We start from the raw sequence: 113596 nt of genomic DNA, 5'->3' as shown, positions 1-113596 counted from the left end.
GCCGCGTCGATGATGTCGCCGGCGGCGGCCACCGAGCGCAGCAGGGACTGGATCTCCCGTACGACGCGGCGCACCGTCGTCGATCCGGTCGACGATTGCGTCTGCGTCGTCCCGAGCACCGCCCCTCCCGCGCTCTTGCGGATCCCCTCCATCCGTTCCGCCGCCTCCGCCGCGGAAACGCTGCCGCTCGACACCTCGGCGGCCAACTCCTGCAACGCCTGTACGCGCTGCACCACCGACGGATTGCCGATCTTTGCCCGCTGCCCGCTCATGAGCTGCGACAGCATCGGCGCCGAGATACCGAGCACGGCGGCCAGCCGTGCCTGGTTCAGGCCGAGATCGTCGATCAGCCGCCGGAACAGCACGCCCAGCGGTTCGCCATACCAGCTTCGCTGTAGTTCTCGTGCGCGTTCGCTGGTGTCCTGCCGTGGAGCTCCCATGCCGTGCGGCCTCCCCAGATGTCCCCGAGTCCAGATTCGCGCTTGCGAACTGCATCCTACGGAGCGGGACCGCCCCCAGACAGACCTCGGGGAGGTGAGATAACCGGGACGCGTTCTTCCACGTCCGCGACGGTCTACGCGTGCCACTCCGGGCACCCGCCGGGGGGCTCAGGACAGCTCGGGCGGCGGGGTGCGCTCCTCGTCGACGCGGTCCACGCGCTCCAGCTCGCCCCAGACCACGTAGCGGTGCCGGGAGGTGTACATCGGGGTGCACGTGGTGAGCGTGATGTACCGCCCCGGCTTCGTCTTCCCGGACTCCTCCGGGATCTTGTCCAGCACGCCGGTGTTGTACTTCGACGTCTCGGAGAGCACGGCGTAGGTCTTGTAGACGTACCACCGGTCCTTGGTCTCGAAGACGATCGGGTCGCCCTCATCGATGCGGTGGATGTCGTGGAACTTCGCGCCGTGCCCGTCGCGGTGCGCGGCGAGCGTGAAGTTGCCGCGGCGGTCCCAGGGCATGGCCGACTTCCTCGGCTCGGTGTAGTAGCCGGCGACGCCCTTGTTGAGGTCGTCGGTCGCCGTGCCCTTGCGGACGAGGATGTTCTCCTCCATCGCGGGCACGTGCAGGAAGCCGATGCCGCCCTTGAGGTCGCCGATGTCCACGGGGCGGGGCTTGCCGTCGTCCGGGGTGTTCTCCCAGGAGTCGCGGAGGTCGTCGGTCATGCGGCCGGCTTCGCGGTTGGCCTGGACGTTGGTCCAGTACAGGGAGTAGACGACGAAGAGGGCCATCAGGACGCCGACGGTGATCAGCACCTCGCCGAAGAGGCTGACGGCCCCGGCGAGCAGGCCGCGGGGACGGGGGCGGGGCGGGGCCGCTGCTTCTTCCTCTCCTTCTGCGGCCTCCCCTTCGTCCCGTACGGGCTCGGCCGCTTCTCCGGCTCCGCCCTTCGCTCCTTCGCCGGCTACGGGCTCCGCCGCCTTCTCCCCGGCCGCTTCTTCTCCGGGCTCCTCCGGCTCCTGGGCTTTCGGCGCAGCCTCTCCCGCGGCCTCCGCTGCGGGTCTGCTCTCCCGCTCATCGTCCGTCGCTGCCACCGCTTCCCCGTTCGTTCCGTCCCGCCGGCCTCCGGCCGCCCGTACCGCTCAGTCCATGAGCGCGTCGGGCTTGCCCTCGCTGCGCGGACGCTCCTCGATCATCTTGCCCCAGACAATAAGCCGATATTTGGACGTGTACTCAGGTGTACAGGTCGTTAGTGTGACGTAGCGGCCCGGCCCGGTGAATCCCGACCCCTCGGGCACCGGGTCGATGACATCGGTGTTCGAGGGCGAAGTCGACGGGAGCGTGCTGGACACCTCGTAGATGTAGTACGTGTCCTTGGTCTCGACGATGATCTCCTCGCCCTTCTCCAGCCGGTTGATGTACCGGAAGGGCTCGCCGTGGGTGTTGCGGTGCCCGGCGACCGCGAAGTTCCCCTTCTCGTCCCACGGCATCGCGGTCTTGAGGTCGCCCTCCGAGTAGTGGCCGAGAAGGCCGCGGTCCAGGACCTTCTGCTTGTTGATGCCCTGGGCTACCGGCCGGTTCACGTCCAGCGACGGGATATGCATGATCGCGAAGCCCTCGCCGGCCTCGAACGCCCCCGGGTCGCGGGCGTCCTCCTTGCCCGCGCCGTCGCCGCGCTTCCACTGCTCCTCCAGTTGCTGGGCCTCCTGCCGGGACTCGCGGTCGGCGAGGACGTTGGTCCACCAGAGCTGATACACGACGAAGAGGAGCATCAGCACGCCCAGGGTGATGAACGCCTCGCCGGTGATGCGGCTGAGCAGCACGGTGCGCTGCTGCTTGGCGGCGCGGGCGGCCTTGCGGGCGGACATGCGGGTGCCCAGCGCGCGGGCGACGTTCAGGGACATCGTCTGAACGGTGCGGTCCTCGCGGTCGCCGCGTCCTTCGCGGCCGTCATCAGCTATGCCGCGGCGGCGGGAGGCGGGGGCGGTGCCCCAGGTGAGGCGCTGGTCGCCGTTCGCGGCCTGGTCGGGGATACGGGCGGCGGGGGGAGGTGCCGGAGCCGGTGCCTGTACCTGGGTCTGTTGCCGGGCCTGCTGCCGGGCATGGGGCTGCGCCGTCTGGGCCTGGGCGGGGTCGGCCGTGGCGGGGGCGCCGGCGTGGGCTGCGGCGGAGAGGTCGCCCCAGGGGGAGGGGTCGCGGTGGCCCGAGGGGGCGGCGCCGGCGGCCGCGCCTTCGGCGGCGCCCGCCGGGGCGGCGCCTCCGGCGTGCCGGCCGTGGGCGGGCGCGCGGTACGGCTCCTGCTGCTGCTCCTCGACGGCGGGCCGCCCGGCGTGGCGGCGCGGGGCGGGGTTGGGGGCGGGGGTGGTGGCCTGCGCGGCGGGCGGGTCGAGCGGATCGGTGAGGGGGTCGCCGGTCCTGGCCCTGCGGCCGGTGGGGGGTGCCGGGTCGAGGGGGTCGGTCAGCGGGTCGCCGGTCACCGCGGGGTAGGAGGCGCCGAGGGGGTCGGCGGGGGCCTGGTCGTAGCCGAGGAGCTGCGGGTCGTACGCCGCCGGGCCCTGCGGGGTGTACGCGGAGGCGCTCTGCCCGTACGCGGCCGCCTGCGGCGCCTCCGCGTACGGGGACGGGTGGCCCGCGTCGTACGACGACATCGGGTACTGCGCCGCGGTCCCCCCCTGCGGCACGATCGCCGTCTGGCCGTCCGGCGCATCGGCGCGCGCGGGGTACGCCGGGGATGCGTGGGCGCCGGGGGCGGCGCGGTCGTCCGGCCGGTGGGCGTGCGGGGCGGAGTCCGGGGTGGGCGCGTAGCCGTCGGGGTGGTGGGCGTCGTGGGGCGGCGGATCGTTTCGCGGGGTGCCCTGCGAAGGGTCCGCGGGGCGCGGGTAGTCGGCGGGGACGGCGTACGGATCGCGGCCGTCCGGCGGGGTGTGCGGGCGGAACCAACGGGAGACCGCCGAGGTCGGCGACTCCGGCCGCTCCAGCGGCCGCGGCCGCGGGCCGTCCGCGGCGACGGGCTCCTGCCGCGGCACGTGCGGCTGCGGGTGGGCGGTCTGCGGCTGCGAGGGCTGGTCCTGCGGGTACTGCTGCTGTGTGAAAGGACCCTGCCCCTGCGGCGGCTGTGCGCCCTGCTCCTGCCCCGGTCCCGCGTCGGCGCTGCGCGGCGGCGGCAGGGGGTCGCCGCGGAGCGGGTTGCGGTGGGCGTACTCGGGCAGGTGGCCCTGCTCCAGCGGATCCTGCCCGCCGCCCCCGGCGCCGTAGCCTCCGGGCCCCCGGCCCCGGCCGCCCAGCCCCGGTTCGTACGTCCCGGAGCCGCCCCCGGTGCCCGCGCCGTAACCGGCGGGCTCCGGCCCCGTACCGGAGCCGAACCCCGGCCGCGTACCGGACGACCCGGCACCCGCGCCGGACACCCCGGCGCCCTGGCCGCGGCCCCCGGCACCACCCGGGCCACCGGACCCCGGCCCCGCCCGCCCGCTCGCTCCCGACGTGTCCCTGCGCGGCAGCGGCGGCCGGCCGCCGGACTGCGGGTCGGTGAGCGGGTCCCCGGCGTCACCCGCCGGCCGGCCGGGGGCGCTTGAGTCATGGAAGCCGCGGTAACGCGCTTCGCGCCCCGGTTCGCGCTCCTCAGCGCGCCCCGGTGCGTTGTCGTCCGGCCGGGTGTCGGTCACCCCGCGGTCCCGGCCGCCCCGCCGCCCGCAGGCGCCAACCCGCCCACGGGCGCCACCTCGGGTGCCGGGCCGCGTGCCGAGCCCGTCGCGAAACCGCCCGTCACCGGCGCCAGCCCCGCCGACCGCTCGACGGCCCCGCCGTCGCCGCACTCGGCCAGCCAGTTCGCCAGCATCCGGTGCCCCCACTCCGTCAGCACCGACTCCGGGTGGAACTGCACGCCCTCCACCGGCAGATCGCGGTGGCGCAGCCCCATCACCAGGCCGCTGTCCGTCTCCGCCGTGACTGCCAGCTCGTCGGGCAGCGACTCCCGCTCGACGGCCAGCGAGTGGTACCGCGTCGCCGTGAACGGCGACGGCAGCCCGGCGAACACGCCCGCGCCGCCGTGCGTCACCGGCGAGGTCTTGCCGTGCAGCAACTCCGGCGCCCGGCCGACCACACCGCCGTACGCGACCGCCATCGACTGCAGCCCGAGGCAGACCCCGAACACCGGCAGCCCGCGCTCCGCGCAGTGCCGCACCATGTCGACGCACACCCCGGCCTGCTCCGGGGTGCCGGGCCCGGGGGACAGCAGCACGCCGTCGAAGCCGTCGTCCGCGTGCTGCGGCGTCACCTCGTCGTTGCGCAGCACCTCGCACGAGGCGTCGAGCTGGCACAGGTACTGGACCAGGTTGAAGACGAAGCTGTCGTAGTTGTCCACGACCAGAATGCGCGCGCTCATCGCCGGGCGGCTCCCTCGTCGACGGTGACGTCGTTGAACGGCAGCAGCGGTTCGGCCCAGGGGAACACGTACTGGAAGAGGAGGAAGACGATGCCGAGGACGAGGATGAGCGAGATCAGCGCCCGTACCAGCGCGTTGCCCGGCAGATGCCGCCAGATCCAGCCGTACATGCGTCCCTCTTCGCCGATCTTCGCCGTTGTCCTTGCGTTGCCTTGCCGCTGCCTTTGCGTGGCCCGTCCGCGGCCCGCGTGTGGCCTTGTGCCGCTGCCGAATTCGTCCGTACGAGTCACCAGACTAACGACACGTGCCCCGCGAAGCGGCGGGCTTCGCCCGCGTCACCAACCGGGGGGACGTGGGAGTGGTCACTCCACGGGGCGGGCGTGGTGCAGGCCGACGGTGCCGGAGTAGCCGGGCAGCGTCACCGAATCGTGTCGGTCGACCTCGTAGCCGAGGCCGTACGCCTCGACGTAGCGCAGATAGTTCTGCACCGCGGGCTCAGTGTCCAGGGCGGCCTGGAGATCCTGCCGGTCGCCGACCGCGGTGATCTTGTACGGGGGTGAGTACACCCGGCCCTGGAGGATCAGGGTGTTGCCGACGCAGCGCACCGCGCTGGTGGAGATCAGCCGCTGGTCCATGACCCGGATGCCCTCCGCGCCGCCCGCCCACAGGGCGTTGACGACGGCCTGCAGATCCTGCTGGTGCACGACGAGGGTGTCCGGCGTGGGGTCGGGCACGCCGGGGATGAGCGGGGTGGCGTCCGGCGGGGCGTCGGTGAGCGTCACCGTGAGCCCGGCGCCGTCGACCTCGGTGGCCCCGGCCGCCCGCTCCGCCTCCCGGAGCTCCTTGCCGGGGGCGGTGCCGGCGCCGTGGTCGCGCTCGGCGAGGGAGTCGACGTCCTCGCGGAGGGAGGCGTTGCCGCCGTCGAGGCGCTGGTTGGCGCGGTCGCGCTCGTAGATGAGGTCGGTGAGCCGGAGCATGGAGTCGTCGGTGCGCAGGTTGGTGCCCTGCGCGGTGTTGAAGCTGGTCCAGAAGATCAGCCCGGCGAGGGCGAAGGCGGCGAAGGTGAACAGCCGTGCGGGCCTGATACGGAGCCGCCGAGCGGAATTGGTCACCGTACCCTTGTCTCCTTACCCCCGGTGGAAGGACTACGCTAACGGACACGCCCGGGGAAGGAGCCGCCCCCGCGGCTCGGGGCCTCCCCGTCAGGCCCGCAACCGCAGCGTCGACAGGAGAGTCTCTCGTGCCGAAGTCACGGATCCGTAAGAAGGCCGATTACACCCCGCCGCCGGCGAAGTCGGGCGAGTTCAAACTGTCTGGCACCGGCAGGAGCTGGGTGGCGCCGCTGATGCTGGCGCTGTTCGTCGTCGGACTCGCCTGGATCGTCGTGTTCTACGTCACCACCGGGGACCTGCCGCTCGAAGCGATCGGCAACTGGAACATCGTGGTCGGCTTCGGCTTCATCCTCGCGGGGTTCGTCGTCTCCACGCAGTGGAAGTAGCCACCGCCACCCCCTCGCGGCCCGCCGCGGGCAGAGTTATCCACAGGTCATCCACATGCTGTGCAGAAAGCAGAAGATCTGTGGATAACCTCAGTGGCATTGACGCCGGTCCGACCGCGGTACACCGTCCGGACCAGCGGTGATTCCGCGACCTGTCAAGGAAAACGCAGGGGTGTTCGATATCGAACGGCTGTCCCCACGGTACGCACAGGGTCGCTGACTACCTGTGGACAACTTCGGGCGTGGCTGCTTGCCCCACCCCTCTCAACGCGGCTGCGGCCCGGAGGTTACGAGGCCCGCCGCGGCGGGCGCTACGTCAGTTGCAGGGTGCGGATCACGACCACCGCGACGATCGCCAGCAGCGCCGCCGCCGCCACCGCCCGCTGCACCAGGACCCGCTTGTCGCGGGGCGCGTGCACGAACCCGTACGCGACGGCCGTGCCGATCACCAGCCCGCCGATGTGGCCCTGCCAGGCGATGCCCGACCAGGTGAAGGTGAAGACCAGGTTGATCGCCAGCAGCACCAGCACGGGCCGCATGTCGTAGTTCATCCGGCGCACCAGCACCGCGGTGGCGCCGAAGAGGCCGAAGATGGCGCCGGAGGCGCCGAGGGCGGCGTCGTTGGGCGCGGCGACCAGGTAGAACAGCGCGCTGCCGCCGAGGCCGGAGAGCACGTAGAGCGTGACGAACCGCAGCCGGCCGAGCGCGGCCTCCAGCGGCGGCCCGAGGAACCACAGCGCCAGCATGTTCAGCACGATGTGGGCGACTTCCTCGTGCAGGAAGACGGAGCTGAGCAGCCGGTAGTACTGGCCCTCTGCGACGCCTTCGAGCGGCCCGCCGAAGGAGAAGATCGCTTTCCCGACGAGGAGCATCGGGTCGCTGACCCGGTCGCCGCCGGTGAGCACGGCGAGGAAGACCGCGAGGTTGAGACCCAGGATGATCTTGGTGATGAGCCGCGGGTCCTCCGACATGACGCCGCCCGCGAGCGTACGGGGCGCGGCGGCGCCCGGCGCGGAGCCCGTACCCGAGCCGCCGTGGACGCACTCGGGGCACTGGAAGCCGACCGACGCGCTTATCATGCACTCCGGGCAGATGGGCCGGTCGCAGCGGACGCAGCGCACGCCGGTCTCGCGGTCCGGGTGCCGGTAGCAGCCCGGCAGCCCGCTGTCCTCGGCCGGTCTCTCCGCCCCTCCCGGCGCCTGGTCCGTCATTGCCCCGCGTCCCCTCTGGTTCTCCGCACGCCCCGCCCCGCACTCCCGCCCGTCGACTCACCTGCTGGTGGTACGACGGGCGGGGCGCTCAGGTTCCCGGGGTCAGCGGCGCGTGATCTCCACGGACTCGATGACCACGTCCTTCTCGGGGCGGTCGGCCCGCTTCGTCCGGACGGCCGCGATCTCGTCGACGACCTTCTTGCCGGCCTCGTCGGCGACCTCACCGAAGATGGTGTGCTTGCCGGTCAGCCAGGCGGTCGGCGCCACGGTGATGAAGAACTGCGAGCCGTTGGTGCCGGGCCCGGCGTTCGCCATCGCCAGCAGGTACGGGCGGTCGAAGGCCAGGTCCGGGTGGAACTCGTCACCGAACTCGTAGCCGGGGCCGCCGGTGCCGTTGCCCAGCGGGTCACCGCCCTGGATCATGAAGCCGCTGATGACGCGGTGGAACACGGTGCCGTCGTACAGACGCTCGGTGGAGACCTTGCCCGTCGCCGGGTGGGTCCACTCGCGCTCGCCGGTGGCGAGCCCGACGAAGTTCTGCACCGTCTTCGGCGCGTGGTTCGGCAGGAGCTTCACCTCGATGTCGCCGTGGTTCGTCTTCAGGGTGGCGTAGAGCTGCTCGGCCACGATGTGCCTTCCTTACGGATTCATTTGCGTCCCCCGATCCTCGCACGCCCGCCCGGGCGATCCCCAGCCTCCTGCCAAGTGACCGGCGTGACATAACATGCTTAAACGGTTGAATCCGGGCATGATCTGTACGCAGGTGAACAGGCGCACAGTGCCACCCGTCCCGTACGAAGGAGAGATCCGTGACCCGCAAGAACGGTGCGCGCACGGCCACTGACACGGCGAAGCAGAGCGTGCAGCAGGCGGCCGAGGCGGTGGCGCCGTACGCCGCCACCGCCAGGGACCAGTGCGCCCACATGGCGCACGAGGCGTTCGGGCGCTTCCGCCCGATGGTCTCCGACATGGCCGCGAACGCCCAGGTGGCGTACGGCGCCCACCTGGAGCCCCAGGTGCGGAAGGTGCGCGAGGCGGTGCCCGACGAGCTGGACAGGACCGCCTCCGACGTGGCCCGCCGGGCGCGCGAGGCGGCGGCGTACGCCGCCCCGCGCGTCCTGGGCGCCGCCGCGGCGACGAAGGCCGCGGCGGTCGCGACGAAGGCCGCCGCGGGCCCGGTGACCAGACAGGCCGCCGCCCGCGGCACCGCGGCGCTGTCGGCGCTGCGTGGCGAGGTGAGCCCGGCGGAGATCGACCGGCTGGCGCGCAGGCGCCACCGCCGCGCGGTCGTCGGCCGTACGGTCAAGCGCACCGCCGTCGTCGGCGCCCTCGGCGCCGCGGCGGTCGCCGCCTGGCGCTGGTGGGACCGCCAGGTCAACCCGGACTGGATGGTCGAACCCCCGGAGGCCACGGAACCCGGCAGCGACGCCTCCACCACCCGGATCGTCGACGACACCGAGTACATGGACCGCGAGACCCGCATCGACCGCGCCGACGCCGGCCGGGACGCGGACGCCGAGGCCCGCCAGGCGGCGGCGGACATGGACGCCGAGGGCGGCGGCACGGCCCGCTCGGAGGCGGGCGAGCCCACGGACACCGGCCGCGCGTACTACGAACGCGAGGACGACCTCTGACGGCGAGTGACGATCCGAGCCGTCGGGTCTGGTGACGTCGATCACGCCGAAGTCGCCGCGGAGGTCACCACGGGGACGTCTTCACTCCGCATGCGAACGCCCTCCGGAAGATCCCTTCCGGAGGGCGTTCGCATGCATCCGGTCCGCGGTGCAGATCGTGGAGCCTAGGAGAGTCGAACTCCTGACATCTGCCATGCAAAGACAGCGCTCTACCAACTGAGCTAAGGCCCCGAAGCGGCCCCCAGCCTACCCGCTCGGCGGGGGCGCTCGCATCGCGCTGATCCACGCGGCCGGGAGTCGGCCTACTCGCCGTCGCCCGGCCGCGTGACCAGGTTCACGGTGCTGCCCGGCTCCACCTCGGTGCCCGCCGGCGGGTCGTGCGCCATGACGATCGCGGCGTCGTCCGAGGGGGTGCCGGGGATGAAGCCGACGACCAGGCCCATGCCCTCCAACTGGGCCTTCGCCTCCCCGACGGTCTTGTTGGCCAGGTCCGTCGGCACCGTCAGCGTTTCCGGCTCGTCCGGCTCGACGGCGACGGTCACCGTGACCGTGTCGCCCTCCGTGGCCGCCGTGCCGCCCTCCGGGCTCTGCGCGATGACCGTCTCCGGGGCGGCGTCGGCCGTCTGCTGGTCGGTGCGCGAGACGACGAAGCCCTGGCCCTCCAGGGTCGACTTCGCGTCCTCGTACGACAGGTCGATGACCCGCGGGATGTTGATCGCCGCCGGCTCCGTCTCCTCCGGGGCGGCCGCGACGGTGAGCGTGACGAGGGAGTTCTTCGGGGCCTTGGTGTCGCCCGCGGGGTCCTGGCTCAGCACCTGCCCCTCCGGCTCGCTGGACTCCTGCTCCACCTGCTCGACGTCGAAGCTCGCCTCCCGCAGGGTGTCCTCGGCCTCGTCGGCGTCGACGCCCTCCACGTTCGGGACGGTGACCTGCTGCGTGCCCGAGCCCTTGGAGACGACCGCCGTGACCGTCGAACCGCGGTCGACGTCCTCGCCGGCCGGCGGGTTGGTGCTGCACACCGTGCCCTTGGGCTCGTCGCAGCGCTCCTCGCCGGACTTGGTCAGGGTGAGCTTGACGTTGCTCATGGAGTTCTGGGCGTCCGCGAACTTCTCGCCGACGACGTTCGGCACCTTGACCGGGTCCGCCCCCTGGTCGCCGAAGATGGACTTGCCGATGAAGATGGCACCCACGAGCACCAGGATGCCGGCGAGGATCAGCAGTACCGTCGACGTCGCGCCGCTGCGCTTCTGCTGCCGGCGGCGGCCCTGGCCGCGGTCGTCGTAGCCCATGCCGCCGTCGTCGTCCCGCGCGGGCGGCAGCATCGAGGTGCCGTAGCCGTTCTGCGGGGTCATGGCGGTGGTCGGGTTGTCGCCGCCGTAGCCGACGGCGCCCATCGCGGCGGCCGCCGCGACGGGCAGGCCCTCCAGCGCGGCGTCGATGTCGGCGCGCATCTCGTCGGCGCTCTGGTACCGGTAGTCCGGGTCCTTGACGAGCGCCTTCATCACGATGGCGTCCATCTCGGGCGTGACCTCGGGGTCGAACGTGCTCGGCGGCGGCGCCTCCTCGCGTACGTGCTGGTACGCCACCGCCACCGGGGAGTCGCCGACGAACGGCGGCCGGCCGGTCAGCAGCTCGTACAGCAGGCAGCCCGTCGAGTAGAGGTCGGAGCGGGCGTCGACCTGCTCGCCCTTGGCCTGCTCGGGGGAGAGGTACTGTGCGGTGCCGATGACCGCGGCGGTCTGCGTCATCGTCATGCCGGAGTCGCCCATCGCACGGGCGATGCCGAAGTCCATGACCTTGACCTGGCCGGTGCGCGTCAGCATGACGTTCGCCGGCTTGATGTCGCGGTGGACGATGCCGCTGCGGTGCGAGTACTCCAGGGCCTGGAGGATGCCGGTGCACATCTCCAGCGTGCGCTCGGGCAGCAGCTTGCGCCCGGAGTGCAGCAGCTCGCGCAGCGTGGAGCCGTCGACGTACTCCATGACGATGTACGGAATGGAGACGCTGTCGATGTAGTCCTCGCCGGTGTCGTACACGGCGACGATGGCGGGATGGTTCAGGGAGGCGGCGGACTGGGCCTCGCGGCGGAAGCGGGCCTGGAACGAGGGGTCGCGGGCCATGTCGGCGCGCAGCGTCTTGACCGCGACCGTGCGGCCGAGGCGGGTGTCGTGGGCGAGGTACACCTCGGCCATCCCGCCGCGGCCGAGCACCTGGCCCAGCTCGTACCGCCCGCCGAGGCGACGCGGCTCTTCCATAGCTTCTCCCAGCCCTCTTCCGTTCCTGCTCCCGTGCCGAAGTGGAGCGTCGGCACGGGGTGTCCGGCTCGTGCTGCTCGGCATACCGTACCGGGCGCGGATGACACCGTTCGGGCCAGACCGTCAGCCGATATCCGACCGGTATCCGACCGCTATCGGGTGACGCCGCGCACCCGCTCCGCGGTTCCCTTCATGCGGTCACTTTCCCGGCACACTTCCCCCGGGTGACATCCCCCGCCGCTCCACTCCTCACCCTTCCGTTCCCCGCCTGCGTTCCGCTTGCGTGCGGTCCGCTACCGCCCAAGACCGGCTTCCATGACGCTCTTCGCGATCGGCGCCGCGACGCCGCCACCGGAGATGTCGTCGCGGTTCGCGCTCGCGTCCTCGACGACGACGGCGACGGCGATCTGCTTGTCGCTGTCGGGGTCCTTGGCGTACGAGATGAACCAGGCGTACGGCAGGTCGCGGTTGTCGATGCCGTGCTGTGCGGTACCCGTCTTGCCGCCGACGGTGGCCCCGTCGATCTTGGCGTTGGAGCCCGTGCCCTCGTTGACGACGGTCTCCATCATCTGCTGCATCTTCTGCGCGTTCTCGCCGGACAGCGGCTCGCTCAGCGTCTGCGGCTGCGTCACCTCGATGTCGTTGAGGTTCGGCGCGACCAGCTTCTCGACCATGTACGGCTTCATCAGCTCGCCGTCGTTGGCGACGGCCGAGGCGACCATCGCCATCTGCAGCGGCGTCGCGCGGTTGGACGCCTGGCCGATGCCGCCCATGGCGTTCTGCGGGCGGTCCATCTCCGGGTAGATGCTCTCGGCGGCGCGGACCGGGGTGTCCAGCTCGGCGTTGCCGAAGCCGAACTTCTCGGACATCTCGATCATGCCCTCGTTGCCGACCTTGTCGCTGAGCATCGCGTAGACCGAGTTGCAGGACCACTGCAGCGCCTCGCGCAGGGTGGCGTCCTCGCACACGCCCTTGACCTCGTTGCCCAGGGTGTTGGTCGACAGCGGCAGCTTGTACGTCTCGGGGGCGCCGGTCGGCTCGTCCATGTCGTACTTGCCGCTCTCCAGTGCCGCCGCGGCGGTGACGACCTTGAACGTCGAACCGGGCGGGTACGTCTCGCGCAGCGCCCGGTTGAGCATCGGCTTGTCCTTGTCCTTGTCCAGCTCCACCCAGTTCTTCGAGTCCTTGTTGGAGTTGCCCGCGAAGGAGGACGGGTCGTAGCTGGGGCTGCTGGCCAGGCCGAGGATCGCGCCGGTCTCCGGGTCGATGGCGGCGACGGCGCCCTTGCGGTCGCCGAGCCCCTCGAACGCGGCCTTCTGCACGTTCGCGTCGAGGGTGGTGACGACGTTGCCGCCCTTCTTGTCCTTGCCGGTGATCATGTCGATCGTGCGGTTGAAGAACAGCCGGTCGTCGTTGCCGGTGAGGATGCCGTCGTTCAGCGCCTCCAACTGGTTGGCGCCGAACGCCTGGGAGGCGTAGCCGGTGACGGGGGCCCACAGGGGGCCGTCCTTGTAGGTGCGCTTGTACTTGAAGTCGCTGCCCGAGGTCTCGGTCGAGCCGGTGATCGCCTTGTCACCGACGATGATGTTGCCCCGGGGGTGGGCGTAGCGCTCGATGGCCACGCGCCGGTTGTCCTCGTGGTTGCGCAGCTCGTCGGCCTCGACGAACTGGATCCAGTTGACCCGGACGAGCAGGGCTATCACCAGCAGGCCGCAGAAGACGGCGACGCGGCGGAGTGGCTTGTTCATGTGCGTACCACCTGGGTCATCTCGGCGTCGGGCGAAGGTGCGGGCGCCGGCGCCGGCCTGCGCGCGGTGTCGCTGATGCGCAGCAGGATGGCGATCAGTGCCCAGTTGGCGATGACCGAGGAGCCACCCTGGGCGAGGAACGGCATCGTCATGCCGGTCAGCGGGATGAGCGCGGTGACGCCGCCGGCGACGACGAAGCACTGCAGCGCGAACGCGCCGGAGAGGCCGACCGCGAGCAGCTTGCCGAACGGGTCGCGGGCCGCGAGGGCCGTGCGCATGCCGCGCTCGATGAGGAGCCCGTAGAGGACGACGATCGCCATCAGGCCGGTCAGGCCCAGCTCCTCGCCGACGGTGGCGAGGATGTAGTCGCTCTTGGTGGCGATGCCGCCGATGAGGCGCGAGAAGCCCTGGCCGAGGCCGGAGCCGAAGAGGCCGCCGGAGCCGAAGGAGTACATCGCCTGCGCGGTCTCGGTCACCCCGTCGTTGACGGGGCTGCGCGCCAGCGGGTTCAGCCAGTTGTCGACGCGGTCGCCGATGTGGCTGTTGAAGGAGGTCACGCTGACCGCGCCGAGTGCGGACAGCAGCAGGCCGAAGACGATCCAGCTCGTGCGCTCCGTGGCCACGTAGAGCATGATCACGAACAGGCCGAAGAAGAGCAGCGAGGTGCCGAGGTCGGTCTCGAAGACCAGGATCATGAGGCTGAGGCCCCAGATCACCAGGATCGGGCCGAGGTCGCGGCCGCGCGGCAGGTACAGCCCCATGAAGCGGCGGCTGGCCAGCGCCAGGGCGTCCCGCTTGACCATCAGGTAGCCGGCGAAGAAGACCGCGATGACGATCTTCGCGAACTCGCCCGGCTGCAGCGAGCCGAGGCCCGGGATGCGGATCCAGATGCGGGCGCCGTTCACGTTCGCGCCCAGACCCGGCACCATCGGCATGATCAGCAGGACCAGCGCCGCGGCCATGGAGATGTACGTGTAACGCTGCAGGACCCGGTGGTCCTTGAGGAAGAGCAGCACGACGACGAAGAGCCCGACGCCGACCGCGGACCACATGAGCTGGCCGGGCGCCATCGGGCCGCCGAGGGTGGGCGTGGTCAGCGACGGCTCCTGGTCGAGGCGCCAGATCAGCACCAGGCCCAGGCCGTTGAGAAGGGTGGCGATCGGCAGCAGCAGCGGGTCGGAGTACGGGGCGAACTTCCGGACCACCAGGTGCGCGACGGCGGCCAGACAGCCGAGGCCCGCCGCGTAGCCGAAGACGCCGGCGGGGACCGTGTCCTCCTTCGCCAGGCCCACGTTGATGTACGCGAAGACCGGGATCAGTACGGCGAAGACGAGCATCGCCAGCTCTGTGTTGCGCCGACTGGGCGCAGCCACCGAACTGATGGTGCTGGTGTGGCTGCTGCTCATGTACGGTCCGCCCCCCAACGGGTTATTGGTTCGGGCACTGCCTCGCCAGTTTCTGCTCTTCCTCGGTCAACGAGGCTCCGGGTGCCGGCGACTCGGCCTTCTCGTCCCCCGCCTTGTCTCCGGCCTTGTCCGCTGCGTCGCCCTGCTTGTCGGGGTTCTGCTGCTCCTGCTCCTGCTGCCGCCGCTCGTCCTCCTGCGCGCGGGAGTCGGCGGCCTTGGCCTCCGCGACCGTACGGCAGACGTCGGCCTGCTCCTGGAGGTCGGCCACCTTCGCCTGGGCGTCGCCGAGGCTCTCCTCGGCGATGTTGTCCTCGACCCGCTTCTGCTGGTACCCGGGGAGGTACTTGAGCTCGATGTCCGGGTGGTCCTGGTGGACGGAGGACAGCTTCATCCAGGCGAGCTTCTGGTCGATGCCCTGGTACACGGCGACGTGGTCGTCCTTCGTGCCCACGTAGTACTGGGACTGGGTCCAGTCGTACGCCTTGTAGCCGCCGAACCCCAGCCCGCCGAGGACCACGGCGAGCAGCAGCCCGCGCTTGAGCCACTTGAAGCGGGGCGGGGCCTTGACGAAGTCCTCGTCGTTGTACGACAGCCCGTACGGGTCGCCGCCGTCGCCGGCCGGGCCGAAGCCGCCGGCCTGCGGCGGCGTGGGCCGGCCGAGGCCCGCGGCGCGGGCGGCCGGGGTCTGCATGCCGGCGGTGTCGATCTGGTGCTGGTTCTCGGCGACGGCGCCGACGACCAGGGGGGCGTCGTTGAGCCGGCCGGCCATGGTGTCGTCGTCCGCGGCGTCCAGGACGTCGGCGATGATGACGGTGATGTTGTCCGGGCCGCCGCCGCGCAGCGCCAGCTCGATCAGCTCCTGCACCGTCTCCTGCGGTCCGGCGTAGCCGGCGAGGGTGTTCTCCATCGTCTCGTGGCTGACCACGGACGACAGGCCGTCGGAGCAGACCAGGTAGCGGTCGCCGGCGCGCACCTCGCGGATGGACAGGTCGGGCTCGACCTGGTCGCCGCTGCCGAGCGCGCGCATGAGCAGCGAGCGCTGCGGGTGGGTGGTCGCCTCCTCCTCGGTGATGCGGTTCTCGTCGACGAGCCGCTGCACCCAGGTGTGGTCCTTGGTGATCTGCGTCAGCGCACCGTCGCGCAGCAGGTACGCGCGGGAGTCGCCGACGTGCACGAGGCCCAGCCGCTGGCCCGTCCAGAGCAGGGCCGTGAGCGTGGTGCCCATGCCCTCCAGGCGCGGGTCCTCCTCGACCATGCGGCGCAGCCGGTCGTTGGCGTGCTCCACGGTCGTACCGAGCGCGGTGAGCAGGTCGGAGCCCGGGACGTCCTCGTCCAGGGCGACCATGACGGAGATGACCTCGGAGCTGGCGACCTCGCCGGCGGCCTGGCCGCCCATGCCGTCGGCGATGGCGAGCAGCCGGGGACCGGCGTAGCCGGAGTCCTCGTTGTGGTCACGGATCATGCCCTCGTGCGACCCGGCGGCGAAGCGCAGAGAGAGGCTCATGCGCACCTCGCCGGTCGGCTCCGGGTACATCCGCATGGTGCCCGCCCTCCGGTCATGGTCTTCTACTTCCGCAGCTCGATGACGGTCTTGCCGATCCGGATCGGTGCGCCGGGCGGGATCGGCACCGGCGAGGTGAGCCGGGTCCGGTCGAGGTAGGTGCCGTTGGTGGAACCGAGGTCCTCCACGATCCAGCGCCCGTCACGGTCCGGATAGATCCTGGCATGCCGCGAGGAGGCGTAGTCGTCGTCCAGCACGATTGTCGAATCGTGGGCCCGTCCCAGGGTGATGGTCTGCCCCTGCAGGGTGACGGTGGTGCCCGTGAGCGACCCCTCGGTGACCACGAGTTTGGTCGGGGCCCCGCGCTGGCCCCGGCGCCCGCCGCGGCCGCCCCTGGCGTCCTGCGGCGGCGCCTGCGGCCGCGGTGGCGGCCGGTCCTGGGCGGCCGCCGCCCGCCGGGTGACCCGGGTGCCGAACAGGTCGCTGCGGATGACCTGTACGGCGACGATGACGAACAGCCACAGTACGGCGAGGAAACCCAGCCGCATGACCGTCAGGGTCAGCTCTGACATCGGCCCCGCTTCACCCTTCTTGCCGGTAGAGGACGGTGGTGTTGCCCACGCGGATGCGTGAGCCGTCGCGGAGCGTAGCGCGCTGGGTGTGCTGGTCGTCCACCACGATGCCGTTCGTGGACCCGAGATCCTGCACCATCGCGCCGCCGTCGAAGGTACGGATCTCGGCGTGCCGGCGGGAGACGCCGGGGTCGTCGATCCGCACGTCGGCTTCCGTGCTGCGCCCCAGGACCAGCGACTGCCTGGTCATCTGGTGGCGTACGCCGTTGATCTCCAGCCAGTGGCGCAGCCGGCGCGCGCCGCCGGGCGGGGCTCCGGCGGGGGCGCCGCCGGGCGGTCCTGGCGGCGGGCCCGCGGGCATCGGCGGGGGCTGGTGCTGCGGCGGCCGGCCGTAGGCGGCGTAGTCGCTCGGCTGGGAGCCGTAGCTGCCGGGGCTCGCGGGTCCGGGCGGCGCGGTGGGCGCACCGCCGGGCCGGCCCCGCGCGGGCGCCTGGGAGTGGCTGCCTGCCAGGGTGCGGCTGCGGATCCGGTAGAGGCCCGTGTCGAGGTCCTCGGCCTTCTCCAGGTGCACCTTTATCGGGCCCATGAAGGTGTAGCGCTGCTGCTGGGCGTAGTCGCGGACCATGGCGGCCAGCTCCTCGCCGAGCTGGCCGGAGTAGGGAGCGAGCCGGTCGTAGTCGGGGGCGCTCAGCTCCACGATGAAGTCGTTGGGCACGACGGTGCGCTCACGGTTCCAGATCGTGGCGTTGTTGTCGCACTCGCGCTGCAGGGCGCCGGCGATCTCCACCGGCTGCACCTCGGACTTGAACACCTTGGCGAAGGTGCCGTTGACGAGACCCTCGAGACGCTGCTCGAAGCGCTTGAGTACTCCCACGGGGCACCTCCTCTCCTACGGGCCTTCCCGCCGGGCCCTCGAACATGCTGCTCGAAACTGCACGCTGATCGTATCCACGCGCGGGGGAATGGACTGGTTCCCGGTCCCCGCCGCCGGTACGCGGTGTCCTCTCTCACACCTGTCTCACACCTGTCTCGCACCTGTCGGGACGACCGGCCGGCCGGTCGTCCCGCCCTGCTCCACCACCGTCCGCCCAGGCGTCCCCTGGGATGGTACGGGCGGCTCCTCCCAGTGTCCCGCACCAGCGGCCCCCGGTGGCCTCGGTGCGGGCAAATCGGATGTGATTCGGGCCCGGACCGCGTGCTAGTCTTCCTGACGTCAGCACGACGCCGGGCGGCCTGCAGCCGCGTACGGCACACCCTTTGCGCGGGTGGCGGAATAGGCAGACGCGCTGGATTCAGGTTCCAGTGTCCGAAAGGACGTGGGGGTTCAACTCCCCCCTCGCGCACACAGACATCGACGGAAGGTGCCCGGCCCGGGTGACGCAAGTCACCGGTGCGGGGAGCCTTCCGTCGTTTTGTTGTGCGCCCGGCGCCCCGCGCTCTTCGTGGGTGCGGCCCGGCTGAGGAGCCCGGACGCGGTTGCGCTCTTTCCCGGCAGGACGGCGCCGGTCGGCGATGTGTGAAACGGTTGAGGAGAGCGTCGGGCCGCCGCGGGGCGGCCCGGGTCTGGTTTCACGTGAAACGCCCGGACGGCGTAACGCGCCGCCCGGGGGGTTCCGGGGCGATCGGCGAAGGTGGTAGACCCGAGGGCACGAGGTCCGATTCGTCGCCGTACGCTGACGGGAACCGGGGTCCCGGGGTGCTCGTTGCACCGATGGGTGCCACGGTCAGCCGGGCCCAGCAATGTTCGTCAAGCGGCGCGGCCCGCGCCGGATTGGGGCAGGGTAAGTCATGGGTGTCAGCCTCGCTAAGGGTGGAAACGTCTCGCTGACGAAGGAGGCGCCGGGTCTCACCGCCGTCATCGTCGGTCTCGGCTGGGACGTGCGTACCACCACCGGCTCGGACTTCGACCTCGACGCCAGCGCGCTGCTGCTCGGCGCCGACGGGAAGGTCCTCTCGGACCAGCACTTCATCTTCTTCAACAACCTCAAGAGCCCCGACGGCTCCGTCGAGCACACCGGTGACAACCTCACCGGTGAGGGCGAGGGTGACGACGAGCAGGTGAAGGTGAACCTCGCGGGCGTGCCCGCCGAGATCGAGAAGATCAGCTTCCCGGTGTCGATCTACGAGGCCGAGAGCCGCCAGCAGAGCTTCGGCCAGGTGCGCAACGCGTTCATCCGCGTCGTCAACCAGGCCGACAACAACGAGATCGCCCGCTACGACCTCAGCGAGGACGCCTCGACCGAGACCGCCATGGTCTTCGGCGAGCTGTACCGCAACGGGGCCGAGTGGAAGTTCCGCGCCGTGGGCCAGGGCTACGCCTCGGGGCTGCGCGGCATCGCGCAGGACTTCGGCGTCAACGTCTGAGTCAACGTCCGAGCCGGTAACGGCTCTTGAGGCGGTGGATCCGCGGACCCTCGGGCCCGCGGCCCTCCCGCCCTGCCCGATCAGCGGACCGGCGACGGCGCAGCCGTCGCCGGTCTCGCCGTTTCCGGGGCCGGACCGCGGCGGTGGCGGTGCGGGGCCGTATGCGGCGGGCCACACCTGGCGGAACTGGCCGTCCCGCCCGCAGGCCCACCCCGTACGCTGGCGGGGTGACGGAACCCGCGGAGCCCGACGAGCAGACGCCCCCCGACGACGAGCACGCGCGCGCCGACGGGACAGGAAGCGGCGGCGAGCACGCCAAGGACGCGGACGGCGGCGAGAACACCGGCGCCGAGCGGCTGGAGCGCGCCGTACGGGCAGCGGAGCAGGCCCTGATCGAGTTCGAGGTGGCCGTCGAGACGTTCCGTATCGAGGTCGACAACTTCTCCCGGCTGCACCACCAGCGCCTCGGCCCCATGTACAGCCGCCTCGACGAGCTGGACGCCCTCATCGCCGAGGCCAGGGCCGAGCGGACCGGCGACCCGGAGGACAAGCGCCGGGCCGACGAGGCACGGGCGCTGGTGATGCCGATGCCCGGCGTCGAGGAGCTGTTCGGCGGCTGGCTCGACTCCGACGGGCTCTCGCCGGAGGCCGCCGACATGCTCACCGGCCGGCCGGTGTCGCCGCCGCCGCGGGTGCGGCCCAGCGAGGAGGCCCGCCGGCTCTACCGCGAGCTGGCCCGCATGGCGCACCCCGACCTCGCCCAGGACGAGCACGAGTCGGACCGGCGCAGCGCGTTCATCGCCCGGGTGAACACCGCGTACGCCTCCGGGGACGTCGAGGCGCTGACCGCGCTCAAGGCGGAGTGGCAGGCCGGACCCGCGCCCGAGGAGCCCAGGCGCAGCCGGGCCGAGGAGCTGTACGCGCGGCTGGAGTGGCTGGCGCAGCGCAAGGAGCTGCTGGTGTCGGTCGCGAAGCAGTTGGAGGAGGGCGCGATCGGGCAGATGCTGAAGCTGGCGCCCGACGACCCGGACCGGCTGCTGGAGGAGATCGCCGAGGAACTGCTGGCGCGGGTGTCGGAGAAGGAAGCGGCGCTCGCGGAGCTGGCGCACGGCTGAGCCGGGGCCGGGACGGAGCCGGGGCCCGGGGCGGGCGGTGGCGCGGGGGCTCCGGGCGGCGGTCCGGTAGCGTCGGGGCATGAGCTTTGGTCACGTACCCACGGTCGGCATCGACGAGCTGACGGAGACCGCCTTCCTCCTGGACGTCCGCGAGGACGACGAGTGGCAGGCCGGTCACGCCGAGGGCGCCCTGCATGTCCCGATGAGCCAGTTCGCCGCGCGCTACGGCGAGGTGACCGAGGCGGCGCCGCAGGACGGCCGGATCAACGTGATCTGCCGCTCCGGCGGGCGCTCGGCGCAGGTGGCGATGTACCTCGTGCAGCAGGGGATGGACGCCGTCAACGTCGCCGGGGGCATGGAGGCGTGGGCCGCCGCCGGGCGGCCGGTCGTGGACGACAAGGGCGCCGCGGGGCACGTGCTCTGACGCGGCCCGCGGCTGCGGTCGTGGCTACGGCCCGCGGCTCGTCCCGGTCAGCGGTCGAAGTCCAGCTCCACCTGCTCGGTCACCGGGTGCGACTGGCAGGCCAGCACGTAGCCGGCGGCCAGCTCGTCGGGCTCCAGCGCGTAGCTGCGGTCCATCCGGACCTCGCCGCGGACCAGGAACGCCCGGCACGTACCGCAGACGCCGCCCTTGCAGGCGTACGGGGCGTCCGGGCGGGCCCGTAGCACGGCGTCGAGCAGCTTCTCGCCCGGCCGCAGCGGCCAACTGCCGGAGCGGCCCGCGAGGGTGGCGGTCAGCGTGCTGTGCTCGGGCGCGGTGCCCGCGGGCTCGGGGGCCGGGGCGTCGTCGACGTGGAAGATCTCCTCGTGGATCCGGCGGCGGGGCACGCCTAGACTGCGCAGCCCTCGCTCGGCCTGCTGGATCAGCCCGAAGGGGCCGCACAGGAACCAGCCCGCGACGTCCGCCACCGGCAGCAGCGCGGGCAGCAGCTCCGCCAGCCGCGCCGCGTCCAGCCGCCCGGCGGGCAGCCCGGCCTGCTGCTCCTCGCGGCTGAGCGACTGCACGACCTGGAGCCGGTCGGGATAGCGGTCCTTGAGGTCGGCGACCTCCTCCAGGAACATCGCCGAGTCGGCCGAGCGGTCGCTGCGGACGAGGCAGAAGCGGGCCCGCGGGTCGCGCCCGAGGAGGGTCGCGGCGATCGACAGCACGGGCGTGATGCCGCTGCCGCCGACCACCGCGCCGTAGCGCCCGCCGGGGACGGCGGCGCCGCGCAGCCCGAAGCGGCCCGCGGGGGTGAGGACGGGCATGGTCTCCCCCGGCGCGAGCCGCCGGTTGACGTACGGCGAGCAGGCGCCGTCGGCGACCTCGCGGACGCCGACGGTCAGCTCGGCGGGCCCGGGGTCCTCGGGGGAGCAGATCGAGTACGTCCGCCGGTCGCTGGTGCCGCCCTCGGTGCCGGTGGGGATCCGCAGGGCGACGTGCTGCCCGGCCCGGAAGCCGTACGCGGCGCGCAGCTCGGGCGGCACGGCGAAGGTCACGGCGACGGCGTCGTCCGTGAGACGGCGGATGCCGGCGACCTTGAGGTCGTGGAAGACGGCGTGCCCCCGGGGTGCGGCGGCGGTCACGTCAGCTCCTTGAAGTGGTCGAAGGGCTCCAGGCAGGCGGTGCAGCGGCGGAGCGCCTTGCAGGCGGTGGAGGAGAACGGCGACAGCAACTCGGTCTCGGCGGAGCCGCAGTGGGGACACCGCACGGGCTCGCCTGCGGCGGGCCCGGCGGGGCGGGGCGAGGTGGGGGTGCCTGCCGTCGCGGTGCCGGCGTGGTCGGGAGCTGCGGCGGACGCGCTGCCGGTAGCTGCGGCCGCGGTTTCGCGCGGCGCCGGGCCGCGGCGGGGCGTCAGGGTGACCGGGACCGGGCCCTCGGGGCGCGTCGTACGAGGTGGGGCGATGCCCGACTCGGCGAGCTTGCGGCGGCCTTCCGGCGTGATGTCGTCCGTCGTCCACGGTGGCGCCAGCACCCGCCGTACCCGTACCTCCGCCATCCCGCCGCGCTCGCGCAGCACCCGCTCGATGTCCTCGGCCATGGACTCCACGGCCGGGCAGCCCGTGTACGTCGGCGTCAGCTCGACCTCCACCGCCGCCGTCCCCGTTCTGCGCACCCCGCGGACCACGCCCAGCTCCGCGAGCGTCAGCATCGGCAGCTCCGGGTCCGGCACGCTGCCGGCCAGCTCCCGCAGCCGCTCCTCCAGCGGGGTGTCCTGTGGGGCGTCCGTCACCATGACGCCCCCGGGTGGCTGCGGTGCAGGTGCTGCATCTCCGCGAGCATCCGGCCGAACGGCTCCGTGTGCACGCCCTCGCGCCCGGCCCCGGCCGACCAGCCCGTGCCGCGCGGGCCCTCGGGCAGCGCGAGAGCGGCGCGCTCCAGCACGCCGCCCACGGTCGCCAGCCACGCCGCCTCCAGCCCGGCCCAGTCCACCGCCAGGCCCTCGACCGGCCGGAACAGCTCGCCCGTGTACCGCCAGAGCGCGTCGAGGCCGGCGCGCATCCGGGCCTGTGAGGTCTCCGTGCCGTCGCCGAGGCGCAGGGTCCACTGTTCGGCGTGGTCGCGGTGGTACGCGACCTCCTTGACCGCCTTCGCCGCGAGCGGTGCCAGGGGCGACGGCTCACCGGCGGCGGCCAACTGCCCGTAGAGCAGCTCCTGGTAGACGGAGAAGTACAACTGGCGGGCGATCGTGTGCGCGAAGTCGCCGTTCGGCTGCTCGGCCAACTGCACGTTGCGGAAGGCGCGTTCCTCGCGGAGGAAGGCCAGCTCGTCCTCGTCGCCGACGAGGGAGAGAAGCGTGCGCGCCTGGCCGAGGAGGTCGAGCGCGATGTTCGCGAGGGCGACCTCCTCCTCCAGGACCGGCGCGTGGCCGGTCCACTCCGCGAGCCGGTGGGACAGCACGAGCGCGTCGTCCCCCAGCGCCAGCGCACCCGCGGCGGCCGCGGGGTCGAGGGGCGCCGGGGCGGCGGTGGCCGGGTCGGGGGCGGTGCTCACAGGTTCCGCACCCCCTCCGGCAGCTCGTAGAACGTGGGGTGCCGGTACGGCTTGTCGGCGGCGGGCGCGAAGAACGGGTCCTTCTCGTCGGGCGAGGAGGCCGTGACCGCCGTTGACGGCACGACCCACACCGAGACGCCCTCCTGGCGGCGGGTGTAGAGATCGCGCGCGTTGCGCAGGGCCATGGCGGCGTCCGGGGCGTGCAGCGAGCCGGCGTGCACGTGCGACAGGCCGCGCCTGCTGCGTACGAACACCTCCCACAGCGGCCAGTCCGCTGCCGCCGCCTCGGCGGCGCCGGACCCGGGGCCCGCCTCCGCGCCCGGCTCCGTACCGCCGCCGGCGGCCGGCGCGGTCATGCCGCCGCCTCCGCGGACTCCGCGGCGCGCGCCCGCTTCGCGGCGTACGCCGCGGCGGCGTCGCGCACCCACGCGCCGTCCTCGTGCGCCTGCCGCCTGCGGCCTATCCGCTGCTCGTTGCACGGCCCGTTCCCGCGGAGGACTTCCTTGAACTCCGCCCAGTCGATGGCGCCGAAGTCGTGCTGTCCCCGCTCCTCGTTCCACCGCAGGTCCGGGTCCGGGAGCGTCAGGCCCAGGATCTCGGCCTGCGGCACGCAGATGTCGACGAAGCGCTGCCGCAGTTCGTCGTTCGAGTGGCGCTTGATCTTCCAGGCCATGGACTGCGCCGAGTGTGCCGACTCGTCGTCGGGCGGGCCGAACATCATCAGCGACGGCCACCACCAGCGGTCGACGGCGTCCTGTGCCATCGCATGCTGCCCGGGGGTGCCGTGCGCGAGGGTGTGCAGCAGCTCGTACCCCTGGCGCTGGTGGAAGGACTCCTCCTTGCAGATGCGGACCATCGCGCGCGCGTACGGGCCGTAGGAGCAGCGGCACAGCGGCACCTGGTTGATGATCGCGGCGCCGTCCACGAGCCAGCCGATGGCGCCGACGTCGGCCCAGGTGAGCGTGGGGTAGTTGAAGATCGAGGAGTACTTCTGGCGGCCCGCGTGCAACTTGTCCAGCAACTCGTCCCGGCCGGTGCCCAGGGTCTCGGCGGCGCTGTAGAGATACAGGCCGTGGCCCGCCTCGTCCTGCACCTTGGCGAGCAGGATCGCCTTCCGGCGCAGGGAGGGGGCACGCGTCAGCCAGTTCGCCTCCGGCTGCATGCCGATGATCTCGGAGTGCGCGTGCTGGGCGATCTGGCGCACGAGCGTCGCCCGGTAGGCATCGGGCATCCAGTCGCGCGGCTCGATGCGCTCGTCAGCGGCGATCTTCGCCTCGAACGCGGCGGTGGCCTGCGGCGCGGTGTCCGCCGGCCCCGTGCCCGTACGGGACCGGGAACCCGGCTCGGCTCCTGACCCGCGGCCTCTTTCGGTGATCGTCTCCGGCATCTCGGCTCCCATACCTCCCGACCGACCGATCGTTCGGTTCCATGCTCCTTGCCCGGCCTTACCCTGTCAAGGTCGGTTTCTGCGCCCGCACGCTGCGCGGAGGCGGTCGGGGTGGGTAGCGTGCCGGTCCTAAGGACCGGAGGAGACGGGAGCCCGGGGGTTATGGAATCGCGCCAGCCGGACAAGAGCCGCGCCGGCATACCCGACGACGGGGGCGTCACGGGGGCGGAAGCAGCGGCGCCGGCGGAGCCCGCGGAGGGCGAGCCGGCGGCGGCGCCACGTCCGGTGCTCGGCATCGCCGGGCTGTCGCCGCTCTCGCGGATCATCGTCGCGCTGGCCATCGCGGTGCTGGTCGGCGTCGTCACCGTGCATCTGGGCGCAGGCTTCCTGCACGTCGCACCGGCCAACACGCTCAGCAAGAAGCACGACGAGACGATCGACCGCATCGTCTTCCCCGAGTTCGAGCAGAACTGGCGGCTCTTCGCGCCCAACCCGCTGCAGACCAACATCCACGTCGAGGTGCGCGCCCAGTTGCTGATGCCCGAGGGTGGCACCGAGGAGACCGGCTGGGTCGACCTCACCGCCATGGACCACGAGAACATCGAGGGCAACCCGGCCCCCAGCCACACCGTGCAGAACGAACTGCGCCGCGGCTGGGACTACTGGACCGACACCCACGACGAGGACAACCGCGCCATCTCCGACCGGGCCGACCTCGCCGAGGACTACGTCAAGCGCATCGTGATGCGGCGCCTGGGCCCCGTGCTGAACGACGGCCGGGTCGAGAAGATCCAGCTCCGGCAGACCAGCCGGCGGATCGCGCCGCCGCCGTGGAGCAGCGAGCAGTGGGACACCGCGCCGGTCTACCGGGAGCTGCCCTGGTGGATCGTCACGGGGGAGGACCTGATGAAGAGCGACCGTGTGGTGTGGGAGGGGAGCACCCAGTGACCTCGGCACCGCACACGCCCCCGGAGCCTCCCCTGCCCCCGGCGCCTCCGGCGACTCCTGCGTCCGCCACGCCCCCCGCGCCCGGCGAGCCGCCCGCGCCCCCGAAGGTTCCTTCGGCGCGCGAGCTGCGCCGGCGCTTCGAGGACGCCCTCACCCGCGGCCTCGGCCACGTCACGACGCGGGCGCTCGGCCCGTACCAGACGGCCGTCGTGCGCATCGGCTTCGCGTTCACCTGGCTCTGCTTCCTGCTGCGCGAACTGCCGCACCGGCACGAGCTGTACGGTCCCGACGGGCCGTGGAGCTACGACCTCGGCAAGCGGCTGATCAGCCAGACCGACGCGTTCACGCTGCTGATGTGGTCGCGCAGCGAGTTCTGGTTCGAGATCGTCTACCTGCTCGCCATCGCCGCCAGCGTGATGCTGCTGCTGGGCTGGCGGACGCGGACGGCGTCCGTGCTGTTCATGGTCGGCGTGCTGTCGCTGCAGAACCGCAGCATCTTCATGGGCGACGGCGGCGACAACGTCATCCACCTCATGGCCACGTACCTGGTGGTCACGCGCTGCGGCCAGGTGTGGTCGCTCGACGCGCGGCGGGCACGGCGGCAGGCGGCGCCCGGTACGGGCGCTCCGGCGCAGGACCGGGTCGGGACGGTGCTGTGGGCGGTGACCGGCGCCGCGCTGGCCGCCGCCACCGTGCTGGGGCAACTGACCTGGGGCTGGGCGCTGATCTTCTGGGGTCTGTGGGTCGCGCACGCGGTGTGGTGGGCGGCGCAGCGCGCCGGGTCCGCCGAGCCGCGGACGGTCTGCGACGTGCTGGCGAACCTCGCGCACAACGCCGGGCTGCTCGTGATCATGGCCCAGGTCTGCTTCATCTACGCGACCGCCGGCTGGTACAAGGTCCAGGGCACCCGCTGGCAGGACGGCACCGCCGTCTACTACCCGCTCAAGCTGGACTACTTCACGCCCTGGCCGGGGCTCGCGGACATGATGGCGAGCCACGGGGCCGTGATCATGCTGATCGGCTACGGCACGGTCATCGTGCAGGTCGCCTTCCCGTTCACCCTCTTCAACAGGCGGCTGAAGAACGTACTGCTGACCGTCATGATCATCGACCACGCGTCGATCGCCGTGATCATGGGGCTGCCGTTCTTCTCCGCGGCGATGATCTCGGCGGACCTGGTGTTCCTCCCGACGATCTTCCTGGTGTGGGCGGGTGCCAAGGTCACGGGCCTGAAGAACCTGCTCCTCGGCAGGCTGCCGGGCACCGCCCCGCCGGACGGGCACCCGCCGCGGCAGCCGGCGGGTGAAGATCCTGCCCCGGCGGTCCCGGCCCAGGCGGCCTCCCCCGAGGCACCCGCGGACGTCCGCGGGGCCTGAGGGGCCCGGGGGGTACGCGGACGGGCCGCCGCCCGCGACGCGTAGGCTCGGCGCATGAGCGCGGACGTCGTACGGGAGTGGCGCGAGTCCGCCGCGGACGACCGCGCCGTACTGCTCGACGGCTTCCACGCCCTCAAGCACGCCCTGCGCTTCGGCGCCCGCGTCCGGATCGCCCTCACCGCCTCCCGCGCCGACGCCCGCGCGCTCGCCGCCGAACTGGCCCCCGACCTCGCCGACCGCCTCGACGCCCTGCTCAGCGAGGTACCCGACCGGGACCTGCGCGAGCTGGTGCCCCGGCGGCACCCCACCGGCGTCGCCGCCCTGGCCGACCGGCCGGAGCCGGCCGCCGTCCGCGCCGCGCTGCGCGCGCCCCGCTCCGCGCCGGTCGTCGTCCTCGACAACCCGCGCAACCTCGGCAACGTCGGCGCCGTCGTCCGCCTCGCCGCCGGCATGGGCGCCGCCGGCGTCGTCACCACCGGCGACGCCGACCCCTGGCACCCCAACGCCGTCCGCGGTGCCGCCGGGCTGCACTACGCCACGGCCGTCGCCCGCCTCCCGCTCGGCGACCTCCCCGACGCCGCCCCCGGCCCGCTCTACGCCCTCGACCCCGCCGGTGACGACCTGCGCACCCTGCGGCTGCCGGCCGGCGTGCTCCTCGCCTTCGGCTCCGAGCGGCACGGCATCTCCCCAGCCCTGCGCACGCGCGCGGACCGGCTCGTCTCGCTCCCGATGCGCCCGCAGGTCTCCAGCTACAACCTGGCCACCAGCGTCGCCATGACCCTCTACCACTGGTCCCTGCCCGCGGCCCCGGACACCCCGGCGAACCCGTAGCCCCTGCGAGGCCCCGCGTCCCGTGGGCATGGACATCGTCGAGGTCGCGCCGCATCTCGATCCCGGCTACACCACGACGATGAACGCACGCCGGGCCATCTTCGAGGCGCCGACCGGCCTGGCGATGCGCCGCCTGGGCCTGCCCGGTCCCGCCTACGCGGACCCGGCGGTCTCCGGCCGGACGCCCGGGCCCGATCCGGGCGGAGACGGAGCCTGGGCCGCCCGGCCGCGAGGACCGCGGCCGGGCGCTGCGGGTGCGGTCTGCCGACCGCTCCGGGCACGACCTGCCGCGGGCGGCGCTACGCGGGGCGGCGGACCTCCACCATCCGGAAGCGGTTCGCCACGAACGCGCCGTCCGTCAGCGCCGCGTTCGCCGCCGGGTTGCCGCCCGAGCCGTGGAAGTCGGAGAAGGCCGCGGTCTGGTTCACGAACACCCCGCCGGTGAGGTTGAAGGACAACTGCGCCGGCTCCGCCAGACACGCCTCCTCGATCTGCCGCTCCACCTCCGTCGACGTCGTGTACGCCCCGACCGTCATGGCGCCCTTCTCGCGGATCGTGCGCCGCAGCAGCTCCACCGCGTCCCCCGTCGAGTCGACCGCGACCGCGAACGACACCGGGCCGAAGCACTCCTCCAGGTACGCCGCCTCGGCCTCCGGCTTCGCGCCGTCGAGCTTGACGATCACCGGCGTCCGCACCGTGGCGCCGGGGAACTCCGGGTGGACCACCGCCCGGGTGGCCAGGGCGACTTCGCCGAGCCCCGGGGCCGCCGCCAGCCGCTCCTGGACCCCCGGGTTGACGATCGCGCCGAGCAGCGCCGCCGCCCGCTCGTCGTCGCCGAGGAGTTTGTCGACCGCGGCGGCGAGGCCGGCGACCACCTCGTCGTACGACTTGCGGCCCTGGTCGGTGTCGATGCCGTCGCGGGGGATCAGCAGGTTCTGCGGGGTGGTGCACATCTGGCCGCTGTAGAGCGAGAGGGAGAAGGCGAGGTTGGCGAGCATGCCGCGGTAGTCGTCGGTGGAGTCGACCACGACCGTGTTGACCCCGGCCTTCTCCGTGTAGACCTGCGCCTGGCGGGCGTTCTCCTCCAGCCACTCGCCGAAGGCGGACGAGCCGGTGTAGTCCACGATCCGGATCTCGGGGCGCAGCGCCAGCGACTTGGCCACGCCCTCGCCGTCCCGCTCGGCGGTCAGGCACACCAGGTTCGGGTCGAAGCCGGCCTCCGTCAGCACCTCGCGGGCGACCTGCACCGTGAGCGCCAGCGGCAGCACGGCCCGCGGGTGCGGCTTGACCAGCACCGCGTTCCCCGTCGCCAGGGAGGCGAAGAGGCCGGGATAGCCGTTCCAGGTCGGGAACGTGTTGCACCCGACGAGCAGCGCGACGCCGCGCGGCACGGCCGTGAACGTCTTGCGCAGGTGCAGCGGGTCCCGCTTGCCCTGCGGCTTGGACCACTCGGCGACCAGCGGCGTGCGGCTCTGCTCCGCATACGCGTACGCGACGGCCTCCAGGCCGCGGTCCTGCGCGTGCGGCCCGCCGGCCTGGAACGCCATCATGAACGCCTGGCCCGACGTGTGCATCACCGCGTGCGCGAACTCGTGGGTGCGGGCGCTGATCCGGGCGAGGATCTCCAGGCACACCAGCGCGCGCAGCTCGGGCCCTGCCTCCCGCCACGCCCCCGTCGCCGCGCGCATCGCGGGCAGCAGCACGTCCGGGTCCGCGTGCGGATACGTGATCCCCAGCTCCAGCCCGAACGGCGAGACCTCGTCCCCCGCCCAGCCGTCCGTGCCGGGCTGGCCGAGGTCGACGCGGGTGCCGCGCAGCGCCTCGAAGGCCGCCCGGCCGTCATCGGGGGCGCTCTCGCCGTACGCCTTCGGGTGCTCGGGGTGCGGCGACCAGAAGGCGCGGGTGCGGATCGCGTCCAGCGCCTGGTCCAGGATCGGGCGGTGCTTCTCGGCGAGCGAGTCGGGAGTGAGGGGGGCGGGCATGCGGAACCAACTCCTCGTCGAGCTGGGCGGAAATCGGGCTTCGCGGCTAGAGTAACCGAATGATCGGTCGGGGCAAGAGAGGCTGTGGATAAGTGGCCGAGAGCAGGCGGACAGGCGCGCGGAGCGGCGCGAAACGGGACACGTACACCCCCGAGACGCTGCTCGCCGTGGCCGTCGAGGTCTTCCTGGAGCGGGGGTACGACGGCACCTCGATGGAACACCTCTCGCGCGCCGCGGGCATCTCCAAGTCCTCGATATACCACCACGTGCGCGGCAAGGAAGAGCTGCTGCACCGGGCGGTCAGCCGGGCGCTCGACGGCCTCTTCGGCGTCCTCGACGAGCCCGCCGCGCGCACCGGGCGGGCCGTGGACCGGCTGGAGGCCGTCGCCCGGGGCACGACCGCCGTGCTGATGGCGGAGCTGCCGTATGTGACGCTGCTCCTGCGCGTGCGCGGCAACACCGAGACGGAGCGCTGGGCGATGGAGCGCCGCCGCGAGTTCGACGCCCGGGTGGCGGCGCTGCTCAAGGAGGCGGTGGCGGACGGCGACCTGCGGGCCGACGTGGACGTCCGGCTGGCCACGCGGCTGCTCTTCGGCATGATCAACTCGATCGCGGAGTGGTACCGCCCGCGCGCGGGCAACGCCCACGACGACGCCGAGGTCCCGGCGGCCGTGGTGACGCTGGCCTTCGCCGGCCTGCGGACCTGACGGCGGACGGCCCGGGCGGTACGGCGCCCGGCGCGGGCCCCGGGCGCGTACTCAGCTCAGCAGGTCGTTCTGCACGTCCGTCTCCTCGAAGACCAGCAGCGTGCGCGTCGACAGCACCTCCGGGATCGACTGGATCCGGGTCAGCACCAGGTCGCGCAGCGCGCGGTTGTCCTCCGTATGCACCAGCAGCAGCACGTCGAAGTCCCCGCCGACGAGCGCGATGTGCGCCGCGCCCGGCAGTTGTTCGAGCTGGCGGCGGGCGGTGCGCCAGGTGTTCTGGACGATCTTCAGCGTGATGTACGCGGACGTCCCCTGCCCCGCCCGCTCCTGGTCGATCCGGGCGGCGAAGCCGCGGATCACGCCGTCGTCGATGAGGCGGTTGATCCGGGCGTAGGCGTTGGCGCGGGAGACGTGGACCTGCTCGGCCACGGAGCGTACGGAGGCGCGGCCGTCGGCGCGCAGGATGCGGACGATCTCGCGGTCGACGGAGTCCAGACGGCGGGCCGGCGGGCGCGGCGCGGGCACCGCGGGGGCCGGCGTAGGCAGGTCGGGGGTGTCGTCTGCCAACTGTTCTTCCGCCATGCCGTACCGCCTCCCCTGTCTGGACGACCTGCTGGTATTGGAAGCTGTGCAGAACCGTTTGTCCACAGGCTGGGGTTCCCTGTAGCCAAAATGTGCCGTCAACCGAACAATCGGTAGGGAGTGCATGAGGACTCAGCCACGCCCACAAGGAGGTGGACGTCATGACGGTTCTTGAGCAGCCCGGCCGTGCCTACCACCCGGCGCCCCCGCCGGCCTGGAAGCCGCGTACGGAAGCGGCCCCCCTGCTGCCCGACCCCGAGCCGTACCGCGTGCTCGGCACCTCCGCCGCGGAGAAGGCCGACGCCGGACTGCTCCGCGAGCTGTACGGCGCGCTGGTCACCGGCCGGCGGTACAACGAGCAGGCCACCACCCTGACCAAGCAGGGCCGCCTCGCCGTCTACCCGTCCACGACCGGCCAGGAAGCCTGCCAGGTCGCCGCCGCTCGCGCCCTGCGCCCGCAGGACTGGCTCTTCCCCAGCTACCGGGACACGCTCGCGGCCGTCGCCCGCGGGCTCGACCCCGTGCAGGCCCTCACCCTGCTCCGCGGCGACTGGCACACCGGGTACGACCCCGCGGAGCACCGCATCGCCCCCCTGTGCACCCCGCTCGCCACCCAGCTCCCGCACGCGGTCGGCCTCGCCCGCGCCGCGCGGCTCAAGGGTGACGACGTGGTCGCCCTCGCCATGGTCGGCGACGGCGGCACCAGCGAGGGCGACTTCCACGAGGCGCTGAACTTCGCCGCCGTCTGGCGCGCCCCCGTGGTCTTCCTCGTGCAGAACAACGGCTTCGCGATCTCCGTCCCCCTCGCCAAGCAGACCGCCGCCCCCTCCCTCGCCCACAAGGCCGTGGGATACGGGATGCCGGGCCGCCTCGTCGACGGCAACGACGCGGTGGCCGCGTACGAGGTCCTCACCGAGGCCGTCGAGCAGGCCAGGGGCGGCGGCGGCCCGACGCTCGTCGAGGCCGTCACGTACCGCATGGACGCGCACACCAACGCCGACGACGCCACGCGGTACCGCACGGACAGCGAGGTCGAACCCTGGCGCGGGCACGACCCCATCGCGCTGCTGGAGGCCGAGCTGACCGGCCGCGGGCTGCTCGACGAGGCGGGCGCCGCCGCGGCCCGCGCGGCCGCGGAGGAGGTGGCGGCGGGCATGCGCGAGCGGCTGCACGCCGACGCCGAGCTGGACCCGATGGACCTCTTCGCGTATGTCTACACCGAGCCGACCCAGCAGCTCCGCGCGCAGGAGAGCATGCTGCGCGCCGAGCTGGAGGCGGACTTCCAGGCCGAAGAGGAGGACGCGCGATGACGACGACGGCCGTCGCCGGCACCGCCGCCGGACGCAAGCCCGCCACCATGGCGCAGGCCCTCACGCGCGCGATGCGCGACGCCATGGCCGCCGACCCCGCCGTCCACGTCATGGGCGAGGACGTCGGGCAGCTCGGCGGCGTCTTCCGCATCACCCAGGGCCTGGCGGAGGAGTTCGGCGAGGACCGCTGCGCGGACACCCCGCTGGCCGAGGCCGGCATCCTCGGCACGGCCGTGGGGATGGCGATGTACGGGCTGCGGCCCGTGGTGGAGATGCAGTTCGACGCCTTCGGCTACCCGGCGTTCGAGCAGCTCGTCAGCCACGTCTCCCGGATGCGCAACCGCACCCGGGGCGCCACCCCGATGCCGCTGACCATCCGCGTCCCGTACGGCGGCGGCATCGGCGGCGTCGAGCACCACGGCGACTCCTCCGAGGCGTACTACATGGCCACCCCCGGGCTGCACGTGGTGACGCCCGGCACCGTCGCCGACGCCTACGGGCTGCTGCGCGCGGCCATCGCCTCCGACGATCCCGTGGTCTTCATGGAGCCCAAGCGGCTCTACTGGTCGAAGGCCGGCTGGGACCCCGAGCGGCCCGAGGAGGTGCCGGGCATCGGGCGCGCGGTGGTGCGCCGGCCGGGCACGACGGCGACGCTCGTGACGTACGGGCCGTCGGTGCCGGTCTGCCTGGAGGCCGCCGAGGCCGCGCGGGAGGAGGGCTGGGACCTGGAGGTCGTCGACCTGCGCTCCCTGGTGCCGTTCGACGAGGAGACGGTGACCGCGTCCGTACGGCGCACGGGCCGGGCCGTCGTCGTCCACGAGTCACCCGGCTTCGCCGGCCCCGGCGGCGAGATCGCCGCCCGCATCGGCGAGCGGTGCTTCCACCACCTGGAGGCGCCCGTGCTGCGCGTCGCCGGCCTCGACATCCCGTACCCGCCGCCGATGCTGGAGAAGCACCACCTGCCGGGCGTGGACCGCGTGCTCGACGCGGTGTCGCGGCTGCAGTGGGAGGCCGAGTGGACGGAGGGCGGCTGATGCCGGAGGTCCGCGAGTTCGCGCTGCCCGACCTGGGGGAGGGCCTGACGGAGGCGGAGATCGTCACCTGGCTGGTGGACGTCGGCGACGTCATCGCCGTCGACCAGCCGGTGGTCGAGGTCGAGACGGCCAAGGCGATGGTCGAGGTGCCGTGCCCGTACGGGGGCGTCGTCACCGCCCGCCACGGCGACCCGGGCACGGAGGTGCCGGTGGGGTCCGTGCTGGTCACGGTGGCGGTGGAGACCGGCACCGGGGGTGGAGCCGGGTCCGGTGCCGGTGGCGGATACCGGGACCGGATCGAGGACAGGATCCGCGGCGCCGGGGCCGGTCCGGCGGACGGTGGTCCGGCGGGCGCGGTCGACGGGGCAGTGGTCGACGGCGCGGTGGCCGACGCGCGGGCCTCGGCGGAGTTCGCCGGGGAGGAGACGGGCGGTTCGGGCAACGTCCTCGTCGGCTACGGCACGAGCGCGGGCGGTACGCGCCGCCGGCGGCGGGGTGCCGGTGCCAGGCGAACCCCCCTCGGCGGTGGCCCGGTTCGTCCCGGAGCGGGCGCGCCGGCACCGCGGGGCACGAGGGCGCCCGAGGTCCCGGCGGACGGACCGGTGGCCGTCATTTCGCCGCTGGTGCGGCGGATCGCCCGGGAGTCCGGGCTCGACCTGCGCGCCGTCACCGGCAGCGGGCCGCACGGGCTGATCCTGCGCGCCGACGTCGAGGCCGCGGTACGGGCCGGGGCGTCCGCGGGCCGTGGTGCGGCCGCGGCTGCGGGACGTACGGCGGCCGGTGACACGGCAGTTGGCGCCGGGACCCGTACCGCGGGTACCGGGACGGCCCTGGCCGCGGGCGGCGGGCTCGCCGGGGGCGAGCGGGTGCCGCTGCGGGGAGTGCGCGGAGCCATCGCCGACAAGCTCTCGCGCAGCCGGCGGGAGATCCCCGATGTCACGTGCTGGGTGGACGCCGACGCGACGGAGTTGCTCGCGGCCCGGCGGGCGATGAACGCCGCCGCGGGGGACCGCCCCGCGGTGTCGCTGCTCGCCCTGCTCGGCCGTGTCTGCACCGCCGCGCTCGCGCGCTACCCCGAGTTGAACTCCACGGTGCAGGGCCGGGAGATAGTCCGGCTGCCCGCCGTCCACCTCGGCTTCGCCGCGCAGACGGACCGCGGGCTCGTCGTCCCGGTCGTACGCGACGCGCACGCGCTCTCCGCCGAGCGGCTCTCCGCGGAGATGGCGCGGCTGACGGAGGCGGCCCGGGCCGGCACGCTGACGCCCGCGGAGCTGACCGGCGGCACGTTCACGCTGAACAACTACGGCGTCTTCGGCGTCGACGGCTCGACCCCGATCCTCAACCACCCAGAGGCGGGCATGCTCGGCGTGGGGCGGATCGCGGAGAAGCCGTGGGTGCACGGCGGCGAGTTGGCGGTGCGGCGCGTGGTGGAGCTGTCGTTCACGTTCGACCACCGGGTGTGCGACGGCGGCACGGCGGGCGGCTTCCTGCGGTACGTGGCCGACTGCGTCGAGCATCCCGCGGTGCTGCTCAGGGCGCTCTAGCGGAACGGCGCACGGCGGGTAGGGTCCGGTGCCATGGAGGAGTCCGGCGGTACGGGGTCCGGGGCGGGGGCCCGCGGTTCGGGGTCCGGCGCGGCGCACGCGGGTGCGGGCGCCGGGGCGGCCGGGGCGTACGCCGCCGTCGTGCTCGCCGGAGGTGCCGCGCAGCGGCTCGGCGGGGTCGACAAGATGGCCCTGCGCGTCGGCGGGCGGACCCTGCTGGACCGGGTGTTGCGCGCGTGCCGCGGCGCCGGGCAGACCGTCGTCGTGGGGCCGCGGCGCCCCACGGTCCGCCCGGTGACGTGGACCCGCGAGGCGCCGCCCGGCGGCGGCCCCGTCGCCGCGCTGGCCGCCGCGCTGCCGCTGACCTCCGCCGACACCGTCGTACTGCTCTCCGCCGACCTGCCGTTCCTGGACGACGGCACGGTCCGTACCCTCCGCGAATCGCTCGCGGCGGCCGGCGAAGGCGTGGACGGTGCGATGTTCGTGGACGGCACCGGCCGCGACCAGCCGCTGGTCGCGGCGTACCGGAGCGAATCGCTGCGGCGCGGCCTCGCGCTGCTCGCCGTCGAGTACGGAGGGGTCGCCGGACTGCCGCTGCGGCTGCTCACCGGGGAGCTGACGCTCGTCCGGTCGGCATCCGGTGCCACGTTCGACTGCGACACCTGGGAGGATCTGGCCACGGCCAGGGACCGGATCAGGGAGCATGGGCACGTGCTGGATGAATGGCTCGCAGCGGTCAAGGAAGAACTCGGTCTCGACACCGAGGTGGACACCCGCGTCCTGCTCGACCTCGCGCGCGACGCCGCGCACGGAGTGGCGCGCCCCGCGGCCCCGTTGACGACGTTCCTCGTCGGCTACGCGGCGGGGCGGGCCGGCGGCGGCCCCGAGGCGGTCGCGGAGGCGGCGCGCAAGGTCACGGCGCTGACGGAGCGGTGGGCCGAGGAGGCGGCCGAGGAGGGCCGGTCGGACACATGACGTCTGGTCGGCGCGGCGACCCGCGCACCCCCGGGTCGGGCGCCGGAGCCGGGAGCGGGAACGGGAGCGACGGCGAAACCGGGGCCCGCGGCGACGAGTTCGCGGACGCGCTGGCGCTGGCGAACGACCGCCGCGACCTGGCCGCCACCTACGGCGACGCCTTCACCCTCGCCGACCCCCCGCCGCCCGCGGCTCCTGCGGCTCCCCCAGGGCGGGGTACGTCCCGGGAGCGGGCGCGCGCGGACGAGTTCGGTGACGCCCTGGCGCTCACGGACCGGAACGGAACGGACGCCACGGACGGCGCCGCCGCGCGCGGTGCGACGGGTCGCAGCCGGGCACGTCGCGGGGCCGAACCCGCGGCGGACGGCGACGGGCCGCCGGCGCGCACGGGCCGCGGGCGCCGCGCCGGGGGGCGCGGTGCCGGGGTGCCGGGCGGGGCCCGCGTGCCTTCGCGCTCAGACAGGAGTCCCCGGGACCGCGGGGACGGTGTCGTTGCGCCTTCGGCACGAACCGGTCCGGGGCCCCGCGCCGAGGGGCGCGGGACCGGCGGGGGCCGTGGTGCCGCCCCGGGCTCCGAGCCCGGGGCCCAGGGGCGCCGCGGCGGGCCGGGCGCCGGGGACGGGCCCGCCGTGCCGGGGGCAGGAGCCGGCTCCGGGCGCCGCAGCGGTCGCGCGGCGCGTGAAGGCTCGGACCGTACCCCACGGGAACGCGCGGGCGACTCCGCCGCGGCCTCTCCCCGTACGGGCCCGGGGCGGCGCCCCGGGGAGCGTGCGGGCTCCGAAAGCGCCGGTGCGCCCACGGCGCGTACCGGATCGGGGCGCGGCGGGGATCCGCTGGACGTCGCCCTCGGCCTCGATGGCCGCGCCCGGCGGGAGCCGAGTGACCCCCGCGGGCTGTCCTGGGACGCCGCCCGCGGCGTCGCCGTGCGGTCCGGGCGGCGGCTGGGTGCCGTCGCGGTGCCGGTGGCCGGGGCGTACGGCCAGGTGCTCGCCGAGCCGCTCAGGGCGCTCGCCGACCTGCCCCCCTTCGACACCTCCGCCATGGACGGCTACGCCGTCGCGGGACCCGGCCCCTGGCGGCTCGACGCCGCAGGCCAGGGCATCCTCGCCGGCCACGCCGCCCACCCGGCGCTGCCCGACGGCCACGCCGTACGCATCGCCACCGGCGCCCGCGTCCCGCCCGGCGCCACCGGCGTCCTCCGCTCCGAGCACGCCGAACTCCGCGACGACGGCAGTCTCTACGCCACCGGCGTCACCGCCGCCCAGGACGTCCGCACCGGCCAGGACATCCGCCCCCGCGGCCAGGAGTGCCGCGCGGGCGTCGAGTTGCTGCCCGCCGGCGAGCGCGTCACCCCCGCCGTCCTCGGGCTCGCCGCCGCCGCGGGCCACGACGAGCTGCGCGTCGTCCGCCGCCCCCGCGTCGAGGTCCTCGTCCTCGGCGCCGAGTTGCTGCACCGCGGCCTGCCCCGCGAGGGCCGGATCCGCGACGCGCTCGGCCCGATGCTGGAGCCGTGGCTGCGCGCGTGCGGCGCCGAGCCGTTCGTCACCCGGCGCCTGGGGGACGACGCGGAGTTGCTGTACGAGGCCGTCGCCACGTCCACCGCCGACGTCGTGATCACCACGGGCGGCACCGCCGCGGGCCCGGTCGACCACGTCCACGGCACGCTGCGCCGCCTCAAGGCGGACCTGGTCGTCGACGGCGTCGCGGTACGGCCCGGCCACCCGATGCTGCTCGCGGTGCTGCCGACCGGCGCCCACGTCGTGGGGCTGCCGGGCAACCCGCTGGCGGCGGTCTCCGGGCTGCTCACGCTCGCCGAGCCGCTGGTGCGCGTGCTCGGCGGCGCGCCTGTGCCGGAGCCGCCGGAGGCGGTGCTCACCGCGGACGCGAAGGGGCACCCGACGGACACCCGGCTGGTGCCGGTCGCCATAGAGCACGGCGGCGCGCACGCTCCCGCAGCGCACCGGCCCGCGCGTACCGAGCGCCCCGCGCCCCACGCACCCACCGCGCCGATCCCGCCCCTGAGCGCCCAGCGCCCGGCGCGTAACCCCGCGCGCAGCGCCCACGCCGCGCCCGTCCGCGCCACGGCATCCGGCGCCCCGTACCCCGCCGCGCGCCCCCTGCACTTCACGGGACCCGCCATGCTCCGCGGCCTCGCCGTCGCCGACGCCCTCGCCGTCGTCCCGCCGGGCGGCGCCCCCGCCGGCACCCCCGTGCGCGTCCTCCGCCTCCCCTGGGCCGCCGCCTCCGCGGCCGCGACCACCCCGGCAGGCCCCGCGTGAAATACCCCGACCAACGCGTCGCCCTGCCCCGCCGCCCCCGCGCCCCGCTGCGCCAGGTCGGCGGCCGCATCCTGGCCGCGTTCTTCGTGCTCGCCCTCGCCGTGTTCGTCGTCTACCTCGGCCGCGACGGCTACCACGACAACGCCGGCGGCAAGGTCGGCCTGCTGGATGCCGCGTACTACGCCACCGTCTCGCTCTCCACCACCGGCTACGGCGACATCGTCCCCGCCACCCCGGGCACCCGCCTCACCACGGTCCTCGTGGTGACCCCGCTGCGCGTGCTCTTCCTGATCATCCTCGTCGGCACCACCCTTGAGGTGCTCACCGAGCGCACCCGCCAGCAGTGGCGGCTCGATCGCTGGAGGTCCACGTTGCGCGATCACACCGTCATCGTCGGCTACGGCACGAAGGGCCGCTCCGCACTGCAGACGCTGCGTGCGAAGGGGCTCGACAAGGGCCAGGTCGTGATCATCGACCCGAGCAGCAAGGTCATCGAGGCGGCCAACGCCGACGGCTTCGCCGGCGTCGTCGGCGACGCGACGCGCTCCGCCGTGCTGCTGCGCGCCGAGGGGCAGCGGGCGGCGCAGTTCGTCATCTCGCCGCAGCGCGACGACACGGCGGTGCTGGTGACCTTGACGGTCCGGCAGTTGAACCCGCGGGCCAAGATCGTGACGGCGGTGCGCGAGGAGGAGAACGCGCCGCTGCTGCGCCAGTCCGGCGCGGACGCGGTGATCACCAGCTCCAGCGCGGCGGGCCGGCTGCTCGGCCTGTCGGTGCTGAGCCCGAGCGCGGGCACGGTGCTGGAGGACCTGATCGTGCAGGGCTCGGGACTGGATCTCATCGACCGCCCGGCGACCAAGGCGGAGGCGGGCCTCCACCCGCGTGAGACCGACGACTTGGTGGTGGCGGTCAAGCGCGGGCACCGGCTCATGGCGTACGACGATCCGGACGTCGGCCGGCTGGAGATGACGGACCGTCTGATCACCATCAGCCGGGCCGCGGGACCGGCGACGACGCCGGAGAAGGAGCGCATAGTCACCCGCGAGGGTGGCTGGGACCTGGGCGGGCGCCGGGACCGCGGCTACCGGGACTACGAGGACGTCCGCGACTCCCGCGGCGGAAGGGGCTACGGCGCCTACGGGGAGTTGGGTGGCGCGGACCGGGACCGGGACCGCGACCGCGGCCGGAACCGGAACGGCGACGGCGGTCCGGGGGAGGACGGGGACGGCGCGGACGACGCGGAGTAGTAGCGTCCACTCCATGCATGCCATCACCATCTCAGAGCCAGGCGGCCCCGATTCGCTCGTCTGGGCCGAGGTCCCCGACCCCGTGCCGGCGGAAGGCGAAGTGCTGATCGAGGTGGCTGCCGCCGGCGTGAACCGCGCCGACGTGCTGCAGCGCCAGGGGTTCTACGAGCCGCCCGCCGGCGCGTCCCCGTACCCGGGACTGGAGTGCGCGGGCCGGATCGCCGCGCTCGGCGCGGGCGTGACCGGCTGGCAGGCCGGCGACGAGGTGTGCGCGCTGCTCGCCGGCGGCGGGTACGCGGAGCTGGTCGCGGTGCCCGCGGGGCAACTGCTGCCCGTGCCGCGCGGACACGACGCCGTGACCGCCGCCGCGCTGCCCGAAGTGGCGTGCACGGTCTGGTCGAACGTCTTCATGATCGCCCATCTGCGCCCCGGCGAGACGCTGCTCGTGCACGGCGGCGGCAGCGGCATCGGCACCATGGCGGTGCAACTGGCCAAGGCGGTCGGCGCCCGGGTGGCGGTGACGGCGGGCAGCGTGGAGAAGCTGGAGTACTGCCGCGAGCTGGGCGCGGACGTGCTGGTCAACTACCGCGAGCAGGACTTCGTCAAGGAGGTGCGGGCCGCCACCGGGGGCGCGGGCGCGGACGTGATCCTGGACATCGTCGGGGCCGCGTACCTGGCGCAGAACGTGAAGGCGCTGGCGGTCAACGGCCGGATCGCGGTGATCGGGCTGCAGGGCGGCGCGAAGGGGGAGCTGAACCTCGGCGCGCTGCTGGCCAAGCGCGGGGCGATCACGGCGACCTCGCTGCGGGGGCGGCCGCCGGGCGAGAAGGCGGCGATCGTGGCGGCGGTGCGGGAGCACGTGTGGCCGCTGGTGGAGGCGGACCGGGTGCGGCCGATCGTGGACCGGACGCTGCCGGTGCAGCAGGCGGGGGAGGCGCACCGGGTGATGGAGTCGAGCGCGCACGTGGGGAAGCTGCTGCTGACGACGTGAGGGACGGGCGGTGCGCCGTGCGGGTGGGTACCCGCACGGCGTAGCCCCGAATGTCGGCTTTGTTGACTTATGTGACTGTTGTCACGTCAGCACTGCCGGCACGGAAGGGTCCCCGCCGTGGCTGCTCCCGCACGTCGCCCGCGCCTCGCGGCCGGGATGGTGGCGGTGGTGCTGTGGCAGGGGATGGTGGCGGGGCAGGGGGTCGCGTACGGGGTGAGCAACGCGGCGCCGACCGGAACCCGGCACGAGGTGCCGCAGCGTGCGGCGACCCGGCAGGTAGCGGCGGCGCAGCCCGCCCGTCTCGCCGGCCCCCCGGCGAACGCCACGGCTCTCGGGGCCCCCGCCGCACCGCCGCACCGGCCCGGCGCTACGGACGGACGGCCCCGCGCGACAGACGGCGGCCCCGGGCCCGCAGCCGCCCGCCCCCGCGCCGCAGCCGCCCAGCCCCGCGCGACCGACCCCCGGCCCGGCGCCGAGGACGACCGGCCCGGTGCGACGGACGACCAGCCCGGGTCCGCCGCCGCCCGGCCCGGCGCGACAGACGACCAACCCGGCTCTGCAGCCGACCGACCCGGCGCCACGGACCCCCGCCCCGGCTCCGCCGCCGGCCGCCCCCGCGCCGCAGACGCCCCCCGCGGCCCCGCGGCACGACCCCCCGGCGCCGACGGCGACCCCGACCGCCCCCGCCGCCCCGGCGGTCTCGCCGGCAACGGCGCCGGCGAAGGACGCGGCCACCCCGGTCGCCCCCACCCCGCCGCACCCCCCGGCGACGTCACCGCACCACCCCGCCCCGAGCTCCCGAACCGCCCCGGGCTACCCGCCCCGCCGCGCCCCGGCGCCGACAGGCCCGTACCCCCCGCCCCGCCCCGCCCCAAGCCCCCCGACGCGGACCGCACCCCCCGTCCCGACCCCCCGGCACCGCGCCGGGACCGCCGGGACCGCCCGGACCGCCCCCCGCACTCCGGCCGCTCCCCCGCACCCACCCCCCACGGCAAGCGCCGCGACGCCGACCACCCCCGCGCGGAACGGGACCGCCCCCGCAGCCCCCGCCCCCACGCCTCCGCCCCCGGCGCCCGTCAGGCGGACCCGGGCCCCCCGCACACCCGCCCCCGCCCTCCCCGCGCCCCCGCCCCGTACCGCAGCAGCAACCCCCCGGTCCCCGGCACCGACCACACCCCCGACCCGGCGCAGAGCCTCACCTTCGTCCCGGACGCCCAGGCCGACGCCACCGAACGCGTCCCGCGCCGCGGCTCCGGCACGGCGGATCGCGTCCTGCCCCTCGGCACGGGCATGACCCTCATCGGCCTGGGCCTGGCGTACTTCGCCCTCCGCCTCCGCCGCCGCTGAACCCGCAGCCCGCGGCCCGCAGCCGCGGCCGACCCGGCGACTACGCTGCCCGGATGGACCCGGCGAAACCCAGCAGCGCCCAGGCCGGCGCACCCGGCAGCGAGTCCGGCGCACCCCACCGCACCACCCCCGCCGCTCCTGACCCCGCGCCCGCCGGCCCACCCCCCGCCGCTCCGGCCCCCGCCCAAGCGCCGGCCCCCGCGCCCGGCACGCACGAACCCACCCTCCTCACCGCCCCCGCCCTCACCGCCACCCCCCACCTCGCCGCCGCCTTCCCCGCCGCCGCCCACCGCCTCCTCGCCGCCCTCGTCCGCGACGGTGCCGCCCTCGGCTGGGTCGAGCCGCCGTCCCCCGCCGAGGTGGCCGCGCTCCTCGACGACGTGTCCGCCGCCGCCCGCGCCGGCGACGCCGCGCTGCGTGCCGCGTACCTCGGCGACCGGCTCCTCGGCCTCGGCTACTGGCTCCGCTACGCCCGCCCCACCCACCGCCCGCACGCCGACCTGGAGAAGCTCGCGGTGGCCGCCGAGGCGCACGGCCGCGGGGCCGGCCGGGCGCTGGCCGCCGCGCTGGTCGCCGACGCGCGGGCCGCCGGCATCGAGGTGCTGACCCTCGACGCCCGCGGCGACAACGACGCCGCCCTGCGCCTCTACCGCTCGCTGGGCTTCACGGAGTACGGCAGGCTGCCGGGGTTCGTGGCCGTCGGGGAGCGCCGCTACGACAAGGTCTTCCACATGCTGGACCTCCGCCGTCCGCCGGACGGCCGGGACGGCGGCCCGTCCAGCCCTCCGACCAGCGACCACACCCGACCGGACCAGATCCGCCCCCGCCACCCAAGATCCCGATAGCCCCGCCGCGGGGCTCGTGCGCGACAATGGCCCCATGAATACTCCGAGCAACGAGCGCCCGCCAGAGACCCCCCAGGTGGTGGTGGTCGGACCCGACGGCATGGCACGCGGGACCGTCGCGCCGGGCGACGGCGGCGCGGACGAGGAGGGCCGCGAGATCCCGCTGACCGACAAGGTCGAGCAGCCGGCGAAGGTCATGCGCATCGGCAGCATGATCAAGCAGTTGCTGGAGGAGGTGCGGGCCGCGCCCCTGGACGAGGCGAGCCGCGCCCGGCTGAAGGAGATCCACTCCAGTTCCGTGAAGGAGCTGGAGGACGGCCTCGCGCCCGACCTGATCGACGAGCTGGAGCGGCTGACGCTGCCGTTCACCGACGAGACGGTGCCCACGGAGGCGGAGCTCCGCATCGCGCAGGCGCAGTTGGTCGGCTGGCTCGAAGGGCTCTTCCACGGCATCCAGACGACGCTGTTCGCGCAGCAGATGGCCGCGCGGGCGCAGTTGGAGCAGATGCGCCGGGCGCTGCCGGCCGGCGGTGGCCTCGGCGGCGAGGACCAGGGCGAGATGGGCCCGGAGCACGGCCGCAGCGGCGGCCCGTACCTCTGACGGGGAAGCCACTGGCTCCACACGGCTACGGGCCGGTTCGTACCCGCGGTACGAACCGGCCCGTAGTCCTTCGTGGGACGGGGACCTACTGCTTGTACCCCGTCGCGATGACCAGCTCCAGCTTGTCCTTCGACGGGTCGAAATAGTCGTCGTACTCGTCGAAGTTCTGCTCCAGCACGGTGTCCTTGCCCCACAGCTCGTCGGGCTCCTCGTCCACCTCGTACGACCACTGGGCGGCGCGCAGGCACTCGCGCACCGACTGGTAGTCCTTGAAGGTGAAGTCCGGCACCCGGACCAGCTTCTCGTTCTGGGGGTCGGTCATCGGCTCCGTGCAGCGGGTCTTGTCGATCGTGCGGGAGCGGTCCGGCGGGATCATCTCGTTCTCGCCCTTGCCGCCGTCGTCGCCCCCGCCGCCGGTGTCGTCGCCGGTGTCGGCGGTCGGGTCGGAGTCCGGGTCCGAGTTCGGGTCCGAGTTCGGGTCCTGCTGCGTCTGGCCGGTCGGCTTGGCCTCGGGCTCGCCGTCGTCGCCGCCGTTGAGCGCGACGACGATGATGGCGGCCGCGATCACCGCGACGGCGATGACGACGGTCAGTCCTATGACCGCGACGTTCCGGTTCCCCTTGCCGCCGCCCGCACCGCCGTGACCACCGCCGGGACCGCCCTGCGGGCTGAGCGAGTACGGCTGGGGCGTCGCGTACCCGCCGTGCTGAGGCTGCTGTTGCTGTTGCTGCTGCGGCGGGCCGAACCCCTGCTGCTGCATCGGCTGGTACGGGGTGGGGGTGCCGGGCGGCGGCGAGTGGTACGGGTTGACCGGCGGGAACACCGCCGAGCCGACGCCCGCGCCCGAGTCGCGCGCGTGCGCCCCCGCGATGACGGACGGCATCGCGCCCGGCGGCGTCATGCCGCCCGCCCGGCGCACCTCCTCGCGCATCTCCTCGGCGCTGCGGAACCGTTCGTCGGGGTTCTTCGCCAGCGCCCGCGCCACCAGCGCGTCGACCACCGGCGGCACCGTCATGTTGATCGACGACGGCGCCGGCGGCGGCTCCTGCACGTGCGCGTAGGCGATGGCCAGCGGCGAGTCCGCGTCGAACGGCAGCCGGCCGGTCAGCAGCTCGAAGAGCAACACGCCCACCGAATACAGGTCGGAGCGGGCGTCGACGCCGCGGCCCAGGGCCTGTTCCGGGGAGAGGTACTGCGGGGTGCCGACGACCATGCCCGTCTGCGTCATCGACGTGACGCCGGACTGCACGGCGCGGGCGATGCCGAAGTCCATCACCTTGACCTGCTCGCGGCGCGTCATCATGACGTTCCCCGGCTTGATGTCGCGGTGGACGAGGCCCATCTCGTGGCTGGCGTCGAGCGCGGCCAGCACGTCCGAGACGATCCGCAGCGCCTTCTCCGTGGGCATCGCGCCGAACCGGGCCACGTCCTCGTCGAGCACCGAGCGCAGCGGGCGGCCCTCGACGTACTCCATGACGATGTACGGCACGGGCCCGCCGCCGTCGCCCGCGAAGCGGTCCTCGCCGGTGTCGAAGACGGAGACGACGTTCTGGTGGGACAGCCGGGCGACGGCCTGGGCCTCGCGGCGGAAGCGTTCGCGGAACGAGTCCTCGCGGCCCAGTTCGGTGTGGAGCGTCTTCACCGCGACCTGGCGGTCGAGCACCGTGTCGTGGGCGAGGTGGACGGAGGCCATCCCGCCCGTGCCCAGCAGGTCGAGGAGCCGGTAGCGGCCGCCCCCCACGGATCGGCCGGCGTAGTCGTCCTGGCCGCCGTACTCGGTCATGCTGGATCTCCCCCGGGTGCCTGCCTGATGCTGAAAGTCTGCCTCAGGCAGAGGAGAGGTCAAGCGGGTTGCCCGTTCCGTGACCACCTGCCCCCTTGGGCCGTCCCTTTGCACCCCCTTTACCCACCGTGCACCGCCGCCCCTTCCGCCCCGCGCTCCGTGCACCCCTCCCCACCACCGGCCCCGCCCGGGATTTGCGTACGGACCCCCGGACCCGGTTGCATGTTCTGTTCAGCGGGATCCGGTGTGTCAGGGGCAGGAGGTAGCGTGCCCCGTAGCCGGAAAGAAGACGGAACAACGACGAGACGACGACGAGACCGAACCACCGCGAGGAACTGATGTCACAGACGGAGCCCCCCGAGGAGCCGTCGGCGAACGGGCCGGGCCGCGGCGGTATGGCTGATTCTCCGGAGAACTGGGGGGTCGGCGGGCTCGTCGGGGACGGGCGCTACCGGCTGACCCGCCGCCTCGGCCGCGGCGGCATGGCCGAGGTCTTCGCCGCGGAGGACGTGCGCCTGGGCCGCGAGGTCGCGGTCAAGCTGCTGCGCAGCGACCTCGCCGAGGACCCGGTGTCCAAGGCCCGCTTCACGCGCGAGGCGCAGTCGGTCGCGGGCCTGAACCACCACGCGGTCGTCGCGGTGTACGACTCGGGTGAGGACCAGGTCGCCGGCAGCACCGTGCCGTACATCGTCATGGAGCTGGTCGAGGGCCGGACGATCAAGGAGCTGCTGACCGGCGCCGAGATCCCGCCGCCCGACCAGGCGCTGCTGATCATCTCGGGCGTGCTGGAGGCGCTGGCGTACAGCCACCAGCACAGCATCGTCCACCGCGACATCAAGCCCGCGAACGTGATCATCACCACCACCGGCGCGGTGAAGGTGATGGACTTCGGCATCGCCCGCGCGCTGCACGGCGCGGCCTCCACCATGACGCAGACCGGCATGGTCATGGGCACCCCGCAGTACCTCTCCCCCGAGCAGGCGCTCGGCCGGGCCGTCGACACCCGCTCCGACCTCTACGCGGTCGGCTGCCTGCTGTACGAGCTGCTGACCGGCCGCCCGCCGTTCATCGGCGAGACCCCGCTGGCCGTGGTCTACCAGCACGCGCAGGACAACGCCGTGCCGCCGTCCCAGATCAGCGAGGACGCGCCGCCGGAGCTCGACGGCCTGGTGATGCGCGCGCTGGCCAAGGAGCCCGACGACCGCTTCCAGACCGCCGACGAGATGCTCGGCCTCCTGCAGTACGCGCTGCGCATGCTGCGCGACGTCGGCCCGCACACCGGCACGTGGGACACCGGCGCCGTCGCTGTCGGCGGTACGCCGCCGATGGGCACCCCGGGCGTCGGCGCCACCGCGGCCACCGCGGCGCTCGCCTCCGCGGGCGGCGACACCCCGCCGCGGCTGCTGCGGACCAGCGGCCCCGACGACGGCGGCTTCGACCCCGGCCCGCGCCGGGCGGGCCGCGGCCGCGGCAGGATGTGGGCGATCGCGGCGCTGGCGGTGGTCGCCATAGTGCTGGGCGTGGCCTTCGCGCTGAGCGGCGGAGACGACGAGAACAAGAAGCAGGCGCCGCCGACGCCGACGAAGCAGGAGCCGAGTCCGACGAAGGACAAGGAGAAGGAGGAGGACTCCCCCTCGCCCACGGAGGAGGAGCCGACGTACCACGACGACGAGCCGACGTGGGAGGAGACCTCCGAGCCTCCGCCCACCACCTCGCCGACGGACAGCCCGACCGGCACCGGCAGTCCCACGGGATCGCCCAGCGAGCCGACCGACACCGTCGGCGGCAGCACGAGCGAGGGCAGCGGCAGCACCACCGACGGCGGCGGCACCACGACGGGCGAGACCACCGGGGAGACGACCGGGGAGACCACGGGCGAGACCACCGGGGAGACGACCGGCGAGGTCGAGGGCGGCGAGATCGGCGGCGACGTCGTCGACGGCGGCCAGGCGAACGGCGGCGCCGCCGGCACCGAAGGCTGACGGGAGGGGAGCCACCCCTCCCGGCCCCCGGCCGGGGGCACGTCCTGCCCCCGGAGCTGCCCCGGCCCCTACTCCTCCCGGAGCCTGTCCCGGTCGCCGCTGCCGCGCTGTTCCGCCTGGCGGCGGGCGACGTACGCCGCCGCCTGCGACCTGCGCTCCATGTTCAGCTTCGACAGCAGGCTGGAGACGTAGTTCTTGATCGTCTTCTCGGCCAGGTGCAGCCGCTCGCCGATGGCCCGGTTCGTCAGTCCCTCGCCGATCAGGTCGAGGATCCGGCGCTCCTGGTCCGTCAGCCCGGCCAGCCGCTCGTCCTCCCGCCCGCGCCCGCCGGCGCGCAGCCGCTCCAGCACCCGCGCCGTCGCCACCGGGTCGAGCAGCGACCTGCCCGCGGCCACGTCCCGTACGGCGGTCAGCAGCTCGTTGCCGCGGATGGCCTTCAGCACGTACCCGGACGCGCCCGCCATGATCGCGTCGAAGAGGGCCTCGTCGTCGGCGAACGAGGTGAGCATGAGGCACTTGATGCTCTCGTCCCGGGAGCGGATCTCCCGGCAGACCTCGACGCCGCTGCCGTCGGGCAGCCGGACGTCGAGCACGGCCACGTCGGGCCGTACCGCGGGGATGCGGACGAGCGCGTCGGCCGCGGTGCCGGCTTCGCCGACGACCTCGATGTCCGGCTCGGCCTGAAGCATCTCGTGTACCCCCCGACGGACCACTTCGTGGTCATCGAGTAGGAATACGGTGATTTTTCCATCTATGGCCACTGTCCCAGTCTCACATACTGGGTCTTCCCGCGCTCAGGGCCGCCGGGATAACGTGCCAGTGTCCCGGCAGCCTGCGAGGCTGTGACCAGTGGACCTGATGCCGACGAGGCGAGCCGGCTCCTGCGTTACTAGGAAATCAAAGCAAAACCGCAGGTCAGGACCGCTTCGCGAAGCAGCGGACCACTGTGTAACGTGCCTGCCAGTGGGAAGGATGCCGGGCGCCTGTCACCCCCGTACCCCATCGGTGCACCCACCCCGTGCACGTATGGGAATCGGGTGAGCCGCCCTCCGCTGCCGCGGGGGACCGAAGGCCACCGGCGATCCCGGGGGCCGGAGAGACGTCAGGAGAGACCGTGACCGAGAGCACTGCCGCGCGCGACCCGCGCCGCAGCAGCAAGCGCACCAGCGGGAGCGACGGCGGGAGCGCCGCCGCGACGGCGGCGCCCGGGACGCCCGCGGCGCCCGCGAAGAAGGCAGCGGCCAGGAAGACGCCGGCCGGGAAGGCGACGGCGAACGCCAAGCCGCCCGCGAAGAAGGCCGCCGCCAGGAAGACCGCGGCGAAGAAGACGGCACCCGCGAAGAAGACGGCCGGGGCCGCCAAGCCGGCGAAGACCGCCAAGGCAGCCAAGGCAGCCAAGACGGCACCCGCCAGAACGGCCACGAAGGCGACGGCATCCGCCGGGACCCTGCCGCAGGACGACGGCGCCGCCGGGGCCCCCGAGCTGGTTCAGCTCCTCACCCCCGAGGGCGAGCGCGTCGAGCACCCCGAGTACGCGGTCGACCCGAGCCCGGAAGAGCTGCGCGGCCTCTACCGCGACATGGTCCTCACCCGCCGCTTCGACGCCGAGGCCGTCACCCTCCAGCGCCAGGGCGAGCTGGGCCTGTGGCCCTCGCTGCTCGGCCAGGAGGCCGCCCAGGTCGGCTCGGGACGGGCGACCCACGAGGACGACTACGTCTTCCCCACGTACCGCGAGCACGGCGTCGCCTGGTGCCGCGGCGTGGACCCGACGCTGCTGCTCGGCATGTTCCGCGGCGTGAACAACGGCGGCTGGGACCCGAACAGCAACAACTTCCAGCTCTACACGATCGTCATCGGCTCCCAGACGCTGCACGCCACCGGCTACGCCATGGGCGTCGCCAAGGACGGTGCCGACTCCGCCGTCGTGGCGTACTTCGGCGACGGCGCCTCCAGCCAGGGGGACGTCGCCGAGTCGTTCACCTTCGCCGCGGTCTACAACGCGCCGGTCGTCTTCTTCTGCCAGAACAACCAGTGGGCCATCTCCGAGCCCACCGAGCGCCAGAGCCGCGTCCCGCTCTACCGCCGCGCCGCCGGCTACGGCTTCCCGGGCGTCCGCGTCGACGGCAACGACGTCCTCGCCGTCCTCGCCGTCACCCGTAAGGCGCTGGAGCACGCCCGCTCCGGCCAGGGCCCGATGCTGATCGAGGCGTACACGTACCGCATGGGCGCCCACACCACCTCCGACGACCCCACCCGCTACCGCCGCGACGACGAGCGCGCCGCCTGGGAGGCCAAGGACCCGATCCTGCGGCTGCGCAGGCTGCTGGAGCGGGAGAACCTCGCCGACGCGGCGTTCTTCGCCGAGCTGGACGAGGAGAGCGACGCGCTGGCCAAGCGGGTGCGCGAGGCCATCAGGACCATGGCGGACCCGGACCCGATGGCCATGTTCGAGAACATCTACGCCGACGGGCACGCCCTCGTGGACGAGGAGCGGACGCAGTACGCGGCGTACCAGGCGTCCTTCGCGGACGAGGCGGGCGCCGCCGCTGGGAAGGGGCACTGACCATGGCGGTCGAGAAGATGGCACTGGCCAAGGCGATCACCGCGTCGCTGCGCACGGCCATGGAGGACGACGCCAAGGTGCTCGTCATCGGCGAGGACGTCGGCAAGCTCGGCGGCGTCTTCCGCGTCACCGACGGGCTGCAGAAGGACTTCGGCGAGGACCGGGTCATCGACTCGCCGCTGGCCGAGTCCGGCATCGTCGGCACCGCGATCGGGCTGGCGCTGCGGGGCTACCGGCCGGTGGTGGAGATCCAGTTCGACGGGTTCGTCTTTCCCGCGTACGACCAGATCGTCACGCAGCTCGCGAAGATGCACGCGCGGGCGCTGGGCACGGTCAAGCTGCCGGTCGTCATCCGGATCCCCTACGGCGGCGGCATCGGCGCGGTCGAGCACCACAGCGAGTCGCCGGAGGCGCTGTTCGCGCACGTGGCGGGGCTGAAGTGCGTCTCGCCCTCGACGCCCGCGGACGCGTACTGGATGCTCCAGCAGGCCATCCACAGCGACGACCCGGTGATCTTCTTCGAGCCCAAGCGGCGCTACTGGGACAAGGGCGAGGTCAACACCGCCGCGATCCCCGGTCCGCTGCACGAGGCGCGGGTCGCCCGGGAGGGCACGGACCTCACGCTCGCCGCGTACGGGCCGATGGTGAAGACGTGTCTGGAGGTCGCTTCCGCGGCGGCGGCGGAGGGCACGTCGCTGGAGGTCGTGGACCTGCGGTCGATGTCGCCTATCGACTTCGACACCCTGCAGCGCTCGGTGGAGAAGACCGGCAGGCTGGTCGTCGTGCACGAGGCCCCGGTGTTCTACGGCTCCGGCGGGGAGATCGCCGCACGCATCACGGAGCGGTGCTTCTACCATCTGGAGGCCCCGGTGCTGCGCGTCGGCGGCTTCCACGCGCCGTACCCGCCGGCGAGGCTGGAGGAGGAGTACCTCCCCAACCTGGACCGCGTGCTCGATGCCGTCGACCGCGCGCTTGCGTACTGAACAGGGAGCGTGTCCGTGACCATGAGCAACACCGCGCGCCTCCGCGAGTTCAGGCTGCCCGACGTGGGCGAGGGCCTGACCGAGGCGGAGATCCTCAAGTGGTACGTCCGGCCTGGCGACGCCGTGCACGACGGCATGGTCGTGTGCGAGGTGGAGACGGCGAAGGCGGCCGTCGAGCTGCCGATCCCGTACGACGGGGTGGTGCAGGAGATCCGCTTCGCCGAGGGCGACACGGTCGACGTCGGTACGCCGATCATCGCCGTCGACACGGAACCGGGGGCGGCCCCCGAACCCGGGGAACCCGCGGCCGGAGCGGAGGCGGTACCCGCCGACTCGGCCGCGCCGGAGGGCGGTGAGACCCCCGGCGCCGCCCCCAAGCGGGAGCCGGTGCTCGTCGGCTACGGCGTGGCGCAGAGTTCGACGAAGCGCCGGCCGCGCAAGGCGCAGCCCGGCGCCGAGACGGCAGTGGCGTCCGCGGCGATCCAGGCCGAGCTGAACGGCCGGGAGGCAGCGCCGCCGGCGCCGGACGTACCCGAAGCACGCGTCTCCGCTACGGAACCGGGCGCACCGGCGTCCGCCGGCGCCCCCGCCGCCGCGGCACCCGCCGCGCCCGCGGCAGGCGGCCCCGTGCTCGCCAAGCCGCCCGTGCGCAAGCTCGCCAAGGACCTCGGTGTCGACCTCGCCGCCGTCGTGCCCACCGGCGACGGCGGCGTCATCACCCGCGACGACGTCCACGCCGCCGCGGCCCCGGCACCGGCCGCGCCCGCGCGGCCCGTACCGGCCGCCGAGCCGGCCGCCCGTCCGGCCCCCGCCGCCGAACCTGCGGCCACCGCCCGCGAGACCCGGATCCCCATCAAGGGCGTCCGCAAGGCCACCGCCCAGGCGATGGTCGCCAGCGCCTTCACCGCGCCGCACGTCACGGAGTTCGTCACCGTCGACGTCACCCGCACGATGAAGCTCGTACGGGAGTTGAAGGAGGACCCCGATCTCGCCGGGCTGCGGATCAACCCGCTGCTGATCGTCGTCAAGGCCCTGCTGCTGGCGATCCGGCGCAACCCCGAGGTCAACTCCGCCTGGGACGAGGACCGTCAGGAGATCGTCCGCAGGCACTACGTGAACCTCGGCATCGCCGCGGCCACCCCCCGCGGTCTGATCGTGCCGAACATCAAGGACGCGCACGCCAGATCGCTCCCCGAGCTGGCCACCGAGCTGGCCGGGCTGGTGGCCACCGCCCGCGAGGGCAGGACGACGCCGGAGGCGATGCAGAACGGCTCGGTGACCATCACCAACGTCGGCGTCTTCGGCATCGACACCGGCACGCCGATCCTCAACCCCGGCGAGCCGGCGATCCTCGCCTTCGGCGCGATCAGGCTGCAGCCGTGGGTGCACAAGGGCAAGGTCAAGCCGCGGCACGTGACGACGCTCGCGCTCTCCTTCGACCACCGGCTGGTCGACGGGGAGTTGGGCTCGAAGGTGCTCGCGGACGTCGCGGCGGTCCTGGAGCGGCCGAAGCGGCTGCTCACCTGGGGCTGACCCGCGGCAGGCGTACGCCCCCGGCCCCCTTCAGCAGGGGTGCCGGGGGCGTTGGCGTGCGTGCGTACCCGTGAACTCCTGTCCGTATCGCGGACGGCAACGGCGTACGCATACGTGTTGTATCTATGCTGTGCGCATGTCCCCGCCCTCCGCCGCCCCCGCCAAGCCCGCGCCCGCCGCCGACCGCGTCTACGCCCACGTCAAACAAGGCGTGCTGGAACGGCGTTACGAAGGCGGCACGATGCTCACCGAGGGCGAGCTGGCCGACGCCGTCGGCGTCTCCCGCACGCCCGTGCGCGAGGCGCTGCTGCGGCTGCAGGCCGAGGGGCTGCTGGAGCTGTACCCGAAGAAGGGCGCGTTCGTCCTGCCCGTCTCCGCGCAGGAGATCGCCGACGTCGTCGAGACCCGGATGCTCGTCGAGGAGCATGCCGCCCGCCGGTCCGTGCCCGCGCCCGCCGCGCTGCTCACCCAGCTCGAAGAACTGCTGGAGGAGCAGCGCCGGCACGTCGAGGCCGACGACCGCGCCGCCGCGTCCGTCACCGACCGCTGCTTCCATGCCGAGATCGTCCGCAACGCGGGCAACGCCATCCTCGTCCGCCTCTACGACCAGCTCCGCGACCGCCAGCTCCGCATGGGCGTCGCGCTCATGAACGCCCAGCCCGACCGCATGCGCCGCTCGCTCGCCGAGCACGCCGAGATCCTCCAGGCGCTGCGCAGCGGCAGCGCGGACACCGCCGCCGCCGCGGTGCACGGCCACGTCGCCTCCGTACGGGACCTGTTGCGCGGGGACCTGCGGTGACCGCCGTGCGCGCGGGGGGCGCCCGCGGCCTGCCCGGCGACCCGCCCGGCGGCCTTCAGGCCGCCGCCGTCTGGAGCCTCGGCGTCGCCGTCTACTTCGTCGCCGTCACGTACCGTACGAGCCTGGGCGTCGCCGGCATCGACGCCGCCGAGCGCTTCGACGTCGGCGCCTCCGCCCTGTCGGGCTTCTCCATCCTCCAGCTCCTCGTCTACGCCGGCATGCAGATCCCCGTCGGCCTGCTCGTCGACCGGCTCGGCACCCGCCGGGTGCTGGCGATGGGCATCGTCCTGTACACCGCGGGGCAGTTCGGCTTCGCGCTCTCCGGCACGTACGGCACCGCCCTCGCCTCCCGCGCGCTGCTCGGCTGCGGCGACGCGATGACGTTCATCAGCATCCTGCGGCTGGGCGCGCGCTGGTTCCCCGCGCGCCGCGGGCCGCTGATCGCGCAGCTCGCGGGGCTCGTCGGGATGGCGGGCAACCTGGTCTCGACGCTCGTACTCGCGCGCATGCTCCAGGAGTTCGGCTGGACCCCGACCTTCGCGGGCAGCGCGGCGGCCGGCGCGGTCATGCTCGTCCTCGTCCTGCTCTTCCTGCGCGACCAGCCCCGCGACTACGTACCCCCGCCCCCCGAGGACCACCACGGCCGCGGCATCCGGGCGCAGATAACCGGCGCCTGGCGCGAGCCGGGCACCCGGCTGGGCTTCTGGGTGCACTTCACCACCCAGTTCCCGGCGATGGTCTTCCTGCTGCTGTGGGGGCTGCCGTTCCTCGTCGAGGCACAGGGCGCGAGCCGCGCGGAGGCGGGCCAACTGCTGACGGTGCTGGTGCTCTCCAACATGGCGGTCGGCCTCGTCTACGGCCAGCTCGTCGCCCGGCACCACGCGGCCCGGCTGCCGCTGGCGCTGGGCACAGTGGCGGCGACGGCGCTGGTGTGGGGCACGGTGCTGAGCTGGCCGGGGGCGCACGCGCCTGGCTGGCTGCTGGTGGTCCTGTGCTGCGTGCTGGGCGCGTGCGGGCCCGCGTCGATGATCGGCTTCGACTTCGCCCGCCCGGCGAACCCGCCGGAGCGGCTGGGCACGGCGTCCGGCATCGTCAACATGGGCGGCTTCACGGCGTCGATCACCACGCTGCTGGCGGTGGGCCTGCTGCTGGACGCGACGGGCGACCGCTACTCGATCGCCTTCGCGAGCATCTTCGTCCTGCAGATCCTGGGCACCACCCAGATCCTGCGCCTGCGCCGCCGGGCCCAAAGCCGCGAACGCGAACGCCTGGTGGCAAGCCGCGTCTCGGCCGTCCACGTCCCCGCCTGAGGCGGTCCCGCGGCCCAGGTGTATTGATCACCGCGTAAACAACGCTCCAGGTCGATACAGCTAGTCCGTCGCCACCTCCGTGGCCACTTCGGGGGTCTGGTTGGGCTGCGGGGCCGGGTTGGCCGTCGGGGTGGGCTCGTGGAAGCCCGCGGGGCCCGAGGTCGCGTCGGGGATGGCCTCCGGCGGGGCGCCGTTCTCGATCATGGAGCCGAGGCCCACCACCGCCGCCACGTCGGGGCGTTCCGCGATGCGCACCGGCAGCCCCACCGACGTACGCAGCATCGACTCCAGGCCCGGCATCGTCGCGCTCTCGCCCGCCAGCACGATCCCGTGGTCCCCGATGTCGGCCACCAGGTCCGGCGGGCAGCGGCGCAGCACCGAGCGGATCCCGTCCAGCACCGCGAGCATCGGCACTCCCGCCGCCTGCCCCACCGCCGTCGGGTCGACCTGCACCGTACGCGGGCGGCCGGAGACCACGTCGCGGCCGAGTACCTCCAGCGTCGCCGCGCCCTGCGCGCCGGCGAGCGAGAGGTCGTGGTGCACCTGGCTGACGGTGTGGCTGCGCAGCATCACCTCGTGGTTGATGCGCAGGTGCTCCACCAGCGCCCGGTCCACCGCCTGCCCGCCCACCGGCACCTTCTCCGCGGCGACCACGTTGCCCAGCGACAGCACGGCGATCTGCGTCATCGCCGCACCGCACACCACGATCAGCGTGCCCTCCGCCGCCGCCACCGGCAGCCCGCAGCCCACCGCCGTGGCGATGAGGGTGTCGACGAGGATGACCCGCTTGGCGCCCAGCCCCGCCAGCGTGTCGATCATCGCCCGCTGCGTCAGCGGCTCGGCGTCGTGCGGGGTGCACGCCGCGGCCCGTAGCGAGGGGTGGAAGCGCCAGGATCTGCGGACCTTGGCGTGGATGAGGTGGCGCAGCATGCGCTGGGCCATCTCGATGTCGGTGATGCCGTTCGGCCCCACGGGCCGCACGACCTGGATGTGGTCGGGGGTACGGCCGGTCATCGCCTCGGCCTGCCCGCCGACGGCCACCAGGGCGCCGGTGTGGGAGTTGAGGGCGACCGCGCTCGGCTCGTCCACGACGAGGCCGATGCCCCTGAGGTAGACGCGGGTACGGGTGGCCCCGACGTCGACGGCGACGCTGCAACGGAGAAGCTGTTCCTGGCTGATGCTCACATGATCAGCCTGGGGTGGCCGGGCGCGGGGCGCCCGCCGGGCTGTGCCGGTCGGATGAGGGCTGCCCCCTTACGGGTGAGGAGGCAGCGCCACCCGGACCCGTACGGGCGACCGCGGGCGGCGTCCCACGGGCGGCGTCGCGTTCTGTCGTACGGACCGTCAGGCCGTCGTACGGGCGCGGTCAGGCCGCCGTGCGCACCCTCAGTCCGTCACCGTGAAGTGCCGCAGGACCGCCTCCGCCAGTTGCGGATCGCCCTCGGTCTTCACCCGGTCCGCCACCGCGGCCGCCCGCAGCCGGCCCGTCGCCAGCCACAGGTACGTCTCCCAGTCCGTCGTCAGCGTCACCGTCGGCCCGAGCGAGACGCTGCCGTCGATGGAGCCGCGGCCGTCCTCCCCGACCCGTACCGTCCGCATGAACTCCACCGGGCCCGTCACGTCCACGACCACGATCGACCCCGGCCGCGCCGCCGCGTCCTCGGCCACCACCTTCGGCAGCCGCACCAGCAGCTCGTCGCGCACGAGGTGCGCGCCGGGCGAGTCGATGTTCCCCGGCCGGCCCAGCGCGCGGCGGATGTCCTGCTCGTGCACCCATATGTCGAAGGCGCGGTAGTGCGTCAGCTCCGCGAGCGTCATCTCGCTGCCGAACGCCCCGCGCATCTTGGCCTCCAGCGCGCGCTTCTCGCCGCGGAGCTGGCGCCGGCGGCGGATCAGCGTGTATTCGAGGTCGGCGGTCATCTCCGGCGCGGTGTGGTGGCGGCGGGTGTCCACCTGCACCTCGACGTAGCGCGCCTTCTCGCTCGTGATGTGCATGAGGTCGGCCGGCAGGTTGTGGATCGGCCGGGGGTCGCCGAGTGCCTCGCACTCGGCGCCGATGATGTGGGAGACGACATCCCGTACGGACCACCCCGGCAGGCCGCTTCGACCGCTCCACTCCCCCTCGGAGAGCGGTGCCACGAGTTCGGAAATGGCCTCGGCCGAATGGGCCCAGGCATCGATGGACGGCTGGAGGCTGGAGTGGACGGTCACACTACCCCTTACGGGATCGTTCGCGAGATGCACGGCAGGCCCTAAGTTACGCTGCGCACGGGTGCCCCGGCAGTGCTTTCGGGCGACGATTATGCGGTGAGGCACACGACTTGGCCTTCGAGGTGGTGGTAAGGTGCGCGCTTCTCTGATCCAGTTCCGGGTGGATCCGGATGAAACCGTGGAGAGCCGACGGGCCCGCGCGGCGGCGCTCGTACGTGCCGAGGAGGGCTCCGGGCTGGTGGTGCTGCCGGAGCTGTGGCACGTGGGCGCGTTCGCGTTCGACGACTTCGCGGCCGCGGCGGAGACCCTCGACGGGCCCACGGCGGCGGCGATGGCGGCGGCGGCCAGGGACGCGGGCGTGTGGCTGCACGCGGGGTCGATCGTGGAGCGGGACGCGGCGGGGACGCTGTTCAACACGAGCCTCCTCTACGCCCCCGACGGCGAGCGGGCGGGTACGTACCGCAAGATCCACCGCTTCGGCTTCGACCGCGGCGAGGCGGTCCTGATGGGCGCGGGCGACGAGGTCGTGACCGCGGACCTCCCCGGCACCGTCGTGGGCCTCGCCACCTGCTACGACCTGCGCTTCCCCGAGCTGTTCCGGGCCCTGACCGACAAGGGCGCGCAGACTCTCGTCATCCCGGCGGGCTGGCCGGCGCAGCGCCGCGCGCACTGGCGGCTGCTGGCGCAGGCGCGGGCGGTGGAGAACCAGGCGTACGTCCTGGCCTGCAGCACGGCGGGGACGACGGGCGGAGTGGCGCAGGCGGGGCACAGCATGATCGTGGACCCGTGGGGCGAGATCCTGGCCGAGGCGGGCGAAGGGGAGGAAGTCCTGCGGGCGGAGCTGGATCCGGCGCGGGTGGCGCGGACCCGGGAGGAGTTCCCCGCGCTGCGCGACCGGGTGCTGGGGCGGCCGTAGCGCCGGGGCTGCCGGGACTGACGTGCCTGGCGGGGAATGGGTGCGTCAGGGCTGTGGTTGGCTCTGCTTATGGCGAAACGTGCCCGGGTGCGGGCTCCCGAGCCGGCCGGCAGCGGCGGCTGGCTGAACACCGGCGGGGTGGAGCTGAGCCTCGCCGCGCTGCGCGGCCGCATCGTGATCCTGGACTTCTGGACCTTCTGCTGCATCAACTGCCTGCACGTCCTGGACGAGCTGCGCGAGCTGGAGGAGAAGCACCGGGACACGGTGGTCGTCGTCGGCGTGCACTCGCCGAAGTTCGTGCACGAGGCGGAGCACGCGGCGGTCGTGGACGCCGTCGAGCGCTACGGGGTGCACCACCCGGTGCTGGACGACCCGGAGCTGGCGACGTGGAAGCAGTACGCCGTACGGGCGTGGCCGACGCTGGTGGTGATCGACCCGGAGGGGTACGTCGTCGCACAGCACGCCGGGGAGGGACACGTACACGCCATCGAGCGGCTGGTCGCGGAGCTGGAGGGGGAGCACGCGGCGAAGGGCACGCTGCGGCGCGGGGACGGTCTGGGGGCACCCCCGGCGGTAGCTGGGGGAGTGCCGCCGGAGCCGGTGGCGACGCATCTGCGGTTCCCCGGGAAGGCGCTGCGGCTGCCGTCGGGCAACCTGCTCGTCTCGGACACGACGCGGCACCGGCTGGTGGAGCTGGAGCCGGACGGCGAGACGGTGGTGCGGGCGGTCGGGAGCGGGGAGCGGGGGTACGCGGACGGGGCCGCGCCGCGCTTCAACGAGCCGCAGGGGCTGGCGCTGCTGCCGTCCGGTGCGGTGGCGGTGGCGGACACCGTGAACCACACGGTCAGGGCCGTCGACCTCGGTACCGGCTCTGTGACGACGCTGGCGGGGACCGGGCGGCAGTGGTGGCAGGGCTCGCCGGCGTCGGGGCGGGGGCGCGAGGTCGACCTGTCGTCGCCGTGGGACGTGGCGTGGTTCGACGGCCGGCTGTGGATCGCGATGGCGGGGGTCCACCAACTGTGGACGTACGACCCGGAGACGGACACCGTGCGGCCGGCGGCCGGCACGACGAACGAGGGGCTGCTCGACGGGCCCGCGGAGGAGGCGTGGTTCGCGCAGCCGTCGGGACTGGCGGCGGCGGACGGGCGGCTGTGGATCGCGGACTCCGAGACGTCGGCGCTGCGCTGGCTGGAGCCGGGCGGCGGGCCGGGGCAGCGGGCCCGGGTGCACACGGCGGTCGGCACCGGGCTCTTCGACTTCGGCCACCGCGACGGGCCGGGCGGCGAGGCGCTGCTCCAGCACCCGCTGGGCGTCACGGCGCTGCCGGACGGCTCGGTGGCGGTCTCGGACACGTACAACCACGCCCTGCGCCGCTACGACCCGGCCACCGGCACCGTGACCACCCTGGCGACGGACCTGCGGGAGCCGTCGGACGCGGTGGTGGACGGCGAGGAGATCGTGGTCGTCGAATCCGCCCGGCACCGCCTGACCCGCCTCCGGCTCCCGGACGAGGCGGTCCGCGTGCCCCCGGTCGCCCACCGCACGCAGCGCGCGGCGACGGACGTGGCCCCGGGCACCCTGTCGCTGGACGTCGTCTTCCGCCCCCCGCCTGGCCAGAAACTCGACACCCGCTACGGCCCCGCCACCCGCCTCCTGGTGAGCGCCACCCCACCGTCGCTGCTGGCGGGCGGCGAGGGCCAGGGCACGGACCTGACCCGCGAGGTGATCCTGTCGGCGGACGGCCCGGGGGAGGGCGTCCTGCACGTCTCGGCGATGGCGGCAAGCTGCGACGACGACCCGTCGGTGGAGTACCCGGCGTGCCACGTACACCAACAGGACTGGGGCGTCCCGATCCGCCTCACGGACTCGGGAGTGCGGCGACTGCCGCTGATCCTGGCGGGGCTGGACGAGGGGGAGGAAAAGGAAGAGGAAGACGCTTAGTGGAGAAACGAGCCTGCATCGGTGCAGGCCAGATACGCTAGGCCGTATGAGTGAGTCCGACGAGCTTCGTCGCCGTGTGGAGACCCTGGAGGCCCGCGTGGACGCTGTCCACGACCAGATGTCGCAGACCCACGCGATGGTCGCCATAAACGACCGGGACGTGGCGGATCTGAAGCTCGAAATGCGGGCGCACCGGCAGACGATGCAGGCTTTGCGCGAGACGCAGTTGGAGCACGTCCGAGAGATGCGCGAAGGCTTTGCGGAGATGCGCACCGGCTTCGCCACTCTCGCCGCCGGCCTCCAGGTCCTCGCCGACCGCCTGCCCGAGGAGCCCGCCGCCTAGTCCGCCGGGATGCCGAACCATCGCAGGTGGACGGGCCGCGCTCCCGGGGCGGCGTCCTCGGGGGTGTGGCGGTATTTGGCCAGGAGTTGCAGGTAGTCGTCGTGGAAGGCGTCCAACTGCTCCTTCGTCAGATGACTCAGCCCGCGTGACCCCCGCAGCCAGCCCTCCTCCGGCTCCTCGCCCTCTCCCCCCTGCCCCGCCGCGAACCGCCGGGCCAGCTCCAGGTCCTCCGCCCCGCGGAGTCGGTCCAGTTCCGCGATGACCGCCCGCTCCCCCGCCGTCACGTCGTCCATCGGCGGGCGCCGGATGTCCAGCCCCGGCACGCCGCGCCACCAGCGCTCGCGGCCCGCCGACCGCTCCGGGATGTCCTCGATGAGGCCGCCGCGCTCCAGCATGCGCAGGTGGTAGCTGAGCGTCCCGGTGTTCTCGTCCAGCGCCCCCGCCAGCGTCGTCGACGTCGCCGGGCCGTGCACCGAGAGGTGGCGCAGGATACGCAGCCGCAGCGGGTGCGCGAGCGCCTTGAGCGCATCCGGGCTGCTGACCTTGCGCCGCTCGTCCGTCATGGGCCGCAGTTTATCCACAGGTTCCTCTGCAGAGCTTTCTTTGCAGAGAAATCTCTGTAATGCTGCCGCCATGACGAAGAACTGGAACCGCCGGTCGTACGGAACGGGCGCCGCCCGCCTCGCGGCCACCGCGCTCACCGCCCTGCTCGCCGCCCTCGCCACCGGCGCCGCCCCCGCCTCCGCCGCCCCCGCCGCCGCGGAAGCCGGGCCGCCCGGGGCCGAGTTCGACTTCGGCGCCTGCCCGGCGGCGGACGAGCTGCCCGCCGGCGCCGATCCCGGGACCTGGCGTTGCGAGGTGATGCACGCGACGGGGCGGCTGCGGGTCGGCGGCGTGGACGAGCCCATCAGCCGGCCGATGACGCTGACGTTCGCGGAGGGCCGGGTCGACGGCGCGTATGCGCAGGTTTTCGGCGGGATGACCGCCGAGCCGATCCGGGTCGGGGGGACGCCGCTGACGCTCACGCCACGGTACGGGGGCTACAGCGACTTCGAAGCCGACGAGGTACGCCGCGGCGAGCTGGACCTGACCCTCGCGGTCGGCGGACCGGCGCTCCCGAAGGGCTGCTCCATAGGCGCGGCGGCCACGGAGCCGATCCATCTCGTACTGAAGGACACCCGCCCCACGGAGGTGATATCCAAGGACCCGCTGATGGTCTCCTTCGCCGCCGCGGACACGGAGTTCAGCGTGCCGCGCACCGAGGGCTGCGGACGGCTGGGCGGCCGGATCCTGGACCGGGTGCTGGACCTGCCGGCCCCGGCGGGGGAGAACTCGCTCGGACTCGACGCCACGGTGGCCATCAAGCCGTACGCGTAACACCCTGCGTCACTCCGTCAGGAACGCCGCCAGCGCGCCGGCCAGCAGGTGCGGGTCCTCCGCGCCGCACAGCTCCCGCGCCGAGTGCATCGAGAGGATGGCCACCCCGATGTCCACGGTCGTGATCCCGTGGCGGGCCGCCGTGATGGGGCCGATGGTCGTGCCGCAGGGCATCGCGTTGTTGGAGACGAACGTCTGCCACGGCACCCCGGCCCGTTCGCAGGCGGTGGCGAGGATCCCGCGGCCGGCGCCGTCCGTGGCGTAGCGCTGGTTGACGTTGACCTTGAGGATCGGGCCGCCGTTCGGCATCGGGTGGTGGCCCGGCTCGTGGCGCTCGGGGTAGTTGGGGTGCACGGCGTGGCCCGTGTCGGAGGAGAGGCAGACGGAGCCGGCGAGGGCGCGGGCGGTGTCGTCGTACGAGCCGCCGCGGGCGGCGACGGTGCGGCGCAGGACGGTGCCGAGGAGGGGGCCCTCCGCGCCGGTGTCGGACTGGCTGCCGGTCTCCTCGTGGTCGAAGGCGGCCAGCACGGGGATCGTCGTCGGCGGGGTGCCGGCCGTCGCCGCGGCGGCGAGGGCGGTGACGCCGGCGTGTACGGAGAGGAGGTTGTCCATGCGCGGGCCCGCGAGCAGTTCGCGGTCGCGGCCGAGGTAGGCCGGCGGTTCGACGCTGTGGACCATCAGGTCCCAGCCGATGACGTCGCCCGGCGCCACCCCGGCCTCCGCGGCCAGGAACTCGATGAGGTCGCCCTCGTGTACGGGGCCCAGGCCCCAGATCGGCGTCGAGTGGCGCTGCTTGTCGAGCTTGAGGCCCTCGGTGACCACGCCCCGGTCGAGGTGGATGGCGAGCTGCGGTACGCGCAGCAGCGGCCGGTCGACGTTGACCAGCCGCACCTGGGCACCGCCCGGCACCTGGGCACCGCCCGGCCCGCGGCCTGCGCCGCCCCCGCCGCCCGCGCCCGCGTGCGTCGCGCCCGGGCGCAGCGTCAGCCGGCCCGCGAGACCCAGGTCCCGGTCCAGCCAACTGTTGAGCAGCGGCCCGCCGTAGACCTCCACCGCGATCTGCCGCCACCCGTGCCCGCCGGTGTCCGGCACCGGCTTGACCCGCAGGTTGGGCGAGTCCGTGTGGGCGCCGACGATGTGGAACGGCGTCTCGGGGGCGCTGCCCTCCGGCACGTACCAGGCGATGAGCGCGCCGCCGCGCAGCACGTAGCGGCCGCCGGCCGTCGCGTCCCAGGCGTCGGTCTCCCGGAGCTGGGTGAACCCGGCCTTTTCCAGCCGCCGGGCGGCCTCGGCCACGGCGTGGTACGGCGTGGGGGAGGCGGTGAGGTAACCGGCGAGGTCGTCGGTGTGGCTGCGGTCGAACCGGGGCGGGGGAGCAGACGTCATGGGCAAAGCCTAAGACGTGGGTGAGAAGCGGAATCGAGCCATTGCCTTTGCCGAATCGTTGTCCTACGTTCTTCCGGGTGCGCGTCGCCTGTTGCCAATGAGGCACCGGCCGTCCGCGCGGGGGGAGTGACGGGCAGGGCACGGTGTGAGGAAGGGTGGCAGAGGCGCCATGGGAGTCGTGAACACGGGCATCAAGCGCAGAGCGAGGCTGCTGGGCGAGGCGCTCCGGCCGCCGCGGCAGTTGACCGGTCCGGACGCGGAGGCGGTCCCGGCGGCCCCTGCGGCCCAGGTGGCGCCCGAGGCCGCGACGCCGCAGAAGACGCCGGAGAAGGCCAAGCCGAAGGGCCCGCGCCCGCCGAAGAAGACGGTCGCGATGGACTACGGGGTGGACGCGATGCCCCGGCAGGTCGAGGCGCCGGTCTTCGTCCTCGCCCCGGTGCGCTCCGGCTCCACCCTGCTGCGCATGCTGCTCAACAGCCACTCCCGGATACGCGCCCCGCACGAACTGCACCTGCGCACCCTCGGCGTGGAGCTGACCCCCGGCTTCTCCGACCAGTCCATGCTCGAACTGGGCCTGGACAAGGTGGAGCTGGAGCACGTGCTCTGGGACCGCGTGCTCCACCTGGAGCTGGAGCGCAGCGGCAAGGACATCGTCGTCGACAAGACCCCGGGCAACGTGTGGGCCTGGGAGCGGCTGACGCACGCCTGGCCGAAGGCGAAGTTCCTGTTCCTGCTGCGCCACCCCGAGGGCGTCGTCAGCTCGCTGGACAACCGCAAGTCCAATACCTCCACCCGCGCCCAGAACGAGGCGAACGCGCTGAAGTACTTCGAGCCGCTGGAGCGGGCCCGCACCGCGCTCGACGGCCACACCCTCACGTACGAGGACCTCACCTCCGACCCCGAGCGGGTCATGCGCGGCGTGTGCGCGTATCTGGAGGTGGAGTTCGAGGAGTCGATGCTGGCGTACGGCGAGCAGGACCACGGCCGGCTCCGGCCCAACCTCGGCGACCGCAGCGACAACATCAAGTCCGGCCGGATCCAGGCCGCCCGCTCCTTCGAGGAGGGGGCCGCCGAACTGTCGCCGAAGATGGCGGAGTACGCCGCCGCCTGGGGCTACCGGGACTGACCCCGCCCCTCCGAGCCCTCCGGGGGGTCCGGATCCGGCGCCTTCGTCGTCGTCAAGAGGCGCCGTATCCGGACCCGGGTCCGCCCGTTCCGTGCCTCAGAACGCGGCCTCGTCCAGCTCCATCAGCGACTGGTCGATGCTCTCCGCCAGCGACCGCTGTACGCCGACGCCCGGCAGCACGTTCCGGGCGAAGAACGTCGCGGCCGCGATCTTCCCCTGGTAGAACGGCACGTCCTTCGCCGCCGCCGTCGGCAGCTTCTCCGCGGCCACCGCGGCGCCCTTGAGCAGCAGGTAGCCGATCACGACGTCGCCGGAGGCCAGCAGCAGGCGGGTGGTGTTGAGCCCCACCTTGTAGATGGACTTCACGTCCTTCTCGGTGGCCGCGAGGTCGGTCAGCATCACCCCGACGATGGCCTCCAGGTCCACCGCGGCCCTGGCCAGCTCGTCCCGCGCGGCGGCCAGTTGCTCCCCGCCGACCGCCTCGGCGAGGAACTTCTTGATCTCCTCGGCGAGCGAGGTGAGCGCCTGCCCCTGGTTGCGGACGATCTTCCGGAAGAAGTAGTCCTGCCCCTGGATGGCGGTGGTGCCCTCGTAGAGCGTGTCGATCTTCGCGTCCCGGATGTACTGCTCGATCGGGTACTCCTGCAGATAGCCCGAGCCGCCGAAGGTCTGCAGCGACTGGGCGAGCTGCTCGTACGACTTCTCCGACCCGTACCCCTTGACGATGGGCAGCAGCAGGTCGTTCAGCTCGTGCTGCGCCGAGGTGTCCTCGCCGGCGGCCTCCCGGACCTGGATGGTGTCCTGCACGGAGGCGGTGTAGAGGACGAGGGCGCGCATGCCCTCGGCGTACGCCTTCTGTGCCATCAGCGAGCGGCGCACGTCCGGGTGGTGCGTGATGGTCACGCGGGGCGCGGTCTTGTCGGTGAACTGCGCCAGGTCCGGGCCCTGGACGCGCTCCTTCGCGTACTCCAGCGCGTTGAGGTAGCCGGTGGAGAGGGTGGCGATGGCCTTCGTGCCGACCATCATCCGGGCAAACTCGATGATCTTGAACATCTGGCGGATGCCGTCGTGCTTGCCGCCGAGCAGCCAGCCCTTCGCCGGGTGCCGGTCACCGAAGGTCAGCTCGCAGGTGTTGGAGACCTTCAGGCCCATCTTGTGCTCGACGTTGGTGGCGTAGACGCCGTTGCGCTCGCCCAGCTCGCCGGTCTCCCAGTCGAAGTCGTACTTGGGCACGACGAACAGGCTCAGCCCCTTCGTGCCGGGTCCGGCACCCTCCGGGCGGGCCAGCACGAAGTGCACGATGTTCTCCGACATGTCGTGCTCGCCGGAGGTGATGAAGCGCTTGACGCCCTCGATGTGCCAGGTGCCGTCGGGCTGCTCCAGTGCCTTCGCGCGCCCGGCCCCCACGTCGGAGCCGGCGTCCGGCTCGGTCAGCACCATCGTCGAGCCCCAGCGCCGCTCGACCATCAGCCGCGCGGCCTTCCGCTGCTCCTCGGTGCCCTCGTCGTAGAGCACGCCGGCGAAGGCGGGACCCGAGGCGTACATCCACACGGCCGGGTTCGCGCCGAGCACCATCTCGGCGTACGCCCAGATCAGCGACGAGGGTGTCGCCGTGCCGCCGATCTCCTCGGGCAGGCCCAGGCGCCACCACTCGGCGTCCATGTAGGTCTCGTACGACTTCCGGAAGGCCGCCGGGACGGGGGCGGTGCCGGTCTCCGGGTCGAAGACGGGCGGGTTGCGGTCGCCGTCGGCGAAGGACTCGGCCAGGTCGTTCTCGGCCAGCCGGGCGATCTCCGTGAGCACGCTCCGCGCGGTCTCGGTGTCCATGTCCTCGAAGGGGCCCGTGCCGTAGACGTCGCCGCGGCCCAGCACCTCGAAGAGGTTGAACTCGATGTCCCGGAGGTTCGACTTGTAGTGGCCCATGCGCAGGCTCCGTATCAGGCATAAGGGATCAGCGACCTCCCATGATGCTACCCGTCAGTAATAAAACGCAACCCTCGTCTTGTCACATCCCTCCGGCTGGCGGAGTCCCCACCCGTTTGCCCGCGGCGCGGCTAGGCTTGAATGCATGTACGGCTACGACCAGTCCGCCGGTTACGGCGCTCCGCCGGGCCACCCCCAGGCACCCCCGCCGGGCCACCCGCAGGGGCACCAGTACGCCGCGCCCCCCGGGCCGTACGACCAGCCCGCCCCCGGCTACGCCGAGCAGCCCCTCTACCCCGAGCCGTCCCAGCCCGCCCCGCCGTCGCTCGCGGACGCGGTCAAGGCGTTCACCGGCGGGGCCATCGGCTCCGAGGACTTCCAGCAGATCTTCGCCACCTCCAAGATCTACTGCCCCCGCGGCGACAACCCCGGCTTCCTCGCCCTGCACAACACCCAGCAGCCGGTGATCCCGCTCTTCAGCTCGCTGAAGGAGCTGCGGCGCTACGCGGGCCGGGAGTCGAAGTACTTCACGGTCACCGGCGCGGAGGTCATCGACCTGCTGCCCACGGGGTACGGCTTCGTGCTCGACATCGAGGGCGACCACCGGATGGTCGTGGACGCGAAGGCGGTCGAGGAGATGGTCGACTTCGCGATGCGCCGGATGTACGGCTGAACGGGGAATGAGAAGGCTCCCGGAGGTCGTTTAACCCTCAACCACCTGAGGGCGGACCAACCGAGGAGACCCCATGCCTGCAGTCACGACCGACAACCCGCTGCTCCTCCCCCGGGTCTCCCCGCCCCCGCCCACCGCCGAGGCCCGCGCGGTACACACCGTCAGCACCGCGCCGCAGGGCTACGAGGGCGAGGGCTTCCCGGTCCGCCGCGCGTTCGCCGGCATCGACTACGCCCGTCTCGATCCGTTCATCATGTTGGATCACATGGGTGAGGTCGACTACGGGGCGGGAGAGCCGAAGGGGACCCCCTGGCACCCGCACCGCGGCTTCGAGACCGTGACGTACATCATCGACGGCACGCTCGTGCACCGGGACTCCCACGGCGGCGGCGGAGTCATCACGGACGGCGACACCCAGTGGATGACCGCCGGCAGCGGGCTCCTGCACATCGAGACCCCGCCGGAGGAGCTGGTCGTCAGCGGCGGCCTCTTCCACGGGCTGCAACTGTGGGTGAACCTGCCGCGCGCGGACAAGATGATCCCGCCGAAGTACCAGGACCTCCGCGGCCGGAACGTCAAGCTCCTCGCCTCCGAGGACGGCGGCGCGCTGCTCCGCCTGATCGCCGGCGACCTCGCGGGCCACGCGGGCCCGGGCGCGACGCACACCCCCATCACCCTGATCCACGCCACCGTCAGCCCCGGCGCATCGGTGACCCTCCCCTGGCGCGCGGACTTCAACGCCCTCGCCTACGCCCTCGCCGGCAGCGGCACCGCGGGCCCGGAGTCCCGCCCCTTCGCCAGGGGCCAGGCGGTGCTCTTCGGCCACGGCGAGTCCCTGACGATCCGCGCGGACGCCACGCAGGACTCCCGGAGCGAGACCTTCGAGGTCGTCCTGCTGGGCGGGCTGCCGATCAGGGAGCCGATGAAGCAGTACGGCCCGTTCGTGATGAACACCCACGTCGAACTGGCCCAAGCCTTCGAAGACTTCAGATCCGGCCGCCTCGGCACGATCCCCGCGGACGCGTAACGGCCGCCCCTTGCCGGAGCCCGCCGGGCATCGGGAGGATGCGCGCGGGTGGATGCAGAGGCTGCTGGACGCCATGGGCGCCGATCCCCGCGGGCGCGGGATGGACCGGACGCGGGCCGAAGGGGAGCTGCGTACGAAGCTCCCCTCGGACTACCAGGCCCTGTGCGACGCCCCGCCCCGGTTCGAGAACCCCGGTCGGTCAGTCCTCCTCGTGGAACTCGCACCAGATCTCCTTGCCGTCGCCCCTGGGCTCCGTGCCCCACTCGCCCGACAGCTCCTGGAGCAGGAAGAGACCGCGGCCCGAGGAGGACATCTCGCCCGGGTGGCGGAGGTGGGGGAGGCCGGTGTCGGCGTCGGAGACGGTGACGCGGAGGGTGCGGTTGCCGCGGGGGCCGTCGACGTCGGCGCTGATGTCGGCGTCGCTGTCGGTGTGCAGCAGGACGTTGGCGATGAGTTCGGAGAGGACCAGTTCCGCGGAGTCGACCTGCGCGGGGGCGGACCAGTCGAAGAGCATCGCGCGCAGTTCGTGGCGGGCGTCCGCGGTGCGCTGCTGCTCCGCCTGGGGGACGGTGAGGTGCATGTGGCGGCCGGTGGGCGCGGCGCCCGGTTCGCCTTCGGCCGGCGGCAGGTCGCGGCGGAGGAGGACGAGCGCGATGTCGTCCTCCCGGCGCTCCGCGTGCGGGCCGGGGGTGGCGTGGGAGCCGGGGCCGCTGACGGCGTCGATGAGCGCGTCCGCCAGCGTCTCCAGATCGTCCCCGACGTGCCCGGCGAAGGCCCGGCGCAGCCGGTCGCGGCCGGTCTCCAGGTCGTGGCCGCCGGTCTCGATGAGCCCGTCGCTGCACAGCATCATCAGCTCGCCCGGCTCCATGACCAGCCGGGTGACGGGGTAGTCCGGGTCCTCGACGACGCCCAGGGGCAGGCCGCCCTCGGTGGGGCGGACGAGGAGGGTGCCGTCGCCGATACCCATGGCCGGGTCGAGGTGGCCGGCGCGGGCGATGTGGAGGGTGCCGGTGGCCGGGTCGGCCTTGATGTAGAGGCAGGTGGCGAAGCGGGGGTCGGCGTCGTCGGGCGGGGAGTCGCCTTCGAGGCCCTCCCGCTGGTTGAGCTGGGTGAGGAAGTGCGAGGCGCGGGTGAGTACGGCGTCGGGGTGGTGGCCCTCCGAGGCGTACGCGCGGATGGCGATGCGCAACTGGCTCATCAGCCCGGCGGCGCGCACGTCGTGGCCCTGCACGTCGCCGATGACCACGGCCGTCTTGCCGGACGGCAGGGTGATCACGTCGTACCAGTCGCCGCCGATCTCCAGACCGCCGCCGGTCGGCACGTAGCGCGCGGCGACGGTCATGCCCGGCGTCGGCGGCACCTCCTCCGGCATCAGGCTGCGCTGCAGCCCGGCGGACAGCTCGCGTTCGGATTCGTGCACGTGCGCCCGTGAGAGTGCCTGCGCGAGCATGCGGGCGACGGTGGTGAGCACCGAGCGCTCGTCGGGCGTGAAGGGCGCGGGGTGGGAGAAGGCCGCCAGCCACACGCCGATGACGCGGCCGGCCACGATCAGCGGTACGTACGCCCACGAGCGCCGGCCCAGCCGGCCGGCGAGCCGCCACGCCTCGGGGAAGCGGCGGCGGTACTCCTCGCGGCCGGCGATGTAGATGGCGCGGCCGGTGCGGACGGCGACGGAGCCGGGGTAGTCGGAGTCGAGGGGGATGTCGTGGAAGGGTTCCTCGTCCTCGGGGCGGTAGCCGTGCTGGCCGATGACCTTGAGGTGGTTGCCCTCGACACCGAAGACGGCCATGCCGTCGGGCGAGAAGCCGGGCATCGACAGGGACGCGGCGACGCGCAGCACCTGGTCGGTGCCGCGGGACTCGGCCAGCGCCCGCCCCGCGTCGAGCAGGAACGCCTCGCGGGAGAGCCGCCAGTCGCTGGTCAGCGGCGACGGCGGGGAGGTGCCGGCGCTGGCGCCGGGCTGGGGATACCGCTCAGGTGCGGAGCGCTCCGGGGGAGGCTCGACGACCTCCTGCACGATGCCGGACATGACCACGTCGCCGGAGTCGGCCGCCGCGGCGGGGCCGGTGGGGGCGGGTCCGGTGGCGGTGCCGCTCCCCGGAGCCGGGGCCGTGCCGCCGCCCGTACCCGCGTCAGGACCGGCGCCCGGCGCCCGGTCCGTACCGTGTCCCCCCTCCGCCGGCTCGCCGTCGCGGAACGGCCGCATCCTGGTCCGTACGACCCGCAGCACCGTCCCCCGCTCGTCCACGATCCGCAGCCGCGCCTCCGCCACGGTGCCTTCCGTGCGGGCCAGGTCCATCGCCCCGGCCAGCTCGACGTAGTCCACCCCGTGGCAGCGGCCCCGGAGGTCGGCCGCCGTCGTCTCCGTCGGCCGCTCGGGCAGCCCGACGAGCCGGGCGGCCTCGGCGTCCATGGTCACGGTGCCGGAGGCGGCGTCCCAGCTCCACACCCCGGTGCCGACGGCAGCCAGGACCTCCTCGGTGCGCATTGCCCTATTTTAAGGTGATTGACCGCGTGCGGCCGGGGAAGACGGGGACGGTAGTCTTGGCGGGCTGAACACTCTCCTGGCCGAACGGGCGCCCTCCCGGCCCCCGGCGCCACCCGGCCGCGGGCGACGGCAAGCCGAAGACGACGAGTCCGACGAACTGGATGGATGATGCACCGGTACCGGTCCCACACCTGTGGTGAGCTGCGCGCGAGCGACGTCGGCAGCGACGTCCGGCTGTCCGGCTGGCTGCACAATAGGCGCGACCTGGGCGGCATCCTCTTCATCGATCTGCGCGACCACTACGGCATCGTCCAGCTCGTCGCCCGCCCCGGCACCCCCGCGAACGAGGCGCTGGCGCACCTCACCAAGGAGACCGTCGTACGGATCGACGGCAAGGTCGTCTCCCGCGGCGCCGACAACGTCAACCCCGAGCTGCCCACCGGCGAGATCGAGATCGAGGTCGGCGACGTGGAGGTGCTCGGCGCCGCCGGGCAGATCCCGTTCACGATCAACGCCGAGGACGGCGTCGGCGAGGAGCGCCGGCTCGAATACCGCTTCCTCGACCTGCGCCGCGAGCGCATGCACCGCAACATCATGCTGCGTACCGCCGTCGTCACGGCCATCCGGCAGAAGATGACGGCCCTCGGCTTCAACGAGCTGACGACCCCGATCCTCTCGGCCACCTCCCCCGAGGGCGCCCGCGACTTCCTGGTCCCCTCCCGGCTGCACCCCGGCACGTTCTACGCGCTGCCGCAGGCCCCGCAGCAGTTCAAGCAACTGCTGATGATGGCCGGGTTCGACCGCTACTTCCAGATCGCGCCCTGCTTCCGCGACGAGGACGCCCGCGCCGACCGCTCGCCCGGCGAGTTCTACCAGCTCGACATGGAGATGAGCTTCGTCGAGCAGGAGGACGTCTTCGCCGTCATCGAGAAGGTGATGACGGAGCTGTTCGAGGAGTTCGGCGACGGCCGGCACGTCACCTCGCCGTTCCCGCGGGTCCCGTACCGCGAGGCGATGGTCAAGTACGGCTCGGACAAGCCGGATCTGCGGGCGGAGCTGGAGCTGTCGGACGTCACGGACGTCTTCGCGGGCAGCGAGTTCAAGGCGTTCGCCGGCAAGCACGTACGGGCCCTGCCGGTGCCGGCCGTGCAGGACCAGCCGCGCAAGTTCTTCGACGCGCTCGGCGACTTCGCCGTCGAGCAGGGCGCGAAGGGCCTGGCGTGGGTGCGAGTCGGCGAGGGCGGGGCGCTGTCCGGGCCGATCGCGAAGTTCCTCACCGAGGAGAACGTGCGGGTGCTCACCGAGCGCCTGGGCCTGGAGGCCGGGCACGCGGTGTTCTTCGGCGCGGGCGGGACCGACGAGGTCTCCAAGATCATGGGCGCGGTGCGCGTGGAGGCCGCGAAGCGCGCCGGGCGGTTCGCCGAGGGCGTCTTCCGGTTCTGCTGGATCGTCGACTTCCCGATGTTCGACAAGGACGAGGACACGGGCGCCATCGAGTTCTCGCACAACCCGTTCTCGATGCCGCAGGGCGGCATCGAGGCGCTGGAGACCAAGGACCCGCTGGACGTCCTCGCGTATCAGTACGACATCGTCTGCAACGGCGTCGAGCTGTCCTCCGGCGCGATCCGGAACCACGAGCCGGAGGTCATGTTCAAGGCATTCGGCATCGCGGGGTACAGCAAGGACGAGGTGGAGCGCGAGTTCGGCGGCATGCTGCGCGCGTTCCGCTTCGGCGCCCCGCCGCACGGCGGGATCGCGCCCGGCATCGACCGCATCGTGATGCTGCTGGCCGACGAGCCGAACATCCGCGAGACGATCGCCTTCCCCCTCAACGGCAACGCCCAGGACCTGCTGATGGGCGCGCCCAGCGAGGTCGACGAGGCCCGGCTGCGCGAGCTGCACATCGCGCTGCGGAAGCCGCAGCCCAAGTAGCGGACCAGCTTCCACACCAGCTTCCACACCGGCGTACGGGCCGGGGCGCCCGGCGGGCCCCCGGCCCGTGGTGGTGCCAGGTACACCCCGGAGCCGGGTGGGCATCCCATGGGGTGCGGGCACGGGAATTCCTAGGTTGATGTCATCGACATCGCAGAGGGGAACCGTCCCATGTGGGCCATGGCCATCCGTACGCTCCGCCACAGAACCGCCGCGCTCTCGGCGACCTTCCTGGCCCTCGTCCTGGGCACTGTCATCGTGATGACGTGCGGCGGGCTGCTGGAGACCGGCATACGCAACAACGCGCCGGCGCAGCGCCTCGCGGGCGCCGACCTCGTGGTCACCGGCGACCGCGACCTCCCCCGCGGCGACGAGACCGCCGTCCTCCCCGAGCGTCCCGCGCTCGACGACTCCCTGACCGCGGCCGTACGGAACGTCCCCGGCGTCGAACGCGCCGTCCCCGAGCGGGTCTTCGAGGCAGCCGTACTCGGCGGCCGGTCACAACCGGGGTCCGCCCCCGACGCGCAGGCCCACGGCTGGTCCTCCGCCGCCGTCACCCCGTACGAGCTGACCGAAGGCCGGGCCCCGGCCGGCCCCCGCGACGTGGTGCTGGACGAGGCGACCGCCCGGGCGTACGGCGTGCGCCCCGGCGACGAGGTGCGCGTCGCCGCGCAGGGGAGCGCCGGGGCGTACCGCCTGACCGGCGTGGTCCGCACCGCGCACGCCGTCGACCGCGGCGCCGTGTTCTTCACCGACGACCGCGCCCGCGCGCTCTCCCCCGCCCTCGCCGACATCGCCGTCACGGCCGCGGCCGGCACCGATCACGGCGAGCTGAAGGACCGCCTCGGCGAGGTCGTCGCGGACCGCACCGCGAAGGCGCAGACCCCGGCGAAGGTCGTCTCCGGCGACGACCGCGGCGCCGTCGAGTACCCCGAGGTGCTGACGCGCAAGGAGGACCTGATCGCGCTGGCCGGCGCCTTCGGCGGGATGGCCACCCTCGTCGCGGTCTTCGTCGTCTCCGGCACGGTCGCGCTGTCCGTCGAGCGGCGCCGCCGCGAGTTCGCATTGCTCCGTACCGTCGGCGCCACTCCGCGCCAGTTGCGCCGGCTGCTGCTCGCCGAGACGCTGATGGTCGCGCTGGTCGCCGGCGCGGCGGGCTGGTTCGCCGGGCCGCCCGCGGGGGAGCGGCTGTTCGAGGAGTTCACCGGCAGCGGCATGGTGTCGGAGGCCGTCGCGTACGAGCAGGGCTGGATCCCCGCGGTCGCCGCGGCCGGCGCGCTGCTGCTGACCTCGCTGCTCGGCGGCTTCCTCGGCGGCCGGCGCGGGGTGAAGGTCACGGCCGTCGAGGCGATGGCGGAGTCGACGGTACGGACCCGCTGGGCGACCCCGACGCGGATGGTGGCGGCCCTGCTCTTCCTCGCCGGCGCGGTCGCGCTGGCCATCCTGACCTGGGTGCTCTTCGACGGCCCGATCGCCGCCAGCACCGCGGGGCCCACCGTGCTCTGCACGGCCATCGCCCTCGCGCTCCTCGGCCCGGGGCTGACGAAGCTGTGCACCGTGCTGATCTCGGGCCCGGTCAAGGCCGTCACCGGCGCCAGCGGCGAACTCGCCGTCGTCACCGCCAGGGCCCGCGCCGTCCGGATGGCGGGCGTCGTCACCCCGGTGATGCTGGCCGTCGCCATGGCCACCGCGAACCTGTACCTCCAGACCACCCAGACCGACGCCTCCCGCGAGGCGTACGCCCAGAACCTGCGCGCCGACGCCGTCGTCGAGTCCGCCTCCGGCACCCTCGACCCGGCGCTCACCGCCGACGTCCGCGCCACCGAGGGCGTCGCCGCGGCCGGCGCGTACGTCACCAGCACCGGCTGGATCGACGGCATCGGCGACGAGGACGGCGTACCGCTCCAGGGCATCGACGCCCGCGGCGCCGCGCGCACCACCGCCCTGGACCCGGTCGGGGGCGAGGTCGCCGACCTCACCGGACGGACCATCGCCCTGCCCGCCGGCGCGGCGGACGGCCGGAGCGTCGGCGACACCGTCGAGGTCCGCTTCGGCGACGGCGCCGCCGCGGATCTGCGGATCGCCGTGCTCTTCGAGGGCCGGGCCGGCTACGACACCGCGTTCGTGCCCGCGGACCTCCTCGCCGGGCACACCGACGGCGCGCTGCCGCAGCAGATCCTGGTACGCGCCGAGGACGGCACCGGTGCCGCGGCGCTGACGGCGAACCTGGAGAAGACCCTCGCGGACCACCCCGGCACCGCCGTCGCCGACCGCGACGACCTGATCGAGGCCAACATCAAGGACACCGAGACCCAGGCGTGGGTCAACTACCTGATGGTCGGCATGATCGTCGCGTACACCGCGATCTCCGTGGTCAACAACCTGGTGCTCTCCGTCTCCGGCCGCCGCCGCGAGTTCGGGCTGCAGCGGCTGGCCGGCGCCACCCGCCGGCAGGTGCTGCGGATGCTGACGATCGAGGCGCTGATCGTCGCCGGGATCGGCGTGGCCCTCGGCACGGCGGCCGCGGCCACCGCGCTGGTGCCGTTCAGCCACGCGGCGGCGGACAGCATGCTCCCCTCGGGACCGCTGTCCATCTACGCCGCGGTGGTCGCAGGGGCCGTGGCCCTCGCCCTCACCGCCACCCTGGTGCCGGGCTGGGCTGCCCTGCGGGCGCGGCCCGCGGAGGCGGCGCTGGCGGAGGAGTGAGCGGTAGGGCCCGCCCCGGGTGCGGGGCGGGCCCTGGTGTCTTGCGGCGGCACCGCCAGGCAGCACCGCAAGACGGCTCGGCCGGCCGGGGTCCCGCGGGGACCCCGGCCGGAGTCGTCGGCTCAGCCGAAGCGGCCCGACACGTAGTCCTCGGTCGCCTGCACCGACGGGTTGGAGAAGATCTTGTCGGTGTCGTCGATCTCGATGAGCCGGCCGGGCTGCCCGACCTCCGACAGGTTGAAGAACGCGGTACGGTCCGAGACGCGCGCAGCCTGCTGCATGTTGTGCGTGACGATGACGATCGTGAACCGCGTCTTCAGATCCCCGATGAGGTCCTCGATGGCGAGGGTGGAGATCGGGTCGAGCGCGGAGCAGGGTTCGTCCATGAGGAGCACCTGCGGTTCGACGGCGATGGCGCGGGCGATGCACAGGCGCTGCTGCTGGCCGCCGGAGAGGCCGGAGCCGGGGCGGTTGAGGCGGTCCTTGACCTCGTTCCACAGGTTCGCGCCGCGCAGGGACTTCTCCACCACGTCGTCGAGTTCGGACTTCTTGTACCGGGCGTTGAGCTTCAGGCCCGCGGCCACGTTCTCGTACACGCTCATCGTCGGGAACGGGTTGGGCCGCTGGAAGACCATGCCCACCACGCGCCGTACGGAGACGGGGTCGACGCCGCCGGCGTAGAGGTTCTCGTCGTCCAGCATCACCTTCCCCTCCACCCGCGCGCCCGGGATGACCTCGTGCATGCGGTTGATGGTCCGCAGGAAGGTGGACTTGCCGCAGCCGGACGGGCCGATGAAGGCCGTCACGGACTTCGGCTCGACGGCCATCGAGATGTCCTCGATCGCCTTGAAGTCGCCGTAGTAGGCGGTGAGGCCGCTGATGTCGATGCGCTTGGCCATGTCAGATCACTTCTCCTCTGGCCGTCAGCGGCCGGTTTTCGGGGCCTTCCAGCGGGCTATGCCGCGGGCCAGCAGGTTGAGGATCATCACGAAGACGATCAGGACGAGGGCGGCGGCCCAGGCGCGGTCGAACGACGCCGACGTACCCGCCCCCCACTGCTGGTAGATGTACAGCGGCAGGGACGCCTGGCCGCCGTCGAAGGGGTTGTTGTTGATCGCGGGGCTGCCGAAGACGAGCAGCAGCACGGGGGCGGTCTCGCCGGTGATGCGGGCGACCGCCAGCATGACGCCGGTGGTGATGCCGCCGATGGAGGTGGGCAGAACGACCTTGAGGATCGTCTTCCACTTCGGTACGCCCAGGGCGTACGACGCCTCGCGCAGCTCGTTCGGGACGAGCTTCAGCATCTCCTCGGTGGAGCGGACCACCACGGGCATCATCAGGATCGCCAGGGCCAGCGCACCGGCGAAGCCGGAGTAGCCGAAGTCCAGGATCATGATCCACAGGCTGAGGACGAACAGGCCGGCGACGATGGACGGGATGCCCGTCATGACGTCGACGAAGAACGTCACCGCCTTCGCCAGCGCCCCGCGGCCGTACTCCACCAGGTAGACGGCGGTCAGCAGGCCGATCGGGGTGGCGATCAGGGTGGCGATCAGCACCTGCTCGATGGTGCCCATCAGCGCGTGGTAGACGCCGCCGCCGGGCGCGACGTTGACCACGCCGCTCATCGAGTGGGTGAGGAAGTAGCCGTCGGTGACCTTGATGCCCTTGCTGACGGTCTCCCAGATCAGCGACGCCAGCGGGACGACGGCCAGCAGGAACGCCGCCCACACCAGGGAGGTCGCCAGCCGGTCCTTCGCCTGCCGGCCGCCCTCGACCGCGGTCGAGATGACGTACTGGCCGACGACGAAGAGGATCGCCGCGATCAGGCCCCACTGGATGCGGCTGCCGAGGTCGGCGAGCACGCCGATGGCCACGGCCACGACGGCGGCGCCGGCGGCGATCCCGAGGGGCGCGAAGCGGGGCAGCCGCGGCTGCTTGATGCCGAGCCGGTCGACCGGCCGCTTGTCGGCGATGGTGCTCATGCGTTGGCCCCCGAGTACTCCTTGCGCCGCGCAATGATCAACCGGGCCGCGCCGTTGACCAGCAGCGTGATGACGAACAGCACCAGGCCGGAGGCGATCAGCGCGTCCCGCCCGAACTGCCCGGACTCGCCGAACGACGCGGCGATGTTCTGCGCGAACGTACCGCCGCCCGCCTGGAGGATCTCCGCCGACAGCAGCGCCGACGGCGACAGCACGGTGGCCACCGCCATCGTCTCGCCGAGCGCCCGGCCGAGGCCCAGCATCGAGGCGGAGATGACGCCGGAGCGGCCGAAGGGCAGCACCGTCATGCGGATGACCTCCCAGCGCGTGGCGCCCAGCGCCAGCGCGGCCTCCTCCTGGAGGCGGGGGGTCTGGGCGAAGACCTCGCGGCTGACGTTGGTGATGATCGGCAGGATCATCACGGCCAGCAGGATGCCCGCGGTCATCAGCGAGCGCGGCGCGGTGCCGTCGAAGGAGAGCACGACGGTCCAGCCGAGGTAGCGGTCCAGCCACTCGTACGTGCCGACCAGGTGCGGCACCAGGAACAGCGCGCCCCACAGGCCGTAGACGATGGACGGGACGGCGGCCAGCAGGTCGATGACGTACGCGATGGGCGCCGCCAGCCTCCGCGGTGCGTAGTGGGTGATGAACAGCGCGATGCCCACGGCGATCGGCACCGCGATGACCATCGCGACGACCGAGGAGACGACCGTGCCGAAGGCCAGGACGGCGATGCCGAACTTCGGCGGGATGGAGTTCGCGTCCCACTCGAAGGTGGTGAGGAAGTTGCCCTCGTTGTCCGCGAGGGCGATGGACGCGCGGTACGCGAGGAACGCGGCGATCGCGGCCATGATCAGCAGCAGCGTGATCCCGGACCCCTTCGACAGGCCGGAGAAGACCTTGTCGCCGCGGCGGGAGCCGCCCTTGCCGTTCGACAGCAGGACCTGTGACGGCGGTGGGGCGGGGGTTTCTATGTCGGTGGGTGGAGCAGTCATACGTGAATCTCCGGTCTGGTGTGGGGCGACGGCGCGGTCTGCGCCCGCGTCCCGGCGGCGGTGCACCGGATGGCCCCCCGCCGGCCGGACGGTGTGGTTCGCCGGCCGGCGGGAGGGGGGATCAGGACAGGGTGTCGACGGTCTTGGCGACCTCGGCGGCCATGTCCGCGGGCAGCGGGGCGTAGCCGACGTCGACGATCGACTGCTGGCCGGCCTCGCTGGCGGTGTAGGCGAGGAAGGACTTCACCGCGTCCAGGGACTCCTGCTTGTTGCCCTTGTCGCACGCGATCTCGTACGTCACGAGGGTGATCGGGTACGCGCCGTCCTCCTTCGTGGCGTAGTCCAGCTCAAGCGCCATGTCGGGCGCCTGGCCGACCCGCTTGCCGACGGCGATGGCCTGGGAGGCGTTCTCCACGGTGGCCTCGACGGGCTCCGCGGCACCGGTGTCCAGCTTGACGGTGCTCAGCTCGTTGGACTCGGCGTGCGAGATCTCCATGTACGAGATGGCGCCGTCGGTCTGCTTCACCTGCGAGGACACCCCGGCCGAGCCGGTGGCGGCCTGGCCGCCCTCGATCGGCCACTTCTTGTCGGCCTCGTCCGGCCAGGCGTCCTTCACGACCGTGTTGAGGTACGCGGTGAAGTTCTCGGTGGTGCCCGACTCGTCGGAGCGGTGCACGGGCTGGATCTTGGTGTCCGGCAGCTTGGCGTCGGGGTTCAGCTTGGCGATGGCGTCGTCGTTCCACTGCTTGATCTCGCCGTTGAACACGTTCGCCAGCGTCTCGGCGTCGAGCACCAGCTCGTCCACGCCCTCCAGGTGGTACGCGATGGCGACCGGGCCGCCGACCATCGGCAGGTTGATGCCCTGACCGCCGGAGCAGACCTCCTTGGACTTCTCCACCTCCTCCGGCTCCAGCGCGGAGTCGGAGCCGGCGAAGGCGGTCTGGCCGTTGAGGAACTCCTCGATGCCCGCGCCCGAGCCGACCGGCTTGTAGTTGACCGTCACGTCGGGGCAGGCGGCCTGGTAGTCAGCGACCCACTGCTGTACGGCATTGTCCTGGGAGCTGGCGCCCGAGGCGAGCAGCTCGCCGCTGCCGCCGCACTTGATCTCGCCGCCGGCGGCCGCGGAGCTCTTGTCGCCGCCCTTGGCCTTGTCGTCGCCGGAGTCCGAATTGTCGTCCGAGCCGCACGCCGAGAGGACGAGGGCGCTGGAGAGGGCGAGTATGCCTGCCGCGGTGCGGTACCGGATCTTGCTCTGAGACTTCACTGGGGACTTTCCTTCCTGAGGCCGCACTTCCAGGAGCGGCTTGATAACAAATCGAGACAAACTGAGTTGTGGGGTCTAGGGGAGGTCCGCGGTCGGCGGCACGAAGCGGTAGCCGACGTTGCGGACGGTGAGGATGATCCGTGGATCGTGAGGGTTGTCCCCGATGCGGTCGCGCAGCCGACGGATGTGCACGGCGATCGTGTTGGACTTCGGTGCGCTGCCACCCCACAGCTCGGCGCTGATCTGGTCTCGGGTGACGACCTTCTCGGCGTTGGCCACCAGCAGGTGCAGCAGCTTGAACTCCCGAAGGGGAAGCTGCACCAGCCGGCCGTCGACGCGGGCCTCGAAGGTGGCGGGGTTGACGCTGTACGGACCTGAGGCCACCGACTGGTCCACGTCGTACGTCGCCGGGCTGGCGACGCCGAGCATCTTCAGGACCTCGTACGGCCGGTAGGGCCGGGCGACGCAGGCGCTGGCCCCGGCGGTGAGCGCCTCCACGGCGTCCTCCGCGTCGTCGGGGCCGACGCCGATGATGACCGGCGTGGCGCTGCGTCGCCGCAGCACCTCCACCACTCGGGCACCGGGCACGAGCGGCAGCTTGGCGCTGACCAGCAGGGCGTCGGGGGACTGCAGGCCGACCTGGAGCAGCGCCTCCGCCCCGTCGGAGCAGAAGACGACCTTCACCTGATGGCCCGACAGGTGCTCCGCAAGATCGTGCGCCACCTGTTCGTCCGGATCGGCGAGCAGCAGGACATGTCCGTGTCGCTGGCCGGGTATCGCCGGTGTGTCCATCGGTCGGTCACCACCCCCTTCGTCGCCTCTCATGGAAATCGGTGTCTGCGGACTCGGCCGGTGGTGGCGGTTAACTGAAGGTGAACATCGGAACAGGGGTGCGTGATGCCGTTATCCGCCCGTTATGAACGGCGTGATCCACGGCACCCTGAGCCCCGCCGGGCGTGGCGTGGCTCACCTTTCCGGCCGCCCGCCGGACCACCTGCCGGCACCGCCGTACGGGCCCCCGGCCGGGACGCTCACAGGCCGCCCGAGCCGCCCGAGTCCCCGCCGGAGTCGCCCGCGCCGCCCGGCCGGTCGCTGTGCTCCTTCAGCCGCGTCAGATCGCGCTCCAGCTTCTTCTCCTGCGCCTCGCTGAGCGGGATGTAGCCGGCCTCCGAGGCGAAGTCCGTGTGGCTGTCCACGTAGAACTCGACGAACCCCTCCACCTCGGGGCGCTCCAGCGCCTTCGCCGAGGGGTAGATGAACAGCGGCCGGGCCAGCGGCTTGTACGAGCCGTCCTGGACGGACACCGTGCTGGGCGCGACGCAGCCGCCGCCGGCGTCGATCTCCAGGGCGCGCAGCTTGTCGCGGTTCTCGTCGAAGTAGGTGAAGCCGAAGTAACCGAGGCCGCCTGAGTGCTCCGCGACGCCCTTGACGAGCGTGTTGTCGTCGCTGCTCGGGGTGAAGTCGGCGCGGGACGCCTTCTCCTCGCCGTTGATGGCCTCGGTGAAGTAGTCGAACGTGCCCGAGTCGGTGTCGGGCCCGTAGAGCTGCAGCGGCTCGTCCGGGAAGGCGGGGTCGACCTCCTGCCAGCTCGCCAGTGTGGAGCCGGGCTCCCAGATGCGCTTGAGCTGGTCGGTGGTGATGCAGTCGATCCAGTCGTTGCCGCGCGGGACGACGATGGTGAGCGCGTCGTTGGCGATCGTCAGCTCGCGGTACGGCACGTCCCAGTTGGCGCAGGTCTCCTTCTCGAAGTCGTTGATCGGCCGGGATGCGTCGGATATGTCCGTTTCGCCCACGCAGAACTTGTCGAAGCCGCCGCCGGTGCCGGACGCCCCGACCTTGACCCGTACCCCCGGCTCCTGCCGGCCGAAGCGCTCGCCCGCCAGCTTCGTCAGCGGCTCCACCGTGCTGGAGCCGTCGATCGTGACCGTCCCGGCCGGCCGTTCCGTCCTGTCCTCATCCGGGCTGGCCTCGCTCTCGCCGCCGCAGGACACGAGGGAGACGACGGCGGCCGGGGCGAGGAGGAGGGCGCCCAGGCGGGCGGCGGTGCGCTTCGTCTGTATCGGGCTCACGGGCTTTCACTGCTCTCCGCTGATCGATTCGGACATAACTCGGGTCCTGTATCGAAATGGCGGCAGTCGGCCATGCGGGGCGGCTTCGGTGAGCAAGGGATGAACAGTGGACGACCAGACATGATGCCGTTATGCGGCTGTGATGAAAGCGCGGATCACGGGGCGAACGTGCAGGCGGGAGGGGTGTACGCGGCCCGCGTCCGCCCCGCGCGCGGCGGTGCGCGCGGCCCGCTAGATCGGATCTGGCGGGCGCCTGCCGGTTTCTGGCGCCTGAAGGGTGAAGGCCCGGGCGCACCGCCCGGGGTGGCCGGGACCGGGAGGTGTCCGATGCGGAACGGAGAGTCCGGCGTACGCGGGACGCCCGGCCCCGCGGCGGCGGCCGGCCCCTCGGATGCGGTCGGCGCGGGCGCCCGGCTGCGGATCGCGTGCATACTCGGCGGCCAGGAGGAGCCCGACTGCCGCCCGCCCGCCGTGGCCCACTGGCTCGGCGAGCTGGCCGGCGACCGTGGCGACCTGGCCCTGCGCGTGCTGGACCTCGCCGACTACGACCTCCCGCTGCGCTACCCCGCGCACCCGACCGAGCAGATGGCCTCGTTCACCGCGGAGCTGGCGTGGGCGGAGGGGTTCGTCGTGGTCACCCCCGAGTGCAACCGCAGCTTCCCCGCGCAGCTCAAGCACGCCATCGACATCGGCTACGACGAGTGGCACGCGAAGCCCGTCGGCTTCGTGTCGTACGGCTTCGGCTGCGACGGCGTGCGCGCGGTGGAGCACCTGAGGTCGGTCTTCACCGAGCTGCACACGGTCACGGTGCGGGACTCGGTCGGAATCGACCTGCGCTTCACCGATGAGAAATTCCCGGCCGGCGGGTCCATCTACTCGGACGGGCTGGTACGCGCCGCCGGCGCCCTGCTCGACCAGCTCACCTGGTGGGGTCTCGCGCTGAGAGAGGCCCGCGCGGCGCGGCCGTACGTGGCGTAGCAAAAGCCGCACATATACCTGATGTTGGAGAATCTGGAGAAGAAGCACATGACTAACGACCCGTCCGGCCTGGCGATCGAGACGTCGGGACTTGTGAAGGTGTTCGGCGAGACCCGCGCGGTGGACGGCGTCGACCTCGCCGTCCCCCGCGGCATCGTCTACGGCGTCCTCGGCCCCAACGGCGCCGGGAAGACCACCACCGTGAAGATGCTCGCCACCCTGCTGCGCCCCGACGGCGGCGAGGCCCGGATCTTCGGCAAGGACGTCGTCCGCGACGCGAACGCCGTACGTTCCCGGGTCAGCCTCACCGGCCAGTACGCCTCCGTGGACGAGGACCTGACCGGCACCGAGAACCTGGTGCTGCTCGGCCGCCTCCTCGGGCACCGGCCCGCGGCCGCGCGGGTGCGCGCCGCGCAGTTGCTGGAGGCGTTCGGCCTCGGCGAGGCCGCGGACAAGCAGGTGAAGAACTACTCGGGCGGCATGCGGCGGCGCATCGACATCGCCGCGTCCATCCTCAACACCCCCGACCTGCTCTTCCTCGACGAGCCGACCACCGGCCTCGACCCGCGCAGCCGCAACCAGGTCTGGGACATCGTCCGCGCGGTCGTCGCGCAGGGCACCACCGTCCTGCTCACCACCCAGTACCTGGACGAGGCGGACCAGCTCGCCTCCAGGATCGCCGTCATCGACCACGGCAAGGTCATCGCCGAGGGCACCAAGGGCGAGCTGAAGGCGTCCGTCGGCGCCGGCTCCGTCCACCTCCGGCTGCGCGACGCAGCGCAGCGCGCGGAGGCGGTCGCCCTGCTGGAGACGGCGCTCACCGGCGCCCAGGTCCAGCTCGAAGCCGACCCGGTCGCGCTCACCGCCCGCGTCGGCGACGGCGACAACGGGCGCGGCGCCGCCGCGCAGGCCGCCGCCGCGCTGGCCGAGCTGGCCCGCGCGGACATCACCGTGGACAACTTCTCGCTGGGTCAGCCCAGCCTGGACGAGGTCTTCCTCGCCCTCACCGACCGCCCGGCCGGTGCCGAGACCCAGGAGGCAGCAGCATGAGCACCGCGACCGAGACCCAGACCCAGGGCCGTACGGAGGACCTGGCGCCGGTCACCACCGAGAGCCTGGCGGAGCTGCTGGTCTCCAAGGAGCGGCCGGCACGGCCGAGTCCGTGGTCCGCCTCCGTGACGTTCGGCTGGCGCGCCGTGCTGAAGATCAAGCACGTGCCGGAGCAGCTCTTCGACGTCACCGCCTTCCCGATCATGATGGTGCTGATGTACACGTACCTCTTCGGGGGTGCGCTGGCGGGCTCCACCTCGGACTACCTGCAGTACCTGCTGCCGGGCATCCTGGTGATGAGCATCGTCATGATCACGATGTACACCGGCGTCTCCGTCAACACCGACATCGAGAAGGGCGTCTTCGACCGCTTCCGCTCGCTGCCGATCTGGCGCCCCGCGGTCATGGTCGGCTACCTGCTGGGCGACATGCTGCGCTACCTCATAGCGTCGGTGGTGATGGTCGGGGTCGGCCTCATCATGGGCTTCCGCCCGGACGGCGGCGTGGTGGGCGTGCTCGCGGGGGTGGCGCTGCTGATCGTCTTCTCGTTCGCGTTCTCGTGGATCTGGACGATGTTCGGCCTGCTGCTCCGCTCGGAGAAGTCGGTCATGGGCGTCAGCATGATGGTCCTGTTCCCGACGACGTTCCTCAGCGACATCTTCGTCGAGCCGGACACGATGCCGGGCTGGCTGCAGGCGTTCGTCAACAACAACCCGGTGACGCACCTCGCGTCCGCGGTCCGTGAGCTGATGCACGGCGACTGGCCGGCCGCGGACATCGCGTGGACGCTCGGCTGGGCGGGCGCGATCGTGGCGATCTTCGGCCCGATCACGATGCGCCTGTACGCCAGGAAGTAACGCGACGCGGAGATCGCGGCGCGAGAACGCGACGCTGAGCGCGACCGGGCCCGTCCCCTTCCGGCCGGAAGGGGACGGGCCCGGTCATGTCCGCCTCCGCATCTGCTAAGTTCGCCCGCATGTTCCTCCCCTGTGCATAGGAGCCGGCGCCGCCGCGCCCGTCCGGTGCGGCCGTATGCCGCCCATGCACACCCCGGAGCGCCGGTGCTCCGCGCTCCCTTCGCCGAGGAACGTCTCCATGTCTGCGCCGTCGTACGCAGCTCTGCTGCGCATTCCCCATGCCTCCCGCACCTTCGGTGCCGCCCTGCTGGGGCGGCTGTCGTACGGGATGGTCTCCCTGTCGCTGCTGCTCTCCGTCAAGGACGCCACCGGGTCGTACGCCGCGGCCGGGGCCGCCCTGGCGTGCTTCGGGGCGACCAGCGTGACCCTGTCGCCGGTACGGGCCGGCTTCATCGACCGGCACGGCCCGCGGCGGGCACTGCCGCCGATGGCCGCCGCGTACGCGGTGCTGCTGGCGGTGCTGGCCGCCGTCACCGCGGACGGCGGTACGGGCGCCGCGGGGCTGACCGCGCTGGCGGCGGGCGCCGGGGCGCTGACGCCGCCGCTGGGTCCCGTGATGCGGGTGCTGTGGAGCGACCTGGTGCCGCCGGGGCTGCTCCCGCGCGCATACAGTCTGGACTCGGTCGCCGAGGAACTGCTGCTCGTGACGGGGCCGTTGCTGGTCGGCGCGATCGTGACCGTGGCGCCGGCGCCGGTGGGCCTGGCGGCGAGCGCGGCCCTGATCCTCTGCGGCACGCTGGCGCTGGTCACGTCCCCGGTGGCGGGGGCGAGGAAGGGCTCCCTGGCAACGGCGCGCAAGACACCCGGCCGCACCTCCGGAGTCCTGCGCGGGAACCTTCCGATGCAGCAGGCGGTCATCGGGGTGGCCGGGGTGGGGGTGTGCCTGGGGGCGCTGCAACTGCTCGTCGTCGCCTTCGCCGACGAGCACGATGCGGCGGGCCTGGTGCCGTGGATCCTCGCCGCGATGTCCGCGGGCAGCGCGGTCGGCGGGCTCGTCTACGGGGCCGTCGCCTGGCGCGCACCCGGCACGCGGCGGCTGCCGGTACTGGCGGGCGCGCTGGGCCTGCTGCTCGCCGCGACGGGCCTGGCACCGCACCCGTACGTGCTGCTCGGCTGCGCCGCGCTGGTCGGGGTCTTCGTGGCGCCGGGCATCACGACGGCGTACCTGATCGCGGACGAGTCGGCCGACCCCGGCGCCCGTACGAAGGCGGGCGCGTGGGTCAACACCGCGCTCAACGCCGGCTCCTCCACGGCCACCGCCGCCACGGGCCTCCTGATCGACAACGCCCCCCTCCCCCTGTGCTTCGCCCTGGCCGGGCTCCCGGCGGTCCTCGCGGCCGCCACCCTCGTGCTCACGGCTCCCTGCCGCCTCAGCCCGTCCCGCGTCTGAGACACCGGGGGAGTCCCGACGACTCAGCCGGTGCCGGCGGCCTTCGACTCGGCCGCGAACGCAGGGCCGTGGCCGGGGTTTTCCGGGTGGACGGCCACCGCCGTGCCGTGGCGGGCCGCCGCGTACGGCGCCCTCGCCGGGTCAGGGCAGCCGCCGCGCTTTGCGCTCCGCGCGCTTCGCCGCCTTCGCCTCGGCCTTCTCTGCGGCACGGCGGTCCCGTTCCGCCTGGCGGGCCGCTTTTGCCTCCTGTTCCGCCTCGCGGCTGTCGTACAGCAACTCGGCCAGGGAGAAGCGGCAGCCGTAGCTGCGCAGCGAGCCCTTGCTGATCAGCAAGAAGCCCTCGCCGGTCCGGTACAGAGAGGTGTGTGAGGAATTGGCGGGGTGCTGGGGGCGGTAGGCGCGGGCGTGCGTCTCCAGCCGGGCCATGGCCTCCTCACGCGGGCCGGTGAAGTTCTCCAGTACGTTCGCCGACATGGACTTGCGGTCGCCGAGACCGTCGGTCTCTTCGACGATCAGGCCCCACCGCTCGGACATGGCCTCCCCCTTCGGCGAGTCACGAGTAGCGCACCCGTACAGCCTACGAGGCGGCCGCGGCCCGGCCACCGCGCCGGAGTGCGAACCGCGTCCCCAGCCGGGCCCGTTCCCGCGCTCACCTGCCGCGGCGGGGGCGGCGGCGGGAACAGTGGTGGGCGGCGTAGAGCAATGTCCGGATGGCCGGGCCGGCTTCCGCGGGCCCGGTGAGGGGCGTGGGGAACGGGAGGCGCGCGTCGCGGTGGCCGCGGGGGTGTTCCAGGCGGAGGACCAGGCCGTACCGGTCCAGTGCCAGCGGGTGGACGCGGACCACGCCGTGGAGCGCCGCCGGGTCGAGGAGCCGGGTCAGGGCGTCGACCGCGTCGCGGTGGGAGTCCGCCAGGTGCAGCAGCATCGCCGGCTCCTGTACGGCCAGCGGGTCGGGACCGGCCGTCGTCAGCTCCTCCGGGTCGATGACCGCCACGTCCCCCATGTCCCCCGCGCCCGCCACCAGCGCCTCCGCCGGGTCGAACCCCAGCACCAGCCGCTCCGGCTCCGGCTGTTCGCCCTCCGGCGCCAGCCAGCCGGTCAGCGTCACCCGGGTCCGTACCCGGTCCCGTACCCCCACCGGCGCGATGTCCGTCAGATGCAGCCGCACCGGCAGGTCGCCCGCCGGGGCGCAGACCACCTGCGCCGCGAGCGCACTGTCCGCCGGCGGGCGCAGCCGCAGCAGCCACCCGCCGGGGCCCGGGGCCGTCGTGTGCAGGCCCACCAGGTCGCAGCGGAACCCGTCGGTCTCCAGCGTCAGCGAGCCCGCGGTCGCCAGGATCGTGCGCACCCGCTCCGCGGGCGCCGGGGCAGCGGTGCCGCTGCCCGGCTCCGCGCGTACGTCGTCGAAGAAAGCCATGCCCCGCTCCCTCAGCCGAGCTTCTCGGCGTTCTCGATGGCGTCGGCCAGCCGCTCCAGCACGGGCGCGAACCCGCGGTAGCTGTAGCGCTCCTCCATCGACCAGGGCGTCGTCTGCCCGGCCTCGACGGCCGGGAGCCGGCTCCAGGTGGGCTTCTCGGCGAGCGCCGCGGGCGTCATGGCCTGGGTGCGGTTGTCGACCATGATCAGGTCGGCGTGGTACTTGTCGGTGTTCTCCCAGCTCAGGAACTCCCAGAAGCCGAACTCGTCCGACTTCTTCCCCTCCACCACGTCCACCCCGAGGTCCCGGAAGTAGTGCAGGTCGGTGTACGAGCCGGGGACGGCGACGTACATGTTGTCCTGGTCGCCGGTCATCGCCAGCACCTTGAGGCCGCGGTTCGCCTTCGCGACCGAACGCAGCCGCTTCTCGGCGTCCTTGAAGCGCTTCTTGTCGGCCCCGGCCTGCGCGCCGGTGGTGTCGCCGCCGAGTGCCTTCGCCAGTTCCTCGTACCGCCGCAGCGGCTCCTTGAGGCTCGTGTGCGCGCCCTTGATGCCGATCGCGGGCGCGAGCGCGAAGATCTTCTTCCGGCTCTCCTCGGGGACGAACCACAGGTCGGGCGGCGGGAACATGTTGCTGATCAGCAACTCCGGGCCGAGAGCGGCGTACTTCTCGACGTTGAACTCTCCCCACGCCTCGCCGAGGCTCTCCAGCTCCGCCGGATCCAGGTCCCCCGCCTGCGGGTTGGGCTTCCCGTCGATCGGCTTGCTGGGGCCGAAGATCGCGGTGCAGGTCACGCCGTAGTCGTAGAGCGCGGCGGCGGAGCTGACGAACGCGACGATCTTCTCCGGGCGGCGGCCGGTCTCGGCCTTCTCGCCGCGGTCGTCGGTGAACGACCAGCCGCCGCCGGAGCCGCCGCTCGCCGCGTCGCCGCCGCAGGCGGCGAGGAGGGCGCCGAGGCCGAGGGCGCCGGCTGAGGTGAGCAGGGTGCGGCGGGAGAGCGGGGTGGTCGGTGCGGTGGTGGCCAAGGCTGGGTTCCCCCTCGGTCGGTCGACTTAGGTGAGGCTAACCTAATATGCTCGACCGGGGAACCCGGGGCCGACGGCCCCGCGGCACGCCGACACGTGCGCGCGGAGCCGCCGGACCCGTAGAACCGGAGGTTCTGCTACGGAACCGGAGGGTGTACCGGGGCCGCCCGCAAGGGAAGCGTCAGGCCCCGATACGCCCGCCCCCGGTGCGCCAGACGTTGACGACCGCCGGGCGGTTGGGCTTGCCGGGGCCGTCAGGCCACGCCGAGCCCGGGTTCTCGTACGACGCGCCGTCGACCTCGCCCGGGTGCTGCACCGCGACCAGCACGCGGTCCTCCTGCACCACGGGGCCGCAGGTCTCCGCGCCCGTCGGCATGCTGAGGAACTGCTTCACCTGGCCCTCGTACCGGCCCGTGGTCGCCACGCCGAACAGCCCGTCGTGGTTGCCGAGGGCGTTGCCGTCGGTGGAGATCCACAGGTTGCCGTACGGGTCGAACGCCACGTTGTCCGGGCAGGAGATGGGGCTGACCTGGTCCTTCGGGAAGCCCGCGAAGTACGTCGACGGGTCCGCCGGATCGCCGCAGACCAGGAACAGCCGCCAGCCGAAGCTCGTGGACGCCGGGTCGTCGCGCTTCTCGGTCAGCTCCAGGATGTGCCCGTGCTTGTTGGCGTTGCGCGGGTTGGCCTCGTCCGCCTTGGCGTTGGTGCCGGTGCCGCGGTTGGTGTTGTTCGTCAGCGCGACGTACACCTTGCCGCTGTTCGGGCTGGGCTCCACGTCCTCCGGGCGGTCCATCTTCGTCGCGCCGGCCTTGTCGGCGGCGAGGCGGGTGAAGACGTAGACCTCCTCGGCGGTCATGCCGGGGACGAAGCTGCGGTCGCCGCTGGCCAGCTTGATCCACTCGCCGGAGCCGTCGAACTCGCCGTCCGCGGGCAGCTTGCCGCTGCCGTCGATCTCGGCGGCCGGGCTGTCGCCGGTGAGCCTGGCGACGTACAGCGTGCCCTCGTCGAGCAGCGTCATGTTGTGGGCGCGCGCCCAGCGGCTGTTGCCGCGCACCATGCGCTTGTCGGAGACGAACTTGTAGAGGTAGTCGAAGCGCTCGTCGTCACCGGAGTACGCGACCGCGCGGCCGTCGCGCGTCAGCCGGATGCTGGCGCCCTCGTGCTTGAAGCGGCCGAGCGCGGTGTGCTTGACGGGCGTCGAGTCCGGGTCGTACGGGTCGATCTCCACGACCCAGCCGAAGCGGTGCGGCTCCTGCGGCTCCTTGACGACGTCGAAGCGGTCGTCGAACTGCTCCCACTTGCGCTGCGAGGCGCCGCCGGAGATGCCGTAGCGCGCGAGGCGCTGCTTGGCGACCGGGTCGGTGACGGAGCCGGCGTTGGCGAAGTACTGGTTGAAGTTCTCCTCGCCGGAGAGCACCGTGCCCCACGGGGTGGTGCCGCCGGCGCAGTTGTTGAGGGTGCCGAGCACACGCCGCCCGGTCGCGTCCGCCGAGGTCTTGAGCAGGTCGCTGCCCGCGGCCGGGCCGCGCAGCTCGAACTCGGTGGTGGCGGTGATCCGGCGGTTCAGCGGGTGCCGCGGCACGGCGCGGAGGTTGCCGCCGCCCTTGCCCCGGCTGCCCTCCTCCTGGACGGCCACGACGGACATGCCGTGCGCCGCCCAGCCGATCTCGGCCTGCTCGCGGGTGACGTTCGCCGGGTCGTACCCGGGGAACATGAGCTGCTCGTCGGTGTACTCGTGGTTGGCCACCAGCAGTTGCCGGTCGCGCTCGCCGGGCAGCGGCAGCAGCGCGAGGAAGTCGTTGTTGTAGCCGAACTGGCCGGCCTGGGCGGCGGCCGACTGGCGGGCCGCGTCGAAGGCGGGGGCGCCGCGCAGGATGGGGTCGCCCCAGGCGATGACGACGTTCTGCTCGTAGCCTTCCGCGGTGGTGACGACGTCGTCGGTGTTGGGCGCGACCGCGTCGAAGCGCAGGCCGCGGGCGGCGTCGCCGCCGGCGCCGCCGCTGCCGGGCCCGCGGCCGAAGGTGCCGGCCGGCGAGGTCGGCGCGGCCGTCGCCGGGGCGGCCCCGACGATCCCCGCGCCGGCCGCCACCACGGTCACCGCGGCACCGGCGCGCAGCGCGCCGCGGCGGGAGACGGCGCGGGCGACGATGTCGCCGGCGTACTCGTTGTCGCTGGTGTTCGGTACCTCGTGGAAGCAGGCGTCGCCACAGCGGTAGCGACAGGTCATGGCTGAGCGCCCGCCCGGGTGCGGCGAGCCGATGAGCGGCAGAAGTCTGCGCACGATCCCCTCCGGTTTCTGTGAGTTCGCGCCGGACGCTAGGCGCGTAGTCCCGCCGGGGGGCGACGCGGACCTGAACTCCGGGTGAACCCGCGCCGGTGGGCATATGCGCGGCGTACGATGAGCGGTTCGTCACCGTACGTAATCGGATGAGTGCGACGGTCCGCGGCCGTTAGGATTTCGACCATGGCGGCCACTGGAGAAGAGCAGCAGGGGACGAAGGCGTTCTACGTCTCGACCCCCATCTACTACGTGAACGACGCTCCGCACCTGGGCCACGCCTATACGACCGTCGCAGGCGACGTGCTCACCCGCTGGCACCGCCAGCGCGGCGAGAAGGTGTGGTACCTCACCGGCACGGACGAGCACGGTCAGAAGATCATGCGCACCGCGGAGGCGCACGGCGTCACCCCGCAGGAGTGGTGCGACAAGCTCGTGGAGGAGGCGTGGAAGCCCCTCTGGGAGCACCTGGAGATCGCGAACGACGACTTCATCCGCACCACGGAGAAGCGGCACACGGACCGCGTGCAGGAGTTCGTCCAGGACCTGTACGACAAGGGCGAGATCTACCAGGGCGGCTACGAGGGCCCGTACTGCGTCGGCTGCGAGGAGTACAAGACCCCGGGCGAGCTGCTCGACGGCGAGGGCGAGAACGCGGGCCTGAAGCTCTGCCCCATCCACAAGACGCCGGTGGAGATGCTGAAGGAGGAGAACTACTTCTTCAAGCTCTCCGAGTACGGCCCGAAGCTGCTGGAGTTCTACGAGGCCAACCCCGGCTTCGTCCAGCCCGGGTCGGCCCGTAACGAGGTCGTCAACTTCGTCCGGCAGGGCCTCAACGACCTGTCGATCTCCCGCTCCACCTTCGACTGGGGCGTGCGGGTCCCGTGGGACGACAAGCACGTCATCTACGTGTGGATCGACGCCCTGCTCAACTACGCGACCGCCGTGGGCTACGGTGCGGACGAGGCGAAGTTCGCGGGCACCTGGCCGGCGGACGTCCACCTCGTCGGCAAGGACATCCTCCGCTTCCACGCGGTGATCTGGCCGGCGATGCTGATGGCCAACGGGCTGCCGCTGCCGGGCAAGGTCTTCGCCAACGGCTGGCTGATGGTCGGCGGCGAGAAGATGTCGAAGTCCAACCTGACCGGCATCAAGCCGCAGGACCTCACGGACCACTTCGGCGTCGACGCGTACCGCTGGTACTTCCTGCGGGCCATCCAGTACGGCCAGGACGGCTCGTTCTCCTGGGAGGACTTCACCCACCGCTACACCAGCGAACTCGCCAACGACTTCGGCAACCTGGCCTCGCGCGTGGGCGCGATGACCGTCAAGTACTTCGACGGCGACCTCCCGGCGGCCACGGCCGCGGGCGCCGCGGAGCAGGTGATCGTCGACGGCCTGGCGCACGCGGCGGCGGAGGCGGACCGGCGGATCGGCGAGGAACTGGACTTCGCGGGCGGCATCGCGGCGGTCTTCGACTTCATCAAGAAGGTCAATCTGTACCTGACGGAGCAGGAGCCCTGGAAGGTCGCCAAGGACCCCTCGGACGAGGCCCGGGCCCGCCTGGCGACGATCCTCTACACCGCCGCGGAGGCCCTCCGCGCGGTGGCGGTCCTCCTCCACCCGGTGATGCCGCGCACGTCCCGGCAGCTCTGGTCCTTCCTGGGCGCCGAACCCGCCCTGGGCCCCCTGGCCGACCAGCGCATCGCGGAGGCCGGCACCTGGGGCCGCCTCCCGGCGGGCGCCCGCGTGACGAAGGGCGCGATCCTCTTCCCGCGCCTGGAGGAGCCGAAGCAGTCCTGACCGCTACGGGCCCGCCGCCCCACCGGGCGCCGGGCCCGTCCGCGTCATGTACCCGGGGCGCCGGTGGCGGGTGCGTCGAACGCCGCGTCGCCGTTGAGGTAGCGGCCCGGGGAGGTGCCGACCGTCCGCCGGAACGCCGCGAGGAACGCGCTCGGCGTCGCGTATCCCACGGTGTGCGCGACCCGGGAGACGGGCTGGCCCTCGGCGAGGAGCGGCAGGGCGGCACGCATCCGCAGATGGGTGCGCCAGCGGTCGAAGTTCATGCCGGTGTCGTGGACGAACAGCCGGGTCAGGGTGCGCCGGCTCACGCCGACGCTGCGCGCGTGGGCCTCCAGGCTCCTGGGGTCCGCGGGGTCGGCGAGCAGCGCGTCGGCCACCGCGCGGACACGGTCGTCGGCGGGACTCGGTACGTCGACGGGGGTGGCCGGCAGCGGGCGCAGCAGGTCCAGGACGACCGCCTCGGCCCGTAGCCGCGCGGCGTCGGGCAGGCTCTCGTCGCTCAGGTGCACGAACAGGTGGGCGAGCAGCCCGTCTACGCCGACCGGCGTGGGTTCCGTCCAGTCCAGGTCGCATCTGTCCGGTGCGAAGTAGAGGCTGCACAAGACCGCGTCGCGGGTCGCCCCGGTCCGGTGGACGACCCCCGCGGGCAGCCACAGCGCCCGGGTACGCGGCAGGACCCAGTAGGCGTCGCCGACGGCGACGCCCAGCACACCGCGCCGCGCCCAGGCCAACTGGTGCTGCGGGTGGCTGTGCGGCACGAACCACTGCCCGGACGCCAGCGGGAAGGTCCCGACGACGATGGCGCCCACCCCGACCGGGACGGCCCCGAAGACGGCATCGGTCATGCCTCCCAGCGTATGTCCCCAATGCGACATGACGTGGCCCGGTAGCGCATCGCGGCCAGGACGCCGGGTGCATAGCGTCGTCGTATGCCGACCAATCCTCCGCGCCCCGGGCGCGACCGCAGCGTGACCGTCCCCGCCCCGCAGGACGGGACGCCCGGCATGGCGGCGGTGCCGGCAGCGGTCGAGCCCCGGGTCGCCGGGCGCCGGGGACCGGCCCTGGTGGTCCTGTGCTTCGTGCAGTTCATGCTGGTCGTGGACGACAACGTGGTGAGCGTCGCGCTCCCCACCGTGCGCGACGACCTCGGCTTCAGCACCGCGGGGCTGGCCTGGGTCGTCAACGCCTACTTCCTCGCCTTCGGCGGGCTGCTGCTGCTCTTCGGCCGCATGGCCGACCTGCTGGGCCGCCGCCGCGTCTTCCTGACCGGCGTGGCCGTGTTCGGCACGGCGAGTCTGCTCTGCGGGCTCGCGCAGGAGCCCTGGCAACTGGTGGCCGGGCGGTTCCTCCAGGGCGCGGGAGCGGCCATGGCCAGCCCCGCCGCGCTGGCGCTGATCGCGCTCCTGTTCCCGGGCACCCGGGAGCGCGCCAGGGCGTTCGGCATCTGGGGCGGGATCGCGGGTCTGGGCGGTACGGCGGGCCTGGTGATCTCCGGAGCGCTGACCGGCCTCGCGTCCTGGCGCTGGATCTTCCTGATCAACCTGCCGGTGGCGCTGGCGGCCGTCGTGCTGCTCCCGCGCCTGGTGCCCGAGAGCCGCGCCGGACGCGCGGCCCGCCTCGACGTACCCGGCGCGGTCCTGGGCACCGGCGCCCTCGTGTCCCTGGTCTACGGACTGCTGCGGGCCGGCGAGTCGGGCTGGGGCGACGCGGGGGCCGTCGGGCCCCTGGTCCTCGCCGTCCTCCTGGCCGCCGCCTTCTTCGCGGTCGAAGCACGTACCGCCGAGCCGCTGGTGCCGCTGTCGTTCCTGGCCTTCCGGTTCCGCGCCGTGGCCAACGGGACGACCCTGCTGTTCTCCGCCGCCATGTACGCGATGGCCTTCCTGCTGATGGTGCACCTGCAGACCGTGCTGGGCTACCGCCCGCTCACGGCCGGCCTCGCCTACCTCCCGTACGGCGGCGGCATCCTGATCGGCATGTGGCTCTCCTCCCGAGCCGTGACGAGGCTCGGCGCGCGACCTGCCCTCGTGCTGTCGTTCCTGATCACCGCGGCCGGGCTGCTGCTGCTGGCGGGCGTGGCACCGAGCGACGGCTACGCGTCCGGGGTGCTGCCCGGCATGCTCGTCACGAGCCTCGGCTGCGGGCTGAGCCTGCCCGCCCTGACCGTCGCGGCCCTCACCGGCACCACCGGCGAGAACGCCGGGCTCGGCTCAGCGGTCCTGACCTCCGTCCAGCAGGTCGGGGGCGCGGTGGGGGTGGCGGTCTTCGTCGGTCTGGCCACCCGCCGTCGCGACGAACTGACCGCGGAGCACGACCCCTTGCACGCGGCGACGGAGGGCTTCTCCTACGCGCTCACCGCCACTGCCGCCCTCCTCGCACTCGGCGCCGTCCTCATAGCCGCGCTGCTCCGCGGTCCGGCGGTCAAAGCCTGACGGAAGGCAACCGCGGCTTCTGGCGCTTCGGCGACCAGGTGATCGACGAGGTCGCCCCCGGACCCCAGGACTGACACCGCCGCTTGCCCCCTCACCGTCGGCCGGGGAGCTTGAAGGTTGCCCAGACGGTTTTGCCCGGACCGTTGCGGTCGGTGGTGCCCCAGTCGTCGGCGAGGGCGGCGACCAGGAGCAGTCCGCGGCCCTGGTCGTCGGTTGTCGCGGGCGTGCACACGCGTGGCTCACCGCCCCCGGCGTCGTGCACCTCGACGTGCACGAGGTGTTCCTGCGCGTCCACGCGTACGAGGAAGGGGCGGCCGGCGGGGGGTGTGACGGAGTGCGTTGGTCGCCAACTCGGAAACGCACACGCGGATGTCGTCCGCCCGTTCCCCCCGCACGCACTTGGGAGGCGACGAAGTCGCGCGCCTTGCCCACCGAACGAGCACTCCGGGCGAACATGCGCGACTGCGTGGTCATGGTGCGTGCTCCGTTCCGGGTGAAGCCGAGCTGTGGCCCCCGTCCGGTCCCTGCTTGTCCGCCGGTCAACCGTTCCAGAGCCAGATCATCCCGGCCCTGTTGCAGACGGAGGAGTACGCGCGGGCGATGCTCGCCCCGGTGCGCCCGGACGACCTGGCCGACCTCGTTGCTGCCCGCATGACCCGGCAAGCCATCCTGGAACGGCAGAACCCGCCGCACACGTGGTTCATCGTTGATGAGCAGGCGCTGCGCAGGAAGATCGGCGGGCCCGCCGTCATGCGGGCTCAGCTTGAGCGTCTGCTGACAGCCGGCCAGGCGCCCCGGACGGTGATCCAGGTGGTGCCGGACGAGGTGGGCCGGCCCGTTCACCCTCCTTAACTTCGACCAGGGGGGCCGGGATCCGAAGACAGGCGACCGCAAGCCACCGCACGACGTGCTGTTCGTGGACGGCTTCTCCCAGGGGCGAACGGCTCTCGACACGGCCGAAGTCGCGGAAGGCGTCCGGGCCTATGGTCTGCTACGTGGCTGTGCCTTGTCGCCCGAAGCGTCTGCCGAACGCATCGGCATGCACCTGGAGGGGTTGGAGAAGCGATGACCAGCGCAAGTGAGTTGCCTGTCCGCTGGCGCAAGTCCAGCTACAGCACCAACGGGGGCGACTGCATCGAGATCGCAGAAGGGATCACGCACGTCATCCCGGTCCGCGACAGCAAGGATCCGCACGGCCCGGCGCTCACCTTCACCACGGAGGGCTGGGCCGACTTCGTGTCCGCGGTGAAGGGCGGGCAGTTCTCCGCCTGAGCTCCGACGGCTCCGCACACCCGGCCCCGCTACCGCCTGCGGGGCCGACGGACCTGTCCCGGGGAGCATTACGTGACACAACGACGGGCCGTCGTCCTGGAGCAGATGGACAGTCGCGCCGCCGCGAAGGCCGAGGGCTCGTTCCGCCTCATCTACGCCGAAGCGTTCGCGGAGTCGCCGTACAACGAGACCGAGAGCGAGGTGAAGGCCACCTTCCGGCGCTTCCGCTCCCAGTGCCGCAAGCCCGGCTTCCGTGCCGTCCTCGCCAGTGCCGAGGACGGTGAGCCGGCCGGTATGGCGTACGGGTATCCGCTCAGCGCCGACACGGGATGGTGGGACGAACTCACCGAACCGGTAGCCGAGGACATGCGGCGCGAGGACGGCCACCGCACGTTCGGCCTCATGGAACTCGCCGTGCGCACACCCTGGCGTGGACAAGGCATTGCCCGTCGCCTCCACGGGACCCTGCTCCACGGCATCGGGACCGAACGCGTCCTGCTCAACGTCCACCCGGACAGCAGGTCGGCATCAGCGGCTTACCAGGCGTGGGGATACCGGAAGATCGGCGACGCACGGCCTTGGGCCGGTGCTGATCTGCACGACGTGATGGTGCTCGATCTGCGCTGAGCGTTCGGCCTTCGCCGGCGGGCTCAGCCGTGGCTGGGATCCGGCGGCGCGGGGCGGTAGGGGTGCCAGCCGTGCGTTTGCACGGTGAAGCCCATCGGCTCGGGGAACGTGAGCGGCTGGCCGAAGATGCCCTTGCCCGTCTCGACGTACACCCGGCCCTCCAGCTCCAGGATGTGCCAGGTTGCGTCGTTCGGATCGACGACCAGGTAGACCGGGATGCCCACCGAGGCGTAGCGCTCCCGCTTGTCCTCCCAGTCGCGCTTGATGGCCGTACGGGTGCTGGAGACCGTCTCGACCACGGCCAGTACGACCTGCGCCGGCCAGTCCGCGTCCGACTCGTCCGCCGGGCGGTCCTCGCTCCGGATGATCACGGCGTCGGCTCGCGGGCGATAGTCGTCGGCCACCAGCAGTCCGCGCTCGGACCATGCCTCGAAAGGCTCCGGTGTGTGCCGGACGAGGCTTCGACCGGGCAGGTCGTGAACATGCCCGGGGTTGGCCTGCATCACGAGTTCGCCGTCTAGAAGCTCCACCCGCAGGCCGTCCGGGACCTCAAGGTCATGCCACAACTGAACGAGCGCGTTGGCCTTGTCCATGGCCCGGCACCTCCTCCGGCTTTCGTGCTTACAGCATAGGGAAGTCCGAGGAGCACCCGGCTCTGATTCACAGTCGACAGAAGGAGCCGCACCGCCCGGCACTCACCGGGGCCACAGCGTAATGCGCCGTGCGACGCGCTACTGCCGATCCGGCGCCGATTCACAGGCGCCACGTGGGTGCGGGGCTCGGGGGGTGGTAGGTGCAGGTGGTGCCGGTGGAGATCGTCTGTTTGAGGTGCTCGGCCAGATCGGGGTGGCCCTTGGCGATCTTGCGGAGGGCGTCGCGGATGCGGGCGCCCACCGCCTTGCGGGCGCGTTCCGCCTCGTCGCCCAGGCGGCGGGGGCGGCCGGCGAGGCCGGCGGCGGCGCGGAGTTCGTCGAGGAGGGCGGCGCGTTCGCGGTCGTACGCGGCGGCGCGGGTGTCGTCGCCGGCGGCGGTGGCGTGGTCGATCTCCTCGTCGAGGAGTTCCAGCCGGCGCCGGTAGCGGGACTTGGCCTCGGCGTCGAGCACGGGGTCGCCGCCCAGGCGGTGGGCGGCGGCCAGCTCCTCGCCGCCCTCCGGGTTGAGGAGGCGGACGGCGGGGAGGTCGGTGCCGGGGGCGGCGAGGAGGGTGTGCAGGTCGCGCAGGCCCTTGGCGTCGGGGAGGTGCACGGTCCGGCCCGCGTACGTCAGGGTCCACACCCTGCCGTCGTAGCGGAACTCCGCGGCCGGCGGGGGCGGCTCCGGGTGCGGCTCGGCGGGCGGGGTGCTGGGCTGCTCCGGCTCCAGTCGCATGCCGAGGCGGGTCGCTTCCGCCGCCGTCTCCCGCGCCAGTTGCTCCGCCGCCGGGTCGCCCTGCTCCCGTAGCACCCCCGCCAGGCCGTGCCGGGCCAGCACCGACCACGGGCGGGCCTGCATCAGGTCTGCCGAGCGGCGGGCCGCGCGGAAGCCGGCCGCGGCCGGGGTCCAGCGGCCCTCCGCCGCGTCGACCAGCGCCAGCCAGTAGTCGACGGGCCCGCTCATGTCCCAGCCGTAGACCGCCACGAGCCACTGCCCGCGGTACGGCGACAGCGCGTCCCGCACCGACGCGACCAGCTCCGGGTCCCGGGTCGCGGCCGCCGTCTCCGCCTGGAGCCGCAGCCACAGCGGGAAGAAGCCGCGGTTCTGCTGCTCGTCCGTCGGCGGGCCCTCGGCGACCAGCCGCAGCGCCGGCTCGGGATCGCCGCGGCGCAGCTCCGCCAGCGCCTGGAGCCCGGCCGGGAAGCCGTGCCCGGCGGCGGTGAGCCTGCCCGCCGCCTCGGCCGCCTCCGCGTACCGGCCCTGGAGCATCCGGATCGTCCACCAGTGGTGGTCGAGCAGCTCGATCCAGTGCTCGTGCTCGTTGTCCCGGCCCATCTCCACGACCTGCGCGATATGCCGCTCGGCGGCCTCGAAGTCGCCGCGCAGCGCCTCCACCAGGCTCTGGTCGATCACCAGGGTGTGGCGGATGCTGGGCACCTCGCTCCGCTCGGCGGCCTCGACGTAGCCGCGGTACGTGTGCGCGAAGCGCGGGTCGCCCAGCTCCAGCAGCGCTACCCAGCGCATCGCCACCGCCATGTGCCGCCCCGCGGGGTTGCCGGCCCGCTCGGCGAGCGTGATCAGCTCCTCCGTCAGCGCCACCCGCTCGGCGGCCGTGCCCAGGCCCCAGATCGCGTTGTGCCTGGTCCACAGGCCGAAGCCCAGCTCCTCGTCGTCCTGGCCGCGGCGGGCGCTGACCGACAGGGTGATGCTCAGCTCCGCCGCCATCTGGCCGGCCGTCAGCTCGCCCTCGTCCGGCCCCGCCGACTCCGGGTGGGAGCTGCGGGCCAGCGTGCGGTGCGCCTCGCGCAGCAGCAGGCGGTTGGCCTCGGCCTGGTCCTGGGGGACCGTCGCGCAGTAGCCCTCGGCGCTGAAGACGCCGAGGGCGACGCGGGCCAGCATCTCGGGGTCGTCCTGCTCCCGCGCGGTGCGCACCGCGCCCTCGAAGAGCGGCCAGGCGTCGGTCATCCTGCCCGCGTGCAGCAGCGCGCCGCCCAGGTCGAGGGCCGTGAGCACCCGGCAGCGCGGCGACGCGGCGGCGGACCGCTCGTACGCCCGCCGCAGGTGCGAGACGACCTCCTCGAACGCCAGCCGGCTGCCGGCGTCCTGCCCGGCGTCCCGCAGCAGCCCCACGGCCTGCTCGGCGGGCAGCTCGTCGCCCGCCTCCCAGGCGTGCCGGGCGCGGTCGGCGGGGAAGACCTTCTCGCTCAGCGCGGGCGAGGCGTCCAGCGCGCGGACGACCGCGGCGTGCCGGCGGCGGGCCTCGGCGGGGTCCAGGCCCTCGTACAGCGTCTCGCGCACCAGGTCGTGCCCGAAGGCGAACAGGCCCGCGCCCCGGCCCACGACGAGCCGCGCCGCGACCGCGGTCTCCAGCAGCCGGTCGACGTACCCGGGCGGCCTGCCGACGGCCGCGGCCAGCACCTGGCGGTGGAACTCGCGGCCGAGCACCGCGGCGGCGACCAGCAGCTCGGCGACCGGTGCCGGCAGCAGTTGCAGACGGCGCTGGAGCGCGTCCCGCACGCCGGGCGCCACGGCATCCGCGGAGGCGCCGCCGGCCCAGAGGCGGGCGGTCTGCTCGATGAAGAAGGGGTTGCCGCCCGTGCGCCGGTGCACCTCGGCGGCCAGCGTCCCGTCCGGGTCGCGTCCTGCGGTACGGGCCATGAGCCGGGCCGTACCGGCGCGGTCCAGCCCGGTGAGCGTGAGGGTGGTGGCCTTGGCAACCAGCGGCGCGATCTGGTCGCGCAGCGGGTGGCCGGGGGTGTCGACCTCGGCGTCCCGGTACGTGCCGATGAGCAGCAGCCGCTCGAACCAGGTGTGCTGCGCGGCGAACTCCAGCAGGCGCAGGGAGGCGGGGTCCGCCCAGTGCAGGTCGTCGAGGACGACGATGACGGGGCGGGTGTGCGAGACGGCGACCAGAGCGGTGGTCACCGCGTCGGCGAGGTGGAAGCTGTCGGCGTACGTCCCGGCGGCGGCCGGGTCGGTGCCGGGTCCTGCCGGAGGGCCGGTGACGACGGCGGGTTCGGTGCCGCCGTGGTGTGCCCCGTCCCGGTCGTGTTCGTGGTGCGGGCCGTGGTCGTCCCGTACGCGCTCGGCCGGCACCCCGTGCTCGTGCTGCCCGCCCGCGGCCGGCTCCTCGCCGAGCAGCACGTCGAGCCCGCTGCCCGCCGCCTCGCGGGCCGCCGCCCACTCGGCCGCCGGCACACCGCGCCGCAGCGCCCGTACGACCTGGACCCACGGCCAGTACCCCGGGGCGCTGTCAGACGCCCAGCAGGAGCCGCCGAGCACCAGCGTCCCCCGCCGTCTCGCCTCCGCCACCGCGGCGGTGACCAGCGACGTCTTGCCGATGCCCGGCTCGCCCGTGACCAGCACGAGGCCCCCGTGGCTGTCCGCGGCCCGGTCGGCCTCGGCGCGCAGCACGCCGGCGGGATGGTCTCGTCCGATGAGTGCAGCAGTCATGTCCCTAGCACTGTGACATGCCCCTCTGACACCGGGGCAGCCCTTTTCGCCGGGATGTGACGCTAAGGCCCTGTTCAGCGGGCCCGTAGCGGCGAAAGGGAATGGCCGGGGGACGGGGGATGTTACTCTGGCATCAGCACCGAGTCGCGCCCGCAGTCGGCGCCCGTGCTTCTTCACCACCGCGCTCCGGTTCTCCGTCGAGTCGCTGACTGACGCCGAGCGAGGTCGAGTCATCTCTCCACGTGGCCGCGCGTGCCCAAGCCGCGCCTCTGCCGCACATCCCACACCCTTTGGAACCGCGACACCGTCCGTGAAAGGACCGTGCATGACTACTACGACACCCACCACAGCAGAAACCCCGGCGGCAGGCGCCGTCCGGGCCACGTCCGAACTCGCCGCGGTCGCCGGGGTGTTCGAGCCCGTGGGCAATCACGGCTTCCTGCGCGTCGGCAGCCTCCAGCCGGGCGACGACGACGTACAGGTGCCCGCGAACCTCGTCCGCCGCTTCGGCCTCCGCAAGGGCGACCTCGTGGAAGGCGGCGTCCTGCCGGCCGGCGGCCAGGCACCGAAGTCCGGCTCGGGAACGGCCTCCGGGTCCGGGTCCGGGTCCGGCAAGCGCCGCGACCGCGACCGCGGGGCCGCCGCCGACCGGCGGACGCAGGTCCCCGCCCTCGCCCGCGTCGACCGCGTCGCCGGCCTCGACCCCGAAGCAGCCGCCCGCCGCCCCCGCTTCGGCGACCTCGTCCCCCTCCACCCCACCGAGCGGCTCCGGCTGGAGACTCCCGCGGGCCGGCTCACCAACCGCGTCGTCGACCTCCTCGCCCCCGTCGGCAAGGGCCAGCGCGGGCTGATCGTCGCCCCGCCCAAGACCGGCAAGACGATCCTGCTCCAGCACCTCGCCGACGCCATCGCCGTCAACCACCCGGAGTGCCACCTGATGGTCGTACTCCTCGACGAACGCCCCGAGGAGGTCACCGACATGCAGCGCTCCGTACGCGCCGAGGTGATCTCCTCCACGTTCGACCGCCCCGCCCGCGAGCACGTCGCCATCGCCGAGATGGCGATCGAGCGCGCCAAGCGGATGGTCGAGGGCGGGCAGGACGTCGTGATCCTGCTGGACTCGCTGACCCGGCTGTGCCGCGCCGCCAACAACAGCGCCGGTGCCGGCGGCCGCACCCTCAGCGGCGGCGTGGACGCCTCCGCGCTGCTGATCCCCAAGAAGCTCTTCGGCGCCGCCCGCAACATCGAGGGCGGCGGCTCCCTGACGATCCTCGCCTCCGCACTGGTCGAGACCGGCTCCCGCGCGGACGACTACTACTTCGAGGAGCTGAAGAGCACCGGCAACATGGAGCTGCGCCTCAGCCGCGCCCTCGCCGAGCGGCGCATCTTCCCCGCCGTCGACGTCCACGCCTCCGGCACCCGGCGCGAGGAACTCCTCGCCGCACCCGGCGAGGTCGCCCTGCTGCACCGGCTCCGCCGGGTGCTCGGCGACCGCGACGCCGTGCAGAGCATGGAGCTGCTGCTGGAGCGGATGAAGGCGAGCGGCGGCAACGCGGAGTTCCTGCTGCGCCTGGGGCGTACGACACCGGCGTGACACGGGCGGGGCGCGCGGGCGTACGGAGCCGGGTGGGCGCCCGGTGCGTACGACACGAACGCCCCTCGCCGCGCCGCCGCAACCCGCCTACGCCGCGTCCCGCAGCGCCGTCGGCCCGCCCTCCTCGCGCTCTGCCTCCGCCTCCTCCGCCTCCTCCGCCTTCGAGCCCTTCGGCCGGGCCAGCGTGCACACCAGCTCGCCGCTGTCCCTGTCCACGTCCGCCAGCACCGTGTCCCCGGGCCGTACCGAGCCGTCGAGCAGCAGGTTCGCGATCCGGTTGTCCAGCTCCCGCTGGAGCGTGCGCCGCAGCGGCCGGGCGCCGAACTCCGGCTGGTGCCCGAGCGCGACGAGCCGCTCCTTCGCCGCCTCCGTCACCTCCAGGTCGACCTCCTGCGCGCGCAGCCGCCGCCGGCTGCGGTCCAGCAGCAGGTCCACCACCGAGGCGAGGTCGTCGGCCGTCAGCCCGTGGAAGATGATGACCTCGTCGATGCGGTTGAGGAACTCGGGCAGGAAGCGCCCGCGCAGGTCCTCCATCAGCTCGTCGCGGATCTCCTCCGCGCGCCCCTCGTGCGCCAGGATCCGCTGGGCGCCGATGTTCGACGTCATGATGACGACGGTGTTGCGGAAGTCGACCGTCCGCCCCTGCGCGTCCGTCAGCCGCCCGTCCTCCAGCACTTGGAGCAGCGCGGAGAAGACGTCCGGGTGCGCCTTCTCGATCTCGTCGAAGAGCAGCACGCTGTACGGGCGCCTGCGCACCTTCTCCGTCAACTGCCCGGCCTCGTCGTAGCCGACGTAGCCGGGCGGGGCGCCCAGCAGCCGCGAGACCGTGTGCCGCTCCTGGAACTCGCTCATATCGAAGCGGATCATCCGGTTCTCATCGCCGAAGAGCAGGTCCGCCAGCACCTTCGCCAGCTCGGTCTTGCCGACGCCGGTCGGGCCCAGGAAGAGGAACGAGCCGGTCGGCCGGTCCGGGTCGCTCATGCCGGCCCGCCCGCGGCGTACCGCCTCGGCGACCGCGACCACCGCCTCGTCCTGCCCGACGACCCGGTCGTGCAGGGCGTCCTCCAGCTTCAGCAGCTTGTCCTTCTCGCTCTCCGTCAACTGTGCGACGGGGATGCCGGTCGAGCGCGACAGCACCCCGGCGATGTCGTCCGCCGTCACCTCCATCACGCCCTCGCGCCGCTCCTCGACGCCCGCCAGCTCCGCCTCCGTCTCGGCGATCCGCTCCTTGAGCTGCGACGCCTTCTCGTACTTCTCCGCCGCGACCGCCTCGTCCTTCTCCCGGCGCAGCTTCGCCAGCCGGTCCTCGCGGTCGACGACCTCGGTGCTGCGCCCCATCGAGCGCAGCCGCACGCGGGCGCCCGCCTGGTCGACGAGGTCGATGGCCTTGTCGGGCAGGAAGCGGTCGGAGACATAGCGGTCGGACAGCTCGGCGGCGGTGGCCAGCGCCTCGTCGGTGAAGCGGACCTGGTGGTGTGCCTCGTACGAGTCCCGCAGCCCTTCGAGGATCTGCACGGTCTCCGCGACGGTCGGCTCCGGCACCAGCACCGGCTGGAAGCGGCGCTCCAGCGCGGCGTCCTTCTCGACGTGCTTGCGGTACTCGTCGATCGTCGTCGCGCCGACGACGTGCAGCTCGCCGCGGGCGAGCGCGGGCTTGAGCATGTTGCCCGCGTCCATGGCGCCCTCGCCGCCGGCTCCGGCGCCGACGACGGTGTGCAGCTCGTCGATGAAGAGGATCGTGCTGCTCTCGGTGTTCTTCACCTCCTCGATGACCTTCTTCAGCCGCTCCTCGAACTCGCCGCGGTACTTCGAGCCCGCGACGAGACCGGCCAGGTCCAGGCCGACGACGCGCTTGCCGGCGAGCGTCTGCGGGACGTCGCCGGACTCGATGCGCTGCGCCAGGCCCTCGACGATGGCGGTCTTGCCGACGCCGGGCTCGCCGATGAGGACCGGGTTGTTCTTGGTGCGGCGGGAGAGGATCTCGACGGTCTGCTCGATCTCCTCGGCGCGGCCCACGACGGGGTCGAGCCGGCCGGCCCGCGCCTCGGCGGTCATGTCGCGGCCGTACTCGTCGAGGGTCGGGGTTTCGCTCTGCGGCTGTGTCCCGCCCTGGGCGCCCTGGCGGCCCGGGGCCGTGGCGGGGCCCGCGGGGTGGTGGGCGGTGGCGGCTTCCGCGCCGGTACGGAGCCGGTCGGTGTCCGTGCCGTACGCGCCGAGCAGCCGGGCGGCGCCGGCGTCCGGGTCGTCGAGGAGGGCGCCGAGGATGTGCTCGGGGCCGATGTACGACGTGCCGTTGGCCTGCGAACGGGCCACCGCGCCGCGGAGCACCCGCTTCGCGGCGGGCGTCAGCTCCGGCTCCGACGACGCGGCGCTCCCCTCCCCCGGCAGCGCTTCGGCGACGGCCCGGGCCAGCTCGTCGGGGTCGGCACCGGCGTGGGCGAGGACGGTGCGCGCGGGGTCCACCTGGGTGCAGGCCCAGAGCAGGTGCTCGGTGTCGAGGTCGACGCTGCCGTCCTCCTCGGCGCGGCGCTGGGCGCGGCCGATCAGCTCGCGCGCGGAGTCGGTGAGGAGGCGCCCGATGGGCACGCGCTGGACGGCGGGGGGCGAGGTGGCGGGGGACATGCCGAAGAAGCGGTTGAGCAGCTCGGAGAACGGGTCGGAGGAGCCGTAGGAGCCGAGGGGGGAGAGGGACATAGGTGAGTCTCCGCGGCGGTGGGTGGGGTGGAACCTGGGCCTCACCTCACTGAAACAAGAGCGGAGGAAGCGCGCAAACGGTACGAAGGGGGGTGGGGCGGCCGTAGGGGGTCAGACGTCGGCTTGCTCTGGCTGCTCCGCCTGCTCCGCGCGTCGGCGGCGGCGGTGGGCGGCGACGCGGGTACGGGAGGCGCAGGCCGGGGAGCAGTAGCGGCGGGCGCTGCCGGGGCCGGTGCCGAGGTAGAGGACGGTGCAGTCGGGGGCGGCGCACTCGCCCCAGGCCGGCTGCCCGTACTCGGTGAGGATCTGCGCCAGCGCGAGTGCCCCGGAGGCGAGGAACCAGTCGGCCCAGCCGGCGTCGTCGCCGCGGTCGACGTGGAGGTGCCAGGGGTGGTCGCCGTGCCGGGAGAGCCGGGGCCGGGCGCCGCACTCCGCGAACACGTCGTTGAGCGCGGCGGCGGCGCGGTCGGGGTCGGGCTCGGTGAGCACGGCGGTCATGCGCCGGGCGGCACCGCGCAGGGCGTCGGCGTCGGCGTCGGTGAAGACGCCGGGCGCGAGGTCGGCGGGCGTCTCGCCGTGGGCGGCGAGGAGCCGGGCGAGGTCGGTGCGGGGGATACGGGGGTCGTGGCGGACGGCGTTGGCGACGTCGAGGAGCCGCTGCGCGGGACGGAAGCCGTGGCCGGGGGGTGGGGGCGGCGGTGGCATCGGGGGCTCCTGGGCTGGGGTGGACCGGACGGGCCGGCGGGGCGAAGGTAGTGTAACGTCTTGGTCCAATAAGTCGTTACGGAGAGCGGTGCTCCGCGGTGCGAGCGCTGCTCCGGGGGCGGTGCTCCGTGTCGAGATCGCCGCTCTCCGATGAGAGCATTGCTCTCGCACGTGAGCGGCGCTCTCCGGTGAGAGCACTGCTCCATGCGCAGAGCACCGCTCTACGTGGACGGGGTCGGCGGCGACGAACAGCGGCGACGGGCAGCGGGGCCGGGCAGCGAGGCAGGGGAGGCGGGGCGATGGGGCCGGGGGTGCGGGGGTATCTGGCCACGGCCACCTGTGCCCGGCTCGCCGACGACGGGATGGCCGTCTCCGTCACGTTGCTCGCCCTCCACCGGACCGGCAGCGCCGCCCAGGGCGCGGCGGTGCTCGCGGCGTGGATGGCGCCGCACGCCGTCGCCGCCCCGCTGACCGGGGCGCTCGCCGCGCGGGCGCGGGGTGCGGGTGCGGCGTTCCACGTCGCCGCGCTCGGCGTCTTCGCCGCCGCGATCGCGGGCGTCGCCCTCACGATCGGCCGCGCCCCCGTGCCGGTGGTGCTGGCGGTGGCGGCGCTCGGCGGCTGCTGCGGACCGATGGTCACCGGCGGCCTGTCGAGCCTGCTCGCGGGCCTGGTCCCCGACACCGCCGCCCGCGCCCGCGCGTACGCCCTGGACGCGGCCACGTACAACGCGGCGGGCATCGCCGCCCCCGCCGCGGTGACGGCGACGGCGGGCGTGTGGGGCGCGGGCCCGGCGATGGGGACTCTGGCCGTGTCGGCGGTGGGCGCCGCGGGCCTGGCCACGACCCTCCGGGCACCGGGACCGGCCGGGAAGCAGCCGAAGACCGCGCCGGATGCCGGGACTCGGGCGGGCGCGGCGCCGGACGTCGAGGAGACGGCGGAAGCGGCCGGCGGCCCCCGGGGCCGTTCCTCTCTCTGGCGCGAACTGCGTGCTGGGCTGCGGGTGTTGTGCGAGATACCCGCCCTGCGGGGGATCACCGCCGCCACCTCCCTCGCCTTCGTCGGCATCGGCGGGCTCGCGCCCGCCGCCGTGCTGCTCGCCGACGAGCGCGGCTACCCCGGCGGTGGCGGCGTGCTGCTCACCGTGCTGGCCGCCGGGGCGCTCGCCGGGGCGCTCGGTGCCGCGCGGCGCGGGCCCGGGGTCTCCGACGTGCGGCTCGCCTTCGTGTGCCTCGCCGGTACGGGGGTGGCGCTCCTCGGCGCCGCCGCCTCCGGCCCGTACCCGCTGTGCGTGGCGCTCTTCGGGCTCGCCGGGCTCTGCGACGGGCCGCTGCTCGCCGCCACCCTGCGGGTCCGCGCCGACCACGCGCCGCCCGCCGTGCGTACCCAGGTCTTCACCCTCGGCGCCGGGCTCAAGACCACCGCCGCCTCCGCCGGTGCCGCGCTCACCGCCGCCGCAGCCTCCGCGGTCCCGCCGGCCCAGCTCCTCGCCGCTCTCGCCGCCTTCCAGCTCGCCGGTGCCACGCTGCTGCGCGGAACCTCTCGTTCCGTACGCACCGAAGCGCCCCCGGAACAACCGGGGTCCTGAGCGGGCGACTTCGCTCAACTTACGGTCACTGTCCGTAAGTTGGCCGGTAGGGTTCGTGGACGAAGGGGCCCCTCCGGGGCCCGGTCGCGGGGCCCACGGCGTCTCCGCGGCGGCGCCCGGGGCGGACGTGCCCCGGTGTGCCGCCTGTCGGAGCAGAAGGAGTTGGCCGTGTCGCAGCCCTCGAAACCCCCGGTGATCGATTCCAGCGTGCCGTCGTCGCCGCGGATCTGGAACTTCTGGATGGGCGGCAAGGACAACTACCCCGTCGACAAGGCGGTCGGCGAGCAGGGCCTGGCGATCGATCCGGACATCGGCACGATGGCCAAGGCGTCCCGCGGCTTCCTGATCCGCGCCGTGGCCCACCTGGCGCGGGAGGCGGGGGTGCGGCAGTTCCTCGACGTCGGTACGGGGCTGCCGGCGTCCGAGAACACCCACGAGGTCGCCCAGAGGATCGCGCCGGAGTCGCGGGTGGTGTACGTCGACAACGACCCGTCGGTGCTGCGGCACGCGGCGGCGCTGCTCCAGCCGGTGAGCGCGGAGGGCACCGTCGCGTACATCGACTGCGACTTCCACGACCCGGAGCGGATCGTCGAAGAGGCGCGGAAGACGCTGGACTTCGGCGAGCCGGTCGCCGTGATGTTCATGGGCGTCCTCGGCCACGCCCGCAGCTACGCCGACATGCAGCGCATCGTGCGGACGGTGGCGGACGCGGTGCCGAGCGGCAGTTACCTGGTCCTGTGGGACGGCACCGTCGACAGCAAGCCGTACGTGGCCCTGTGCGAGGAGTACGCCAAGGGCAGCCCGGACCCGTACTACCCGCGGACCCAGGCCGAGATCAGCGCGTGCTTCGAGGGCCTGGAGTTCGTCGAGCCCGGGTTCGGCAAGATCGCCGACTGGCGTCCTGAGCCGGCCGCGGAGGAGCGGCGGGAGGTCGCCGCGTACGGCGGCGTGGCGCGCAAGCCCTGACACCGGGGCCCGGCGACCAGGTCGTGGGACGCCCGTTGCGGGCGCCCCACGACAGCACCGGGCCGCGGGGCCCGGGGCCTCAGAGGCTCAGCGGTTCAGCAGTCGTTCGGCGCCGGCTTGCCGGCCAGGCGGCCTTCCAGCCAGCCGTACGCCGCCGGGTACGACGCCACCGCGCCGCCCACGTGCGTCGGCGCGACGTTCGTCGAGAAGTCCACCGTCGCGCCCTTCCCGCACCAGTCGGCGACCAGCTTCTTCCCCACCCCGTACGGGATCACGTCGTCCAGCATGCTGTGCGAGACGAAGACCGGAACCTGCGGTTTCCGCACGCCGATCCGCTGTTCCTCCACGACCTCGCGCCACGGCGACGCGTCCATGTAGTCGGTGATCGGCCGGCCGTCGGCGGTCAGCGTCTTCGACTGCAGGAAGGGATAGCGCAGTACGGCCTCGGCCGTGCACGTCTCCGCCGCCTCGGCCATGACCTGCCGGCCGCGGTCGTTGAGGTACGGGCCGAGGTCGACGTCCGAGCCCTCGGCGAGTCCGGCGACGGCGAAGCCGAGGAACGCGGCGTACAGGGAGCCGTCGAGGTTGCGGCCGACCGCGGCCAGGTCCGCCGGGACCGCGCCCGCCGCGACGCCCTTGACGTCGAGGTCCGGGGCGTAGGAGCGGGCGAGTTCGGCGGCGGCGGCCGCCGCGCCGCCGCCCTGGGAGTAGCCGTAGACGGCGACGGGGCCGTCGTCGGGGAGGCCGGCGGCGGGCAGGCGCTGCGCGGCGCGTACGGAGTCGAGGACGGCCTGGCCCTGGACGGCGCGGTTCATGTACGTGTGCAGGCCGGGGGTGCCGAGTCCCTCGTAGTCGGTCATGGCGACGCCGTAGCCGCGGGCGAGGAGGCCCTTGACGAACAGGCCCTCGTACTCGGTGCCGTTGGCGAGCTGGCGCGAGGGCGCGCACTGGTCGCCGAGGCCCTGGGTGCCGGCGGCGTACCCGATGACGGGGCGCTCGCCGGGCCCGGACCAGGCGGACTTGGGGGTGATGACGGTGCCGGTGACGGCGACGGGCGCGCCCTGGCCGTCGGTGGAGCGGTACATGACGCGCTGGACGTTCGCGTCGACCTTGAGGGCCTTGAGCGGGTCGAGGTAGTAGACGGACGGTTCGGCGCGGATGACGTCGCCGTTGGCCGCGGGGAGCGTGGCGGGCGGCTCGTAGAACGGCGGCCGCTCGGCCGCGGAGGCGGTGGTGAGGGGGAGGGCGACAGTGGCGGCTACCGCTGCCGCGGTGGTGCCGGCGAGCGTGCCGAAGGCACGCCGGAGGGTACGGCTATGCATGCGGGCAACTCCTCGGTGGGCGACTCTGCCAACAGAAGTTACTGACTTGTCAGTAAGAAAGCGCGGACCCCGCGTACATGTCAACCCTCCGCGCGCAGCCGGTGCACACCGTGCCGTACGTCCGGCCCGTAGGCCCCCGCCGACGCCACGGGAGTATCGTTACGCCCCTTCCGGACGCGCGAAAATCACGCCTGTCGTCGTACATCCATCGGGCCCTCTCGTGAGTCAGGAGGAAGAGCGGCGCAGCCGCCGCGCCCGCCGTGACCTTCACGCCGGCGCCGCGCGCAGCGCGCAAGCGCGCCGCTCACCGACATTCGGAGCATCGGAGCAACTGCCTTGACAACAACAGAACACAGCGTCCGCCCGCGCCGCACGGGCACCCGGTTCCGCAAGGTGACGGCCGGGGCCGTGGCCGCGGGCGCCCTGCTGGCCGTGGCGCCGATGGCGGCCCCGGCGAGCGCCGCCGAGGCCGCCGCCGCGCCCACGGTCTCCGCCAAGGGCGCGTTCCTGATGGACGGGTCGACGGGCGCGAAGGTCTTCGGCAAGGGGTCCGACACCAAGCGGCAGATCGCCAGCACCACGAAGATCATGACCGCGCGCGTGGTGCTCAGCCAGCCGAACCTGAACCTCGACAAAAAGGTCACCATCAAGCAGGCGTACCGCGACTACGTCGTCAACAGGGGCGCCAGCACCGCCGATCTGAAGACCGGCGACAAGGTCTCCGTCGGCACCCTGCTGTACGCCATGATGCTCCCGTCCGGCTGCGACGCCGCGTACGCGCTGGCCGACACGTACGGCTCGGGCAGCACGACCTCGGCGCGGGTGAAGTCGTTCATCAAGAAGATGAACAGCAAGGCCGACTTCCTCGGGATGACGAACACCCACTTCGACTCGTTCGACGGCGTCTCGTCCACCGGGGACAACTACTCGACGCCGCGCGACATGGCGAAGCTGGCGAAGAGCGCGTACGGCTACTCCGGCAAGTTCCGCGAGATCATCTCCAAGACGAAGGCCGTGCGCTACGCCACCGCGAGCAACGGCAACCGCCGCACCTACACCTGGTACAACACCAACCAGCTCCTCGGCTCGTACAGCGGCGCCAACGGCATGAAGACCGGCACCACCACGCCGGCGGGCCCGTGCCTGGTCTTCACCGCCAAGCGCGACGGCAAGACGTACATCGGCGTGGTCCTCAACGCCAGCGACCGCTACAAGGACGCGGCCAAGCTCCTGGACTACGGCTTCGGCACGCGCACCGCGAGCACGATGCAGCTCCGCCAGCTCCCGGAGAACGCCCAGCGGGACTGATCAGCAAGCCCGTACGGAACGAGGGCCGGCCGGCGGTGACGCCGGCCGGCCCTCGTGCGCTCGGAGGGGTGCTCGCAGGGTGCAGGTCAGGTGAACAGGTCCAGCGGGACCGCCGCCGCCATCGCCGCCATCCCCGCGTCGTTCGGGTGCAGCCCGTCGCCGCTGTCGTACGCCGCGAGCAGCCGGCGCGGCTGCGCCGGGTCGCGGGTGGCCGCGTCGAAGTCGACGGTGCCGTCGTACTCGCCCGCGGTGCGGATCCAGTCGTTCACCGTCTGCCGGACCGCTTCGCGCTCCGGGGTGTAGAAGCCGAGGTCGTCGCCCTCCACCGGCAGCACCGTCGCGCCGTGGATGTGCAGCCCGCGGGCGTGGGCCTGGCGGATGAGGCTGCGGTGGCCGTTGATGAGGTCGGCGGCGGTGACCTCCTCGTCGCGGGGGGCGTCGCGGCCCGGGTGGCCGAGGTCGTTGATGCCGAGGAGTACCACGACGTGCCGGGCGGCCGGCTGGTCCAGTACGTCGGTGGCGAAGCGGCGGATGCCGGCCTCGCCGAAGTACGGGGCGTAGTTCTGGGCGTTGGAGCCCGGCGGCGGGTTGGGGTCGCGGAGGAGGCGGTTGCCGCCGATGCCGGCGTTGAGGACGCCGGTCCCGGTGCGGCCGGCCTCGTCGCGGAGGCGGCGGGCGAGGACGTCGGGCCAGCGGCGGTTGGCGCCGACGGTGGTGGCGGAGCCGTCGGTGATGGAGTCGCCGAAGGCGACGATCGCCTGGCGGGAGCCGGTGCCGGCGTCCGTGCCGGGGGCGGCGCCGGTGACGGCGATGCCGGCGAGGAAGTACCAGCTCGTGACGGTGCGCTGGGCGTCGACGGCCGGCTTGGCGGCGACGTTCCCCGCGGCGACGTAGTTCCGCTGGAACGCCGACCTGTGCACCGTGTCGGCCGGCGTCGGCCGCGGCAGGTAGACGCTGACGGCGAGGTCCGCGGCGGTCGGTACGTCCAGCGACACCGGGTCGCTCCACCGCCGGGTGCCGGGCGCGAGCGTCACCGACGTACGGCCGCCGAAGCGCACCGCGCGGTCGGTGCCGGGGACGACGGCGGTGCCGTTGCCGGGGACCGAGTGCCCGACCCGGACCTCGCCGACGACCAGCGGCTCGGTGCCGTAGCGGTTGGTGAGGCGGATACGGAGTGCGCGCCCGCCGGCGCTGGTGTGGACGACCTGGCGCAGGGTCTGGTCGGCGAAGGCGGTGCCGTCGGCCGCGGGCACCGTCGTCTCGGCGCAGGCCCAGGTGCCGGTCCAGGCCCGGCCCTCCGCGCCGTCGGCTCCGGCGCCGTCGGCCGCCGCGGCGGCGGAGGCGGTGAGCGCCTGCCACGTACCGGCGAGGACGGGGGTGGCGGCGACGGCCACGGCGGCGCGGCCGAGGCTGCGTCTGCTGGGGCCCCGGGCGGCGCCGTGGCCGTGATCCGGTGGCGGGGTGGCTTCTTGGGGCACGTGCGTACCTCCCGGCTCGGCGGTCGGCGCACGCCGGGTGGCCCGCCGTCGAGCGGCGGTCGATCCGGCTGTCCGACCGGCTGAGAAACCAAACGGAAGGAAAGTACGGCTGCTCAGAGCGGCGGTCAACGGTGCCGCGCGGGCGGGAAGTTGCCGCGTGTCGCCGCCGTAGAAAGCCCTTGCTGGTGAGGGGGTGTAGACCGGCGTGCTGATCCTCGGGGTAATTGTTGGTCTAGACCTTGACAGGTCCAGACCAATGGGCTTTGCTCCACCATGCCACGTACACCCCCACTGACAGGATGTGATGACGTGTCAGCCAAACACGTGCACGTACACCTGCACCGCAGACTCGGCAGACGGATCAGGGGCCTCGTCGCCGCCTTCGCCGCGGTGGCCTTCATCGCCGTGCTCGTCCCCCTCGCCACCGCCACCACCGCCAGCGCCGCCGCCTGCGCGGCCGGGTGGAACAGCGGCTCCGTCTACACCCAGGGCAACGTCGTCTCCCACAACGGCCACAACTGGCAGGCCAAGTGGTGGACCCAGGGCGAGACCCCCGGCACCACCGGGCAGTGGGGCGTCTGGGCCGACCAGGGCACCTGCGGCGGCAGCGACCCCGGGCCCGGCCCCGGGGGCTTCGTGACCGAAGCCCAGTTCAACCAGATGTTCCCGAACCGGAACCCCTTCTACACGTACGCCGGCCTCACCACCGCCATGCGGTCCTACCCCGCCTTCGCCAACACCGGCGACAACACCACCAAGGCCCGCGAAGCCGCCGCCTTCCTCGCCAACGTCAGCCACGAGACCGGCGGCCTCGTCCACATCGTCGAGCAGAACCAGGCCAACTACCCGCACTACTGCGACGCGACGCAGCCCTACGGCTGTCCCGCGGGCCAGGCCGCGTACTACGGCCGCGGGCCCATCCAGCTCAGTTGGAACTTCAACTACAAGGCCGCCGGGGACGCGCTCGGCCTCGACCTGCTCACCAACCCCTGGCGGGTGGAGCGGGAACCGGCCGTGGCCTGGCAGACCGGCCTCTGGTACTGGATGACGCAGAGCGGTCCTGGCACCATGTCCGGGCACACGGCGATGACCACCGGCGCCGGCTTCGGTGAGTCCATCCGCTCGATCAACGGGGCCCTGGAGTGCAACGGGGGCAACCCCGCGCAGGTCCAGAGCCGTATCAACAACTACCAGCGCTTCACCCAGATCCTCGGCGTCACCCCGGGCGACCGCCTGAGCTGCTGACCCGCATCCCGTCCCGCAAGACGGCGGGCCCGCCTCCCCGGCGGGCCCGCCCGTCCCCCCCCCCATGTCACTCGCTGGGCATCGGGAAGACGAAGCGGAACTCGCCGTGCCCCGGGCCCTCGAACCCGGGGTTCTCCCACGTCAGCGTCGTGTCACAGGTCGCGTCGTCCAGGCGCACCGCGGTCAGCAGCACCGCGGCCGGCGGCTCCGGCCGCAGCGGCACGTCGCCGAGCCCGCGCCGCTCTCCTTCGCCGAACGTCCCCGACGCCAGCGGCGCGTCGGCCCGGGAGATGCCGGCGGACGCCTCGTCGGCCGGGTCGCCGGCGCTGACGCGCCACTGGACGCGCGCCGCCTCGCAGCCGTGGCCGACGCTCACGGTGCCGGCGAGCTTTTCGGCGTCGGAGCCGCCGCCGGCCGCCAGGACGGTGCTCACACTCTCTCCGGGTGCCAGGTCCCAGACCTGGTACAGGCCCGTCCCCCGCACGTCCAGGGTCGGACGGTCGCCGTGCTTGTACGCCAGCGGATAGTCCGTCAGCGACTCCCACACGAGGAACGCGAACAGGCCCGTCACCACGAGGATGGCCACACCGGCGGCGACGTTCCACCCGCCGTCCGTGTAGGCGACGTACGCGAAGACGAAGGCGAAGAGGACCGCCGCGGGGATCCAGCCCTGTACGTACACGATTTCCGACGCCGATGTCGTGGCCGTCCCGGTGGCGCGCATCATGGTCATCAACTGCCCGTCGCCCTGCGGGTCCCCCGCTCCACCTCAGGGAGGCGGGGAGCTTTCTCCGCAGTATCCCGGGTACGGGCGGGGAATCATCCCGCAAGTTCCTGGTACAGATCGGCCAGCGCCGTGCGGTCGTCCGCCGTGCCCGTGTGCGGCGCGGTGAACCAGCGGACGTACTCGTCGAGTTCGGACAGCCGCCAGTCCAGCGCGAACAGCTCCAGCATCGCCGGGTCCGGGTCGAGTGCGTCCCGCAGGGCGGGCGGTACGTCGGCGTAGTCGCGCTCGCGCGGGGCCAGGG

General features: G+C 73.2%; 95 protein-coding genes, 2 tRNA genes and 2 pseudogenes (2 of these 99 cut by a window edge). 49 read left to right on the top strand and 50 right to left on the bottom strand.

Annotation, left to right across the window (positions count from 1 at the left end):
• The 6 genes from CXR04_RS18025 to CXR04_RS18005 all read right to left on the bottom strand — a co-directional run.
• Positions 1–440 carry the 5' portion of a DNA-binding protein gene (locus CXR04_RS18025; protein WP_101423417.1) on the bottom strand. It extends 106 nt beyond the left edge of the window, so 440 of the gene's 546 nt are visible here — the first part of the coding sequence; its start codon is at positions 438–440; its stop codon lies beyond the left edge, outside the window.
• A gap of 168 nt (positions 441–608) precedes the next feature.
• Positions 609–1532, bottom strand: a complete 924-nt coding sequence (locus CXR04_RS18020; RefSeq protein WP_101423416.1) for a class E sortase — start codon at positions 1530–1532, stop codon at positions 609–611.
• Positions 1533–1580: 48 nt separating this feature from the next.
• Positions 1581–3086, bottom strand: coding sequence for a class E sortase (locus CXR04_RS36920; RefSeq protein WP_442802465.1), 1506 nt, complete (start codon positions 3084–3086; stop codon positions 1581–1583).
• Positions 3087–4096: 1010 nt separating this feature from the next.
• Positions 4097–4819, bottom strand: a complete 723-nt coding sequence (locus tag CXR04_RS18010) for an aminodeoxychorismate/anthranilate synthase component II (RefSeq protein ID WP_101423414.1) — start codon at positions 4817–4819, stop codon at positions 4097–4099.
• Positions 4816–4989 (bottom strand): hypothetical protein, encoded by a 174-nt coding sequence (locus CXR04_RS35265; RefSeq protein WP_027774183.1) that lies wholly within the window; start codon positions 4987–4989, stop codon positions 4816–4818. Before CXR04_RS35265 ends, CXR04_RS18010 begins: the two co-directional genes overlap by 4 nt.
• A 192-nt stretch (positions 4990–5181) precedes the next feature.
• Positions 5182–5931, bottom strand: coding sequence for a DUF881 domain-containing protein (locus CXR04_RS18005; RefSeq protein WP_101423413.1), 750 nt, complete (start codon positions 5929–5931; stop codon positions 5182–5184).
• Between the two features lie 128 nt (positions 5932–6059).
• Here CXR04_RS18005 and crgA point away from each other — a divergent pair, with 128 nt between their 5' ends.
• Positions 6060–6317: a cell division protein CrgA gene (gene crgA, locus CXR04_RS18000; protein WP_101423412.1), complete on the top strand. Its 258-nt coding sequence runs from the start codon at positions 6060–6062 to the stop codon at positions 6315–6317.
• 311 nt (positions 6318–6628) lie between these two features.
• Here the strand turns inward: crgA and CXR04_RS17995 are convergent, their stop codons facing one another.
• Together CXR04_RS17995 and CXR04_RS17990 are read right to left on the bottom strand one after the other, a co-directional pair.
• Positions 6629–7528, bottom strand: a complete 900-nt coding sequence (locus CXR04_RS17995) for a rhomboid family intramembrane serine protease (RefSeq protein WP_101423411.1) — start codon at positions 7526–7528, stop codon at positions 6629–6631.
• 102 nt (positions 7529–7630) lie between these two features.
• Positions 7631–8155 carry a peptidylprolyl isomerase gene (locus CXR04_RS17990; RefSeq protein WP_101423410.1) on the bottom strand — a complete coding sequence of 175 codons (525 nt, stop codon included), beginning with the start codon at positions 8153–8155 and terminating at the stop codon, positions 7631–7633.
• A gap of 182 nt (positions 8156–8337) precedes the next feature.
• On the opposite strand from CXR04_RS17990, the gene CXR04_RS17985 reads away from it, so the two are divergent.
• A complete protein-coding gene (locus tag CXR04_RS17985; protein WP_101423409.1) occupies positions 8338–9162 on the top strand; it encodes a DUF5324 family protein in 825 nt (274 codons plus the stop codon).
• A gap of 158 nt (positions 9163–9320) precedes the next feature.
• Here the strand turns inward: CXR04_RS17985 and CXR04_RS17980 are convergent.
• From CXR04_RS17980 to CXR04_RS17950, 7 genes are all read right to left on the bottom strand, one after another.
• Positions 9321–9393: transfer RNA gene (locus CXR04_RS17980), tRNA-Ala, on the bottom strand.
• A 71-nt stretch (positions 9394–9464) separates the two neighbouring features.
• Complete coding sequence (pknB, locus tag CXR04_RS17975; RefSeq protein ID WP_101423408.1) at positions 9465–11417, bottom strand: Stk1 family PASTA domain-containing Ser/Thr kinase; 1953 nt, start codon at positions 11415–11417, stop codon at positions 9465–9467.
• 293 nt (positions 11418–11710) lie between these two features.
• Complete coding sequence (locus CXR04_RS17970) at positions 11711–13165, bottom strand: peptidoglycan D,D-transpeptidase FtsI family protein (RefSeq protein ID WP_101423407.1); 1455 nt, start codon at positions 13163–13165, stop codon at positions 11711–11713.
• A complete protein-coding gene (locus CXR04_RS17965) occupies positions 13162–14571 on the bottom strand; it encodes an FtsW/RodA/SpoVE family cell cycle protein (RefSeq protein ID WP_101423406.1) in 1410 nt (469 codons plus the stop codon). The genes CXR04_RS17970 and CXR04_RS17965 overlap by 4 nt, the downstream gene beginning before the upstream one ends.
• Before the next feature lie 22 nt (positions 14572–14593).
• The gene (locus CXR04_RS17960) at positions 14594–16111 is read right to left on the bottom strand and encodes a PP2C family protein-serine/threonine phosphatase (RefSeq protein ID WP_101423405.1); all 1518 of its coding nucleotides are present in this window, start codon (positions 16109–16111) and stop codon (positions 14594–14596) included.
• Positions 16112–16137: 26 nt separating this feature from the next.
• Entirely contained in the window at positions 16138–16644 is a 507-nt protein-coding gene (locus CXR04_RS17955; RefSeq protein WP_027752962.1) for an FHA domain-containing protein FhaB/FipA, read from the bottom strand.
• A 10-nt stretch (positions 16645–16654) separates the two neighbouring features.
• Positions 16655–17518 carry an FhaA domain-containing protein gene (locus CXR04_RS17950; protein WP_101423404.1) on the bottom strand — a complete coding sequence of 288 codons (864 nt, stop codon included), beginning with the start codon at positions 17516–17518 and terminating at the stop codon, positions 16655–16657.
• 385 nt (positions 17519–17903) lie between these two features.
• Here CXR04_RS17950 and CXR04_RS17945 point away from each other — a divergent pair.
• The 4 genes from CXR04_RS17945 (at position 17904) to CXR04_RS17930 (ending at position 20547) form a co-directional block, all read left to right on the top strand.
• Positions 17904–17987: transfer RNA gene (locus CXR04_RS17945), tRNA-Leu, on the top strand.
• A gap of 445 nt (positions 17988–18432) precedes the next feature.
• Positions 18433–19008: a TerD family protein gene (locus tag CXR04_RS17940; protein WP_018840686.1), complete on the top strand. Its 576-nt coding sequence runs from the start codon at positions 18433–18435 to the stop codon at positions 19006–19008.
• A gap of 227 nt (positions 19009–19235) precedes the next feature.
• On the top strand, positions 19236–20123 hold the full coding sequence (locus CXR04_RS17935; RefSeq protein ID WP_101423403.1) for a hypothetical protein: 888 nt from the start codon (positions 19236–19238) through the stop codon (positions 20121–20123).
• Positions 20124–20202: 79 nt separating this feature from the next.
• Positions 20203–20547 carry a rhodanese-like domain-containing protein gene (locus CXR04_RS17930; RefSeq protein ID WP_047016830.1) on the top strand — a complete coding sequence of 115 codons (345 nt, stop codon included), beginning with the start codon at positions 20203–20205 and terminating at the stop codon, positions 20545–20547.
• Between the two features lie 47 nt (positions 20548–20594).
• On the opposite strand, the gene CXR04_RS17925 is transcribed toward CXR04_RS17930, so the two are convergent.
• Genes CXR04_RS17925 through paaA form a run of 5 tightly spaced genes read right to left on the bottom strand, consistent with a single transcriptional unit; the run spans position 20595 to position 24484 of the window.
• Positions 20595–21689 carry a 2Fe-2S iron-sulfur cluster-binding protein gene (locus tag CXR04_RS17925; RefSeq protein WP_101423402.1) on the bottom strand — a complete coding sequence of 365 codons (1095 nt, stop codon included), beginning with the start codon at positions 21687–21689 and terminating at the stop codon, positions 20595–20597.
• The gene (paaD, locus tag CXR04_RS17920) at positions 21686–22339 is read right to left on the bottom strand and encodes a 1,2-phenylacetyl-CoA epoxidase subunit PaaD (RefSeq protein WP_101423401.1); all 654 of its coding nucleotides are present in this window, start codon (positions 22337–22339) and stop codon (positions 21686–21688) included. The genes CXR04_RS17925 and paaD overlap by 4 nt, the downstream gene beginning before the upstream one ends.
• Positions 22333–23097, bottom strand: coding sequence for a 1,2-phenylacetyl-CoA epoxidase subunit PaaC (gene paaC / locus CXR04_RS17915; protein WP_101423400.1), 765 nt, complete (start codon positions 23095–23097; stop codon positions 22333–22335). The genes paaD and paaC overlap by 7 nt, the downstream gene beginning before the upstream one ends.
• On the bottom strand, positions 23094–23453 hold the full coding sequence (paaB, locus tag CXR04_RS17910; RefSeq protein ID WP_101423399.1) for a 1,2-phenylacetyl-CoA epoxidase subunit PaaB: 360 nt from the start codon (positions 23451–23453) through the stop codon (positions 23094–23096). Before paaB ends, paaC begins: the two co-directional genes overlap by 4 nt.
• A complete protein-coding gene (gene paaA, locus CXR04_RS17905) occupies positions 23450–24484 on the bottom strand; it encodes a 1,2-phenylacetyl-CoA epoxidase subunit PaaA (protein ID WP_101426449.1) in 1035 nt (344 codons plus the stop codon). The genes paaB and paaA overlap by 4 nt, the downstream gene beginning before the upstream one ends.
• A 162-nt stretch (positions 24485–24646) precedes the next feature.
• On the opposite strand from paaA, the gene CXR04_RS17900 reads away from it, so the two are divergent.
• The 3 genes from CXR04_RS17900 to CXR04_RS17890 are packed head-to-tail and all read left to right on the top strand — an operon-like array spanning position 24647 to position 27639.
• Positions 24647–25432 (top strand): DUF5819 family protein, encoded by a 786-nt coding sequence (locus CXR04_RS17900; protein WP_101423398.1) that lies wholly within the window; start codon positions 24647–24649, stop codon positions 25430–25432.
• 32 nt (positions 25433–25464) lie between these two features.
• The gene (locus CXR04_RS17895; protein WP_101426448.1) at positions 25465–26808 is read left to right on the top strand and encodes an HTTM domain-containing protein; all 1344 of its coding nucleotides are present in this window, start codon (positions 25465–25467) and stop codon (positions 26806–26808) included.
• Between the two features lie 54 nt (positions 26809–26862).
• Entirely contained in the window at positions 26863–27639 is a 777-nt protein-coding gene (locus tag CXR04_RS17890; protein WP_101423397.1) for a TrmH family RNA methyltransferase, read from the top strand.
• Positions 27640–27938: 299 nt separating this feature from the next.
• Here the strand turns inward: CXR04_RS17890 and paaN are convergent, their stop codons facing one another.
• Positions 27939–29621, bottom strand: a complete 1683-nt coding sequence (paaN, locus tag CXR04_RS17880) for a phenylacetic acid degradation protein PaaN (RefSeq protein WP_101423396.1) — start codon at positions 29619–29621, stop codon at positions 27939–27941.
• A gap of 92 nt (positions 29622–29713) precedes the next feature.
• Here paaN and CXR04_RS17875 point away from each other — a divergent pair, with 92 nt between their 5' ends.
• A complete protein-coding gene (locus CXR04_RS17875; RefSeq protein ID WP_101423395.1) occupies positions 29714–30328 on the top strand; it encodes a TetR/AcrR family transcriptional regulator in 615 nt (204 codons plus the stop codon).
• Between the two features lie 51 nt (positions 30329–30379).
• Here the strand turns inward: CXR04_RS17875 and CXR04_RS17870 are convergent, their stop codons facing one another.
• Complete coding sequence (locus CXR04_RS17870) at positions 30380–30910, bottom strand: Lrp/AsnC family transcriptional regulator (RefSeq protein WP_101423394.1); 531 nt, start codon at positions 30908–30910, stop codon at positions 30380–30382.
• A gap of 161 nt (positions 30911–31071) precedes the next feature.
• On the opposite strand from CXR04_RS17870, the gene pdhA (CXR04_RS17865) reads away from it, so the two are divergent.
• The 10 genes and pseudogenes from pdhA (CXR04_RS17865) (at position 31072) to CXR04_RS17820 (ending at position 43083) form a co-directional block, all read left to right on the top strand.
• Positions 31072–32220, top strand: coding sequence for a pyruvate dehydrogenase (acetyl-transferring) E1 component subunit alpha (gene pdhA / locus CXR04_RS17865; protein ID WP_101423393.1), 1149 nt, complete (start codon positions 31072–31074; stop codon positions 32218–32220).
• Complete coding sequence (locus tag CXR04_RS17860) at positions 32217–33254, top strand: alpha-ketoacid dehydrogenase subunit beta (RefSeq protein WP_101423392.1); 1038 nt, start codon at positions 32217–32219, stop codon at positions 33252–33254. Before pdhA (CXR04_RS17865) ends, CXR04_RS17860 begins: the two co-directional genes overlap by 4 nt.
• Positions 33254–34798, top strand: coding sequence for a dihydrolipoamide acetyltransferase family protein (locus CXR04_RS17855; RefSeq protein WP_101423391.1), 1545 nt, complete (start codon positions 33254–33256; stop codon positions 34796–34798). Before CXR04_RS17860 ends, CXR04_RS17855 begins: the two co-directional genes overlap by 1 nt.
• A gap of 33 nt (positions 34799–34831) precedes the next feature.
• Positions 34832–35773: a DUF6457 domain-containing protein gene (locus CXR04_RS17850; protein ID WP_101423390.1), complete on the top strand. Its 942-nt coding sequence runs from the start codon at positions 34832–34834 to the stop codon at positions 35771–35773.
• 443 nt (positions 35774–36216) lie between these two features.
• Positions 36217–38052, top strand: coding sequence for a molybdopterin molybdotransferase MoeA (locus CXR04_RS17845; protein WP_442802464.1), 1836 nt, complete (start codon positions 36217–36219; stop codon positions 38050–38052).
• Positions 38049–39299, top strand: a complete 1251-nt coding sequence (locus tag CXR04_RS17840) for a potassium channel family protein (RefSeq protein WP_101423389.1) — start codon at positions 38049–38051, stop codon at positions 39297–39299. Before CXR04_RS17845 ends, CXR04_RS17840 begins: the two co-directional genes overlap by 4 nt.
• A 13-nt stretch (positions 39300–39312) precedes the next feature.
• Entirely contained in the window at positions 39313–40290 is a 978-nt protein-coding gene (locus tag CXR04_RS17835; RefSeq protein ID WP_101423388.1) for an NAD(P)H-quinone oxidoreductase, read from the top strand.
• A gap of 117 nt (positions 40291–40407) precedes the next feature.
• The gene (locus CXR04_RS17830) at positions 40408–41637 is read left to right on the top strand and encodes a hypothetical protein (protein WP_159072342.1); all 1230 of its coding nucleotides are present in this window, start codon (positions 40408–40410) and stop codon (positions 41635–41637) included.
• 53 nt (positions 41638–41690) lie between these two features.
• Positions 41691–42392: pseudogene (locus tag CXR04_RS36465) on the top strand (GNAT family N-acetyltransferase); the annotation flags it as partial.
• A gap of 124 nt (positions 42393–42516) precedes the next feature.
• Positions 42517–43083 (top strand): bacterial proteasome activator family protein, encoded by a 567-nt coding sequence (locus CXR04_RS17820; protein ID WP_101423386.1) that lies wholly within the window; start codon positions 42517–42519, stop codon positions 43081–43083.
• An 85-nt stretch (positions 43084–43168) separates the two neighbouring features.
• Here CXR04_RS17820 and CXR04_RS17815 read toward each other — a convergent pair whose 3' ends face one another.
• Positions 43169–44866, bottom strand: a complete 1698-nt coding sequence (locus tag CXR04_RS17815) for a protein kinase domain-containing protein (protein ID WP_101423385.1) — start codon at positions 44864–44866, stop codon at positions 43169–43171.
• A gap of 338 nt (positions 44867–45204) precedes the next feature.
• Between CXR04_RS17815 and CXR04_RS17810 the strand changes: the two genes are divergently transcribed.
• Positions 45205–46848: a protein kinase domain-containing protein gene (locus tag CXR04_RS17810; RefSeq protein ID WP_101423384.1), complete on the top strand. Its 1644-nt coding sequence runs from the start codon at positions 45205–45207 to the stop codon at positions 46846–46848.
• Positions 46849–46916: 68 nt separating this feature from the next.
• Here CXR04_RS17810 and CXR04_RS17805 read toward each other — a convergent pair whose 3' ends face one another.
• On the bottom strand, positions 46917–47609 hold the full coding sequence (locus tag CXR04_RS17805; protein ID WP_101423383.1) for a response regulator: 693 nt from the start codon (positions 47607–47609) through the stop codon (positions 46917–46919).
• A 353-nt stretch (positions 47610–47962) separates the two neighbouring features.
• Between CXR04_RS17805 and pdhA (CXR04_RS17800) the strand changes: the two genes are divergently transcribed.
• The 5 genes from pdhA (CXR04_RS17800) (at position 47963) to CXR04_RS17780 (ending at position 54036) form a co-directional block, all read left to right on the top strand.
• Complete coding sequence (gene pdhA / locus CXR04_RS17800) at positions 47963–49411, top strand: pyruvate dehydrogenase (acetyl-transferring) E1 component subunit alpha (protein WP_101423382.1); 1449 nt, start codon at positions 47963–47965, stop codon at positions 49409–49411.
• 2 nt (positions 49412–49413) lie between these two features.
• Positions 49414–50394 carry an alpha-ketoacid dehydrogenase subunit beta gene (locus tag CXR04_RS17795; protein WP_101423381.1) on the top strand — a complete coding sequence of 327 codons (981 nt, stop codon included), beginning with the start codon at positions 49414–49416 and terminating at the stop codon, positions 50392–50394.
• 21 nt (positions 50395–50415) lie between these two features.
• Positions 50416–51927: a dihydrolipoamide acetyltransferase family protein gene (locus CXR04_RS36460; protein ID WP_101426447.1), complete on the top strand. Its 1512-nt coding sequence runs from the start codon at positions 50416–50418 to the stop codon at positions 51925–51927.
• A 136-nt stretch (positions 51928–52063) separates the two neighbouring features.
• Positions 52064–52726, top strand: a complete 663-nt coding sequence (locus CXR04_RS17785; RefSeq protein ID WP_101423380.1) for a GntR family transcriptional regulator — start codon at positions 52064–52066, stop codon at positions 52724–52726.
• Positions 52723–54036 carry an MFS transporter gene (locus CXR04_RS17780; protein ID WP_101423379.1) on the top strand — a complete coding sequence of 438 codons (1314 nt, stop codon included), beginning with the start codon at positions 52723–52725 and terminating at the stop codon, positions 54034–54036. The genes CXR04_RS17785 and CXR04_RS17780 overlap by 4 nt, the downstream gene beginning before the upstream one ends.
• Positions 54037–54096: 60 nt before the next feature.
• Here the strand turns inward: CXR04_RS17780 and CXR04_RS17775 are convergent, their stop codons facing one another.
• Positions 54097–55221: a rod shape-determining protein gene (locus CXR04_RS17775; RefSeq protein ID WP_101423378.1), complete on the bottom strand. Its 1125-nt coding sequence runs from the start codon at positions 55219–55221 to the stop codon at positions 54097–54099.
• Positions 55222–55422: 201 nt separating this feature from the next.
• A complete protein-coding gene (locus tag CXR04_RS17770; protein ID WP_101423377.1) occupies positions 55423–56247 on the bottom strand; it encodes a maleylpyruvate isomerase family mycothiol-dependent enzyme in 825 nt (274 codons plus the stop codon).
• A 133-nt stretch (positions 56248–56380) separates the two neighbouring features.
• Between CXR04_RS17770 and CXR04_RS17765 the strand changes: the two genes are divergently transcribed.
• From CXR04_RS17765 to CXR04_RS17755, 3 genes are all read left to right on the top strand, one after another.
• The gene (locus CXR04_RS17765) at positions 56381–57163 is read left to right on the top strand and encodes a carbon-nitrogen family hydrolase (RefSeq protein WP_199850479.1); all 783 of its coding nucleotides are present in this window, start codon (positions 56381–56383) and stop codon (positions 57161–57163) included.
• 69 nt (positions 57164–57232) lie between these two features.
• Positions 57233–59104 carry an NHL domain-containing thioredoxin family protein gene (locus CXR04_RS17760; protein ID WP_101423375.1) on the top strand — a complete coding sequence of 624 codons (1872 nt, stop codon included), beginning with the start codon at positions 57233–57235 and terminating at the stop codon, positions 59102–59104.
• Positions 59105–59150: 46 nt separating this feature from the next.
• The gene (locus CXR04_RS17755; RefSeq protein WP_101423374.1) at positions 59151–59447 is read left to right on the top strand and encodes a hypothetical protein; all 297 of its coding nucleotides are present in this window, start codon (positions 59151–59153) and stop codon (positions 59445–59447) included.
• On the opposite strand, the gene CXR04_RS17750 is transcribed toward CXR04_RS17755, so the two are convergent.
• Positions 59444–60010, bottom strand: coding sequence for an ArsR/SmtB family transcription factor (locus CXR04_RS17750; RefSeq protein WP_101423373.1), 567 nt, complete (start codon positions 60008–60010; stop codon positions 59444–59446). The genes CXR04_RS17755 and CXR04_RS17750 overlap by 4 nt on opposite strands.
• Positions 60011–60080: 70 nt before the next feature.
• Here CXR04_RS17750 and CXR04_RS17745 point away from each other — a divergent pair, with 70 nt between their 5' ends.
• Entirely contained in the window at positions 60081–60824 is a 744-nt protein-coding gene (locus tag CXR04_RS17745) for a hypothetical protein (RefSeq protein WP_101423372.1), read from the top strand.
• 9 nt (positions 60825–60833) lie between these two features.
• On the opposite strand, the gene CXR04_RS17740 is transcribed toward CXR04_RS17745, so the two are convergent.
• Positions 60834–62210: a M18 family aminopeptidase gene (locus CXR04_RS17740; RefSeq protein WP_101423371.1), complete on the bottom strand. Its 1377-nt coding sequence runs from the start codon at positions 62208–62210 to the stop codon at positions 60834–60836.
• Positions 62211–62379: 169 nt separating this feature from the next.
• Between CXR04_RS17740 and CXR04_RS17735 the strand changes: the two genes are divergently transcribed.
• Entirely contained in the window at positions 62380–63336 is a 957-nt protein-coding gene (locus CXR04_RS17735; RefSeq protein WP_101423370.1) for a sulfotransferase family protein, read from the top strand.
• A 96-nt stretch (positions 63337–63432) separates the two neighbouring features.
• Here CXR04_RS17735 and CXR04_RS17730 read toward each other — a convergent pair whose 3' ends face one another.
• Complete coding sequence (locus CXR04_RS17730) at positions 63433–65259, bottom strand: acyl-CoA dehydrogenase (RefSeq protein WP_101423369.1); 1827 nt, start codon at positions 65257–65259, stop codon at positions 63433–63435.
• A 145-nt stretch (positions 65260–65404) separates the two neighbouring features.
• Between CXR04_RS17730 and CXR04_RS17725 the strand changes: the two genes are divergently transcribed.
• Complete coding sequence (locus tag CXR04_RS17725; RefSeq protein WP_101423368.1) at positions 65405–65932, top strand: SseB family protein; 528 nt, start codon at positions 65405–65407, stop codon at positions 65930–65932.
• A 73-nt stretch (positions 65933–66005) separates the two neighbouring features.
• Positions 66006–66959 carry a pirin family protein gene (locus CXR04_RS17720; protein ID WP_101423367.1) on the top strand — a complete coding sequence of 318 codons (954 nt, stop codon included), beginning with the start codon at positions 66006–66008 and terminating at the stop codon, positions 66957–66959.
• A 199-nt stretch (positions 66960–67158) separates the two neighbouring features.
• On the opposite strand, the gene CXR04_RS17715 is transcribed toward CXR04_RS17720, so the two are convergent.
• Positions 67159–69447 carry an ATP-binding SpoIIE family protein phosphatase gene (locus CXR04_RS17715; RefSeq protein ID WP_101423366.1) on the bottom strand — a complete coding sequence of 763 codons (2289 nt, stop codon included), beginning with the start codon at positions 69445–69447 and terminating at the stop codon, positions 67159–67161.
• Between the two features lie 168 nt (positions 69448–69615).
• Between CXR04_RS17715 and aspS the strand changes: the two genes are divergently transcribed.
• Complete coding sequence (gene aspS, locus CXR04_RS17710) at positions 69616–71379, top strand: aspartate--tRNA ligase (protein WP_101426446.1); 1764 nt, start codon at positions 69616–69618, stop codon at positions 71377–71379.
• Between the two features lie 180 nt (positions 71380–71559).
• The gene (locus tag CXR04_RS17705; RefSeq protein WP_234380297.1) at positions 71560–74085 is read left to right on the top strand and encodes an FtsX-like permease family protein; all 2526 of its coding nucleotides are present in this window, start codon (positions 71560–71562) and stop codon (positions 74083–74085) included.
• A gap of 122 nt (positions 74086–74207) precedes the next feature.
• On the opposite strand, the gene pstB is transcribed toward CXR04_RS17705, so the two are convergent.
• The 6 genes from pstB to CXR04_RS17675 form a co-directional block, all read right to left on the bottom strand.
• Positions 74208–74984 (bottom strand): phosphate ABC transporter ATP-binding protein PstB, encoded by a 777-nt coding sequence (gene pstB, locus CXR04_RS17700; RefSeq protein ID WP_101423364.1) that lies wholly within the window; start codon positions 74982–74984, stop codon positions 74208–74210.
• 24 nt (positions 74985–75008) lie between these two features.
• Positions 75009–76070 carry a phosphate ABC transporter permease PstA gene (pstA, locus tag CXR04_RS17695; protein ID WP_101423363.1) on the bottom strand — a complete coding sequence of 354 codons (1062 nt, stop codon included), beginning with the start codon at positions 76068–76070 and terminating at the stop codon, positions 75009–75011.
• The gene (gene pstC, locus CXR04_RS17690; protein WP_199850478.1) at positions 76067–77065 is read right to left on the bottom strand and encodes a phosphate ABC transporter permease subunit PstC; all 999 of its coding nucleotides are present in this window, start codon (positions 77063–77065) and stop codon (positions 76067–76069) included. The genes pstA and pstC overlap by 4 nt, the downstream gene beginning before the upstream one ends.
• Before the next feature lie 121 nt (positions 77066–77186).
• Positions 77187–78329 carry a phosphate ABC transporter substrate-binding protein PstS gene (gene pstS, locus CXR04_RS17685; RefSeq protein WP_101423362.1) on the bottom strand — a complete coding sequence of 381 codons (1143 nt, stop codon included), beginning with the start codon at positions 78327–78329 and terminating at the stop codon, positions 77187–77189.
• 75 nt (positions 78330–78404) lie between these two features.
• Positions 78405–79121, bottom strand: a complete 717-nt coding sequence (locus tag CXR04_RS17680; protein ID WP_234380296.1) for a response regulator transcription factor — start codon at positions 79119–79121, stop codon at positions 78405–78407.
• A gap of 239 nt (positions 79122–79360) precedes the next feature.
• Complete coding sequence (locus CXR04_RS17675; RefSeq protein ID WP_234380295.1) at positions 79361–80398, bottom strand: PstS family phosphate ABC transporter substrate-binding protein; 1038 nt, start codon at positions 80396–80398, stop codon at positions 79361–79363.
• A gap of 327 nt (positions 80399–80725) precedes the next feature.
• Here CXR04_RS17675 and CXR04_RS17670 point away from each other — a divergent pair, with 327 nt between their 5' ends.
• From CXR04_RS17670 to CXR04_RS17655, 4 genes are all read left to right on the top strand, one after another.
• The gene (locus CXR04_RS17670; RefSeq protein WP_101423361.1) at positions 80726–81376 is read left to right on the top strand and encodes an NADPH-dependent FMN reductase; all 651 of its coding nucleotides are present in this window, start codon (positions 80726–80728) and stop codon (positions 81374–81376) included.
• 48 nt (positions 81377–81424) lie between these two features.
• Complete coding sequence (locus CXR04_RS17665) at positions 81425–82426, top strand: ATP-binding cassette domain-containing protein (RefSeq protein WP_101423360.1); 1002 nt, start codon at positions 81425–81427, stop codon at positions 82424–82426.
• Positions 82423–83283, top strand: a complete 861-nt coding sequence (locus tag CXR04_RS17660; RefSeq protein ID WP_101423359.1) for an ABC transporter permease — start codon at positions 82423–82425, stop codon at positions 83281–83283. The genes CXR04_RS17665 and CXR04_RS17660 overlap by 4 nt, the downstream gene beginning before the upstream one ends.
• 262 nt (positions 83284–83545) lie before the next feature.
• Positions 83546–84733 (top strand): MFS transporter, encoded by a 1188-nt coding sequence (locus tag CXR04_RS17655; protein ID WP_101426442.1) that lies wholly within the window; start codon positions 83546–83548, stop codon positions 84731–84733.
• 141 nt (positions 84734–84874) lie between these two features.
• Here the strand turns inward: CXR04_RS17655 and CXR04_RS17650 are convergent, their stop codons facing one another.
• The 4 genes from CXR04_RS17650 to CXR04_RS17635 all read right to left on the bottom strand — a co-directional run bounded on the left by CXR04_RS17650 (position 84875) and on the right by CXR04_RS17635 (position 89456).
• Complete coding sequence (locus CXR04_RS17650) at positions 84875–85267, bottom strand: hypothetical protein (protein ID WP_101423358.1); 393 nt, start codon at positions 85265–85267, stop codon at positions 84875–84877.
• A 115-nt stretch (positions 85268–85382) separates the two neighbouring features.
• Positions 85383–86150, bottom strand: a complete 768-nt coding sequence (locus CXR04_RS36455; protein ID WP_101423357.1) for a DUF2470 domain-containing protein — start codon at positions 86148–86150, stop codon at positions 85383–85385.
• Positions 86151–86161: 11 nt separating this feature from the next.
• Positions 86162–87175: an ABC transporter substrate-binding protein gene (locus CXR04_RS17640; RefSeq protein WP_101423356.1), complete on the bottom strand. Its 1014-nt coding sequence runs from the start codon at positions 87173–87175 to the stop codon at positions 86162–86164.
• A gap of 181 nt (positions 87176–87356) precedes the next feature.
• A complete protein-coding gene (locus tag CXR04_RS17635; RefSeq protein WP_101423355.1) occupies positions 87357–89456 on the bottom strand; it encodes a PhoX family protein in 2100 nt (699 codons plus the stop codon).
• A 183-nt stretch (positions 89457–89639) separates the two neighbouring features.
• Here CXR04_RS17635 and metG point away from each other — a divergent pair, with 183 nt between their 5' ends.
• Positions 89640–91256, top strand: coding sequence for a methionine--tRNA ligase (gene metG / locus CXR04_RS17630; RefSeq protein WP_101423354.1), 1617 nt, complete (start codon positions 89640–89642; stop codon positions 91254–91256).
• A 44-nt stretch (positions 91257–91300) separates the two neighbouring features.
• Here the strand turns inward: metG and CXR04_RS17625 are convergent, their stop codons facing one another.
• Entirely contained in the window at positions 91301–92101 is an 801-nt protein-coding gene (locus CXR04_RS17625; protein WP_101423353.1) for a helix-turn-helix domain-containing protein, read from the bottom strand.
• A gap of 159 nt (positions 92102–92260) precedes the next feature.
• Here CXR04_RS17625 and CXR04_RS17620 point away from each other — a divergent pair, with 159 nt between their 5' ends.
• Positions 92261–93685 (top strand): MFS transporter, encoded by a 1425-nt coding sequence (locus tag CXR04_RS17620; protein ID WP_101426441.1) that lies wholly within the window; start codon positions 92261–92263, stop codon positions 93683–93685.
• Positions 93686–93776: 91 nt separating this feature from the next.
• On the opposite strand, the pseudogene CXR04_RS17615 reads toward CXR04_RS17620, so the two are convergent.
• Positions 93777–94159, bottom strand: a pseudogene (locus CXR04_RS17615) (ATP-binding protein).
• A 54-nt stretch (positions 94160–94213) separates the two neighbouring features.
• On the opposite strand from CXR04_RS17615, the gene CXR04_RS36665 reads away from it, so the two are divergent.
• The 3 genes from CXR04_RS36665 to CXR04_RS17600 all read left to right on the top strand — a co-directional run bounded on the left by CXR04_RS36665 (position 94214) and on the right by CXR04_RS17600 (position 95584).
• Positions 94214–94537: a DUF5753 domain-containing protein gene (locus CXR04_RS36665; RefSeq protein WP_324842113.1), complete on the top strand. Its 324-nt coding sequence runs from the start codon at positions 94214–94216 to the stop codon at positions 94535–94537.
• Positions 94538–94750: 213 nt separating this feature from the next.
• A complete protein-coding gene (locus CXR04_RS17605) occupies positions 94751–94957 on the top strand; it encodes a DUF397 domain-containing protein (RefSeq protein ID WP_101423352.1) in 207 nt (68 codons plus the stop codon).
• 105 nt (positions 94958–95062) lie between these two features.
• Positions 95063–95584, top strand: a complete 522-nt coding sequence (locus CXR04_RS17600; RefSeq protein WP_101423351.1) for a GNAT family N-acetyltransferase — start codon at positions 95063–95065, stop codon at positions 95582–95584.
• Between the two features lie 23 nt (positions 95585–95607).
• Here CXR04_RS17600 and CXR04_RS17595 read toward each other — a convergent pair whose 3' ends face one another.
• Positions 95608–96177, bottom strand: a complete 570-nt coding sequence (locus CXR04_RS17595) for a Uma2 family endonuclease (protein ID WP_101423350.1) — start codon at positions 96175–96177, stop codon at positions 95608–95610.
• A gap of 160 nt (positions 96178–96337) precedes the next feature.
• Positions 96338–99670, bottom strand: a complete 3333-nt coding sequence (locus tag CXR04_RS17590; RefSeq protein WP_101423349.1) for an AAA family ATPase — start codon at positions 99668–99670, stop codon at positions 96338–96340.
• 325 nt (positions 99671–99995) lie between these two features.
• Here CXR04_RS17590 and rho point away from each other — a divergent pair, with 325 nt between their 5' ends.
• Positions 99996–101264 carry a transcription termination factor Rho gene (gene rho, locus CXR04_RS17585; RefSeq protein ID WP_101423348.1) on the top strand — a complete coding sequence of 423 codons (1269 nt, stop codon included), beginning with the start codon at positions 99996–99998 and terminating at the stop codon, positions 101262–101264.
• Between the two features lie 87 nt (positions 101265–101351).
• On the opposite strand, the gene CXR04_RS17580 is transcribed toward rho, so the two are convergent.
• Both CXR04_RS17580 and CXR04_RS17575 read right to left on the bottom strand, forming a co-directional pair.
• Entirely contained in the window at positions 101352–103958 is a 2607-nt protein-coding gene (locus CXR04_RS17580) for an ATP-dependent Clp protease ATP-binding subunit (protein ID WP_101423347.1), read from the bottom strand.
• Positions 103959–104069: 111 nt separating this feature from the next.
• Positions 104070–104663 (bottom strand): CGNR zinc finger domain-containing protein, encoded by a 594-nt coding sequence (locus CXR04_RS17575; protein ID WP_101423346.1) that lies wholly within the window; start codon positions 104661–104663, stop codon positions 104070–104072.
• Between the two features lie 299 nt (positions 104664–104962).
• On the opposite strand from CXR04_RS17575, the gene CXR04_RS17570 reads away from it, so the two are divergent.
• Positions 104963–106249: an MFS transporter gene (locus CXR04_RS17570; protein WP_101423345.1), complete on the top strand. Its 1287-nt coding sequence runs from the start codon at positions 104963–104965 to the stop codon at positions 106247–106249.
• A 162-nt stretch (positions 106250–106411) separates the two neighbouring features.
• Positions 106412–107215, top strand: coding sequence for an SAM-dependent methyltransferase (locus tag CXR04_RS17565; RefSeq protein WP_442802463.1), 804 nt, complete (start codon positions 106412–106414; stop codon positions 107213–107215).
• A gap of 95 nt (positions 107216–107310) precedes the next feature.
• On the opposite strand, the gene CXR04_RS17560 is transcribed toward CXR04_RS17565, so the two are convergent.
• The gene (locus CXR04_RS17560) at positions 107311–108537 is read right to left on the bottom strand and encodes a lipase family protein (RefSeq protein WP_101423343.1); all 1227 of its coding nucleotides are present in this window, start codon (positions 108535–108537) and stop codon (positions 107311–107313) included.
• Positions 108538–108978: 441 nt separating this feature from the next.
• On the opposite strand from CXR04_RS17560, the gene CXR04_RS17555 reads away from it, so the two are divergent.
• Positions 108979–109845 carry a D-alanyl-D-alanine carboxypeptidase family protein gene (locus CXR04_RS17555; RefSeq protein WP_199850646.1) on the top strand — a complete coding sequence of 289 codons (867 nt, stop codon included), beginning with the start codon at positions 108979–108981 and terminating at the stop codon, positions 109843–109845.
• Positions 109846–109931: 86 nt separating this feature from the next.
• Here the strand turns inward: CXR04_RS17555 and CXR04_RS17550 are convergent, their stop codons facing one another.
• A complete protein-coding gene (locus CXR04_RS17550; protein ID WP_101423341.1) occupies positions 109932–111323 on the bottom strand; it encodes an SGNH/GDSL hydrolase family protein in 1392 nt (463 codons plus the stop codon).
• 324 nt (positions 111324–111647) lie between these two features.
• On the opposite strand from CXR04_RS17550, the gene CXR04_RS17545 reads away from it, so the two are divergent.
• Complete coding sequence (locus tag CXR04_RS17545; RefSeq protein ID WP_101423340.1) at positions 111648–112568, top strand: glycoside hydrolase family 19 protein; 921 nt, start codon at positions 111648–111650, stop codon at positions 112566–112568.
• A gap of 67 nt (positions 112569–112635) precedes the next feature.
• On the opposite strand, the gene CXR04_RS17540 is transcribed toward CXR04_RS17545, so the two are convergent.
• Complete coding sequence (locus CXR04_RS17540; protein ID WP_101423339.1) at positions 112636–113301, bottom strand: hypothetical protein; 666 nt, start codon at positions 113299–113301, stop codon at positions 112636–112638.
• An 86-nt stretch (positions 113302–113387) separates the two neighbouring features.
• A protein-coding gene (locus CXR04_RS17535) for a phosphotransferase family protein (protein WP_101423338.1) crosses the window boundary here: on the bottom strand, positions 113388–113596 show its 3' end. The gene runs 721 nt beyond the window's last position; only the last 209 of its 930 coding nucleotides appear in the window; the start codon falls outside the window, past its right edge; it ends in the stop codon at positions 113388–113390.

Source organism: Streptomyces sp. CMB-StM0423 (assembly GCF_002847285.1).
Classification (GTDB): Bacteria; Actinomycetota; Actinomycetes; order Streptomycetales; family Streptomycetaceae; genus Streptomyces.
The sequence above is the reverse complement of the archived record's forward strand: the minus strand, read 5'-3'. Positions and strand labels throughout refer to the sequence as shown.

Excerpts from the sequence above, each read along its gene's own strand:
- pstB (WP_101423364.1), bottom strand. The coding sequence starts at position 74,984 with ATGGCCAAGCGCATCGACATCAGCGGCCTCACCGCCTACTACGGCGAC.
- CXR04_RS17570 (WP_101423345.1), top strand. The coding sequence starts at position 104,963 with ATGGGGCCGGGGGTGCGGGGGTATCTGGCCACGGCCACCTGTGCCCGG.
- CXR04_RS17705 (WP_234380297.1), top strand. The coding sequence starts at position 71,560 with ATGGCCATCCGTACGCTCCGCCACAGAACCGCCGCGCTCTCGGCGACC.
- CXR04_RS17590 (WP_101423349.1), bottom strand. The coding sequence starts at position 99,670 with ATGACTGCTGCACTCATCGGACGAGACCATCCCGCCGGCGTGCTGCGC.
- CXR04_RS17605 (WP_101423352.1), top strand. The coding sequence starts at position 94,751 with ATGACCAGCGCAAGTGAGTTGCCTGTCCGCTGGCGCAAGTCCAGCTAC.
- CXR04_RS17785 (WP_101423380.1), top strand. The coding sequence starts at position 52,064 with ATGTCCCCGCCCTCCGCCGCCCCCGCCAAGCCCGCGCCCGCCGCCGAC.
- CXR04_RS17540 (WP_101423339.1), bottom strand. The coding sequence starts at position 113,301 with ATGACCATGATGCGCGCCACCGGGACGGCCACGACATCGGCGTCGGAA.
- CXR04_RS17620 (WP_101426441.1), top strand. The coding sequence starts at position 92,261 with ATGGCGGCGGTGCCGGCAGCGGTCGAGCCCCGGGTCGCCGGGCGCCGG.
- CXR04_RS17755 (WP_101423374.1), top strand. The coding sequence starts at position 59,151 with ATGAGTGAGTCCGACGAGCTTCGTCGCCGTGTGGAGACCCTGGAGGCC.
- CXR04_RS17730 (WP_101423369.1), bottom strand. The coding sequence starts at position 65,259 with ATGGGCCACTACAAGTCGAACCTCCGGGACATCGAGTTCAACCTCTTC.
- CXR04_RS35265 (WP_027774183.1), bottom strand. The coding sequence starts at position 4,989 with ATGTACGGCTGGATCTGGCGGCATCTGCCGGGCAACGCGCTGGTACGG.
- CXR04_RS18010 (WP_101423414.1), bottom strand. The coding sequence starts at position 4,819 with ATGAGCGCGCGCATTCTGGTCGTGGACAACTACGACAGCTTCGTCTTC.
- CXR04_RS17670 (WP_101423361.1), top strand. The coding sequence starts at position 80,726 with ATGCGGAACGGAGAGTCCGGCGTACGCGGGACGCCCGGCCCCGCGGCG.
- CXR04_RS17890 (WP_101423397.1), top strand. The coding sequence starts at position 26,863 with ATGAGCGCGGACGTCGTACGGGAGTGGCGCGAGTCCGCCGCGGACGAC.
- CXR04_RS17850 (WP_101423390.1), top strand. The coding sequence starts at position 34,832 with ATGGAGGAGTCCGGCGGTACGGGGTCCGGGGCGGGGGCCCGCGGTTCG.
- CXR04_RS17795 (WP_101423381.1), top strand. The coding sequence starts at position 49,414 with ATGGCGGTCGAGAAGATGGCACTGGCCAAGGCGATCACCGCGTCGCTG.
- CXR04_RS17745 (WP_101423372.1), top strand. The coding sequence starts at position 60,081 with ATGACGAAGAACTGGAACCGCCGGTCGTACGGAACGGGCGCCGCCCGC.
- CXR04_RS17955 (WP_027752962.1), bottom strand. The coding sequence starts at position 16,644 with ATGTCAGAGCTGACCCTGACGGTCATGCGGCTGGGTTTCCTCGCCGTA.
- CXR04_RS17560 (WP_101423343.1), bottom strand. The coding sequence starts at position 108,537 with ATGCATAGCCGTACCCTCCGGCGTGCCTTCGGCACGCTCGCCGGCACC.
- CXR04_RS17760 (WP_101423375.1), top strand. The coding sequence starts at position 57,233 with ATGGCGAAACGTGCCCGGGTGCGGGCTCCCGAGCCGGCCGGCAGCGGC.
- CXR04_RS17665 (WP_101423360.1), top strand. The coding sequence starts at position 81,425 with ATGACTAACGACCCGTCCGGCCTGGCGATCGAGACGTCGGGACTTGTG.
- CXR04_RS17815 (WP_101423385.1), bottom strand. The coding sequence starts at position 44,866 with ATGACCGAGTACGGCGGCCAGGACGACTACGCCGGCCGATCCGTGGGG.
- CXR04_RS17735 (WP_101423370.1), top strand. The coding sequence starts at position 62,380 with ATGGGAGTCGTGAACACGGGCATCAAGCGCAGAGCGAGGCTGCTGGGC.
- pstA (WP_101423363.1), bottom strand. The coding sequence starts at position 76,070 with ATGAGCACCATCGCCGACAAGCGGCCGGTCGACCGGCTCGGCATCAAG.
- CXR04_RS17820 (WP_101423386.1), top strand. The coding sequence starts at position 42,517 with ATGAATACTCCGAGCAACGAGCGCCCGCCAGAGACCCCCCAGGTGGTG.
- CXR04_RS17650 (WP_101423358.1), bottom strand. The coding sequence starts at position 85,267 with ATGTCCGAGCGGTGGGGCCTGATCGTCGAAGAGACCGACGGTCTCGGC.
- CXR04_RS17660 (WP_101423359.1), top strand. The coding sequence starts at position 82,423 with ATGAGCACCGCGACCGAGACCCAGACCCAGGGCCGTACGGAGGACCTG.
- CXR04_RS17940 (WP_018840686.1), top strand. The coding sequence starts at position 18,433 with ATGGGTGTCAGCCTCGCTAAGGGTGGAAACGTCTCGCTGACGAAGGAG.
- CXR04_RS17580 (WP_101423347.1), bottom strand. The coding sequence starts at position 103,958 with ATGTCCCTCTCCCCCCTCGGCTCCTACGGCTCCTCCGACCCGTTCTCC.
- CXR04_RS17810 (WP_101423384.1), top strand. The coding sequence starts at position 45,205 with ATGTCACAGACGGAGCCCCCCGAGGAGCCGTCGGCGAACGGGCCGGGC.
- CXR04_RS17575 (WP_101423346.1), bottom strand. The coding sequence starts at position 104,663 with ATGCCACCGCCGCCCCCACCCCCCGGCCACGGCTTCCGTCCCGCGCAG.
- CXR04_RS17725 (WP_101423368.1), top strand. The coding sequence starts at position 65,405 with ATGTACGGCTACGACCAGTCCGCCGGTTACGGCGCTCCGCCGGGCCAC.
- CXR04_RS17680 (WP_234380296.1), bottom strand. The coding sequence starts at position 79,121 with ATGGACACACCGGCGATACCCGGCCAGCGACACGGACATGTCCTGCTG.
- CXR04_RS36920 (WP_442802465.1), bottom strand. The coding sequence starts at position 3,086 with ATGTCGTCGTACGACGCGGGCCACCCGTCCCCGTACGCGGAGGCGCCG.
- CXR04_RS17860 (WP_101423392.1), top strand. The coding sequence starts at position 32,217 with ATGACGACGACGGCCGTCGCCGGCACCGCCGCCGGACGCAAGCCCGCC.
- CXR04_RS17965 (WP_101423406.1), bottom strand. The coding sequence starts at position 14,571 with ATGAGCAGCAGCCACACCAGCACCATCAGTTCGGTGGCTGCGCCCAGT.
- pknB (WP_101423408.1), bottom strand. The coding sequence starts at position 11,417 with ATGGAAGAGCCGCGTCGCCTCGGCGGGCGGTACGAGCTGGGCCAGGTG.
- CXR04_RS36455 (WP_101423357.1), bottom strand. The coding sequence starts at position 86,150 with ATGGCTTTCTTCGACGACGTACGCGCGGAGCCGGGCAGCGGCACCGCT.
- CXR04_RS17555 (WP_199850646.1), top strand. The coding sequence starts at position 108,979 with ATGGCGGCCCCGGCGAGCGCCGCCGAGGCCGCCGCCGCGCCCACGGTC.
- CXR04_RS17870 (WP_101423394.1), bottom strand. The coding sequence starts at position 30,910 with ATGGCGGAAGAACAGTTGGCAGACGACACCCCCGACCTGCCTACGCCG.
- pdhA (WP_101423393.1), top strand. The coding sequence starts at position 31,072 with ATGACGGTTCTTGAGCAGCCCGGCCGTGCCTACCACCCGGCGCCCCCG.
- CXR04_RS36460 (WP_101426447.1), top strand. The coding sequence starts at position 50,416 with ATGAGCAACACCGCGCGCCTCCGCGAGTTCAGGCTGCCCGACGTGGGC.
- CXR04_RS17720 (WP_101423367.1), top strand. The coding sequence starts at position 66,006 with ATGCCTGCAGTCACGACCGACAACCCGCTGCTCCTCCCCCGGGTCTCC.
- metG (WP_101423354.1), top strand. The coding sequence starts at position 89,640 with ATGGCGGCCACTGGAGAAGAGCAGCAGGGGACGAAGGCGTTCTACGTC.
- CXR04_RS17625 (WP_101423353.1), bottom strand. The coding sequence starts at position 92,101 with ATGACCGATGCCGTCTTCGGGGCCGTCCCGGTCGGGGTGGGCGCCATC.
- CXR04_RS17960 (WP_101423405.1), bottom strand. The coding sequence starts at position 16,111 with ATGCGGATGTACCCGGAGCCGACCGGCGAGGTGCGCATGAGCCTCTCT.
- paaB (WP_101423399.1), bottom strand. The coding sequence starts at position 23,453 with ATGACCGCGCCGGCCGCCGGCGGCGGTACGGAGCCGGGCGCGGAGGCG.
- CXR04_RS17595 (WP_101423350.1), bottom strand. The coding sequence starts at position 96,177 with ATGGACAAGGCCAACGCGCTCGTTCAGTTGTGGCATGACCTTGAGGTC.
- CXR04_RS17835 (WP_101423388.1), top strand. The coding sequence starts at position 39,313 with ATGCATGCCATCACCATCTCAGAGCCAGGCGGCCCCGATTCGCTCGTC.
- paaD (WP_101423401.1), bottom strand. The coding sequence starts at position 22,339 with ATGGTGACGGACGCCCCACAGGACACCCCGCTGGAGGAGCGGCTGCGG.
- CXR04_RS17740 (WP_101423371.1), bottom strand. The coding sequence starts at position 62,210 with ATGACGTCTGCTCCCCCGCCCCGGTTCGACCGCAGCCACACCGACGAC.
- CXR04_RS17855 (WP_101423391.1), top strand. The coding sequence starts at position 33,254 with ATGCCGGAGGTCCGCGAGTTCGCGCTGCCCGACCTGGGGGAGGGCCTG.
- CXR04_RS17715 (WP_101423366.1), bottom strand. The coding sequence starts at position 69,447 with ATGCGCACCGAGGAGGTCCTGGCTGCCGTCGGCACCGGGGTGTGGAGC.
- CXR04_RS17930 (WP_047016830.1), top strand. The coding sequence starts at position 20,203 with ATGAGCTTTGGTCACGTACCCACGGTCGGCATCGACGAGCTGACGGAG.
- pstC (WP_199850478.1), bottom strand. The coding sequence starts at position 77,065 with ATGACTGCTCCACCCACCGACATAGAAACCCCCGCCCCACCGCCGTCA.
- paaA (WP_101426449.1), bottom strand. The coding sequence starts at position 24,484 with ATGCCGGAGACGATCACCGAAAGAGGCCGCGGGTCAGGAGCCGAGCCG.
- CXR04_RS17995 (WP_101423411.1), bottom strand. The coding sequence starts at position 7,528 with ATGACGGACCAGGCGCCGGGAGGGGCGGAGAGACCGGCCGAGGACAGC.
- paaN (WP_101423396.1), bottom strand. The coding sequence starts at position 29,621 with ATGCCCGCCCCCCTCACTCCCGACTCGCTCGCCGAGAAGCACCGCCCG.
- rho (WP_101423348.1), top strand. The coding sequence starts at position 99,996 with ATGACTACTACGACACCCACCACAGCAGAAACCCCGGCGGCAGGCGCC.
- CXR04_RS17600 (WP_101423351.1), top strand. The coding sequence starts at position 95,063 with ATGGACAGTCGCGCCGCCGCGAAGGCCGAGGGCTCGTTCCGCCTCATC.
- CXR04_RS17970 (WP_101423407.1), bottom strand. The coding sequence starts at position 13,165 with ATGAACAAGCCACTCCGCCGCGTCGCCGTCTTCTGCGGCCTGCTGGTG.
- CXR04_RS17750 (WP_101423373.1), bottom strand. The coding sequence starts at position 60,010 with ATGACGGACGAGCGGCGCAAGGTCAGCAGCCCGGATGCGCTCAAGGCG.
- aspS (WP_101426446.1), top strand. The coding sequence starts at position 69,616 with ATGCACCGGTACCGGTCCCACACCTGTGGTGAGCTGCGCGCGAGCGAC.
- CXR04_RS17900 (WP_101423398.1), top strand. The coding sequence starts at position 24,647 with ATGGAATCGCGCCAGCCGGACAAGAGCCGCGCCGGCATACCCGACGAC.